The sequence below is a fragment of the Streptomyces sp. NRRL F-5630 genome, assembly GCF_000719475.1.
Lineage (GTDB): Bacteria > Actinomycetota > Actinomycetes > Streptomycetales > Streptomycetaceae > Streptomyces.
Window position 1 is genome coordinate 1 of the sequence record NZ_JOGO01000015.1, and the last position, 96559, is coordinate 96559.

At 73.4% G+C, this 96559-nt stretch carries 80 protein-coding genes and 2 pseudogenes; 43 read left to right on the forward strand and 39 right to left on the reverse strand.

What is annotated here, in order from left to right; genetic code table 11:
* The first annotated feature begins 129 nt into the window (after window positions 1-129).
* Window positions 130-1125 carry a threo-3-hydroxy-L-aspartate ammonia-lyase gene (locus tag IF99_RS0109595; RefSeq protein ID WP_030995956.1) on the forward strand — a complete coding sequence of 332 codons (996 nt, stop codon included), beginning with the start codon at window positions 130-132 and terminating at the stop codon, window positions 1123-1125.
* 54 nt (window positions 1126-1179) lie between these two features.
* Complete coding sequence (locus IF99_RS0109600; RefSeq protein WP_030995957.1) at window positions 1180-2403, forward strand: aminotransferase class V-fold PLP-dependent enzyme; 1224 nt, start codon at window positions 1180-1182, stop codon at window positions 2401-2403.
* A 46-nt stretch (window positions 2404-2449) separates the two neighbouring features.
* On the opposite strand, the gene IF99_RS0109605 is transcribed toward IF99_RS0109600, so the two are convergent.
* On the reverse strand, window positions 2450-2824 hold the full coding sequence (locus tag IF99_RS0109605) for a DUF1232 domain-containing protein (RefSeq protein WP_030995958.1): 375 nt from the start codon (window positions 2822-2824) through the stop codon (window positions 2450-2452).
* A gap of 309 nt (window positions 2825-3133) precedes the next feature.
* The gene (locus IF99_RS0109610) at window positions 3134-3625 is read right to left on the reverse strand and encodes an ATP-binding protein (protein ID WP_030995959.1); all 492 of its coding nucleotides are present in this window, start codon (window positions 3623-3625) and stop codon (window positions 3134-3136) included.
* Between the two features lie 225 nt (window positions 3626-3850).
* Here IF99_RS0109610 and IF99_RS0109615 point away from each other — a divergent pair, with 225 nt between their 5' ends.
* Window positions 3851-4621, forward strand: coding sequence for an MgtC/SapB family protein (locus tag IF99_RS0109615; protein ID WP_030995960.1), 771 nt, complete (start codon window positions 3851-3853; stop codon window positions 4619-4621).
* A 153-nt stretch (window positions 4622-4774) separates the two neighbouring features.
* On the opposite strand, the gene IF99_RS0109620 is transcribed toward IF99_RS0109615, so the two are convergent.
* Window positions 4775-5740, reverse strand: coding sequence for an LLM class F420-dependent oxidoreductase (locus tag IF99_RS0109620; protein ID WP_030995961.1), 966 nt, complete (start codon window positions 5738-5740; stop codon window positions 4775-4777).
* A gap of 519 nt (window positions 5741-6259) precedes the next feature.
* On the opposite strand from IF99_RS0109620, the gene IF99_RS0109625 reads away from it, so the two are divergent.
* Window positions 6260-6850: a TMEM165/GDT1 family protein gene (locus IF99_RS0109625; RefSeq protein ID WP_030995962.1), complete on the forward strand. Its 591-nt coding sequence runs from the start codon at window positions 6260-6262 to the stop codon at window positions 6848-6850.
* Between the two features lie 84 nt (window positions 6851-6934).
* On the opposite strand, the gene IF99_RS0109630 is transcribed toward IF99_RS0109625, so the two are convergent.
* The 8 genes from IF99_RS0109630 to IF99_RS0109665 form a co-directional block, all read right to left on the reverse strand.
* Window positions 6935-7297 carry a hypothetical protein gene (locus tag IF99_RS0109630; protein WP_030995963.1) on the reverse strand — a complete coding sequence of 121 codons (363 nt, stop codon included), beginning with the start codon at window positions 7295-7297 and terminating at the stop codon, window positions 6935-6937.
* Window positions 7298-7391: 94 nt separating this feature from the next.
* Complete coding sequence (locus IF99_RS0109635) at window positions 7392-7628, reverse strand: hypothetical protein (protein ID WP_030995964.1); 237 nt, start codon at window positions 7626-7628, stop codon at window positions 7392-7394.
* Between the two features lie 10 nt (window positions 7629-7638).
* Window positions 7639-7812 (reverse strand): hypothetical protein, encoded by a 174-nt coding sequence (locus IF99_RS33920; protein ID WP_158716586.1) that lies wholly within the window; start codon window positions 7810-7812, stop codon window positions 7639-7641.
* Between the two features lie 576 nt (window positions 7813-8388).
* Window positions 8389-9999 carry an alpha-amylase family glycosyl hydrolase gene (locus IF99_RS0109645; protein WP_030995965.1) on the reverse strand — a complete coding sequence of 537 codons (1611 nt, stop codon included), beginning with the start codon at window positions 9997-9999 and terminating at the stop codon, window positions 8389-8391.
* 219 nt (window positions 10000-10218) lie between these two features.
* Window positions 10219-11178 (reverse strand): carbohydrate ABC transporter permease, encoded by a 960-nt coding sequence (locus IF99_RS0109650; RefSeq protein ID WP_030995966.1) that lies wholly within the window; start codon window positions 11176-11178, stop codon window positions 10219-10221.
* 15 nt (window positions 11179-11193) lie between these two features.
* The gene (locus IF99_RS0109655; RefSeq protein WP_030995967.1) at window positions 11194-12156 is read right to left on the reverse strand and encodes a carbohydrate ABC transporter permease; all 963 of its coding nucleotides are present in this window, start codon (window positions 12154-12156) and stop codon (window positions 11194-11196) included.
* A gap of 8 nt (window positions 12157-12164) precedes the next feature.
* Window positions 12165-13523, reverse strand: a complete 1359-nt coding sequence (locus IF99_RS0109660; protein WP_030995968.1) for an extracellular solute-binding protein — start codon at window positions 13521-13523, stop codon at window positions 12165-12167.
* Between the two features lie 586 nt (window positions 13524-14109).
* Window positions 14110-15123, reverse strand: a complete 1014-nt coding sequence (locus IF99_RS0109665) for a LacI family DNA-binding transcriptional regulator (protein ID WP_030995969.1) — start codon at window positions 15121-15123, stop codon at window positions 14110-14112.
* Between the two features lie 468 nt (window positions 15124-15591).
* Here IF99_RS0109665 and IF99_RS0109670 point away from each other — a divergent pair, with 468 nt between their 5' ends.
* Complete coding sequence (locus IF99_RS0109670; protein WP_030995970.1) at window positions 15592-17364, forward strand: glycosyl hydrolase family 28-related protein; 1773 nt, start codon at window positions 15592-15594, stop codon at window positions 17362-17364.
* Window positions 17365-17516: 152 nt separating this feature from the next.
* Here IF99_RS0109670 and IF99_RS0109675 read toward each other — a convergent pair whose 3' ends face one another.
* A complete protein-coding gene (locus tag IF99_RS0109675; RefSeq protein WP_030995971.1) occupies window positions 17517-18533 on the reverse strand; it encodes a Gfo/Idh/MocA family protein in 1017 nt (338 codons plus the stop codon).
* 345 nt (window positions 18534-18878) lie between these two features.
* Here IF99_RS0109675 and IF99_RS0109680 point away from each other — a divergent pair, with 345 nt between their 5' ends.
* From IF99_RS0109680 to IF99_RS0109690, 3 genes are all read left to right on the forward strand, one after another.
* The gene (locus IF99_RS0109680) at window positions 18879-19073 is read left to right on the forward strand and encodes a hypothetical protein (protein WP_030995972.1); all 195 of its coding nucleotides are present in this window, start codon (window positions 18879-18881) and stop codon (window positions 19071-19073) included.
* A 139-nt stretch (window positions 19074-19212) separates the two neighbouring features.
* Window positions 19213-21069 (forward strand): glycoside hydrolase family 15 protein, encoded by a 1857-nt coding sequence (locus IF99_RS0109685; protein ID WP_030995973.1) that lies wholly within the window; start codon window positions 19213-19215, stop codon window positions 21067-21069.
* A complete protein-coding gene (locus tag IF99_RS0109690) occupies window positions 21066-22451 on the forward strand; it encodes a glucose-6-phosphate dehydrogenase (RefSeq protein ID WP_030995974.1) in 1386 nt (461 codons plus the stop codon). Before IF99_RS0109685 ends, IF99_RS0109690 begins: the two co-directional genes overlap by 4 nt.
* Window positions 22452-22918: 467 nt before the next feature.
* Here the strand turns inward: IF99_RS0109690 and IF99_RS0109700 are convergent, their stop codons facing one another.
* Window positions 22919-24097 (reverse strand): MFS transporter, encoded by a 1179-nt coding sequence (locus IF99_RS0109700; protein ID WP_030995976.1) that lies wholly within the window; start codon window positions 24095-24097, stop codon window positions 22919-22921.
* 76 nt (window positions 24098-24173) lie between these two features.
* Here IF99_RS0109700 and IF99_RS0109705 point away from each other — a divergent pair, with 76 nt between their 5' ends.
* Complete coding sequence (locus tag IF99_RS0109705) at window positions 24174-24785, forward strand: CGNR zinc finger domain-containing protein (RefSeq protein ID WP_030995977.1); 612 nt, start codon at window positions 24174-24176, stop codon at window positions 24783-24785.
* Here IF99_RS0109705 and IF99_RS0109710 read toward each other — a convergent pair.
* Complete coding sequence (locus IF99_RS0109710; protein ID WP_030995978.1) at window positions 24777-25292, reverse strand: MarR family winged helix-turn-helix transcriptional regulator; 516 nt, start codon at window positions 25290-25292, stop codon at window positions 24777-24779. The two genes, IF99_RS0109705 and IF99_RS0109710, sit on opposite strands and share 9 nt — an antisense overlap.
* A gap of 106 nt (window positions 25293-25398) precedes the next feature.
* On the opposite strand from IF99_RS0109710, the gene IF99_RS0109715 reads away from it, so the two are divergent.
* The 3 genes from IF99_RS0109715 to IF99_RS0109725 all read left to right on the forward strand — a co-directional run bounded on the left by IF99_RS0109715 (window position 25399) and on the right by IF99_RS0109725 (window position 28441).
* Entirely contained in the window at window positions 25399-25809 is a 411-nt protein-coding gene (locus IF99_RS0109715) for an organic hydroperoxide resistance protein (RefSeq protein WP_030995979.1), read from the forward strand.
* Window positions 25810-26001: 192 nt separating this feature from the next.
* Entirely contained in the window at window positions 26002-27258 is a 1257-nt protein-coding gene (locus tag IF99_RS0109720) for an SLC13 family permease (protein WP_037826698.1), read from the forward strand.
* 91 nt (window positions 27259-27349) lie between these two features.
* Entirely contained in the window at window positions 27350-28441 is a 1092-nt protein-coding gene (locus IF99_RS0109725) for a hypothetical protein (RefSeq protein WP_030995981.1), read from the forward strand.
* Window positions 28442-28522: 81 nt separating this feature from the next.
* Here IF99_RS0109725 and ykgO read toward each other — a convergent pair whose 3' ends face one another.
* Window positions 28523-28645, reverse strand: coding sequence for a type B 50S ribosomal protein L36 (gene ykgO, locus IF99_RS0109730; RefSeq protein ID WP_030995982.1), 123 nt, complete (start codon window positions 28643-28645; stop codon window positions 28523-28525).
* A 146-nt stretch (window positions 28646-28791) separates the two neighbouring features.
* On the reverse strand, window positions 28792-30258 hold the full coding sequence (locus IF99_RS0109735; protein ID WP_030995983.1) for an MFS transporter: 1467 nt from the start codon (window positions 30256-30258) through the stop codon (window positions 28792-28794).
* 243 nt (window positions 30259-30501) lie between these two features.
* On the opposite strand from IF99_RS0109735, the gene IF99_RS0109740 reads away from it, so the two are divergent.
* The 3 genes from IF99_RS0109740 to IF99_RS0109750 all read left to right on the forward strand — a co-directional run bounded on the left by IF99_RS0109740 (window position 30502) and on the right by IF99_RS0109750 (window position 32310).
* Window positions 30502-31239, forward strand: a complete 738-nt coding sequence (locus IF99_RS0109740; protein WP_030995984.1) for a DUF1275 family protein — start codon at window positions 30502-30504, stop codon at window positions 31237-31239.
* A gap of 70 nt (window positions 31240-31309) precedes the next feature.
* A complete protein-coding gene (locus tag IF99_RS0109745) occupies window positions 31310-31924 on the forward strand; it encodes a DsbA family protein (RefSeq protein ID WP_030995985.1) in 615 nt (204 codons plus the stop codon).
* 185 nt (window positions 31925-32109) lie between these two features.
* Complete coding sequence (locus IF99_RS0109750; protein WP_030995986.1) at window positions 32110-32310, forward strand: hypothetical protein; 201 nt, start codon at window positions 32110-32112, stop codon at window positions 32308-32310.
* Between the two features lie 70 nt (window positions 32311-32380).
* On the opposite strand, the gene IF99_RS0109755 is transcribed toward IF99_RS0109750, so the two are convergent.
* Window positions 32381-33235, reverse strand: coding sequence for an NmrA family NAD(P)-binding protein (locus IF99_RS0109755; protein WP_030995987.1), 855 nt, complete (start codon window positions 33233-33235; stop codon window positions 32381-32383).
* 414 nt (window positions 33236-33649) lie between these two features.
* Here IF99_RS0109755 and IF99_RS0109760 point away from each other — a divergent pair, with 414 nt between their 5' ends.
* The 4 genes from IF99_RS0109760 to IF99_RS0109775 all read left to right on the forward strand — a co-directional run bounded on the left by IF99_RS0109760 (window position 33650) and on the right by IF99_RS0109775 (window position 38445).
* Window positions 33650-33967, forward strand: a complete 318-nt coding sequence (locus IF99_RS0109760) for a GNAT family N-acetyltransferase (protein ID WP_030995988.1) — start codon at window positions 33650-33652, stop codon at window positions 33965-33967.
* A 46-nt stretch (window positions 33968-34013) separates the two neighbouring features.
* Window positions 34014-34292, forward strand: a complete 279-nt coding sequence (locus tag IF99_RS0109765; RefSeq protein ID WP_051703427.1) for a hypothetical protein — start codon at window positions 34014-34016, stop codon at window positions 34290-34292.
* A gap of 168 nt (window positions 34293-34460) precedes the next feature.
* Window positions 34461-36854: a phosphoketolase gene (locus tag IF99_RS0109770; protein WP_030995990.1), complete on the forward strand. Its 2394-nt coding sequence runs from the start codon at window positions 34461-34463 to the stop codon at window positions 36852-36854.
* An 88-nt stretch (window positions 36855-36942) separates the two neighbouring features.
* The gene (locus IF99_RS0109775; protein WP_030995991.1) at window positions 36943-38445 is read left to right on the forward strand and encodes an MFS transporter; all 1503 of its coding nucleotides are present in this window, start codon (window positions 36943-36945) and stop codon (window positions 38443-38445) included.
* Window positions 38446-38569: 124 nt separating this feature from the next.
* On the opposite strand, the gene mnhG is transcribed toward IF99_RS0109775, so the two are convergent.
* Both mnhG and IF99_RS0109785 read right to left on the reverse strand, forming a co-directional pair.
* A complete protein-coding gene (mnhG, locus tag IF99_RS0109780) occupies window positions 38570-38968 on the reverse strand; it encodes a monovalent cation/H(+) antiporter subunit G (protein ID WP_030995992.1) in 399 nt (132 codons plus the stop codon).
* Entirely contained in the window at window positions 38965-39279 is a 315-nt protein-coding gene (locus IF99_RS0109785) for a monovalent cation/H+ antiporter complex subunit F (RefSeq protein ID WP_030995993.1), read from the reverse strand. Before IF99_RS0109785 ends, mnhG begins: the two co-directional genes overlap by 4 nt.
* A gap of 212 nt (window positions 39280-39491) precedes the next feature.
* Here IF99_RS0109785 and IF99_RS0109790 point away from each other — a divergent pair.
* Window positions 39492-40699, forward strand: a pseudogene (locus tag IF99_RS0109790) (IS110 family transposase).
* 5 nt (window positions 40700-40704) lie between these two features.
* Here the strand turns inward: IF99_RS0109790 and IF99_RS0109795 are convergent.
* Genes IF99_RS0109795 through IF99_RS0109810 form a run of 4 tightly spaced genes read right to left on the reverse strand, consistent with a single transcriptional unit; the run spans window position 40705 to window position 46785 of the window.
* Complete coding sequence (locus IF99_RS0109795) at window positions 40705-41304, reverse strand: Na+/H+ antiporter subunit E (protein ID WP_030995995.1); 600 nt, start codon at window positions 41302-41304, stop codon at window positions 40705-40707.
* On the reverse strand, window positions 41301-42917 hold the full coding sequence (locus IF99_RS0109800) for a Na+/H+ antiporter subunit D (RefSeq protein WP_030995996.1): 1617 nt from the start codon (window positions 42915-42917) through the stop codon (window positions 41301-41303). The genes IF99_RS0109795 and IF99_RS0109800 overlap by 4 nt, the downstream gene beginning before the upstream one ends.
* On the reverse strand, window positions 42914-43825 hold the full coding sequence (locus IF99_RS31610) for a Na(+)/H(+) antiporter subunit C (RefSeq protein ID WP_030995997.1): 912 nt from the start codon (window positions 43823-43825) through the stop codon (window positions 42914-42916). Before IF99_RS31610 ends, IF99_RS0109800 begins: the two co-directional genes overlap by 4 nt.
* A complete protein-coding gene (locus IF99_RS0109810; protein ID WP_030995998.1) occupies window positions 43822-46785 on the reverse strand; it encodes a Na+/H+ antiporter subunit A in 2964 nt (987 codons plus the stop codon). Before IF99_RS0109810 ends, IF99_RS31610 begins: the two co-directional genes overlap by 4 nt.
* 177 nt (window positions 46786-46962) lie before the next feature.
* Here IF99_RS0109810 and IF99_RS0109815 point away from each other — a divergent pair, with 177 nt between their 5' ends.
* From IF99_RS0109815 to IF99_RS0109825, 3 genes are all read left to right on the forward strand, one after another.
* Window positions 46963-47757, forward strand: a complete 795-nt coding sequence (locus IF99_RS0109815) for an SDR family NAD(P)-dependent oxidoreductase (RefSeq protein ID WP_030995999.1) — start codon at window positions 46963-46965, stop codon at window positions 47755-47757.
* Window positions 47758-48229: 472 nt separating this feature from the next.
* Window positions 48230-49507 carry an ATP-binding protein gene (locus IF99_RS0109820; RefSeq protein ID WP_234340637.1) on the forward strand — a complete coding sequence of 426 codons (1278 nt, stop codon included), beginning with the start codon at window positions 48230-48232 and terminating at the stop codon, window positions 49505-49507.
* Entirely contained in the window at window positions 49504-49830 is a 327-nt protein-coding gene (locus IF99_RS0109825) for a DUF742 domain-containing protein (RefSeq protein WP_030996001.1), read from the forward strand. Before IF99_RS0109820 ends, IF99_RS0109825 begins: the two co-directional genes overlap by 4 nt.
* A 127-nt stretch (window positions 49831-49957) precedes the next feature.
* Here IF99_RS0109825 and IF99_RS0109830 read toward each other — a convergent pair whose 3' ends face one another.
* A complete protein-coding gene (locus IF99_RS0109830) occupies window positions 49958-50575 on the reverse strand; it encodes a GNAT family N-acetyltransferase (protein WP_030996002.1) in 618 nt (205 codons plus the stop codon).
* 366 nt (window positions 50576-50941) lie between these two features.
* On the opposite strand from IF99_RS0109830, the gene IF99_RS0109835 reads away from it, so the two are divergent.
* Window positions 50942-52693, forward strand: a complete 1752-nt coding sequence (locus IF99_RS0109835) for a chitinase (RefSeq protein WP_030996003.1) — start codon at window positions 50942-50944, stop codon at window positions 52691-52693.
* Between the two features lie 225 nt (window positions 52694-52918).
* Here the strand turns inward: IF99_RS0109835 and IF99_RS0109840 are convergent, their stop codons facing one another.
* Together IF99_RS0109840 and IF99_RS0109845 are read right to left on the reverse strand one after the other, a co-directional pair.
* A complete protein-coding gene (locus IF99_RS0109840; protein WP_030996004.1) occupies window positions 52919-54007 on the reverse strand; it encodes a Gfo/Idh/MocA family protein in 1089 nt (362 codons plus the stop codon).
* On the reverse strand, window positions 53992-54660 hold the full coding sequence (locus tag IF99_RS0109845) for a ThuA domain-containing protein (RefSeq protein WP_030996005.1): 669 nt from the start codon (window positions 54658-54660) through the stop codon (window positions 53992-53994). Before IF99_RS0109845 ends, IF99_RS0109840 begins: the two co-directional genes overlap by 16 nt.
* A gap of 386 nt (window positions 54661-55046) precedes the next feature.
* Here IF99_RS0109845 and IF99_RS0109850 point away from each other — a divergent pair, with 386 nt between their 5' ends.
* Window positions 55047-57089, forward strand: coding sequence for a DUF2264 domain-containing protein (locus IF99_RS0109850; protein ID WP_030996006.1), 2043 nt, complete (start codon window positions 55047-55049; stop codon window positions 57087-57089).
* A gap of 33 nt (window positions 57090-57122) precedes the next feature.
* Here the strand turns inward: IF99_RS0109850 and IF99_RS0109855 are convergent, their stop codons facing one another.
* Window positions 57123-58016 (reverse strand): NADP-dependent oxidoreductase, encoded by an 894-nt coding sequence (locus tag IF99_RS0109855; protein ID WP_030996007.1) that lies wholly within the window; start codon window positions 58014-58016, stop codon window positions 57123-57125.
* 86 nt (window positions 58017-58102) lie between these two features.
* Between IF99_RS0109855 and IF99_RS0109860 the strand changes: the two genes are divergently transcribed.
* Window positions 58103-58693 carry a TetR/AcrR family transcriptional regulator gene (locus IF99_RS0109860; protein ID WP_030996008.1) on the forward strand — a complete coding sequence of 197 codons (591 nt, stop codon included), beginning with the start codon at window positions 58103-58105 and terminating at the stop codon, window positions 58691-58693.
* A 7-nt stretch (window positions 58694-58700) separates the two neighbouring features.
* Here IF99_RS0109860 and IF99_RS0109865 read toward each other — a convergent pair whose 3' ends face one another.
* Window positions 58701-59234 carry a GNAT family N-acetyltransferase gene (locus tag IF99_RS0109865; protein WP_030996009.1) on the reverse strand — a complete coding sequence of 178 codons (534 nt, stop codon included), beginning with the start codon at window positions 59232-59234 and terminating at the stop codon, window positions 58701-58703.
* Between the two features lie 156 nt (window positions 59235-59390).
* Between IF99_RS0109865 and IF99_RS0109870 the strand changes: the two genes are divergently transcribed.
* On the forward strand, window positions 59391-60149 hold the full coding sequence (locus tag IF99_RS0109870; protein WP_030996010.1) for an ATP nucleotide 3'-pyrophosphokinase: 759 nt from the start codon (window positions 59391-59393) through the stop codon (window positions 60147-60149).
* 183 nt (window positions 60150-60332) lie between these two features.
* On the opposite strand, the gene IF99_RS0109875 is transcribed toward IF99_RS0109870, so the two are convergent.
* The 6 genes from IF99_RS0109875 to paaI form a co-directional block, all read right to left on the reverse strand.
* Window positions 60333-61028: a ribonuclease H family protein gene (locus IF99_RS0109875; RefSeq protein ID WP_030996011.1), complete on the reverse strand. Its 696-nt coding sequence runs from the start codon at window positions 61026-61028 to the stop codon at window positions 60333-60335.
* Between the two features lie 41 nt (window positions 61029-61069).
* Entirely contained in the window at window positions 61070-62095 is a 1026-nt protein-coding gene (ppk2, locus tag IF99_RS0109880) for a polyphosphate kinase 2 (RefSeq protein WP_030996012.1), read from the reverse strand.
* A 165-nt stretch (window positions 62096-62260) separates the two neighbouring features.
* Window positions 62261-63634, reverse strand: a complete 1374-nt coding sequence (locus tag IF99_RS0109885) for an NAD-dependent succinate-semialdehyde dehydrogenase (RefSeq protein WP_030996013.1) — start codon at window positions 63632-63634, stop codon at window positions 62261-62263.
* Between the two features lie 144 nt (window positions 63635-63778).
* Window positions 63779-65887, reverse strand: a complete 2109-nt coding sequence (locus IF99_RS0109890) for a glycosyltransferase (protein WP_030996014.1) — start codon at window positions 65885-65887, stop codon at window positions 63779-63781.
* Between the two features lie 206 nt (window positions 65888-66093).
* Window positions 66094-67482: a phenylacetate--CoA ligase PaaK gene (gene paaK, locus IF99_RS0109895; RefSeq protein ID WP_030996033.1), complete on the reverse strand. Its 1389-nt coding sequence runs from the start codon at window positions 67480-67482 to the stop codon at window positions 66094-66096.
* Window positions 67479-67871 (reverse strand): hydroxyphenylacetyl-CoA thioesterase PaaI, encoded by a 393-nt coding sequence (gene paaI, locus IF99_RS0109900; protein ID WP_199806477.1) that lies wholly within the window; start codon window positions 67869-67871, stop codon window positions 67479-67481. Before paaI ends, paaK begins: the two co-directional genes overlap by 4 nt.
* Window positions 67872-68064: 193 nt before the next feature.
* Between paaI and paaN the strand changes: the two genes are divergently transcribed.
* From paaN to IF99_RS0109950, 9 genes are all read left to right on the forward strand, one after another.
* Window positions 68065-69780 (forward strand): phenylacetic acid degradation protein PaaN, encoded by a 1716-nt coding sequence (gene paaN, locus IF99_RS0109910; protein WP_030996015.1) that lies wholly within the window; start codon window positions 68065-68067, stop codon window positions 69778-69780.
* The gene (locus IF99_RS0109915) at window positions 69773-70984 is read left to right on the forward strand and encodes a thiolase family protein (protein WP_030996016.1); all 1212 of its coding nucleotides are present in this window, start codon (window positions 69773-69775) and stop codon (window positions 70982-70984) included. Before paaN ends, IF99_RS0109915 begins: the two co-directional genes overlap by 8 nt.
* Window positions 70985-71052: 68 nt before the next feature.
* Entirely contained in the window at window positions 71053-71922 is an 870-nt protein-coding gene (locus tag IF99_RS0109920) for an enoyl-CoA hydratase/isomerase family protein (protein ID WP_030996017.1), read from the forward strand.
* On the forward strand, window positions 71919-72779 hold the full coding sequence (locus IF99_RS0109925) for a 3-hydroxyacyl-CoA dehydrogenase family protein (protein ID WP_030996018.1): 861 nt from the start codon (window positions 71919-71921) through the stop codon (window positions 72777-72779). The genes IF99_RS0109920 and IF99_RS0109925 overlap by 4 nt, the downstream gene beginning before the upstream one ends.
* Before the next feature lie 58 nt (window positions 72780-72837).
* Window positions 72838-73812: a 1,2-phenylacetyl-CoA epoxidase subunit PaaA gene (gene paaA / locus IF99_RS0109930; protein WP_030996019.1), complete on the forward strand. Its 975-nt coding sequence runs from the start codon at window positions 72838-72840 to the stop codon at window positions 73810-73812.
* Window positions 73809-74126 (forward strand): 1,2-phenylacetyl-CoA epoxidase subunit PaaB, encoded by a 318-nt coding sequence (gene paaB / locus IF99_RS0109935; RefSeq protein ID WP_030996020.1) that lies wholly within the window; start codon window positions 73809-73811, stop codon window positions 74124-74126. Before paaA ends, paaB begins: the two co-directional genes overlap by 4 nt.
* A gap of 138 nt (window positions 74127-74264) precedes the next feature.
* The gene (gene paaC, locus IF99_RS0109940; protein WP_030996021.1) at window positions 74265-75119 is read left to right on the forward strand and encodes a 1,2-phenylacetyl-CoA epoxidase subunit PaaC; all 855 of its coding nucleotides are present in this window, start codon (window positions 74265-74267) and stop codon (window positions 75117-75119) included.
* Window positions 75120-75133: 14 nt separating this feature from the next.
* Entirely contained in the window at window positions 75134-75661 is a 528-nt protein-coding gene (gene paaD / locus IF99_RS0109945; RefSeq protein WP_030996022.1) for a 1,2-phenylacetyl-CoA epoxidase subunit PaaD, read from the forward strand.
* A gap of 334 nt (window positions 75662-75995) precedes the next feature.
* Window positions 75996-76505 carry a hypothetical protein gene (locus IF99_RS0109950; RefSeq protein WP_030996023.1) on the forward strand — a complete coding sequence of 170 codons (510 nt, stop codon included), beginning with the start codon at window positions 75996-75998 and terminating at the stop codon, window positions 76503-76505.
* A 272-nt stretch (window positions 76506-76777) separates the two neighbouring features.
* Here IF99_RS0109950 and IF99_RS35575 read toward each other — a convergent pair whose 3' ends face one another.
* Entirely contained in the window at window positions 76778-78031 is a 1254-nt protein-coding gene (locus IF99_RS35575; RefSeq protein ID WP_420705659.1) for a PucR family transcriptional regulator, read from the reverse strand.
* A 317-nt stretch (window positions 78032-78348) separates the two neighbouring features.
* Between IF99_RS35575 and IF99_RS0109960 the strand changes: the two genes are divergently transcribed.
* From IF99_RS0109960 to IF99_RS0109970, 3 genes are read left to right on the forward strand one after another with little or no spacing between them, the layout of a single operon-like run.
* Window positions 78349-79608 carry an ABC transporter substrate-binding protein gene (locus IF99_RS0109960; protein WP_030996024.1) on the forward strand — a complete coding sequence of 420 codons (1260 nt, stop codon included), beginning with the start codon at window positions 78349-78351 and terminating at the stop codon, window positions 79606-79608.
* Window positions 79605-80609, forward strand: coding sequence for a carbohydrate ABC transporter permease (locus IF99_RS0109965; RefSeq protein ID WP_030996025.1), 1005 nt, complete (start codon window positions 79605-79607; stop codon window positions 80607-80609). The genes IF99_RS0109960 and IF99_RS0109965 overlap by 4 nt, the downstream gene beginning before the upstream one ends.
* Window positions 80606-81523 carry a carbohydrate ABC transporter permease gene (locus tag IF99_RS0109970; RefSeq protein ID WP_030996026.1) on the forward strand — a complete coding sequence of 306 codons (918 nt, stop codon included), beginning with the start codon at window positions 80606-80608 and terminating at the stop codon, window positions 81521-81523. The genes IF99_RS0109965 and IF99_RS0109970 overlap by 4 nt, the downstream gene beginning before the upstream one ends.
* 71 nt (window positions 81524-81594) lie before the next feature.
* Here IF99_RS0109970 and IF99_RS0109975 read toward each other — a convergent pair whose 3' ends face one another.
* Window positions 81595-83349: a discoidin domain-containing protein gene (locus tag IF99_RS0109975; RefSeq protein ID WP_030996027.1), complete on the reverse strand. Its 1755-nt coding sequence runs from the start codon at window positions 83347-83349 to the stop codon at window positions 81595-81597.
* Between the two features lie 731 nt (window positions 83350-84080).
* On the opposite strand from IF99_RS0109975, the gene IF99_RS0109980 reads away from it, so the two are divergent.
* Genes IF99_RS0109980 through IF99_RS0109990 form a run of 3 tightly spaced genes read left to right on the forward strand, consistent with a single transcriptional unit; the run spans window position 84081 to window position 90325 of the window.
* Complete coding sequence (locus IF99_RS0109980; RefSeq protein ID WP_030996028.1) at window positions 84081-84593, forward strand: sigma-70 family RNA polymerase sigma factor; 513 nt, start codon at window positions 84081-84083, stop codon at window positions 84591-84593.
* A gap of 13 nt (window positions 84594-84606) precedes the next feature.
* The gene (locus tag IF99_RS0109985; protein ID WP_030996029.1) at window positions 84607-85746 is read left to right on the forward strand and encodes a hypothetical protein; all 1140 of its coding nucleotides are present in this window, start codon (window positions 84607-84609) and stop codon (window positions 85744-85746) included.
* A 16-nt stretch (window positions 85747-85762) separates the two neighbouring features.
* Window positions 85763-90325, forward strand: a complete 4563-nt coding sequence (locus tag IF99_RS0109990; RefSeq protein WP_030996030.1) for an FtsK/SpoIIIE domain-containing protein — start codon at window positions 85763-85765, stop codon at window positions 90323-90325.
* A 245-nt stretch (window positions 90326-90570) separates the two neighbouring features.
* Here IF99_RS0109990 and IF99_RS0109995 read toward each other — a convergent pair whose 3' ends face one another.
* The 3 genes from IF99_RS0109995 to IF99_RS0110005 form a co-directional block, all read right to left on the reverse strand.
* Window positions 90571-90894 carry a WXG100 family type VII secretion target gene (locus tag IF99_RS0109995; protein ID WP_009062784.1) on the reverse strand — a complete coding sequence of 108 codons (324 nt, stop codon included), beginning with the start codon at window positions 90892-90894 and terminating at the stop codon, window positions 90571-90573.
* Between the two features lie 57 nt (window positions 90895-90951).
* Complete coding sequence (locus tag IF99_RS0110000; protein ID WP_008749402.1) at window positions 90952-91263, reverse strand: hypothetical protein; 312 nt, start codon at window positions 91261-91263, stop codon at window positions 90952-90954.
* Between the two features lie 70 nt (window positions 91264-91333).
* On the reverse strand, window positions 91334-92260 hold the full coding sequence (locus IF99_RS0110005) for a hypothetical protein (protein ID WP_030996031.1): 927 nt from the start codon (window positions 92258-92260) through the stop codon (window positions 91334-91336).
* A 214-nt stretch (window positions 92261-92474) separates the two neighbouring features.
* Between IF99_RS0110005 and IF99_RS0110010 the strand changes: the two are divergent.
* A pseudogene (locus tag IF99_RS0110010) lies at window positions 92475-96559 on the forward strand (hypothetical protein); the annotation flags it as partial.

The following is a 96559-nucleotide window of genomic DNA, read 5'->3' on the forward strand; positions in this document are numbered from 1 at the left end:
CCACTCGCTACGACAAGACCGCCACCATCTACCTTGCCGCACTCCATCTCGCTGCCATCTTCATTTGGTCAGCGCGGTGATCCAGAGGAAACGGCCTAGGCGTGCGGCGATTGGCCTAGGCTCGCGCGCATGACCGCTGACGCCGTGCCCGCACCTGTACTCCCCCGCTATCCGGATGTCGTGGCCGCCGCCGCGCGCCTCGCCGGGATCGCGCACCGCACGCCGGTGCTGCGCTCGCGGCTGCTCGACGAACGCACCGGCGCGGAGGTGCACTTCAAGTGCGAGAACTTCCAGCGGATGGGCGCCTTCAAGTTCCGGGGCGCCTACCACGCGATCTCGCGACTCGACGCGGACCAGCGGGCGGCGGGCGTCGTCGCGTACTCCTCGGGCAACCACGCGCAGGCGGTCGCACTCGCGGCGCGGCTGCTCGGCGTCGAGGCGACGATCGTGATGCCCGAGGACGCCCCGGAGAGCAAGCTCGCGGCGACGCGCGGCTACGGCGGCGAAGTGGTGCTCTACGACAGGTACGCGGGTGACCCGGCGCCCATAGCGGCGGACCTCGCCGCTCGGCGCGGGCTCGCCTTCGTGCCGCCCTTCGACCACCCCGACATCATCGCGGGAGCGGGCACGGCGGCCCTGGAGCTGTTCGAGGAGACGGGGCCGCTCGACGCGCTCTTCGTGCCGCTCGGCGGCGGGGGTCTGCTCGCCGGTACGGGGCTCGTCGCGCGCGAGGTCGCCCCCGGGTGCGCGCTGTTCGGTGTGGAGCCCGAGGCGGGCGACGACGGCAGACAGTCCCTCGCGCGCGGCGAGATCGTGAGGATCGACCCGCCGCGCACCCTCGCGGACGGGGCGCAGACCCTCGCGCTCGGCGAGCTGACCTTCCCGCTCGTCAAGGAGGCGGTCACGGACATCCTCACGGTCCCCGACGCGGCCCTCGCGCCCTCCATGCGGGACGTGGCCACCTACCTGAAACTCGTCGTCGAGCCGACCGGTGTGCTCGGGCTCGCCGCGCTGTACGCGGAGGCGGAGCGGTGGCGGGGCAAGCGGGTCGGGGTCCTGGTGAGCGGCGGCAACGTCGACCTGGAGCGGTACGCCGGGCTGCTGGCCGGAACGCGCACGCCGTAGCCTCGGGACGCGGGCAGGCCACCGGGTCCGCCCGCCTCCAGAGGAAGGCCAGGGATGACGACGCAGGTGCAGAAGCCGGGGGCCGGTGGCGGTGCGGAGGCGGCGCGGGCCCTGCCCGCACTCGCCGATTTCGCCCTCGACCCGGAGGTACACCACCTCAACCACGGTTCCTTCGGCGCGGTACCGCGCCCCGTGCTCGACCATCTCGCCGCGCTGCGCGCCGAGATGGAGGGCAACCCCGACGCGTGGTGGCGGACGCTGACCGGGCGGATCGCCGCGGCCCGCGCCGAGGTCGCCGCCTTCCTGCGCACCTCCCCGGACTCGCTCGCCTTCGTGCCCAACGCGAGTGCGGGCGCGAGCACGGTCCTCGCCTCGCTGCGCTTCCCGGCGGGCGCGCGCATCCTCATGACGGACCACACCTACGGCGCGGTCGCGATGGGCGTGCGCCGCGTCGCCGCGCCGCACGGCGCGGTCGTGGACACCGTGCACGTTCCCCTCGACGCGTCCACGGAGGAGATCAGCTCGCTGTTCGCGGAGAAGCTGGCGTCGGGAGCCCCGGTGGCGCTCGTCGTGGTGGACCAGATCACCTCCCCGACCGCCCGGCTCTTCCCGCTCCCGGAGATCGTCGCCGCCTCGCACGCCGCCGGGGCGCGGGTCCTGGTCGACGGGGCGCACGCTCCCGGGCTGCTCGCCGATCCGCTGGGCCACGCCTCGGGCGCCGACTACTGGACGGGCAACCTGCACAAGTGGACGTGCGGCCCGCGCGGCACGGCGGCGCTCGTGGCCGCCGAAAACGTGGCGCGGGAACTGGTGCCGCTCGTGAACTCCTGGGGCGCCCCGAACCCGTACCCGCACTCCTTCGACGAGCAGGGCACGCAGGACGTCACGGGGTGGCTCGCGGTCCCCGGCTCCCTCGCGTTCTTCGCGGAGCGCGGGGGCTGGGAGGCGGCACGCGAGACGATGGACCGCACGGTCACGGCCGCGCAGGCGCTCCTCGCCGAGGCCCTGCGCGCCGACCTCGCGGGCGTCCGCGTGAACGAGGCGCCCTCGATGCGCCTGATCCCCCTCTCCCCCGTCCTCGCGACGGACCGGGACAGCGCGGCGGCGCTCCAGCTGCGCATCGCGGACGAACTGCGCTGCGAGGTCTCGGTCACGTCGTGGGACGGGCGCGGATTCCTGCGGCTGTCGGCGCATGTCTACAACCGCCCCGAGGAGTACGCGTACCTCGCCGAGCGGCTGCCCGCGCTGCTCGCCGCGGCGGAGCGCGAGGCGGCCTGACACTCCCGCGGGGGCGAGCGGGCGGGCGTTCTCCCTCGCTCGCGGGTCACTCCCCGCGGTGGGGCGGGTACCCGGCCCCTGGCGCCTGTCCGACCTCTTTGCGCGCTCCGCGCGTGACCCGCGTCGCCCGTCCCGCCACGTGCCGCACCGCCGCGCCCGTCTCCCCCGCCCGCAGGGAGCGCAGGGCGAGGAGCAGGACGCCGATGTCGTCGAGGTAGACGGGGTCGGGGACGAGGTCGGTGGGGAGGACGAGGTAGAGCAGGGCGCCCCAGAAGACCCAGCGCTTGCCCGCGGGGAGCCCGGCCTCGCGCAGCGTCCTGCGGGTCCGGACGAGACGGACGGCGAGGACGAGCGCGAAGGCGAGCAGGGCCACGGCGAACACGCCGAGCACGATCAGCAGGTTCCGCGTGTCGTCACTCATGCCAGGCTCCCTGCCCGCCCTCGCGAGGGCCCTCGCCCCCGCTCCTGGGGGTCGTGTACCCGCACGGCGCGGGTTGAGCGCGGGCCGTTCGGGGGGACGGAGAGCGCGCGGCCTCGGCGCACGCGGCCTGGAGACCCTCGCCCGGAAGGGGACAGCGGGGACCGCGAGGAGGCCGAAGCCGAGGCGCGCGAACAGGGTGCGGGTGTTGCCACCGGCGCGTGCGCGTGACCCGCCGTCAGGGGCGAGCGCCTCGCCTCGGGTCCTCCAGCGGCGGGAGAGGCGGACGGTACCGGCGCCTGGGGGACGGACTCAGCGGGGCAGCTCGACGACCGCCCCGACGGACTTGCCCTCGGCGGTGCGGGCGATGCGGACCTCTCGGCTGAGCGCGCGGACGATCTCCAGTCCGTGGCCGCCGACACGGGCCGGGTCGGGCGGCAGGAAGCTCGGCGCGACGGGGCTGGTGTCGTGGACGGTGACGACGACGTGCGTGGCGTCGCCGGTCAGCTCCAGCGCGTGGAAACCGCCCGCGTGGCGCTCGGCGTTGGTGGCGAGTTCGCTGACGACGAGGTGCAGGTCCCCCGTCGTGCGCTCCGGGACGCGTGCGCACCACTCGGCGCCGAGGCGGTGGAGGAAGCGCGTCGTGACGGCGCGCGCGGCGGCGACGCTGCCGGGGGTGCCGTCGAAGTGCGCGATCTGGTGGAGCGGCTGGGCGGGCGCGGTGTGCCCCGCGGCTCCTGCTCCGTCCACCGCGCCGACGTACCCCAGCGCGGGAGGGATCGCCGTCGTCGTGTACTCGTTCATGGTCTCCAGCCCCCCGTACGCGTGTCCCACCGGGACGCGTTGCTGTGCCCGGCTTTCCGCGAATACCCCGGTCGCCGGGGCGCACACATGGCCGCGCGTGTGAGCGGGGTCACAGAGGGGGGCGTGGATAGGCTCGGCGGCGGCCGGTGACGGATGTGCGTACGGGGCCGGTGCCGGGCGGACGCCCGCGGTGCCGGTGGCCGCGCGCGGAAGGAAGGTGGGCGGATGCAGGCGCTGGCGATGTCGCTCTTCGATCCGGCGGCCGGGCAGGGGGCCCGTCAGTTCGCCGAGATCGGTCTCGCGTTGCTGCTCTCGACGCTCATCGGCGCCGAGCGGGCGGTGCAGCAGAAGAGTGCCGGCCTGCGCACCCACACGCTGGTGGGGGTGGGCAGCGCCCTCTTCATGGAGGTCTCGCAGCACGGTTTCAACGCGGTGCTCGGACTGGAGAACGTGTCCTTCGACCCGTCGCGGGTCGCGGCGCAGATCGTCTCGGGGATCGGTTTCATCGGCGGCGGCCTGATCTTCGTGCGGCGGGACGCGGTGCGCGGTCTGACGACGGCGGCGACCGTGTGGCTGACGTGTGCCATCGGCATGGCCTGCGGGGGCGGGCTGCCGCTCCTCGGCATCGCGGCGACGCTCGTCCACTTCCTCGTCGTGTGGGGCTATCCCTGGCTCACGCGGTGGCTGCCCGCGCTCTCCTCGGTCGAGCAGGCGGGCCTGACGCTGAGCTACCGCTCGGGGAGCGGTGTGCTCTCCCGGGTGCTCAAGGAGTGCACGGACATGGGCTTCCGGGTCGTTCAGGTGAGCGTGGAGCGACCCGGGCGGCCGTCCAGAAGGAAGGATTCACTGGCCGAGGAGGAGGAGCTGGAGACCGGGGCGCGGTCGGTGTGGCTGGAGGTGGAGGGCTCGGGGAGCGTCTACGCGCTCGTCGCCTCGCTCTCGGAGTTCGACGGGGTGCTCGACGTCACCTCGGACCGCGCGGAGGCGGCCGAGTGAACGGCGGTACGGGCACGGGGCGGCGCTGCCCGGCGGCGCTCCGCGACCGCCGCTGACCCCGCGCGCCCGGAAGGGGCCCGCGAGCGCCGTCGCGGGCCCACGCGCCCGTACCGGAGACCTCGTACCCGTACCGGCCCCTCGGACCGTCGCCTCTCACAGCCTCCGCAGCGCGGGGAGCAGCCGCTCGCGTGCCCAGCGCAGGAACGGTTCCTGGTGGGCGCCGCCGACCTGGATGAGGGCGACCTCGTCGAACCCGGCGTCGGTGTAGGCGCGTACCGCCTCGACGAAGGCGTCGACGTCGTCGCCGCAGGGGATCGCGGCGGCGACGTCCTCGCGGGTGACGCTGCTCGTGGCCCCGGCGAAGGAGACGGGCCCGGGGAGTTCGGCGTTGACCGGCCAGGGGCCGAGCGCCCAGCGGAACTGCTCGTGGGCGCGGGTGAGCGCGGCCTCGCGGTCGGGGTCGTAGGAGACGGGGAGCTGGCCGACGCGGGGTTTGCCGGTGCCGCCGAAGCGGTCGAAGTCGGCGAGGAGCCGCGCCTTGGGCTCGGTGGCGATGACGAGATCGGCGAGGCGTCCGGCGAGGGCGCAGGAGCGGGGCCCGGAGACGGCGACGCCGATGGGGGGCGCGGTCTCGGGCAGGTCCCAGAGCTTGGCGTCCTGGACGGTGAAGTGCTTGCCGTCGTGGTGGACGGTCTCGCCGTCGAGCAGGGCGCGGATGATGCCGACGGCCTCCTCCAGCATCTCGATGCGGACCGGCGCCGCCGGCCAGCCGCGCCCGACGACGTGCTCGTTGAGGTTCTCGCCGGAGCCGAGGCCGAGGCGGAAGCGGCCCTGGGACAGGAGCTGGACGGTCGCGGCCTTCTGGGCGACGACCACGGGGTGGTAGCGGAGGGTCGGGCAGGTCACGTACGTCATGAGCGGCAGGCGCTCGGTGGCCTGCGCGACGGCACCGAGGACGCTCCACGCGTAGGGCGCGTGGCCCTGTTCCCGCAGCCAGGGGAAGTAGTGGTCGGACATGACGGAGAAGTCGAATCCGGCCTCCTCGGCACCGACCGCGTGCGACACCAGCTCGCGGGGGCCTGCCTGTTCGGTCATGAGCGTGTATCCGATGCGTGGCATGGCACTCGGTGTGACCGCGCGGAGGGCAGGTCAAACCCCAAACCTGCCGAGCGGGTGCCGGACACGCATCCGGGCGCTCGCGCTGACGGAGCGCGGGATGTGTCCCCCGGTGCGTGTTCTCCGCCTCCTCAGGCCGCTCTCCGGGCCGCCCCCTGCGCGGCGAAGGGCACGTGCCGCGACTCGCGCGGGGCGTGCCGGCGGACGGTGCGCGCGGCCTGGTACGGACGCCCGGGCGTCCGGGCACCCGTTCGGGCTTGTTACTCTGGGGCCTGACGAAGGGGAGTAGTCCCGCGATACCGGTATGTCGACATACTGGCCGCGTGTGCGCCGGGAGGTGGACGCGGGCCCGGCGACCGGGCCGCCCGGTGCGCCGGGCGGTGGACGAGACCTTCGGCCAGGCAGGACCGTGCCCGCGAGCCCGTGGGCGCGCTCGTCGTGCCGTGGCCGAGTGGTCCTTCCCGCCGGGCGGCGCACGGATCGCGGCCGCGGCCCCGTTCACGAAAGACCGGCACCGCTTCGATGTCTCTCGATCCGCTCGCCATCGTCACGGCCTTCGGCCTCATCTTCCTCGCCGAGCTTCCCGACAAGACCATGTTCGCCTCGCTGGCGATGGGGACCCGTATGCGGCCCCTCTATGTGTGGCTCGGCACCTCCAGCGCCTTCCTCGTGCACGTCGTCATCGCGTGCGCGGCGGGAAGCCTCATCGGGCTGCTGCCCACGTGGATCGTCTCGCTCGTCTCCGCGCTCCTCTTCGGCTTCGGCGCCGTGCTTCTCTTCCGGGCCGACGCGGGGGACGAGGAGGGCGAGGACGAGGCGAGCAGCCGCAAAGTCACCGGTTTCTGGCCGGTATGGACGACGGCGTTCATGGCCGTCTTCATCAGCGAGTGGGGCGATCTGACGCAGATCACCACGGCGAACCTCGCGGCCTCGCGCGGCACGCTCTCGGTCGCGATCGGCTCGTGGGCGGCGCTCATGAGCGTCTCGGCGCTCGCGCTGCTCGCCGGGCGGTTCATCGCGAAGCGCGTGCCGCTCAAGACGGTGCAGCGGATCGGTGGGGTCTGCATGGCGGGTCTGGCCATCTGGTCGCTCGTGGAGATCTTCACGGGGTGACCCGGGAGGGTCGCCCGGGGAGCGACCTCTCGGGGAGACCCGGGCGCCCCGGCCGGAGCGCCCGTCCGCGGACGGACGGAGCGGTCAGGCCGGGGTCAGCCGCAGCTGGATCTCCTTTTCCTGGTCGCCCGAGGCCGAGCCGAGCACCTCGACCGTGTAGACCTCGTCGAGGGCTTCCTGGAGGTCGGTGACCGCGTGATAACCGCCCTGCGCGGTGAGGTCGATGGCGGCTTCGATACGCACGGGCGAGGCGTGACCCCGGCGGTCGGAGGTGTCGAAAGTGGCACTCCAGACCGTGGGCCGCTCCCCCGGTGTCTCGCTCGGCGTGTCGCTCGCCGCGCGGTCGGTGCCGAAGGCTCCGGCGAGGGCGGTGAGGACGGCGTCGGCATCGCGTGCCGAGCGGCCCTCCAGCTCGACGACGACCTGTCCGGGCTGATCCTGATCCATGGTGGTGCTCCTCCCGTCGTGAGGGCGTGAGGGTGGCCGTTCCGCGCTTCTTCTCCAGCGTGCGCCGCCGGGCGCGGGCGCGCGACCGGGGCCGTCAGCCGCTGGATTCCTGCGGGGCCGGGCCGCTCCCGTGGGCGTCTCCGGTGTGCGGGCGCCCCGCCCGCCCCGTACCGCCCTCGTCCGTGTCGGGCACTTCCTCACTGCCGTCACGCGAGGGGGGCGGTGCCACGTCGAGGGGGTCCTCGCCGGGGCTGCGCTGCTGGTCGGGCAGGTCTCTCGGCACCGGGGGACGACCGTGCTCCCCGGGGGCCTTCGGCGGTTGCTCTCCCATGTGCTCCTCCTCAGTCCAGTCCCCGTACGACGTTGCCCGCGGGCCACTCGGGATCGGGCGGCTGCGGCGCCTCGGCCTCCGCGCTTCCCGCCTCGGGCCTGCCGGAGAGGTGGGTGCGCACCTCGCCCTCGGGAGGTGGCGGCGGGGTGGGTATCGGGGTCGGGTGCGCTGCGCTGTCGTGCACGGCGGCTCTCCTCTCGCTTCGCGGCCGGTGGGGACCGCGTTCGGGTACCCGTACGGACGCCGGTCACACGGAGTGGGCGGGAAGCAGCCACCGCGCGGGCGGCGGGCGAAAGACTGCGGCCCCGCCGTGCCCTCGGGGGAAGAAGGGCGGCGGGGCCGCTGGCAACTCGGGGACCCGGGGGGAAGGGTCAGCTCCGAGCTGGCGTCGACCTGCTTGTGCCCCGGCCATCGTCGCACAATCCTGTGACGGGGGTCACATTTTGGTCGCGGAACCATTCCGGGCCCGCCGAGGCGTCCCGTTCCCGCCTCGCGGTGCACGTGGGTCACAGCGGGGCACTACGCCGAGGGGCCGCCGCAGCCCACGGCGGGGTCCGGGACCGGGCCACGGCTGCGGCCCCGGCGGCGTCCCTCCCCTCCCCCACCGGCCGCGACCGCATCCCGACATCCGCCCGTCCTGGGACCGGCCGCCGGTGTCGCCTCCGGCGGCCGGTCCCAGGCTCCTCCGGGACGGTCCGGGCGCGCGGTCAGGCGCGCACCCGGACCGTCCGGGAGCCTCCTCGGCGGTCGTCCGCCGGGCTCAGCGCCGCAGCCACACGGCCGTGTCCGTGGGGAGCAGTCCGCCCTCGTCGAGCGGGCCGCTCGCGAGCAGGACGCTCTCGTGCGCGGGCAGCGCGGCGGACTCGGGGCCGAGGTTGACGAGGCACAGCAGCCCGCCCGGGCGGGCGAAGCCGAGCACACCCGGGGTCTCGGGCAGCCATGCGAGCGGACCGTCGCCAAAGCCCGCCTCGGTGGCGCGCACGCGGATCGCGGCGCGGTAGAGCGAGAGCATCGAGCCGGGGTCGGCGGCCTGGGCGTCCGCGGCGTAGGCCGACCAGCCCTCGGGCTGCGGGAGCCACGGCTCGCTGGTGGAGCCGAAACCGCTGTAGGGGGCGTCGGCGGTCCACGGGAGCGGGACGCGGCAGCCGTCGCGGCCGGGGTCGACGCCCTCGGAGCGGAAGTACATCGGGTCCTGGACGCGGTCGAGGGGGATGTCCGCCTCGGGCAGGCCCAGTTCCTCGCCCTGGTAGACGTAGACCGAGCCGGGCAGCGCGAGCGAGAGCAAGGCCGCGGCACGGGCCCTGCGGGTGCCGAGCGCGAGGTCGCTGGGGACGCCGAAGCGCTTGCGCTCGAAGGCGAAGCCGGTGTCGTCGGCGCGGCCGTAGCGGGTCACGGTCCGGGTCACGTCGTGGTTGCAGAGCACCCAGGTCGCGGGGGCGCCGACCGGGGCGTGCTCGGCGAGGGTGCTGTCGATCGCCTCGCGGAGCTGGTCGCGGTCCCAGGGGCAGCTCATGAAGTTGAAGTTGAAGGCGGTGTGCAGCTCGTCGGGGCGCAGGTAGCGCGCGAAGCGCTCCGCGTCCGGCATCCACACCTCGCCGACGAAGACGCCCCCGTACTCGTCGGCGACGCGGCGCCAGGAGCGGTAGATGTCGTGGAGTTCGTCGCGGTCGATGTACGGGTTGGGGTCGACGCCCTCGACGTAGTCGGGCAGCGCCGGGTCCTTCGCGACGAGGGCCGCCGAGTCGATGCGTACGCCCGCGACGCCGCGCTCGAACCAGAAGCGGAGGACGTCCTCGTGCTCCTTGCGGACGTCGGGGTGGTCCCAGTTGAGGTCGGGCTGCTGCGGCGTGAAGAGGTGGAGGTACCACTCACCGTCCTCGACCCGGGTCCAGGTGTCGCCCGAGAACTGCGAGGGCCAGTCGTTGGGCGGCAGCTCGCCGTGCTCGCCGCGCCCCGTCCGGAAGTGGAAGCGCTCCCGCTCCGGGCTGCCGGGGCCCGCGTCGAGCGCGGCGCGGAACCAGGCGTGCTGGTCGGAGACGTGGTTGGGGACGATGTCCACGATGGTGCGGATGCCAAGCGTGCGGGCCTCGGCGATGAGTTTCTCGGCCTCGGCCAGGGTGCCGAAGGCCGGGTCGATCGTCCGGTAGTCGGCGACGTCGTACCCGCCGTCGGCGAGCGGAGAGAGGTACCAGGGAGTGAACCAGATCGCGTCGACGCCGAGTTCGGCGAGGTACGGCAGCTTGGCGCGGACACCCGCCAGGTCGCCCGTGCCGTCGCCGTTGCCGTCCGCGAAACTGCGCGGATAGACCTGGTAGATGACGGCGGAACGCCACCAGTCGGGCCCTGCGGGCTCCCGGGAGCTGCCTTCCATCGTTGCGTGTCCTTTCGGGCGTCGGCGGGTCGTGCCCGCGGCGCCGTGACGTGAGGCGGTGTCATGCCCCCGTCGCCCGGGGGCGTCGGTACGGCGCCGAGCCGGAGTCGGGGGCTGCGCGCCGCCACCCACGCGGCGGGGTCGGAGGCGGGGGCGGCGGCGCGCAGGGCGGGAGGGGGCTGTCGGCCGGCTCCCTCGTGGGGCCGGCCGGTGCGGTCGTCAGCCCTTGGTGGAGCCGGCGGAGATGCCGGCGATGATGTGCCGCTGGAAGACCAGGAAGACCAGGAGCATCGGGATCGACGCGATGACCATGGCCCCGATCTGCGTGGACTGCGAGATGTTCTGCGAGAACTGCACGAGCGCCACGCTGATGGGCTGCTTGTCGGTGTCCGAGAAGACCATGAGCGGCCACAAGAAGTCCTGCCAGACCGCGACCAGGCCGAGGATGGACACGACGGCGAGGACGGGGCGGGACATCGGCAGCAGGATCGACCAGAGCTGGCGGAGCTTGCCCGCCCCGTCGATCTCGGCGGCCTCCAGGACGTCCCGCGGTATCTGGTCGAAGAAGTTCTTCAGCAGATACAGGTTGAAGGCGTTGGCGACGGCGGGGAGCCAGATGCCGAGCGGGTCGTTGAGCAGGCTGGTGTGGATGAGCGGCAGGTCGGCGACGGTGAGGTACTTGGGGACCAGCATCGCCTGGGCCGGCACCATGAGCGTGGCCAGGATGCCGCCGAGCACGATCTTGCCGAAGGCGGGCTTCAGCTTGGAGAGCGAGTACGCGGCGGCGGTGCAGAAGACGATCTGGAGGGCCCAGGCACCGAAGGCCTGCACGACCGTGTTCCACAGGTGCGTGGGCAGGTCCATCTGGTCCCACGCGTCGGTGTAGTGGGAGAACTGCCAGTGCTCGGGGTAGAGCGTGGGCGGCGTCCGGGTGAGTTCGTCGGCCGGCTTCGCCGCCCCGGTGACCATCCAGTACACGGGGAAGAGGAAGGCGAGCGCGAAGGCGATCACGACGAGCGTGAAGAACGTCCAGTACAGGACCTTGCCCTTGGTGCGGGCGAGGGCAAGCGGCGAGACAAGGGTGCGGACGGACGGCCCGCTCTCACGCCTCTCGCGGCGCTTGCCGCGGCGCGTGGGGGGCACGGGGGCCGCTTCGGTGGGCGGCAGGACGGCGGTCATCTGCGCTGTCTCCTCTCAGTCCTTGGTCCGGGTGAGCCACAGGTAAACCGCGGAGAACAGGCTGAGCAGTACGAGGAGCATCGCGCTCAGCGCGCAGGCTCCGCCGAAGTTCTGGTAGCTGAAGGCGTACTTGTAGATCAGGTAGAGCACGGTGGTGGTGGACGCCTCGGGGCCGCCGCCGGTGATGACGAAGGGCTCGGTGAACACCTGCATCGTGGCGATGATCTGGAGGAGCATCAGCATGAGCATCACGAACCGCGTCTGCGGGATCGTGACGTGCCGTACGCGCTGGAAGATGTTCGCCCCGTCCAGCTCGGCCGCCTCGTACAGCTCGCCCGGGATGCCCTGGAGGGCGGCGAGGTAGATGAGGACGGTGCCGCCCATGTTCGCCCAGGTCGAGACGAGAACGAGGGACACGAGGGCGGTGTCGGCGCTGAAGATCCAGTCCGAGGTGGGCAGATGGAGAAAGCGCAGGACCTCGTTGATCAGACCCGCGTCCGGGTCGTAGAACCACTTCCACAGCAGCGCGCTCACGACCGGCGGGATCATCACGGGGAGGTAGACGACGATCCGGAAGAAGCTCTTCGCGTGGCGCAGCTCGTTGAGCACCAGTGCCATGAGGAAGGGCACGGCGAAGCCGATGACCAGCGCGAACACGGTGAACATCGCCGTGTTCTTCCAGGCGGTGGCGAACTCCGGGTCGTGGAAGACCGCGGTGAAGTTGTCGAAGCCCACCCACTCCGGGTCCGACCCCGGGATGTACTTCTGGAACGAGATGATGATCGCGCGGATCGCGGGATACCAGGAGAACACCGCGAAGCAGACGATGCCCCCGATGAGGAAGGCGTAGGCGCGGAGGTTGTGGACGAGGGCGCGGCGCCAGCGGTCGGCGCGCCCGTGGCCCGCCGGGCGGGCCGCCCCCTGGAGGGAAGGGGGCGGCGCCGCGGCGGACCGCTGAGGTGCCTGAGCAGTCTTCATGAGTGTGGTCAGCCTCGGGCGAGAATGCCGTTGATCTTGGAGTCCGCGTCCTTGAGGAGCTTGTCGATGTCGGCGTCCTTCTTGGTGAGGACGGAGGAGACGACCGAGTCGAGGACGGTGTAGATCTGCTGCGCGCCGGCCGGCTCCAGCTTCGGCTCGACGGTGTCGGCGCCGTCGATGAACGCCTGGTAGTTCTCGACCGGCATGTTGGCGTACTGCTTCTTGAGCGCGAGGTCCTTCTTGTCGCGCTCACCGGTCCACAGGCGCGGCTCGGGGAGGCCGACCGGGGCCTTGTTCTCGGAGGCGCGCTTCCAGTTGTTCAGGCCCTGACCGGGGGTGTTGGTCTGGAACTCCAGGAACTTCAGCCCGGCCTTGATCTGCGCGGGGGTGGCCTTCTTGTTGAACATGTAGCCGTCGCCGCCCGCGAGGGTGCCCTTGCCGCCGGGCATCGGGGCGAGGCCGAGGTCCTCGTACTTCGCGCCCTTCTCCTTGACGAGGATCGGGATGTTGTCCGGCGCCGCGAGGTACATGCCGAGCTTGCCGGAGCCCATCATCTGCTGCACGTCGTTGATGATGAGCAGTTGCTTGCTGCCCATCGAGTTGTCGCGCCAGCGCATGTCCTTGAGGTTCTGCAGCACGGCCTTGCCCTCGGGGGTGTCGACCGCGGACTTCTTGCCGTCCTCGGTGACGAGGGAGCCGCCCTGCGAGTAGATCTCGGCGCCGAAGTGCCAGCCGCCCTGGTTCTGGGCGCTGTAGTCGGCGTATCCGACGGTGCCGTTGCCGAGACCGGCGATCTTCTTCGCGGCGGCCTGGACCTCTTCCCAGGTGGCCGGAGGCTTCTCGGGGTCGAGACCGGCCTTCTTGAAGAGCGCCTTGTTGTAGATAAGGCCCATCGAGTAGTTCGTGCGCGGCACCCCGTAGACCTTGCCGTCGACGGTGTAGACATCGCGCAGTTCCTGCCGGATGTCCTGGAACCACTTGAGGTCCTTGACGTACGGCGTCAGGTCCGCGGCCTGGTTGATGTCCACGACGTGCTTGGCGTCGGTGAAGTACGTGTAGAACACGTCCTCCATCTGGCCCCCGGCGAGCTTGGCGTCGAAGGTCTTGGGGTCCTGGCAGGGGAAGGCGTCGTGCGCGGTGACGTCGATGTCCTTGTGCGCCTTTTCGAACGCCGCGATGTCGTCCTCGAAGCTCTTCCGGTCGATCTTGGCGCTCTTCGGCGGCTCGCAGTTGACGGTGATCCTCGTCTTGCCGTCGGCGGAGCCGCCCTTGCCGTCGTCGTCCGAGCCGCAGGCGGCCAGGCTCGTCAGCGCCAGTGCGGACGCGACAGCAACGGTGCAAGTACGGCGGAACCCGGAGCTTCTCATCGGTGGACCCCTCTAGGGATGGGAAACCCACAGCTGCTTCGCTGTGTGGCGGCGCTCACTCAATCACTAACCATGAATGTCCGCAATATGTCGCCGTGATTTCGCAATTATTTGACAGTCGCTTGGATGCTGCTGAGGGCGGGTACACGGAGAAGTTCTTCGCGCACCCTTGGTGCCGTCCCGCGCCTTCCGCCGTCTCACGAGCCCCGCGAGGGGCCGCTGAACAGCGGTTTCGAGGGGTGTGACCTGGCTGGGACCTGGTGCGGCGTCAGGGGACGGGGGCCCTCGGGCGAGGGGACGGCGATCCCCGCAGAGTGCCCCGGGACGCTCCCCCACGGGGCGTGGAACGCGTCACTCCGCCCGGTTCCACGCGGCCGGACAGCCACAGTCCGGAGTGCGCACTCCGGGGCGAAGACCTGACGGAGACCGGACGGTGTTCCGAAAGTTACCGACTCCGCGCTGTCGGGGGATGTGACGGCCCGGCACCTTTCGCCAGGGGCCCGGCGCCTCCCGCGGAAGGCAGAAGGAGAGGTGGTGCGGATGCCGGGCGGTGTCCGCCCCGCACCCGTACCGGCCCATGGACTGCTCAGCTGTGCCGCGGGGCCTGGCCCGTGGAGCCGCGCACGACGAGTTCGGGCTCGAAGAGCAGTTCGCCCGGCGGCACGGTGCGCCCGCCGATCTGGAGGCTGAGGAGTTCCACGGCGGCGCGACCCATCGCCTCGATGGGCTGGCGCACGGTGGTGAGCGGCGGCTCCGCGCAATTCATGAAGGCCGAGTCGTCGTAGCCGACGACGGAGACCTGTCCCGGCACGTCGAGGCCGCGCCTGCGGGCGGCCCGCACCGCGCCGAGGGCGAGCGGGTCGCTCGCGCAGATGATCCCCGTGACGCCCTGATCGAGGAGGCGCGAGGCGGCGGCCTGCCCGCCCTCCAGCGAGAACATCGCGCGCACCACACGCTCGGGCGGCAGTTCGCCCCCGGCCGCGCGCGCCACCGCGCGGGCCGTCACGAGCTTGCGCCGTGAGGGCATGTGCCCCTCGGGGCCGAGGACGAGGCCGATCCGCTCATGGCCGAGCGAGGCGAGGTGCCGCCACGCCTGTTCGAGCGCCACGCCGTCGTCGCAGGAGACGGTGCGGAAGCCGAGCGTCTCTATGGCGGCGTTGATGAGCACCACGGGAATCCGGCGGTCGGCCAGGACGCGGTAGTGCTCGTGCGAGGCGTCCGCCTGGGCGTAGGCGCCGCCCGCGAACACCACCCCGGACACCTGCTGCTGGAGGAGTAGTTCGATGTAGTCGGCCTCGGAGACGCCCCCCTTGGTCTGGGTGCACAGCACGGGGGTGAGCCCCTGCTGGGCGAGGGTGCCGCCGATCACCTCGGCGAAGGCGGGGAAGATCGGGTTCTGGAGCTCGGGCAGGACGAGCCCGACCAAGCGGGCTCGCTCGCCGCGCAACTGGGTCGGCCGCTCGTAACCGAGGACGTCGAGGGCCGTCAGCACGGACTGCCGGGTGGCCTCGGCGACGCCGGGCCGCCCGTTGAGCACCCGGCTCACCGTTGCTTCGCTGACCCCGACCTTCTTGGCCACCTGAGCAATTCGTCGCGTCATGACCGCAAGATTAACGCAGCTCTTGTTTGATATCCGACGTGGTGCGGTGATGCCCTTCCATCGCTGACAGGGGTACCGGCACCCGCTTCCCGGCCAGGACGGGCAGGCCCGCCCGTCCTGGAGGTCCCTCGAAAAAGCGGCACTTACGAGGCGGGCACGGGAACCCGCAGATCCGGGACGGGGCTGCGGACCGCGCACGCTGTTCGCAAACTTCCACCGCGCCAGCAGGAATTCACGAAAGCTTGTCGATGCCTTGCTGTGAAGCGGAGGCCGCCCTAGGGTGAGGCCCGCCCAGGGCCTGTCTTCGATCTCGCCTCTGCCACGCGGCCGCCTTGCGGGACGAGGCGAGATCGAAGACAGGCCCTGGACGCCCACCGTGCCCACGGCGGGCGTCCCTCCCCCCACAGGAAGGCGCACCACCCCATGCGTACCAGCGAAGAGCGCACTGCCGTGCCTGGTGTCATGCCCATGACCGGATCATCGGCCACTCCCCCGTCCCTATCCCGTCGGCTGCTCCCCCTCGCGGTCGCCGTCGCCGCCGCGGCCACCACCGCGGCCCTGCTGTCGCCCATCGCGAGCGCCGCGCCCCGCCCCGTCGCCCCCGAGCCCGTCGCGGCGGCGGCCGGCGCCTCGCTCCCCTTCACCTCGGTGGAGGCCGAGGACGCCGAGAGCGCGGGCAGTGTCGTCGGCCCCGACTACACGCAGGGCACCGTGGCCTCCGAGTCCTCCGGACGGCGCGCGGTCCGGCTCGGCGCCGGGCAGAGCATCACCTTCACGGCGCCCACGGCGGCGAACGCCCTCACCGTCGCGTACAACATCGCCGACGGGCAGACGGGGAGCCTCGCGATCGCCGTCAACGGGAAGGCCAGCGACGCGAAGCTCGCACTCACCTCGAAGTACTCCTATGTGGACACTCCCTGGATCGTGGGGAGCAGGACACACCACCTGCTCGACAACGCGCGGGTCCTGCTCGGCCAGGATCTCGCGGCGGGCGACACCGTGACGCTCACCGCCTCGGCCGAAGTGACCGTGGACGTAGCGGACTTCGAGCAGGTCGCCGCGGCGGCCACGCGGCCGGCCGGCTCGGTGTCGGTCATCGACCACGGCGCCGACCCGAGCGGCCGGGGCGACTCGGCTCAGGCGTTCCGCGAGGCGATCGCCGCCGCCAAGGGCGGCACGGTGTGGATACCACCGGGGGACTACGCGGTGAACTCCTCGCTCAGCGGCGTCGAGAACGTGACGCTCCAGGGCGCGGGGAGCTGGTACTCCGTCGTGCACTCCTCCAGTTTCATCAACCAGCCGAACGCGGCGGGCGCGGCCCACCTCAGGGACTTCGCCGTGATCGGCGAGGTGACCGAGCGCAACGACTCCAGCCCCGACAATTTCGTCAACGGCTCGCTCGGCCCCGGCTCCTCGGTCTCGGGCATGTGGCTCCAGCACCTGAAGGTCGGCCTCTGGCTGACGGGGAACAACGACGACCTCGTCGTGGAGGACAACCGCATCCTCGACACCACCGCCGACGGGCTCAACCTCAACGGCAGCGCGAAGAACGTCAAGGTGCGGCAGAACTTCCTGCGCAACAACGGCGACGACGCCCTCGCGATGTGGTCGCTCAACGCACCGGACACCGGCTCGGTCTTCGACTCCAACACCATCTCGCAGCCGAACCTCGCCAACGGCATCGCGATCTACGGCGGCACCGACATCACGGTGAGCAACAACCTGGTCTCCGACACCAACGCGCTCGGCAGCGGCATCGCGATCTCCAACCAGAAGTTCGCCGATCCCTTCTTCCCGCTCGCCGGGACCCTCACCGTCTCGGGCAACACCCTCGTGCGCACCGGGGCACTCAACCCCAACTGGGGCCACGCGATGGGCGCGCTGCGGGTCGACGCGTACGACAGCGACATCGAGGCGAAGGTGAACATCACGGACACCACGTTCACCGACAGCCCGTACAGCGCCTTCGAGTTCGTCTCGGGCGGCGGCACGGGCAAGGCGGTGCGGAACGTGACCGTCGACGGGGCCACGGTCGACACGGTGGGGACTGTCGTCGTCCAGGCGGAGACGCCGGGCCAGGTCGCGATCGGCGGGGTGCGCGCGAGCGGCGTCGGCGCGGCGGGCACGTACAACTGCCCCTTCCCGGCGGGCAGCGGTGCCTTCACGCTCGACGACACGGGCGGCAACAGCGGCTGGGACACCACGTGGGACGACTGCACGACGTGGCCGGAGCCCCGGTAGGAACCCGGTCGGCGGCTCCACGGCGCGGTCCCGCCCCCGTACCGAGGGTGGGGGCACGGGACCGCGCCGTCTCCTCGGCCCCCTGCGAGACGCGGCGCTCCGACCGCCGCCGGAACGCGCGGGCTTCGCGCTCGGCGGTGGACGGGGCGGGCTCAGGCGTAGATGCCCGGCCTCGGCGCGAGCCGCACCGGGACGCGCTCGCCCGAGTGGAGCGAGGCGACGCCCGCTTCGGCGACGACGCTCGCGACGTACCCGTCCCACACGCTCGGCCCGACGACGGGCCCGCCCGCGCGGACCGCCTCGACCCAGTCCCGTACCTCCGTGTCGTACGCCTCCGCGAAGCGGGTCAGGTAGTCCTGCGCGATCTCCTGGCCCGCTCCGGCCGCGGAGTGCACGACCATCGCGTGGTCCTCGCCGATGCGCGCGCTGCCGCCCTCGCACACCGCCTCGCAGCGCACCTGGTAGCCGAAGCCGGAGTTGACGTAGATCTCCACGTCCACGAGGACGCCGCCGCTCGTCTCCATGACGACGAACTGCGGGTCCTTCAGCCCCTGCGGGGCGTGTGCGGTGGAGCGCGGGCGCAGCACGGTGACAGCGTCGATCTCCTCGCCGAGCAGCCAGCGCGCCGCGTCGATCTCGTGCGATACCGAGCTGCCGATGAGCATCTCGGAGGTGAAGTGCGGCGGCGAGGAGACGTTGCGGTGGGTGCAGTGCAGCATGAGGGGGCGGCCGAGCTTGCCGCCGTCGAGCAGGTCCTTCAGCGCCCGGTACTCGCGGTCGTAGCGGCGCATGAAGCCGACGCGGGCGAGCCGCGCGCCGCTCGCGGCCTCCGCCTCGGCGAGGCGCAGCGCGCCGCGTGCGTCGGGGGCGAGGGGCTTCTCGCACAGCACGGGCAGGCGGCGCTCGAAGCAGCCGAGGAGCGCCGCCTCGTGCGCCTCGGCCGGAGAGGCGATGAGGACGGCCTCGACCCCGGGAGCGTCGAGCGCGGCCAGCGCGTCGGTGTGCAGGGTGCAGCCCGGCACAGCCCCGCCCGCGGCCCGCGCCCGGTCCGCGTCCGGGTCGGCGACGGCCGCGACGCGCGCGCCGCTCACCACCCGGTCGAGACGCCGTACGTGGTCGGCGCCCATGTGCCCGGCGCCGAGCACCGCGACTCCCAGTACCTCGCCCATCCCTGGCCTCCCGACTGACCCGCGTGTCTGCCCGGCGGCCAGCGTAGATCACCGAGGGCCGCGCACGGAGGCCCTGCCGACGGAGCGGAACGGGCACGCGGGGGGCGTACGACGTCACCGTCAGGGCAGGCAGGGCACGTACATCTCCACCGCCAGGGCCGCAGCGTCCGACTGAAGCGGGAGGGGGGCGGGGGCGCGCTACCCGGGCGCGGGCCGGGGCACGGGTCGCGGGCCGGTGGCGCCCGTGTGACGGTGGTCGGAGCGGCACGGCCCGGCGGGATCGCCCTCGCCGCCGGCTCGGGCGGCCCCGGCGCGCCCGGCAGGCCCGCGGAAGGGAGAAGCCGCATGAAGGCGTTCGTGAGGGGTCCGTGCCCCGGAGGGTGGCTCGGCAGGGAGCGCCTGCTGCGCCTGCTGGAGGCCAAGCGGCTCGACCCCACGCTCATGACCACCCACACGTTCGCGTTCGACGACATGGAGCGTGCCTTCCAGGTCTCGGACGAGAAGCTCGAAGACGTCGTGAAGGTGCTGGTCACCTTCTAGGCAGCCGAGCAGGGCGCCCCGGCAGGTATCTGCGGCGGGCCCGGCAGGAGGCCCCGACCGCCCTGGCCGGCAGTCCAGGCACCCCCGGCCCGGTCGGCGGTCCCGCCGGCGGTCCCGTCGCTTGCGGAAGCGAGGAGCCATGTACGACCCCGATCCCCCGTTCCGTCCGGTTCGCAGGCGCGAGGGCTATCTGCCGCTGGAGGACCTCGGTCTCATCGGGGACGGCGCGACGGCCGCGCTGGTCGGCCTGGACGGCTCGATCCCGTGGATGTGCCTGCCCCGGTTCGACTCCGACCCCCTGTTCTGCGGGCTGCTCGACCACGGCCGCGGCGGCCACTTCACCGTCTCGCCGGAGGAGGTGACCGAGGCCCGGCAGTTCTACGAGCCCGACACCGCGGTGCTGACCACGGAACTGCGGAGCGCCACCGGTGTCGTACGCCTCACCGACGCGCTGGCCGTACGCCGCGGCGCCGACCTCACGGACGACTCCCCGGCGGGCCGGAACGAACTCGTGCGCTCCGCCGTGGTCCTCTCCGGGCGGGTGCGCCTGCGGGTGGACCTGGAGCCCCGGGGCGGCGCCTCGGCGGAAGCCCTCTTCAGCGGCCTGGCGCTGCGCCCCTCGCGCAGGCCGGACCTGCGCCTGCACCTGCGCTGCAACCGCCCGCTGACCGGCCCACGCGGCACGTACGACCTCGAAGCGGGCGAACGTCTCGACCTCGTGCTGTCCTGGGGCCGCTTCCACCGCCACCACCGCTTCCAGGCCGACGCGATCCTCGCCGACACCGCCGAGGCGTGGCGGCGCTGGATGGGGCACTTCGACTACGCCGGCCCCGAGGAGGCGCTGGTGCGGCGCTCCGCCGTCACCCTGAAGCTGTGCGACGACTGGAGCAACGGCGCCCTGGTCGCCGCCCCCACCTCCGCCCTGCCGGCGCCGATCGGCGGCGTCCGCAACTGGGACTACCGCTACGCGTGGATCCGTGACGCCGCCTACGCCGTGTTCGCCCTGCGGCGCATCGGTTACACCGGTGAGGCCGACGCCTTCCTGGGCTGGGTCCTCGACGCCGTCGAGCACAGCCGCGTCCCGCGCATCATGTACAACCTCGACGGCGGCCCCGTGCCCGAGGAGACCAAGGACGCCGAACTGGAGGGCTATCGCCGCTCCGCCCCGGTGCGGTGGGGCAACGGCGCGGCCGATCAGCGCCAGCACGATCTCTACGGCGAGATCCTCGACTGCGCCGACCAGTGGCTGCGCACCGACCAGTGGCTGCGTACGGACCAGCCGGTGCCGACCGCGCTGTGGGCGGGCCTGGTGCGGCTCGCCGACACCGCGCAGGAGGCGTGGCGGCAGCCGGACCAGGGGATCTGGGAAGTGCGCAGCCCCGGCCGGGTGTTCACCTACTCGGCCGGAATGTGCCAGGTCGCCCTGGACCGCGCCGCGTCCATCGCCGAACGGCTCGGCCTGCCCGGGCCCGTGACCGGCTGGCGTGCCTCGGCCGACGAGCTGCGCCGGCTCATCCTGGAGCAGTCCTGGGACGACGGCGCGCAGACACTGAGCGCGCACCTGGACGGTGGCGGAACGCTGGACGCGAGTCTGCTCGCGCTGCCGCTGCGGCGGGTCGTACCGGCCGGCCACCCGCGGATGGTCGCGACGACCAAGGCCGTCGCGGAGCGCCTGTCGGCCGGTGACGGGCTGCTCTACCGCTACCTGCACGACGACTCGCCGGACGGTCTGCCCGGCGAGGAGGGCGCCTTCGTGCTGTGCGGCTTCTGGCTGGCCGACAACCTGACCGCCCAGGGCCGCCTCGACGAGGCCGAGGCGGTGTACGCCTCGCTGTGCGGCCGCGCGAGCACGCTCGGGCTGCTGCCGGAGCAGATCCACCCGACCACTGGAGAGTTCATGGGCAACTTCCCGCAGGCGTTCAGCCATATCGGGGTCATCGCCAGCGGCGTGAACCTCGCCCGGGCCACCCGAGCCAGGGGAGGTACGCGGACATGATCAGGCGACTGGCCGTATTCGGCGCCACGGGCGACCTCACCGCCCGCTACCTGCTGCCCGCGCTGGCCGCGCTGCGCGCCGCGGGGCACCTGCGCGACGACTTCGCGCTGACCGGCGCGAGCCAGGAGGACTGGGACACCGATCGCTTCCGCACGTGGTGCGCGGAACAGCTGGACCGGCACGGCGCCACCTGCCCCGCGGACGCGCGCGCGGCGGTCGCCGCCTCGGCGTCCTACCGCAAGGCCGACGTCACCGACGCCGCCGACCTCGCCGCGGTGGTCGCCGGCGCGGACCCGGTCGCGGTCTACCTCGCCCTTCCCCCCGCCCTCTTCCCTCGCGCGGTGACCGCGCTGCACGAGGCGGGCCTGCCGCCGGGCAGCCGTATCGTCCTGGAAAAGCCCTTCGGCGAGGACCTGGACGGCGCGCGGGAACTCAACGGGCTGCTCGCCGCGCTCCTGCCGGAGGAGTCGGTCTTCCGGGTCGACCACTTCCTCGCCATGACGACCGTCCAGAACGTCCTGGGGAGCCGACTGGCCAACCGGGTGCTCGAACCGCTCTGGAACAGCACCCACATCGAGGAAGTCGAGATCGTCTGGGACGAGACCCTCGCCCTGGAGGGCCGGGCCGGGTACTACGACGGCACCGGCGCGCTGAAGGACATGGTGCAGAACCACCTGCTGCAACTGCTGTGCCTGGTGGCCATGGAACCGCCGATCACGCTGGGCGAGCGGGACCTGCGCAACCGAAAGGTCGACGTGCTGCGGTCGGTCCGGCCGCTGACCGAGCAGGACGCCGTGCGCAGGACCCGCCGCGCTCGCTATCTGGCCGGCAGGATCGCCGGCCACGCCGTCCCCGCCTACACCGACGAGGAGGGCGTACGGGCCGAGCGGCAGACGGAGACGTTCGCCGAGGTCGAGCTGGAACTGGACAGCTGGCGCTGGTCAGGCACGACGTTCCGGCTGCGCAGCGGCAAGGCGCTCGGACGGGACCGCAAGGAGGTCGCGGTGCGCTTCCGGGCCGTGCCCCACCTCCCCTTCGGCGACGGCGGCGGAACCCGGCCCAATGTCCTGCGCTTCGGGCTGGAGCCGGAGGGGATGACCCTCGACATGACGGCCACCGGGTCGAACGCCCAGGCCCTCGCCCCGGTCTCGCTGACCGCGCCGATGCAACCGCCCGACCTGCCCGCCTACGGCAGGCTGCTGCTGGACGTCCTGACGGGTGATCCGTCGCTGTCCATCCGCGGCGACGAGGCCGAGGAGGCCTGGCGGGTGCTGACCCCGGTCCTGAGCGCGTGGCGGAAGAACCTCGTCCCCCTGGAGGAGTACGCGGCCGGCTCCGAGGGGCCGCGGCGCAGGTCAGGCGCTCCCGGGGACGCCGCATGACGGCGGGCCGTACGCGGGAGCGCGTGGCGGGCGGACGTCGGCCGCACGACGCGAGACGCCCGGCACCGGGGCGGTCGTCGCGTGCTCGCCGCCGTGTGTGGCGGGGAGGTCACCGCTGAGGCCGGCTTCGTAGCCGGTGCTGCCCGACGGCGCTTGGGGGCGGGAGGCGCCCCTGACGAGCCCGCCAGGCTCCGGCGGGAGGTGCTGGGGCGGCTGGCCGACGAGGACACGGTCGGGTTCGGCATCCATTTCGCCGACGTTCCCTTCGGCCGCGTCCAGCGCGTGGGCGACTCCTTCGCCTGGTCGGCCGTGGCCTGATGTCCTGCCGGCGGGGACCGCAGTGACGTGCGTGGCCGGGCGGTGATCAGGCAACAGGCGAGGCCGGGAAGGCTTGGCACGCCTCGTCCGGGGCGCCTCCCGCTCGGCGTGTGACGGACGCGCGGCGCGTTCGTGAGCGCGCCGCTTGTTCACGGCTGGGCGTCGGGTGGTGGTGGACGCAGGGCGGAGAAGGCCGCGCCCGCGAGGAGGTGCAGGCCCGTGCCCGCGAGGAGCGCCGCCGTCAGGGAGTGGGCCGCCAGGGTGCCCGCGAGGGCCGCGCCGAGGGCGTAGGCCGTGATCTTGAGGCTCGCGCCCGTCGTGAAGACCTGGCCGCGCAGCCCTGGCGGCGCGTCGCGGTGGCGGATCGCGAGGAGCGCGGTGAGCTGCGGGCCCTCGCCGATGCCGGTGAGCAGGACGGCGGCGACGAGCGCCCAGGGTGCGGGGACCGTGGCGAGCAGTGACGCGGTGGCGAGGACCAGGACGCTCGCGCCGAGAAGCGCGTCCGGGCGCAGCGCGGTGGGCCGGCGGGCGAGGACGGCGCCCGCCGCGAGCGCGGAGGCGGCGCTCAGGGCGAGGAGCGCTGTGCCGTGCGCCGCACCGCCCAGGAGTCGCGCCCCGAGCAGGGGCGCGCAACTGACGAAGACCCCTTGGCCTCCGCTGGAGACCGTGCTGACGAGGGTGGCGCGGGCGAGCGGGCGGGTGGTGCGCAGAGCGCGGGCGCCCGCGCCGAGGGCGGCGAGCAAACGGGGCGGCCGGGCCCTCCGGCGGCGCGGCGGGAGGCGGAGAGCGGCCGGGGCCGCGAGGAGGACGAGGGCCAGGGCCGTCGCGACGGCGACAGGCGCGCCCGCGAGGCTCGCGCACAGGCCCGCGAGAGCGGGGCCGAGGAGCGTCGCGACCGTGAAGCCGACGCCGTCGAGAGCGGCGGCGCGCGGAAGAGCCGCAGGCGGGACGAGGGCGGAAACCTGGGAGGTCCAGCCGCCGGAGAGAGCGGGACCGAGGAGCCCGGTGAGGAAAGCGAGCGCGAGGAGGAGGACGTACGGGGCCCGGCCGAGCCCGAGGAGCAGGAGGGCGAGCCCGGCCGCGTACCCGGTCAGCGCCGCCGCGAGCAGGTGGCCGGGGCGCCGCGCGCGGTCGAGGAGTACCCCGAGGACGGGGCCGCCGAGCGCCGCGCTCACGAGGAGCGCCGCGAAGAGGCCGCCGGCGCGGGCGGGGCCGCCGGTGACGCCCAGTGCCAGCAACAGCAGCGCGGGCCCCGCCATCTCGTCGCCCGTCCGGGCGAGAGCGGCGGCGAGGAGATGACGGGCGAGCGGGGACGGGCGGCGCGGCATGGCGGGGAGCGTAGAGAGGTAACGAAAAGGTGCACCAGTAGCGTTACTTTCCGACGGCACTGGAGAGGAGCACGGCGTGGAGCGGGCGGAGAGGGTGCGCCGGGTGCGGGCGGCCGGCCTGGAGCGGGCGGAGTGGCTGGGGAGGTTCGCGGACGACCGGGTCGCGGCGCGGACGGTGGCGCTGGTCAACGCGCTGCACGGGGACGGGGCGCGTCCCGCCGAGGTCGCCGCCGTCCTCCTGGAGTACGGGGAGCGGCCCCCGGTGCGGCTCACGGACGACGACGTGGCGGCGCTGCGGGTGGCGGCGGACGAGGTGCGGGAGGTCCTGATCGCGCCGGACACGGAGGCGGCCGTGGCGCGGCTCAACGCGCTGCTGGCGCGGTGCGCCGGTCCGCTCCGGCTCACGTCGCACGAGGGCACGGCGCCGTGGCACCCGCACCTCGACTCCAGCGATGACGCGCCCTGGGACGAGTGGTTCCGCGCCACCTCGGCGCTCGCGCTCCTGTCCGTCGTGTGGGAGCGGCAGGGCCCACCGGGCGCCGTCTGCGCGGCGCGCGGCTGTTCGCGCGTCCTGCTCCCGTACGGCGCGGGGCCGCAGCGCCGCTACTGCTCGCGGCGGTGCGCGACGCGGGAACGCGTGGCGGCGCACCGGGCCCGGACCGCGCCGGACATCTCACCCTCAGCTTGAGGGTTCGCGTTCACCCGTCCGGTCCCCCGCCGGTCCGTCCGCCAGTCCCTCCGCCGCCACGCGGTCGAGCGCTGCCGTCAGGCGGTCGAGGTGCGCGCGCAGGTCCTCGACCTCGTCGAGGCCGAGCCCCGTGGCCGCGGCGATGGTGCGCGGGACGCGCAGGGCGCGGGTGCGCAGGGCCGCACCCTCCGACGTGAGGCGGACGGTGACGGAGCGCTCGTCGCTCGCGAGGCGTTCGCGCCGCAGGAGTCCCGCCGCCTCCAGGCGCTTGAGCAGGGGCGAGAGGGTCCCCGTGTCGAGGCGCAGCAGCGCGCCGATGCGCTTGACGGGCAGTTCGCCGTGCTCCCACAGCACGAGCATCACGAGGTACTGCGGGTAGGTGAGCCCGAGATCCTTGAGTGCCAGCCGGTACACGCTGCCGAAGGCACGCGAGGCCGCGTTGAGGGAGAAGCAGATGTGGCGGTCGAGGCGCAGGAACTCCTCCTCGGGCACTGTCGTGTCTGTCATGGCTCCAGCGTAGCGCCACACCCCGGTTTAAGTTGTGCACAACTTAATTGTGTGCTCTACTTCTGGCACGGCAACAAGCTCACGACAGCGAAGAGGGATGGACTCCATGGACGCGATCTACACGGCGGTGGCCACGGCGAACGGGCGCGAGGGCCGCGCGGTCAGCTCGGACGGCCAGCTCGACCTCGGTCTCGCGATGCCGCCCGCCCTGGGCGGCGACGGCAAGGGCACCAACCCCGAGCAGCTCTTCGCCGCCGGTTACGCGGCCTGCTTCGCGAGCGCCCTCGGCCTGGTCTCGAAGCAGGCGGGCGCCGACACGAGCGACGCCTCCGTCACCGCCGAGGTCGGCATCGGCAAGGACGGCGCGAGCTTCGGCCTCAAGGTGACCCTGCGCGTCGAGCTTCCCGACACGATCGACGCCGAGACGGGCCAGAAGCTCGTCGAGCAGGCCCACCAGGTGTGCCCGTACTCCAAGGCCACGCGCGGCAACATCGACGTGGACCTCGTCGTCGAGTGACCCGCCGTGCGGGGCGCGTCCGCCCCGCACGGACCACGACCCGGGCCCGGAGCGCATCCCAGCGCTCCGGGCCCGAGCGGTGTACGGCGCCGCGGGTGGGCCTCGCGCGCGGCCCGTACCCCCTGGTGGGAACCTTGGTCCGTCACTGCCCCCGGCCACTCCCCCTGGCCCGCGCCCTTCGTGGAGCTTTCGCTGAGCACCGTGCCCGCCGAGATCCTGTCCGTCGCCGTCCTGCTCGGCGTGCTCTTCTTCGCCGTCGCGCGCCCGCGCGGGCTGCCCGAGGCGGCGGCGGCCGTGCCCGGGGCCGCGCTGCTCGTCGCGGTCGGCGCGGTGTCGTGGCACGCGGCCTGGGAGCAGGTGCGCACCCTGCTCCCCGTCGTCGGCTTCCTCGCCCTGATCCTGATGCTCGCCCAGCTCTGCGCCGCCGACGGTCTCTTCCAGGTGGCCGGGGCCTGGGTGGCGCGCTGGTGCGGGGGCAGCGCGACCCGGATGCTCGGCGGTGTCTTCGCGGTCGCGGCGGTCGTGACGGCGGCCCTGAGCCTGGACGCGACGGTCGTCCTGCTCACGCCGGTGGTCTTCGCGACCGCGGCGCACGCCGGGGCCCGGCCGCGCCCGCAGGTCTACGCGACCGCGCACCTCGCCAACGCCGCCTCGCTCCTGCTGCCCGTCTCCAACCTCACCAACCTCCTCGCCTTCTCGGCGAGCGGCCTGAGCTTCCTCGGCTTCGCCGGGCTCATGGCGGTGCCCTGGCTCGTCGCCATCCTGCTGGAGTACGGGGTCTTCCGGGCGTACTTCCGCAAGGACCTCGCCGCCGGGGTCACCGCCGGAGAGCGGCCGGCCACCCCGCGCGCGCCCCGCTTCACGTTCGTCGTGGTCGGGCTCACGCTCGCCGGTTTCTTCCTCACCTCGCTCGCGGGGCTCGAACCGGCCTGGGCCGCCCTCGGCGGGGTCGTCGTGCTCGGGGGACGCGCCCTCGTCCGGGGGCGTACGACGCCGCGCCGCCTCGTCGCCTCCGCCGCCCCGCTCTTCTGCCTCTTCGTCCTCGCCCTCGGCGTCGTCGTGCAGGCGGTCGTGAGCAACGGGCTGGAGCACGGGCTCGGACACCTCGTCCCCGCCGGGGACTCCTTCGTCGCGCTGCTCGCCGTCGCCGGGCTCGCCGCACTCCTCGCCAACGTCATCAACAACCTCCCCGCCGTGCTCGCGCTCCTGCCGATCGTGGCCCCGGGCGGCGCGGGGCCCGTGCTGGCCGCGCTCATCGGCGTCAACCTCGGGCCGAACCTGACCTACGCGGGCTCGCTCGCCACGCTGTTGTGGCGCCGCGTCCTGCACGACCACGGGGAACGCGCCTCGCTCGGCGCCTTCACGCGGCTCGGCCTCCTCACCGTGCCGCTCACGCTCGCCGGGGCGACGGCCGCGCTCTGGGCGGGGCTGCGGCTGGGGCTCGGCTGAGCGGAGCGGCGGCCAGCCCTCACCTCGCGACACACCTCATATAAAAGCGGATAAACGCGATCAAATGACCGTGGGCGCTTAGTCTGCCGCCGTGAACAGGCAGCACACGAGGACGTACACGAGACGGATCCGGCTCGGCCTCCCGGCCGCGACACTCGGCCTCGCCGCGGCGGCCGTCGCGACCGCCTGGTCCCCGGCGCAGGCGGCGGAGACCACCCCGCCCGTGCCCGGGGCCGGGCAACGGGCGCACGCGCGACTCGCCGGACTCACGCTCGCACCCGTCGCCCCGCTCGGCATCGGCCCCTTCGACGGCACGTACGGGATCGCGGACGCGCCCCGCGCGGGCGCTCCCGACAACGGCGACTTCACCGACCCGGACGGGGTGCTCCGGTACCTGACCGTGACGGGCCGGAAGGTCGCCCGCGCCGCCGACGCCGGCGCGCGAGCGCAGGTCCCGGGCGTGAGCCTGAGGCTCGGCGGGACCGAGTGGGCCGCGGTCCGGCCGGAGGCGGGCCCGCTCGACACCTACGCCGAGTGCACCCCACCGCCCCAAGGCCCGTCCGCCCGCGCCTACGCGCGGGCCGGGGCGTGGGAGGCCGAGGTCCTCGGTCATCCCGTCCCGCGCGGCACCACGACCCTCCAGGTGACGGGCGCCGAGCTGAAGCATCCTTCGACGATCGGGACCGGCACGCTCACGGTGACCTACGAGGAGTACCGGCAACCGCTGGACGGGGGCCCCGAGCGCGCGCACGCGGCGCGCGCGGGGGTCCGGATGCGGGTGACGGGCACGCTCAGGAGCGTGCGGGGCGACATCGCCTATCAGGGCCAGATCCTGGACCTGAGGCTCGGCGAGGTGACGGCCGACTGCGCGCCGACGACCTCACCCGCGCCGGTCCCGGCTCCGGCCGGGGGCTCCCCGACACACGCGCTCACCGGCCCGGCTTCGCCCACGCCGGTGTCCTCCCCGACGCCCACGCACGCCCCGAGCCGGTCCGCAGTCCCGCCCGCGCCGGGTGCGCCCGCCGCCATGGGCGGAACCGCGACCGGCGCCCTGCCGGGCGGCCCCGGCTTGCTCGTGGGGACCGGCACCCCTCTCGCGATGTGGCTGATCGGCCTCTCGGCGACTCTGGTCGTCGGGGGCACGGGCCTCGTCCTGCGCGCCCGCAGGGACATCCGCTCCTGAGGGTCCCGGACGCGCCGGAGCCCCCGTCCCAGCGCGGTACGGGGGCTCCGTGGCACGGCCGCCCGGAGTGCGGCGGCGGCCTCAGCCCTGGCGGGCCTTCTGGCGGGGGTCCTTGCGGTTGAGGACGTAGACGCGGCCGCGCCGGCGGACCACCTGGGAACCGGGACGGCTCTTGAGGGCGCGGAGCGAGTTGCGTACCTTCACGGCGCCACCTTTCGCTGCGGGGCGGGGCTATGGGACACCCAGCCGACGATGTGCATGACAACCACGCGCGCGGGCGGCGCATTCCCGCCCGCCGGTCCCCACCGCGCCGCCTCCCCCGTCCCGCCTATCCCTGCCCCCAGAACACCTCACGCCCGCGCTCGTCCCGCGCCCTTCCGGCGCCGTCCCGCCACCACGTCCGCGACCGCGACGAGCAGCGCGGCGACGACGAAGCCGACCGAGACGATGAGGCCGTGGTCGTAGGCGTTCGACCAGCCGTCGTCCGCGAGGCGGCCGAAGAAGACGGAGCCCACGGCGGCGATGCCGATCGCCGAGCCGACGCGCTGCCCCGTCTGGAGGGCGCCGCCCGCGCTGCCCGCCCTGCGCACCGGTACCTCCGAAAGGGTGAGGGTCTGGTTCGGCGAGATGACGAGACCGCTGCCGAGACCGGCGAAGAGCAGTGGGGCGATGAGGGCCCAGCCGATGCCCTTGCCGGTCACCTGGTGCACCACGAAGGCCGTGCACGCGAGGCCGATCGCGACCATGAGCAGCCCCGCGACGACGAGCGGGCGCCCGAGCCGGTCGACGAACCGGCCGCCGATCCCCGCCGAGAGTCCCGAACCGAGCGCGAAGGGCGTGAGCGTGAGCCCCGCCTGGAGCGCCGTGTAGTGCAGTCCGCTCTGGAGGTAGAGCGTGCTCACGAAGAAGATCGATGTGAATCCCGCGAAGTAGAGCAGGCCCAGCGAGGAACCGAGCGCGTACGAGCGCACCCGGTAGAGCGCGAGGTCGAGCAGCGGCTCGGCGCCCGAGCGCGTGCAGCGCCGCTCCCACCACGCGAAGGCGGCGAGCAGCACGGCGGAGACCACGAGCAGCAGGTACTTCTCGTCGCCGGGCCACTGCCGGGACTGCACGAAGGGCAGCAGCAGCGCGACCACACCCGCGCCGAGCAGCAGCACCCCCACGGGATCGAGTGCGCGCAGCCGCACCCCGCGCGCGCCCGGTGTGTCGGGGAGGAGCCGGTGGGCGAGGACGAGGCAGAGCGCGCCGATCGGCAGGTTCACGTAGAAGACCCAGCGCCAGCCCTCGTCGGGGCCCGCCGCCTGGATGAGGAGGCCGCCGAGCAGCGGTCCGACCGCCGTCGAGATGCCGACGACCGAGCCGAAGGCGCCGAACGCCTTGCCGCGCTCCCTGCCCCGGAACATCTGCTGGATGAGCGCGGAGATCTGCGGCGCGACGAGCCCGCCGGCGACGCCCTGGACGAGCCGCGAGATCACGAGCCACAGGCTCGACTGCGCGGCCCCGCAGGACGCGGAGGCGAGCGTGAACAGGACGAGCCCGGTCATGAACACGCGCCGCCTGCCGCGCGCGTCGCCGAGCCGGCCCGAGGGGACGAGGAAGAGGCCGAAGGAGAGCGCGTAGCCGGACAGGACCCACTGCAGGTCCGACTCGGGGGTGTGGAGACCCGTGCGGATCGAGGGGAGCGCCACGTTCACGATCGACACGTCGAGGAGCGTCATGAACCCGGCGACCAGACAGACGGCGAGGGCCTTCCACCGGTTGGGGTCCGGTGTGTACTCCTCCTCCTGGGCCGGGGAAGCCGGTTCCTGCTGGGCCACGTGAACTCCTCTGTGCGTCGGACGGGCGGGCTCCGTGCCGCGGATGACCGCAGGTCGCGCGGCGGCCTGGCTGCGCGTACCCCGATTCTGTGCCGGTGCGCGCTCCCCCGCACCGCCGGTGGGCGCGGTCCTCGCCCGGTTCGGGGCGGGCACGTGGTCTGCTGACGGAGCGCGGGCGGAGGGAAGTCCCGCGCGGCGGGTGGCAGGGCACGCCACCTCGGGAACCAGGGAACGGAGTCCCACGTGAAGGAGCCGGGGAGCGGGAGCACCCGTGCCGTCGGTCCGCGCACGGCGGGCGTCCCGCTGTGGCCGCTGCTCGCGCTGAGCCTCGCCTCGGGCGCCGTCGACGCGCTCGCCGTGGTGGCGCTGGGCGGCGCCTTCGCGGGGGTCATGACGGGCAACCTCGTCTTCCTCGGGGTGGCCCTCGGCGGCGCGGGGCTGCCGGAAGGCGTCGTCGCCCCGGCGGCGGCCGTCGGCGGGTACGTGCTCGGGACGGTGTGCGCGGCGCCCGCGCTGCGGGCGCGGTGGGGCGGACCGCTGCGGGTGCTCGCGGCCGAGGCGGTGGTGCTCGCGGCCGTCGCCGCGGTGTGGGCGGCGGGGTGGCCGACGGGGAGCGAGGCGTACGTGCTGCTCGCGGCGCTCGCGGCGGCGATGGGCGCGCAGGCGTCCGCCGTCCTCGCGCTCGGCCCCTCGGGCGCGCCGACGACGTTCTTCACGAGCACCCTCACGACGCTCCTGCTCGATCTGGCGCGCGGAGGGGGGCTCCGGCGGGCCGCCGGACCGGCGGCACGGCTGTGCGCCCTCGTCCTCGGCGCGGCGCTCACCGCGCTCCTGCTCCGCACGGCGCGGGCATGGGCAGCGGTCCTCCCCGCGGCCATCCTCGTCGTGACGATGGCGGCGCTCGGGCTCGTACGGGCTCTGCGGCCCGGGGCCGTAGGGGCCTTGCGGCCCGGACGCGGACAGGCACCGTCCGAGGACTGACCGGCACCACGGCCGACCGGCGCCTCGTGCCCGTTTTGCGCCCGTGTGCGGGTGGCCCCAGCCTGGAGGCATGACCCCACGCACCCCCGGCGACACCACGGACACGCATCCCGTACCCGCGCACACGTCGGGCCCGGACGGCACCATCGTCCGCTACGGCGACGACGGTGCGGGGCGGGTCCTGAGCGTGTACCTCGATCCGCGCTGCCCGTACTGCAAGCGCATGGAGAACGGGCTCGGCATGGTCATCCAGGAGGCGGCCGACGCGGGGCGCTTCCGCGTCGAGTACCACTTCGCGACCTTCATCGACGACGGCGCGGGCGGCAGCGGCTCGCTGCACGCGCTCGCGGCCCTCGGCGCGGCGCTCGACGAGGGTCCAGGACCGTTCGTGCTCTTCCTGCGGCTGCTCTTCGCCGAGCAGCCGCCCGAGGAGGACGATCGCTTCGCGGACGACGACCTGCTCGTCCGGCTCGCGGCCGAGGTGCCCGGGCTCGGCGAGGACGGCTTCGCGGACAAGGTACGGGCGGGGACGTACCGGCCCTGGGCACGGTCCGTGGCCCAGGCTTTCGTGGACAGCTCGGTGCACGCGACACCCACCGTGCTCCTCGACGGCGAGCCGGTCGCGGTGCTCGGGCCCGGCGGCTACCCGGTCACGCCGGAGTCGTTCCTCGCGCAGGTGTCGTGAGCCGCACGGCGCGGGTGTCCCGCGCCGTGCGGCGGAATGCGGGTGTTCCACCGCCGTACGGCGGGTACGTGGTCCCGCACGGCCGGACGTCCTCCCGCCGAGTGGCCGGGTGGCGTGGGGCCGACGAAGATTGACGGACAGGACGCGCGGCCGCACACGCCGCGCCGACACCGAGGAGGCCGCAGATGGCAGGCGAGAAGAACCCGGAGGAGCTGCCCCACGTCGTCACTCCCGACGACGAACTGCACACGGGTGCGGACCAGGAGGTGACGCCCGAGGATCTCGTCCAGGCCACCGGTCGCGACGTGACTCCCGAGAACCTGGAATGGGCGCGCAAGAAGCTCGCCGAGGAGGGCCGCGAGGCCATCGAGCGGCTGCTGCCCTGAGCGGCGCAGGGCACGGACGGAGGGTGGTTCCCGCTGGCGGGAGCCGCCTCTTCGTCGCATCCCGGTGCGGTCAGCCGCCCGGCGTCGGCCACGACTGGGCCGCCGCCCAGTCCGCGTAGGAGGTCCAGGGGATCCCGGGGAACGCGGCGCGCAGCGCGGGGATGTCGACCTGGTAGCCCACCTCGGCGAGGTACGCGTACATCGCCCCCATGTCGGCGCTCGCGCTCGCCACCGCCTCCAGCGGGATCTGCCGGTAGTCGACCTGCCCGCCCGCCGCCCGGCCGATGTCGCGGGCCATCTCGGCGGGGGTCGGGTCGTCGCCCGCGACCTCGATGCGCTGCCCGCGCCAGCGCACCGGGTCGTCGAGCACGGAGGCGACGAGCCGGCCGAGGTCGGCGCGGGCGACCTGCTGGAGGCGCCTGTCCGGCGGCAGCGCCATCGTGATCTCGCCGTCCGCGACCTCCTGGAGTTCGCCGAAGACGTTGTCGTAGAAGTACGTGGGCGCGACGACCGTCGCGGGGAGTCCCGAGGCGGCGAGGATCTTCTCGGTGTGCGCCTTGGTCTCGAAGTGCGGGATGCCGGTCCCCCGGTCTGCGCTCGCGACCGAGGCCATGACGAGGAAGGGCAGCGCGGAGCGGGCGGCGGCGTCGATGATCGCGACGCCCTGCGCCTTCTCGGCGTCGAGGCCCGCCTCGAAGGGGGTCGTGACGGCGAAGGCGGCGGCCGCGCCCTGGAAGGCGGCGGCGAGCGCGTCGGTGTCCTCCAGGTCGGCGCCGACCACCTCGACACCGGAGGCCGCGAGCGCACGCGCCCTGGTGTGCCCCGGATCGCGCACGACGGCCCGCACGGGCCGCCCCGCCTCGCGCAGTGCCGTGACGACGGCACCGCCCTGTCCTCCGGTCGCCCCGAGTACGGCGATCTTCATCGCACACCCTTCCTGCCGCTCCACACCACCGGAAATCCCCGCCGACGCGTGCCCCGTCCCGCCCGAGCCCGCACGCACCCCCACCCTCGTCCCCCGGGGGCCGCCGGGCCAGGGGAGCGTGCCGAACGGGCGAGCGGGCGGCCGGGCGAGCCCCTCCCCCGCCCAGGGCTCCCACCCGACCGGGCGCGACCAGGCCGGTGAGGCCCCGCTGCCGGTCTCCCGGCCCGGGGCGCCCGCCCACCCACGCTGTCGCGCCCGACGTGGGCGTCCCGGCGAGGGAACCGGGACCACCCGGCTTTCCCCCGCCGCCGTGATCCGCCGCCTCCCCGGATGCCCACCGCTCGCGTCCCGTCCCCCGGCACGGCAAGCTGTCGGACACCGGCCGCGGTGGGCGGAGCGGGTGAGGGGAGAGCGATGAGCGAGAAGAGGGCCGCGGCCGAGGTGAGCGATCACCCCGAGGCGGACCGGTACGAGGCGACGATCGACGGCGAGGTCGCGGGGTTCGCCCAGTACATCCGCACGAAGGACCTCATCGCCTTCGTGCACACCGTCGTCGAGCCCGCCTTCGAGGGCCGGGGCGTGGGCAGCGCGCTCGTGAGGACGTCGCTCGACGAGGCGCGCGCCGCAGGGGTCTCGGTGCTCGCGGTGTGCCCCTTCTACTCCGGCTGGATCGCCCGGCACCCCGAGTACCAGGACCTGCTCTACGCGGAGCGGAGCAAGGTCACCGACTGAGCCACGGGCGAGGGGCCCCGAAGCGACGAGGCCGAGGAGCTGAGCGATGCCGGACGTTCGACAGACGGCGGAAAGCGCCGAGGTGGTCGGACGCCGCCCGAGCGGGGCGCTCCCGTGCCAGCGGCCGGGCCACCCGGAGCGGGCGCGCGTGCCGAGACGCCTCGCGCCGCCCGAGGACGGGGTGCTCCCCCCGCGCGGTGACCTCGCCGTCGCGACGCCGCGGGGGGAGCGGCGCGAGACGCGCTCCCCGTGGGGCGCCCGCGGCCACTCGGCGCACCGCCCCTTGCGCGACCGGGCGGGGAGCCGCCGCGCGGCGCACGGCTGAGGGCCGACCGGCCCCGAGGAGAGGGGCCGGTCGGCCCGCGTGCCGGGGCGGGTGGGGGGGAACGGGGAGGGAGCGGGTGCGGTGCCGTCGGCCGCCCCGGCGACCAGCGGCCACGCGCCGAGGCCGTGACCGACAGGTGTCACCAACCGCCGTGCTGAGAGGCTTGCGATGCAGGAATTCACGTACGAGACACCGGCCCCCGTGGCACCCGAGCTTTCGGACACGGAGCTGGAGGCGCTGCTGGCGCACTGGCGGGCCGCCAACTACCTGGCCGTCGGGCAGGTCTACCTCATGGACAACCCGCTGCTGCGGGAGCCGCTGCGCCCGGAGCAGATCAAGCCCCGCCTCCTCGGCCACTGGGGCACGGTCCCCGGGCTCAACCTCGTGTACACGCACCTCAACCGGCTGATCCGGCTGCGCCGGCAGCAGGCGGTGTGCATCTGGGGGCCGGGGCACGGTGGTCCCGGCGTCCTCGCGAACAGCTGGCTGGAGGGCTCGTACTCGGACATCTATCCGGACGTCAGCCGCGACGAGCCGGGCATGAAGCGCCTGTTCAAGCAGTTCTCGTTCCCCGGCGGGGTGCCGAGCCACGTCTCCCCGGAGCTGCCGGGCTCGATCCACGAGGGCGGGGAGCTGGGGTACTCGCTGCTGCACGCGTACGGCGCCGCCTTCGACAACCCGGACCTGCTCGTCGCCTGCGTCATCGGTGACGGCGAGTCGGAGACCGGCCCGCTCGCGGGCTCCTGGCACTCCAACAAGTTCCTCGACCCGGTGCACGACGGCGCGGTCCTGCCGATCCTGCACCTCAACGGCTACAAGATCGCCAACCCGACCATCCTCGCGCGCCTGCCCGAGACGGAACTGCACGACCTCCTGCGCGGGTACGGGTACCGGCCGATCGAGGTCGTGGGCGACGACCCGGCGCACGTGCACCGGCAGATGGCCGGGGCGCTCGCGCAGGCGGTCGGCAGGATCGACGAGATCCAGGCCGAGGCGCGCAGGGGCCGTTCCACGGACCGGGCGCACTGGCCGATGATCGTCCTGCGCACGCCGAAGGGCTGGACGGGCCCGGAGATGGTCGGCGGGCTGCCGGTCGAGGGCACGTGGCGCGCGCACCAGGTGCCGCTCGCCGAGGTGCGCACGGACCCGGAGCACCTGCGCCAGCTGGAGGAGTGGATGCGCTCCTACCGGCCCGAGGAGCTGTTCGACGAGCGGGGCCGGCCGCGCGCGCGGGTCCTGGAGTGCGTGCCGGACGGCGATCTGCGGCTCGGCTCCAGTCCGCACGCGAACGGCGGACGGCTCACGCGTTCCCTGCCCGCTCCCCCGCTGGAGGACTTCGCCGTCACGGTCGAACGGCCGGGTGCGAGCACGCACGAGCCGACCCGGGTGCTCGGCCAGTACCTCGCGCGGATCATGGACCTCACGGCGGACCGGCGGGACTTCCGCCTCATGGGGCCGGACGAGACGGCGTCGAACCGGCTGGGCGCCGTGTACGACGTGACGGCGAAGACGTGGCAGGAGGAGATCCTGCCGGTCGACGAGCACCTGACGCGCGACGGGCGGGTCATGGAGGTGCTCTCGGAGCACATGTGCCAGGGCTGGCTGGAGGGGTACACCCTGACCGGCAGGCACGGCATGTTCTCCACGTACGAGGCGTTCGCGCACATCATCGACTCGATGGCCAATCAGCACATCAAGTGGCTGGGCACCGCGCGGAAGCTGCCCTGGCGGGCGCCGGTGCCGTCCCTCAACTACCTGCTCTCCTCCCACGTGTGGCGGCAGGACCACAACGGCTTCTCGCACCAGGACCCGGGCTTCATCGACCACGTGCTCAACAAGAGCCCCGAGGTCGTACGGGTCTATCTGCCGCCGGACGCCAACACCGCCCTGTCCACGGCCGAGCACGTGCTCCAGAGCCGCGAGTACGTCAACGTCGTGATGGCAGGGAAGCAGCCCTCCTTCGACTGGCTGACGCTCGACGAGGCGCGGGGGCACTGCGCGCGCGGCGCCGGGATCTGGGAGTGGGCGGGCACCGAGGAGGGGCGCCTGCCCGATGTCGTGCTCGCCTGCGCCGGGGACACCCCGACGCTGGAGATCCTGGCCGCCGCGCAGATCCTGCGGCAGCGGCTCCCGGAGCTGGCGGTCAGGGTCGTGAACGTCGTGGACCTCGCCCGGCTCCTCCCGGCGAGCGAGCACCCGCACGGTATGCCCGACGCCGACTTCGACGGCCTCTTCACGAAGGACAAGCCGGTCATCTTCGCGTACCACGGCTACCCGTGGCTGATCCACCGGCTCGCCTACCGCCGTGCCGTCCACCCTCACCTGCACGTGCGCGGATACAAGGAGCGCGGGACCACGACGACGCCGTTCGACATGGTCGTCCTCAACGACCTCGACCGCTACCGGCTCGTGATGGACGTCATCGACCGCGTGCCGGGGCTGGCGCAGCGGCAGGCGGCGCTGCGCCAGGAGGTGGCGGACACGCGCACGCGGCACCGCGCGTGGGTCCGGGAGTACGGTGAGGACCTGCCCGAAGTGGCGCAGTGGCACTGGGAAGGGTGAGTCCGGCGATGGCCGACGGCGCGGACGCGGTGAACGGCCGGGCGACGGCTCCGGCCGGTGCTCCGGCGGCCGGCCGCCGGAGCACGCGATGAGCGCCCCCGCCGCCGTGCCGAGGGCCGGTATCGCGCTGGCCTCGGGGCGCGGGCGCTGGGTGCTCGTGTGCGCGGTGCTCGCCTCGGGGATGTCGATGCTCGACGGGACGGTCGTCAACGTCGCGCTGCCGCGCATCGGGAGCGACCTCGACGTGTCGCTCGCGACGCTCCAGTGGATCGTCAACGCGTACATGCTCACGCTCTCGGCGCTCCTGCTCCTCGGCGGGGCGCTCGGCGACCGGCTCGGCAGGCGGCGCACGCTGGTCGCGGGCGTCGTGTGGTTCGCGCTCGCCTCGGCGCTGTGCGGCTTCGCGTGGGACGGCGGCCTGCTCATCGCGGCGCGGGCCCTCCAAGGGGTGGGCGGGGCCCTTCTGACGCCGGGTTCGCTCGCGCTCGTGCGGGCCTCGTTCCGTGAGGAGGACCAGGCGAAGGCGGTGGGCGCGTGGTCGGGGCTCACCGGGGTCGCGGGCGCGGTGGGGCCCTTCCTCGGCGGGTGGCTCATCGACGGACCGGGCTGGCGGTGGATCTTCTTCCTCAACCTGCCCCTCGGCGCGGTCGTCCTCGCGCTCGCGCTGCGGCACGTGCCTGAGAGCCGCGACCCGGCGGCGACGGGGCGCTTCGACTGGACGGGCGCGGCGCTCGGCGCGCTCTTCCTCGCGGGGATCAGCTACGCGCTCATCACGGCGAAGGGCGCGAGCCCCGGGCGGCTGCTCGTTCCGCTCGGGGTGGGGCTCGCGGCCGGCGTGGCGTTCCTCGCGGTGGAGCGGCGGGCACGGGAGCCGATGCTGCCGCTCGGTCTCTTCTCCTCGCGCCTGTTCAGTGTCACGAACCTCATGACGCTGTGCCTGTACGCGGCGATCGGCGGCGTGCTGTTCCTGCTGCCCGTGCAGTTGCAGAACGGTCTCGGGTACGACGCGTTCGAAGCGGGCGTCGCGAGCCTGCCGATCACGCTGCTCATGCTCGTCCTGTCGGCTCCCTCGGGCGATCTGGCGCGGCGGATCGGGCCTCGGGTGCCCCTGACCGTGGGACCGCTGGTGGCCGCGGGCGGGGCGCTGCTGATGCTGCGGATCGCGCCGGGGGCCTCGTACTTCCCCGACATTCTCCCGGCGGTCGCGGTGATGGGGTTCGGGATGAGCGTCTTCGTGGCGCCGCTCACGGCGACGGTGCTCGCCTCGGTGGAGGCGGAGCGCGCGGGGCTCGCGAGCGGTGTGAACAACACGGCGGCGCGCATCGCTCAGCTCCTCGTGGTCGCCGCGCTCCCGCTCGCCGTCGGCCTCTCGGACGACGCCTACCGCCACGCCCCGCAGGTCGACGCGGCGTTCCACCGCGCGGCCTGGGGCATGGCCGGCCTGCTCGTCCTCGCGGCGGCCCTCGCCCTCTGCTTCGTACGGCGCCCCGGCGCACCGGCCCGCGGCCGGGAGACCGCCGAGCCGCGCTGCCGCACCCACGCGGGCCTCGCCGCTCCCCCGCTGGAGCCAGGCGACGGGGACCGGTGCTGAGGCAGGGCGGCTGACCCGCGCGGGCCGCCCCCACGTCCCTCCGGGCGAGCCGGTGGCGGGCGCGGCGCGCGACCTCGCGGCGGCACGACGAGCGCGGACCGGGGCGCGCGGCCGGGGTACGCCCCTACGGTCTCGGCGCGTCCCCCTCCGCCGCCGGACCCCCGTCGTCGTCCTCCTCCGGGCTCAGCTGCGGATCGAGGTCGTCGCGGACGAGGTCGTGGGCGACGAGCTGGCGGGTGCGGTAGGCGGAGCGGGCGACGAGGTGGGACGCGACGGGAGCGGTGAGGAACTGGAAGAAGACGACGAGGGCGAGGGCGCCGTTGTCGATGCCGTTGCGCAGCCTCAGCGCGACGCCCGCGACGATCAGGAGCAGGCCGAGGGTCTGCGGCTTGGTCGCGGAGTGGCTGCGCGCGAGGACATCAGGCAGCAGGAGCATCCCGAAGACGCCCAGGAGGCACTGGAGGCAGCCGAGGAGGAGGAGCACGGCCCCGGCGAGGTCGGCGGCGCGGGCCCAGGCGCTCATCGGTGGTCTCCCTTGGGGGGTGCGGGCCTCGGGCGGTCGCGGACGGCGATGAAGCGGGCGATGCCGACGGAGCCCGTGAAGCCGAGGAAGGCGAGGACGAGCATCACCGGGATGTAGAAGGGGTCGCGGTCCCAGGCGGCCTTGACGCCGATGCCCGCGGTGATGAGCGCCGCGACGACGTCGAGCGCGACGGCCCGGTCCAGCATCGAGGGGCCGCGCCAGATCCGTACGAGCAGCAGCGCGCCCGCGAGCACGACCATCGCCCCCGCCGCGAGGATCAGGTCCTTCTCCACGGTGTCGAGCACACTCATGTCTCCTCCGTAAGTTGTTGGGTGGCCCGGGAGGGCCGGGTGTGGCTTATGGTTTCTTGCCTTCAGTGGCTTCCGAGGAGTGGCCGCCCGGCTCTCCGGGGCGCCCTGGCTGCTGATTGAGATGTGCGCGCTTCGTGCGGTCGCTGATTACGGAGATGACAGCGGGGTGTTCCTCGGGCCGACGGCAAGCCGGGCGGAACGAGGAGGGGCGAGTGAGCGAGCGACAGGCCCGGGTATGGGCCGGTGTCGATGCCGGTAAGGGCCACCACTCCACTGGACTGCGGTGGTCGATGAATCCGGCGCGACCTTGTGGTCGAAGAAGGTCGACAACGACGAGTCGGCGATCCTGACCGCGCTCGGCGAGATCCTCGACCTGGCGGACCAGGTCCACTGGGCGGTGGACATCTCCGGGACGTCCTCCGCACTGCTGCTGGCCCTGCTCGCGGCGCACGGCCAGCAGGCCGTCTACGTGCCCGGACGCACCGTCAACCGCATGTCGGGCGCCTACCGGGGTGAGGCGAAGACCGATGCCCGTGACGCCTACGTCATCGCCGAGACCGCCCGCCACCGCAACGACTTCGCCACGATCGACGTGCCCGCGCAGCTGGCCGCCGACCTCGCGCTGCTGACCGCTCACCGCGCCGACCTCGTGGCCGACCGGGTGCGGATGATCAACCGTCTGCGCGACGTGCTGACCGGCGTCTTCCCCGCGCTGGAGCGGGCCTTCGACTACAGCAGCCACAAGGGCGCTCTCGTTCTGCTGACGGGCTACCAGACCCCGGCCGCCATCCGCCGCCGCGGCCGGGCAAGGCTGACGGCCTGGCTGGCCAACCGCGGCGTGCGCGGCGCCGACATGGTCGCCACGAGCGCGCTGGAAGCCGCCCAGGCCCAGCAGACCGCGCTGCCCGGCGAGGACGTCGCGGCCCAGATCGTCGCCGACCTGGCCGCCCAGATCCTGGCCCTGGACGACCGGCTGAAGCGGATCGACAAGCAGATCCGCGAGACGTTCCGCAGTCATCCCCAGGCCGAGATCATCGAGTCCCTGCCCGGCATGGGACCGATCCTCGGTGCCGAGTTCGTCGTCGCGGCCGGCGACCTGTCGGCCTATGCCGACTCCGGCCACCTGGCGTCGGCGGCCGGGCTGGTGCCCGTCCCGCGTGACTCCGGCCGCCGCACCGGCAATCTGCACCGGCCCAAGCGCTACAGCCGCCGCCTGCGCAGGGTCTTCTACATGTCCGCGCAGACCAGCATCATCCGCGAGGGACCGAACCGGGACTTCTACCTCAAGAAGCGCGGTGAGGGCTGCAAGCACGTCCAGGCTGTCATCGCCCTGGCCCGCCGACGGGCGAGCGTGTTGTGGGCCCTGCTGCGTGACGGACGGATATTCACCTCCGCCCCGCCGGTCACGCACGCGGCTTGACTTCGTCATTGAGACTCCTCGGGGGGCGGTGCCGCGGCGCGGCGGACGTCCTCGGCCGTGCCGAAGGCCCGTGCGGTGAGCCGTTCGGTGTGCCACACGGAGCGGCGGGCGCGGTCGATCTGCTGGGGGTCGTCGGCGTCGAGCACGTGGACGAAGAGCGTCGCCGTCGCCTGCCGGACCTCGATGACGGAGCCGCCGGGGACGGCCGAGACGGCGAGGGCCGTCGCGGTGAGCATGAGATCGCTGCGGCAGCGCAGCGGCACGGCGACGACGGCGGCGGGGTACGGCCCCGGGGTGAAGGTCATGCGCGTGACCCGGACGCTGGAGACGGCCATGTCCCACAGCAGGTAGAGCACGAGGTGGGCGATGCCGAGCGGGCGCAGTCGCAGCCCGAGGTCGACGGCGGGCAGCGGGAAGAGGAGGCACACGGCGACGCCGACGACGATCCCGTTGAGGAGGTTCGCCCAGGAGAGGGTGCCCCACAGCAGGACCCAGATGACGGTGAGCCAGGCGATGAGCGGCAGGTCGATGACACGCCTGCTGGTGCCCCCGCCGAGGGTCCAGCTGTACGGGGAGCGTCGGTTGCCCCGGAAGAGGATGCTCAACGGTGCAGCACCGCCTCGATGTAGGGGGTACGGGCGAGGAGTTCACCGGCCGAGCGGTCGGTGAAGGAGGTGAGCGGGCCGCCGAGGACGGTGTAGGAGAGGCCGAGCGCGACGGCGGCGGCCGTGGCGAGGGTCATCGTGGGCGGCAGCCTGCTCGTGGTCTTGGTGACGGCGCGCCCCGAGAGGGTCGCGGGCGCCGCCCGCCCCGCGGGCTCGGGGCGGGTCGTCTCGTCGTCGCCCTCGTCGTCGTTCTCGCTCTCCTCCAGGACCGCGCCCTCGGCGAGCTGTCCGGGCGGTGCGGCACGCCAGAACGCGAGGTTCCACACCTTCGCCATGACGTAGAGGGTGAGCAGGCTCGTGGCGACCGAGCCGGCGACCAGCGTCCACGCCCACCCGCCACCGGACTGCGCGCCCGCGCGCAGGAGTTCGAGCTTGCCGATGAACCCGGAGAGCGGTGGGATGCCCGCCAGGTTCATCGCCGGGACGAAGAAGAGCAGGGCCAGCAGCGGGGCGCCGCGGGCGAGGCCGCCGAGCCGGGTCAGCTCGGTCGTGCCGCCGCGCCGCTCGATGAGTCCCGCGACGAGGAAGAGGGTGGTCTGCACGGTGATGTGGTGCGCGACGTAGACGATCGCGCCGCCGAGACCCGCGCGGGTCGCGAGGCCGATTCCGAAGACCATGTAGCCGATGTGGCTGATGAGCGTGAAGGACAGCACGCGCTTCAGGTCGGTCTGCGCGACGGCGCCGAGGATGCCGACGACCATCGAGGCGAGCGCGGCGAGCAGCAGGAGGTCACCGAGGCGGTGCCCGGGGAAGAGCAGCGTCTGGGTGCGCAGCATCGCGTACACACCGACCTTGGTGAGCAGCCCGGCGAAGACGGCGGTGACGGGCGCGGGCGTCGTCGGGTACGAGTCGGGCAGCCACGCGGCGAGCGGGAAGACGGCGGCCTTGATCGAGAAGACCGTCAGGAGCATCGCCTCGATGAGCGTGCGCGCGCCGAGCGGGATGTCCTGGAGGCGGACGGCGAGCTGGCCGAAGTTGACGGTGCCGCAGGCCGCGTACGTCATGGCGATCGCGACGAGGAAGAGCATCGAGGAGAAGAGCGAGATGATCACGTAGGTGGCGCCCGCGCGCACGCGGGGCTCGGTGCCGCCGATCGTGAGCAGGACGTAGCTCGCGACGAGCATGATCTCGAAGCCGACGTAGAGGTTGACGAGGTCCCCGGCGAGGAAGGTGCAGGAGACCCCGGCGACGAGGACGAGGTAGGCGGGGTGGAAGACGCCGAGCGGGCTCTCGTCGTCGCGGTCGGCCATGCCCTGCCCGAGCGAGTAGAGCAGGACGAGGAGGGTCACCGCCGAGGAGACGGTCAGCATGAGCCCGGCGAGCCGGTCCGCGACCAGGGTGACGCCGAGCGGCGGGGCGAAGTCGCCGAGGTGCACGACGAGCGGCCCGGTGCGGTCTGCCTCGACCATGAGGAGGACCGAGAGCACGAGCACGGCGGTGAGCACGGCGACGCTGATGAGCCGCTGGAAGCGGTGCAGGCGGGCCCCGATGGCGAGCTTGAGCCCGGTGACGAGGAGCGGGAGGACGACGGGGAGCGGGACGAGGGAGTTCACCGGGGCTCTTCGCCTTCCTGTCCTGGGTCGTTGGCGGGACCGGGGTCCTCGGCGGGGCGGGGTTCCCCGGCGGGAGGGGGCTCCCCGGCGGCCGAGGAGGACTCGGGGGCGGAGCGGCCCGCAGCGGTCGGGGGTCCTTCGGGGGTACGGGGTTCTCCGGCACCACGGGGACGGGCGCGCCCCTCCGCCCCGGGGTCCCGGGCCCCCTCACCGCCGTCACCCGGCCCCGACCCGGTGCCGCCCTCCCCCGGCCCCGACCCGCTCCCCCGGTCCCCCGGCCCCGTGCCGCCACCGTCCCGGCCCTCGCCGCTTCCGCCACCGCGCTCGTCCCCCGTGTCCCGGTAGTCCTCCGGGTCGGCGCCCAGGATGTCGTTCCACAGGTCGCCCGAGGCGTCGCGGGCGCGGGCCTGGTAGGCGCGGTCGGCGCGCAGGCGGGCGCGGAGTTCCTTGCGTTCGGCGCGGTAGCGGGCGCGGGCGCGCGGGGAGTGGCCGCGCGTGGCGCGGATCTCGCGGTAGCGGGCGCGCAGGGCGCTGCGTTCGTCGAGGACTTCGGCGCGCAGGGCGACGAGGCGGTCCTCGGTGTCGTCGCGCACTTCGTCCGAGCCCGTGACCTGGTGGGTGCGGTAGGCGAGGGCGAGGAGGAAGGCGGTGGTGGCGAGGGCGATGACGAGGGCGGTGAGGGCGACGGCCTGCGGGAGCGGGTCGGTGACACGGTTGCGGATGATGCGCGGGTAGAGGAGGGGCGGCTCGGCGGCCGAGCCGGTGGAGGCGAGGACGAGGAGGTTGGCGCCGTTGCCGAGGACGACGGTGCCGAGCAGGATGCGCGTGAGGGACCGGGTGAGGACGAGGGCCCCGCCGACGGCGCAGAGCACGACGGCGGAGACGAGCACGGCGAGGCTCAGGGTCACCGGCCGCCCCGCTCCTGCTGGGCCGCGCGCAGGGCCGCGACGCGTTCGATCTGCCGGTCGATCTTGGCGCCGAGGGCGCGGACGAGGTCGAGGACGACGCCGAGGACGAGGAGGTAGACGCCGCAGTCGAAGAGGACGGCGGTGGAGAGATGGACCTTCCCGTAGACGGCCCAGTCCCCGTGCCAGGTCCAGCCGTGGAGCACCGTCCCGTCGGCGAGTCCGCCGAGCGCGACGCCCGTGGAGACGAACAGGCCGAGCCCGGTGAGGAGTCCGGGCCCGAAGGGTGCCGCCGCGGCCAGCTCGAAGCGGCCGCCCGCGAGGTAGCGGGTGATGAAGGCGACCCCGGCGACGAGTCCCGCGACGAAGCCGCCGCCCGGCATGTTCTCGGCGCAGAAGAGCAGGTAGACCGAGAGCACGAGGATCGGGTGGTAGACGAGCCGGGCGACCACTTCGAAGATGACGGAGCGGTGTTCGGGCGCGAGGGTCTTGCCGGCCGCGAGCCACGTGCGCTCGGGAGCTGTCTCGTCGCCCTCGGGGAGCCCGGCGAGGTCGCGGTGCGGGAGGGTCCAGGCGGTCCAGCGGGTCGAACCCGAGGGGTGCCGCTCGCCGGGGCTCGCTCCGCCGGTGTGCACGGGGGACGGGGGCTCGCCCGAGGGCCTGGCGGGAAGCAGTTCGTCGCTCTCGGTGCGGCGGTGCAGGTAGATGAGGCTCGTGACGCCGATGGCCGCGGCGGCGAGGACGGCGGACTCTCCCATCGTGTCCCAGGCGCGCAGGTCGACGAGGATGGTGGCGACAACGTCCTTGAGGCCGTGGTGCGCGGTCTCCTCGACCATCGCGCTCCCGGCGGGCGACGCGGAGCGCACCCCGGCCATGATCCACACGACGCAGCCGATGGCCGCCGCGCCGAGGAGCGCGACGGGGGCGCGGAGGACGCGGCGCCAGCGCGTGTAGTTCTCCTCGAAGTGGACGGGCATACGGCGCAGGACGAGGACGAACACGACCATCGAGACGGTCTCGACGCAGAACTGGGTGAGCGCCAGGTCGGGGGCGCCCTGCACGACGAAGAGCAGCCCGGTCCCGTACCCGCTGAGCCCGACGAGCACGACGGCCTTCATGCGCCGCCGCACGCCGAGGCACAGCAGCGCCACGACGCAGGTCAGGACGGCGATCCCGGCCTGTGCGGGGGTGTCCCACAGACGAGGCGCCGGGACGCCGCTCCAGGGCTCGTCGACGGCGAGGACGGCGATCTGGCCCGCGAGGACGACGGCGAGGACGGTCGCGATGTACGCGGAGAGCGAGCCGCGCTGCACGAAGCCCGTGCTCTGGAGCGCGAGGCGTTCGAGGGCGAGGAGGCAACGCCCGAAGACGAGGTCGGCGGAACGCCAGGCGACGGCCCGCCCGAGCAGTTCGACGCGGTCGCGGAGGAGGAAGAGCCCGATGCCCGCCGCCCACGCGGCGGCGGAGAGCACGAGCGCGGTGCCGACACCGTGCCACAACGCGAGATGGTAGGGGTGCGCGGGCCTGGGGAAGGCACCGGCGTACGTGGCGAAGAGGTCCTCGGTGCCCTGGACGGCGGGGCCGAGGAAGAGGCAGGAGGCCGCGAGGACGGCGGGCGCGAGGAGGAAGCCGGCCGCGACGGCGTGCGGCGCGGTGTCGGGCACACCGGGCTTGCGGGCGAAGGCGCCCCACACGTAGCGCAGGGTGTAGCCCGTCGTGAGGGCCGAGCCGACGACGCACCCGGCGAGGGCCCAGCGATCGGCGGCGTCGCCGTTCAGCAGCGCCTGGAAAGCGGCCTCCTTGGCGGCGAAGCCCAGCAGCGGCGGCACCGCGGCCATGGAGAGTCCCGCGACGACGGCGATCGCGGCGAGGACCGGCAGGCGGTGGCCGAGCCCGGACAGGGAGCGCAGGTCGCGCGTCCCCGTCGCGTGGTCGATGACGCCCGTGACGAGGAAGAGCGGGGCTTTGAAAAGGGCGTGCGCGAGGATCATCGCCCCGGCGGCGAGCCCGGTGTCGTACGCGCCGGCCCCGGCGAGGACGGTGAGGAAGCCGAGCTGGCTGACGGTGCCGTAGGCGAGCACGAGCTTCAGGTCGTGCAGGCGCAGGGCGCGCCAGCCGCCGAGGAGCATCGTGACGGTGCCGAGGACGAGCAGGAGCGGGCGCCAGGGCTCGATGTGCGCGAAGCCGGGGGCGAGCCGGGCGATGAGGTAGACGCCGCCCTTGACCATGGCGGCGGCGTGCAGATAGGCGCTGACGGGCGTGGGCGCGGCCATCGCGTTGGGCAGCCACAGGCTGAAGGGCCAGATGGCCGACTTCGACAGCGCGCCCGCCAGGATCAGGACGAGGGCCGTCGCGACGGTGCCGGAGGCGGGTGGCGGGTGCGCGACGAGCGCGGAGATCCGGTAGGTGCCTGTGACGGTGCCGAGGATGACGAAGCCGGCGAGCATGGCGAGCCCGCCGCAGGTCGTGACGGTGAGCGCCTGGAGCGCGGAGCGCCGGTTCTGCTTCACGGTGCTGCCGTGCCCGATGAGCAGGAAGGAGAAGACGGTGGTCAGTTCCCAGAAGATGTAGAGCAGGATCAGGTCGTCCGCGAGGACGAGGCCGAGCATCGAGCCGGCGAAGGCGAGCAGGGAGCCGCCGAACCGGCCGAGCTGGGCGGCCGTGTCCTCGAAGTACCAGACGCAGTAGAGCAGGACGAGGGCCCCGACGCCGCCCGCGAGGAGCACCATCAGCTCGCCGAGCGCGTCGAGCCGCAGCGCGTAGTCCACGCCGTAGGCGGGCAGCCACCGCCACACCGTGACGTCCTCCCGCCCGTGCGAGGCGTCCGCCCACGAGGCGAAGCCCCAGCACGCGGCGGCGGCCGGGGGCAGGGCGAGCACGGCGAAGGCCCGCCGCCCGAGCCACCGCACGAGGGCGGGGGCGCACGCGGCGAGCGCGAAGTGGGCGAGGAGCAGCGCGGTCATGCGGCGGGGCAGGAGCGCGGCGAGGGACAGAACACCCGACAGTGATATATCGGGCACGCCTTCGGGGTCCGTCCGGCACGCCGCACGAAAGAAGCCCCTGCCGCGATCGAGGATGCGGAAACGGGCAGACGCACCTCGCAGACACCCCGTCACTCCCTCCCCGATTGGAGCCCCCGGATGCATGTCACCCTCGACGGCAGGACCGCCCTCGTCTCCGGATCGACCCAGGGCATCGGCGCCGCGATCGCGGCCGGTCTCGCCGAGGCGGGCGCGCGTGTCGCGGTCAACGGCCGCGACGCCTCCCGCACCGAAGCCGCGGCGGCCTCGCTGCGCGAGCGCTTCCCCGACGCGGAGATCGTGGCGGTGCCCGGCGACCTCGCGAGCGACGAGGGCCTCGCCCAGGTGCTCGACCGGCTGCCGCGCACCGACATCCTCGTGAACAACCTCGGCATCTTCGGCGCGCGCCCCGCGCTGGAGATCGACGACGCGGAGTGGCGGCGCTACTTCGAGGTCAACGTGCTCAGCGCGGTCCGTCTCATCCGCGCCTATCTGCCGGGCATGATCGAGCGCGGCTGGGGCCGGGTGCAGAACCTCGCGAGCGACTCGGCCGTCGCGATCCCGGCCGAGATGATCCACTACGGCATGTCGAAGACCGCGCTGCTCGCGGTGACGCGCGGCTTCGCGAAGGAGGCGGCGGGCAGCGGCGTCACGGTCAACTCGGTGATCGCCGGGCCGACGCACACGGGGGGCGTCGAGGACTTCGTCTACGAACTCGTCGACCGCTCCCTGCCCTGGGACGAGGCCCAGCGCGCCTTCATGCGCCAGCACCGGCCGCAGTCGCTCCTCCAGCGCCTCATCGAGCCGGAGGAGATCGCCCACATGGTGGTCTACCTCAGCTCCCCGCTCGCCTCGGCGACGACGGGCGGCGCGCTGCGGGTGGACGGCGGGTATGTGGACTCGATCCTGCCGTAGGCGGCGGGGTCCCGGGTACGGGTGCGTGCGCTCGGTAGCGGGCGGCGACGCGCCCCGTACCCGATCGGGCGGTCCCGATTCCAGGCGCCACGCCGGGCGCGGGGGCGGCGGGGCATGGCACTTTTCGGGGGAGCGACCCCGCCCGGGTGGGGGTGAGGCGGGGCCGGTGTCATCCGATCGGCGGAATGCGGGGGCCACTTTGTGTAACCAGGGCGCGTACCGAGCACGGCTAGGCACATGAGGCACGAGAGCTCTTCCGCCCGCCGCGCCCGGCGGGCGCCCGGATTACCCGGGATACCGCTGTTCGGGCGATATGCTCGCCCGGTCGGCGCGGGGCCCGGCCCCCGAAAGGGCCGTGGGCCCCGGCCCGTTGACGACCCGTCCGGCCGTACGTCCCCGCGCCCGCCCGGCGCCCGGTCCCCCGCGGCGCCCACGTCCTCCCCTTCTTCCGCACGTCCCCCGAAGGTGTTCGATGCCTCGTCCCCCCGTCTCTCCTCCGGGCCCCGTCCCGGCGCCCGCGCCGTCCGGTCGCGCGACCGGCGTGCTGTGGCCGGCGACGCTGCTCACGCTGTTGTGCGGCTACGGCGGCGCGGTCTCGCTGCTGGCCGCGCAGCGGCTCGCGACCGCGGTCCTGCTCGGCACGCTGATGGTGCTCGCGCTGTGCGGCCTTGAGGCGCTGCGCCGACAGCACCGCACGGCGGTCGCCGATGGCGAGCTGCTCGCCCTGGAGCTGGCCCGGCGCGCGGCCCAGTCCGAGCGCAGGGACGCCGACTGGCAGTCGTACCTGACGGAGCAGTCGGAGCTGATGCGCCAGGAGCTGGAGCACTTCGTCAAGGAGCGGCTGCCCGCGGCGGTGCGGGGCCGGACGGTGCCCCCGCCGCGTCCGCAGAGCGCGGAGCTGACGCAACCCGTCGCGGACCTCTTCGAGCGGGTCCTGTGCGAGGTGGCCGAGGAGTGCGAGTACCTGGAGGAGACCCGCAGGCTCGTCCTGGTGGAGCTGGCGGGGCGGGTGCAGAGTTCGGCGCACCGCATCCAGTCGGCGGTGACGGGCCTCTCCGACCGGTACCCGGACGACGCGGAGCTTCTGGAGACGACGATGCTCGCCGACCACGCGGCGACACAGCAGGCGCGGCACGCGCAGAGCCTGAAGGTGCTGTGCGGGGAGTGGCCGGGGCAGGAGTGGCGGCAGCCGCTGAGCCTCGTGGATGTCGCGCGCGCCGCCTCGGGCCGCATCGTCGCCTACCGCCGCGTCGAGGTGACGGGCGATCCGGCCCCCGCCGTGCGCGCCGCGCTCGCCGAGCCCCTCATCCACCTCCTCGCCGAACTCCTCGCCAACGCCACGGAGTACTCGCCACCGCGCACGACGGTCCCTGTCACCGTGCGCACGGTGCAGAAGGGCGCGGTCATCGAGGTGCACGACGGCGGCCTCGGCCTCGCGCCGGACCGGCTGAGCACCGCGCAGGAGATCGCCTCGGGCCGCAGGCCGCTCGGCCTGCGCGAGGTCGGCGAGGTCCCGCAGACGGGGCTCGCCGTCGTCGGACAGTACGCGCGGCGGCACGGTTTCCAGGTGGACCTGGGCCCGTCGCCGTACGGCGGCCTGCGCGCCGTGGTCCTCGTCCCGGCCGCCGCGCTCACGGACGACGAGCCGGGCGGCGACCCGTTCGGCGACGAGGAGGTGCGCGGACTGACGGCACTCGAAGCGGCCGAGCGCGTCCCGGGCCTCGTCCCGCACCCGACGGGCACCGCGTGAGCGCCCCGGCGGCGCTGCGCCCGTACGTCATCACGCGCGGGCGCGCGCGAGCCGCGTACGGAATCGCCCTCGAAGCGCTCCTGACCACCCGCCAGGCCCCGCGCCCGCTCGGCCTGAACCCGGAGGAGCGCACCCTCCTCGACCTGTGCGCCCGCTCCCTGGCCCTCGCCGAGGCCGCCGCCCGCCTCGGTCTCCCGGTCGGCCTCACCCGCGTCCTCGCCTCGGACCTCGTGGTGCGGGGCCTGCTGACGGTGAGCGAGAGCGTGCCCCCGGAGGTGCGGCTGCTGCGTGACGTGCTCGCGGGCTTGCGGCGGATGACGTGAGCACGGCGGCGGCCCTCCGGCGCCCGGCGGGCCGCCGCCCCTCACGCGGCGCTGGCGCGCGGGGCCGGACGAGCGCTCCGGCGCGGGACCGGAGCGGCGATTCGGCGCGGGGCCGGAGCGGCTCCGGCTACAGCCCCTCCCCCGTACCCCGGCCCAGGTACGTCAGCTCCCCCGCCTCCGGGACCGGTATCCCATGGAAGCCCAGGCGGTCGTAGAAGGCTCGGGCCGGGGTGTTCGCGGTGACCATGCCGAGGTGGACGCGGGGGACGCCGCGGGCGGCGAGGGCCGCGAGGTGGGCGCGCATCAGACGGCGGCCGTGGCCCTGGCGCTGGAAGGCGGGGAGCAGGTCGATGTGGAGGTGGGCGGGGTACTCCGTGAGGGCCGGGACGCGCATCCTCTCGGGGTCGTGGAGGAGGCCCGCCATCACCTCGTCGCTGTCGGTCGCGGGCCCGGCGGGGAGCGGGTAGCGGGCGGCGTGGCGTGGCAGCCACTCGGCGCGGAAGCGGTCGACGAAGCGGTCCGTTTCGGCCGTGCCGAGCACGTATCCCACCGCGCGCCCGCCCTCGTCGAGGACGAAGCACAGCTCCGGTTCGAAGGCCGCGTACGGGTGGGCGAAGAGCGCGGGGAGTACGGAGGGGTCGCGGTAGTGCGGGCGGGCGTCGCCGCCGAGGTGTGCGGTGCGCACGCAGATGTCGGCGAGCGCCTCGTGGTCGGCGGGGCGGTAGGGCCGTACGTACGGGGCCATGCGTCGTTCCTCTCCGGGCGACGCGCCTGGCGCCCGCCCCCGCGCGAACCTACGACACGGCGGGACCCGGCGACAGGGGATGGGGGAACGGCGTGGCCTGACTTTCCGGACTCCTACCCGCGCCTGGCGGGTGACGGCCTCCGGCTCCCGGGGGCACTTCGGGTACGGGGGTGGTGCTCCAGGTCGCACAGGCCCGGGGCGCCGCTCCCGCGGCCCCTCCCCCCGCCCGCACCGCCCTGACGTCACCCCGCGTCAGAGGTCTTGACAACCCGATTGGTCTGGACCATCCTCCCGTCAGACGGTGGCCACCGTTCCGCACCCGCAGTGCCCTGTTCTCCTCCAAGTGACTCCCTTTCGGAGGTAGTTGTGGAACGCGCCCCCTCTTCGGCGACCGGCAGACCCGGCCGCACCCGCCCCTCCCCTCGCTCCCGCCTGCGCCGGTTCCTCGGCGCGGGCGCACTCGTGTCCACGACCGCTCTCCTGCTGAGCGGGCTGATCGCGGGGACCGCCCAGGCCGCCGACGTCAACAACGCGCGGAACCCCGGCTTCGAGTCCGGGCTTTCGGACTGGACGTGCGCCAACGGCAGCGGCCAGGCGGTGGGTTCGCCGGTCCACGCGGGCAGCGCCGCGCTGAAGGCCAGCCCCTCGGCGTCCGACACGGCCCAGTGCGCCCAGACCGTGAAGGTCAAGCCGAACGCCACCTACACGCTCAGCGCGTACGTGCAGGGCTCGTACGTGTACCTCGGCGCGAGCGGCACCGGCACGACGGACGTCTCCACCTGGACCCCCGGCACCTCCGGCTGGTCGCAGCTGAAGACCACCTTCACGACCGGCGCGAACACCACTTCGGTCCAGGTCTACCTGCACGGCTGGTACGGGCAGCCCACGTACTACGCCGACGACGTCTCCGTGCTGGGCCCCGACGGGGGCGGCGGCGGGGGCACCACGCCGAGCGTGCCCGCGGCGCCCGGCGCCCTGAAGGCCGGGGCGGCGGCCGCGACCTCGATCCCGCTGAGCTGGAACCCCGTCACGAACGCGACGAGTTACAACGTGTACCGCGACGGCACCAAGGTGCAGTCGGTGACCGGCGCCTCGGCGACCGTCACGGGCCTGACCTCGGCCACGACGTACAGCTTCCAGGTCACGGCCGTCAACGCGGCCGGCGAGTCCCCGAAGTCGGCGGCGGTCTCGGCGACCACCACCTCGGGCGGCAACCCCGGGGGCGGCGGCTCCGTGCCGAAGCACGCCGTGACCGGCTACTGGCAGAACTTCGACAACGGCGCGACCGTGCAGACGATCGCGCAGGTCCCGGCGCAGTACGACATCATCGCCGTCGCCTTCGCCGACGCCACCACCACGCCGGGCGCCGTGTCCTTCACGCTCGACTCGGCGGGCCTGAAGGGCTACACCGTCGACCAGTTCAAGGCCGACATCAAGGCGAAGCAGGCGGCCGGCAAGAAGGTGATCATCTCGGTCGGCGGCCAGAACGGCACCGTGTCGGTCTCCGACACCACCTCCGCGACGAACTTCGCCAACTCGGTGTACTCGCTCATGCAGACCTACGGCTTCGACGGCGTGGACATCGACCTGGAGAACGGAGTCAACTCCACCTACATGTCCCAGGCCCTGCGCTCCCTCTCCGCGAAGGCGGGCAGCTCGCTCGTCCTCACCATGGCCCCGCAGACGATCGACATGCAGTCCACGTCCGCCGAGTACTTCAAGACGGCGCTCAACGTGAAGGACATCCTCACGGTTGTCAACATGCAGTACTACAACAGCGGTTCGATGCTCGGCTGCGACGGCAAGGTCTACAGCCAGGGCTCGGTGGACTTCCTCACCGCGCTCGCCTGCATCCAGCTCCAGGGCGGCCTCGCCCCCTCGCAGGTCGGCCTCGGCCTCCCGGCGTCGACGCGCGGCGCGGGCAGCGGCTACGTGGCGCCGAGCGTCGTGAACAACGCGCTCGACTGCCTCTCGAAGGGCACCGGCTGCGGTTCCTTCAAGCCCTCGACGACGTACCCGGCCCTGCGCGGCACGATGACCTGGTCCACGAACTGGGACGCGACGGCGGGCAACGCCTGGAGCAACGCGGTCGGACCCCACGTGCACGCGATGCCCTGACGGGCGAAGCGCTGAGGACGGAGGCGGTAGGGGACCGGTGGCTTGCCGGTCCCCTACCGCCCCCTCCGCAGACGCCCGCACCTCGCGGGCGCGGGCGTCGAGCGGCTTTCGCGGGATTCGTCGTGCGTGCCCCCTGGCCAGACGCACCGGGAGCCCCGTGGCCCCGCCAGAGGGTTCTCTCCGCAGCAGGGCCGCCGGGCCGAGGGGCCCCGCGCGCACGGGACGTCAGACGCGCCCGGTCGTCACGAGCCCCGGGACCTCGCACGTGCTCGCCACATCCCGCGTGACGCCCTCGTGCGCCGCGTCGAGCAGTGTCAGCATCGTGTCGAGCACGTGGTGCGCGAGCCCTGCCGAGGCGCGGTGCGTACGGCCCGTACGGAGCGAGTCGGCCAGGTCGGCGAGGCCGATCCCGCGTCCCGCGCCCGGGAACCCTGCGCTGGCGGGCAGTTCGTCCCAGCCCGCGCCCCGGTTCAGCTCCACGGGCCCGTCGAAGCCGTTGGGGTCCGGGACCGCGAGAGAACCCTCGGTCCCGTACACCTCGATGCGCGGCAGCCGTGCCGCCGGGATGTCGAAGCTCATCACGAGCGTGCTCAGCGCGCCGCTCGCGTGGTGCAGGACCCCGGTCACGTGCGTGTCCACCTCGACGGGGAACCGGGTGCCCGCGCGCGGCCCGCTGCCGATGACGCGCTCGGCGCGCGGGGTGGACACCGCGCCCGTGACCTTCGCGACCGGGCCGAGGAGGTGGACGAGCGCGGAGAGGTAGTACGGGCCCATGTCGAGCAAGGGGCCGCCCCCGGGCCGGTAGTAGAACTCCGGGTCCGGGTGCCACACCTCGTGCCCCGCCGACGTCATGAAGGCGGTCGCGGCGACGGGCGTGCCGATACGGCCGTCCTCGACGGCCTTGCGCGCCGTCTGCGTTCCGGTGCCGAGCACGGTGTCGGGGGCGCAGCCGACCCTGAGCCCGGCGGACTCGGCCGCGGCGAGGACCGCGGCGGACTCCTCGCGCGTCGCGGCGAGCGGTTTCTCGCCGTAGACGTGCTTGCCCGCCGCGAGCGCCGCGAGCGCGACCTCGGCGTGCACGGCGGGGACCGTCAGGTTCAGTACGGCGTCGACGTCCTCGCGGCCGAGGAGGTCCTCGACCGAGCCGAGCGCGACCGCGTTCCCGGCCCGTTCCGCGGCGGCCTTCGCGCGCGTCAGGTCGAGGTCGGCGACGGCGGTGACCCGCAGCGGGCGGGTGAGACGGTCCAGGGAGTCGAGGTAGGCGCCGCTGATGGCCCCCGCGCCGACGATGCCGATCCTCAGCGGCTCGCCCACAGCAGCCCCCTCTCGGTCAGGAGACGCACGCCGGGCACGTCGAAGTCGTCGGGCTTGTGGCCGATCGTGTTGACGAAGACGCGCCCCGCGCCGTAGCGACGGCTCCACACGGCCGGCATCACGACCTCCTGGCCGTGCTCCTCGCCCGCCGGGAAGACCGTCGTGGCGTGCACCTCGATCGCGGGGTCGGTCGCGACCCAGTACTGCTCCGTGTGGACATCGAAGTCCTCGATCCCCGCGACCAGTTCGTGACCGGGGACGATATGGACCCGGTGGTCGTGGTAGCCCTCGGGATGCATGAGGAACTGCCCTCCGGTGAGCCGCTGGTAGCCGAGGTCGCCGCGGAAGGAGTCCACGACACCGCCGTGCCAGCCGGCGAAGCCGGTGCCCGCGCGGACCGCCGCGACCAGGCCCGCGCTCTGCTCGCGGGTCACCTCGCCCATCGTCCAGCACTGCACGATCAGGTCGGTGGCGGCGAGTCGTCCGGCGTCGGCGTAGACGTCGAGGGTGTCCGAGGTGTCCACCGCGAACCCGGCGTCCTTGAGGAAGGGCAGGAAGAGGTCGGTGATCTCGACGGGCGAGTGTCCCTCCCACCCACCGCGGACGACGAGCGCCCTTCGGCCGGGGTTCGTCATGGTCTTGCACGCTCCCATCGGGGCTCACGGCCCGCGCGGCCGGATCGAGGCGGGTGGGGGCCGGTCGGTCGCACCGCGCGGACCCGGGGGAAGGGCTTCGCGGGGCACGGGGGTGGTTCACGGTGCGCCTCGCGCCGACGACGCCACCACCGGCGCGGCTGCTCCGCTCGGTCACACGAACGTACGGACGAGGCGCCCGGTATGTCAATCGGCTTGACTAATGCAATCCCAGCGTCCGCACAGGCCCCTGAGGAGGCCCGTGCGCGCCTGTCGGAGCGTCAGGGAGAGCAACGCAGAAAACGCTTTCCCCAGTCTCGTCGGAGCGGGCTCGGTACGCAAGACTGGCGCTGGTCGCCGCTGGTCGCCTCAGCGGGGACGGCCGTCCCGCGAAGGAGTCACCCCTCATGCCGCAGCCGGTCCCCGCCCGACCCGCAGACCCCGCCGCGTGGACCAGCCGGGCGCGCTGGGGTCGGCTCGCCGACGACATGCTGCGCGCGGTGCGCCCCTACGCGAGCGAGCGGCACGCGCTGGTCCGGCTGCCCGGCCCGGCGAGCGCGAGCGGCGAGTGGAGCGACGGACTCGAAGGCTTCGCGCGCACCTTCCTCCTCGCCGCCTTCCGGCTGCGCGGCGAGGAGGGGCACGATCCGTACGGCCTCGCCGAGTGGTACGCGCGCGGCATCGCCGCGGGGGCGGACCCGGAGAGCCCCGAGCGGTGGCCCACCTTCGCCGAGGCCGGCCAGGCGAAGGTCGAGGCCGCGTCGATCGCGCTCGCGCTGCACGAGACGCGCCCGTGGATCTGGGACCGCCTGGGCGAGCGCACCCGCGCCCAGCTCCGCGACTGGCTCGGCCTCATGGTCGGTGCCGACATGCCGCAGAACAACTGGATCTGGTTCCAGGGCGTCACCGAGGCGTTCGCGCGCACGGTGGGCGGGCGGTGGCGCCAGGAGGACCTGGACCGGACGCTCGCGAGGGCGGAGGAGTGGTACCAGGGCGGGGGCTGGTACTCGGACGGGCTGACCGGCGGGGCGCACCGCAATCACGACCACTACAACGGCTGGGCGATGCACCTCTACCCCTTGTGGTTCACGCGCGTTCTCGGCGAGCGGGCGCCCGAAGGACTCGCCGACCGCTACCGCGAGCGGCTGCGCCTCTTCCTCGCCGACTGGCGCCACCTCGTGGGCGGGAACGGGGCGCCGCTCTTCCAGGGCCGCTCGCTCACCTACCGCTGGGCCGCGCTCGCCCCGCTGTGGACGGGCACGCTCTTCGGCGCGAGTCCGCTGACGCCGGGCGAGACGCGGGGCCTCGCGGCGCGCACGCTCTCGTACTTCACGGAGAACGGGGCGCTCACCGGGGAGGGGCTGCTGAGCCTGGGCTGGCACCGCCCCTTCCGGGGGCTGCTCCAGCGGTACTCGGGCCCGGCCTCGCCGTACTGGGCGAGCAAGGGCTTCGCGGGGCTGCTGCTTCCGGCCTCGCACCCGGTGTGGACGGCGGAGCCCGAGCCGCTCGCGGTGGAGCGCGGCGACTTCACGCGCACGCTGGACGGGCCCGGCTGGCTTGTGACGGGCACGGCCGCCGACGGGGTCGTACGGGTCGTCAACCACGGCGGCGACCACAGCGATCCGGCGCGGCTGTGGCCCGACGACCCGCACTACGCGCGGCTCGGCTACTCCACGCACGCCACCCCCGAGTACCCGGCGGACGCGGGGGCGGGGGCCTGGGAGGCGAGCGCGACGCTCCTCGACGCGGAGGGCCGGGCGGCGCACCGCAGGCCGCTGGAACGGCTGTCGCTCGCGGACGGGACGGGCGTGTCGCGGTCGCGCGCGCACTGGCCCGTGGACGCGGCGGGGGCGGGCTGGGACCCCTTCGGCGGAGCGCCCGCCGCCTTCCGCACGGGGCCGTGGCTCACGGTCGGTTCGGCGGTACGGGGTTCTGTCGAAGTGCGGGTGGCGCGGGTGGACCCGGCCGCTCCCGGTGACACCCCGGCGGTGCGGGTGCGCTTCGGCGGCTGGGCGCTCCCGGTGGGGACGGAGCCCGTGCGGGAGCCGGACGCGGCGCCGGGGGCATCGGGTGCGGGGCTCCGCGCGGAAGGAGGCACCGGCACCTTCGCCGACGCGCCGTCGGGTGTCCCGGGCCACGCCGCGGTGACCTCGCCCGGCGGTCTCGTCTCATCCGTGACGGATATGGGCGGGCTGCCGCTCGGCGCCGTGCGCGCGGCGACGGGGTGCAGCCCCCTGGCGCGCGACTCGGCCACTCCCCTGCTGACCTCCGAGGCGGAGGCCGTGCCGGGCACGCTGTACGCCGCCGCGGTCCACCTCGGCAAGGGGACCCCGCGCGCCCTGCCCACCCTTGCCACCACCTGGGCACCGGACGGTACGACGACCGCGGAGATCACCTGGCCGGACGGCCACACGCACACCCTGCGACTCCCGGCGCCGCCGATGGGCTGAGCCGGGCGGCACCGGGCCGGGGCACCCGCGCGCTCAGACGAGGATGACGCGGCGCCCCCTCGCGTGCCCGGCCTGGCTGTCGCTGTGGGCCCTGGCCGCCTCGGTGAGCGGGTACGACTTCTCGACCGGGATGTGGAGCCTGCCGCGCGCGATCAGTTCCGCGGCCTCGGCGAGCGCGTCCGGCACACTCCCCGCCGTGCCCGAGAACCGGACGCCGAACTTCGGCGCGTCGCGGTCGGCGATGGAAACCACCCGGCGCGGGTCTCCCGTGAGTGCGACGAGTTCCGGGACGACCCCGGAACCCGCCAGGTCGAGCGCCGCGTCGACGTCGCCGAGGCGCCGGACGCGCGCGGTCCAGCCCTCGTGGTACGTCGTGGCGAGGGCGCCGAGGCCCCGCACGTACTCCTGGTTCGCGGCCCCCGCCGTGGCGATGACGCGGATTCCGCGCTCGCGGGCGAACTGGAGGACGGCGGAGCCGACACCCCCGGAGGCCCCGCTCACGAGGAGCGTCTGTCCCGGGCGCACGCCGACCTCGCGCAGCACCCGCAGCGCGGTCTCCACCACGGACGGGTACCCGGCGGCCTCGGCGAACGTCAGCCCCGCCGGCATCGGGGCCCAGGCCGACAGGACGGCCAGCTCGGCGTACGTGCTCGTCCCTTCTCCGAAGACGCGGTCGCCGGGGGCCACGTCCCGCACCCCCTCACCGATCTCGTCCACCACTCCCGCTGCGTCCAGCCCGACTCCGGCGGGCAGTTCGAGCGGGTGGGCGCCCAGGACCTGCCCCTCACGAAGCCTCCAGTCGACCGGGTTCACCCCCGCCGCCCGTACCGCGATACGTATCTGTCCCGGACCGGCGTGCGGCTCCTCGGCATCGATCAGGCGCAGGACTTCGGGACCGCCGAACTCGGCGAAGCTCACTTTCTTCATACCGGGAACGTAGCACTAACGGTTAGCTTTTTGAAACCGTTGGCTTTTTGGAGCGGGTACGATTTCCTGCCTGGTAGTGTCCGGGCATGACCGTGCCGACCGGGCGCCGTGAGCGCAAGAAGGCCGCGACCCGTCAGAAGATCGCGGACACCGCCATGCGGCTCTTCCTGAGCCGTGGATACGAGGCGGTGGGCATCCGCGAGGTCGCGGCCGAGGCCGACGTGGCCGTGACGACGCTGTTCGCGCACTTCCCCTCGAAGGAGGCACTGGTCTTCGCGCAGGACGAGGACTTCGAGGAACGTCTCGCCCGCGCGGTCACGGAGCGCGCTCCCGGTGCTCCGCTCCTCCCGCCGCTGCGGCGGGAGGTCCACGCCCTCGTGCGGCACTGCACGGCGGAAAGCGCGGCTCCGGTGTGGGGCATGATCGACGCGACTCCCGCGCTGCGGAAGTACGAGGAGTCGATGCGGGTGCGCCACGCCGAGCGGCTCGCGGCGGTCATCGCGGCCGACCCGGAGCTGTCCCGGACGCCGACGGCGAGCCGGGCGCTCGCCCGGTTCGTGATCGACGCCTACGCCCTGGCCCGGGAGGCGGCCGACCCCGAGGGCGCGGTGGACGAGGTCTTCGGGATGATCGAGGCGGCCTGGGAGGTCACGGCCTCTCCCGGCTCCGCCGCCTGAACACCTCTCAGCGTATGCGGGCCGCCGCCCCGCCCGGCGCCGTGAGCGTCACCTCGTGGTCCGTGAAGCCGTGGCGGCGGTAGAAGCGGAGCGCCGCCGTGTTGCTCGCGTAGGCGGAGACCTCGGTACGGAAGGCGCCGTGGGCGCGGGCCCAGGCGAGGCAGTCGGCGAGGAGGCGGGAGCCCGTGCCCGCGCCGCGCATCGCCGGGCGCACGTAGAGGCTCGCGAGGGTCACCGTGCGGACGGGAAGCAGGGGTTCGGGCGGGCGGAGCATCGCGGTGAGGTGCCCGAGCACCTTGCCCGCGCAGTCCGCGACGAGCAGGAGCCGCGCGGGATCGTCGAGGCCGGAGGCGAGCGCCGCGCGCCCGTGCTCCCTGAACCAGGCGGGATCGGCGGCCGCGTCGCGCGGCCCGGCGTCCTCCGCGAAGAGCGCGGCCATCGAGGCGAGCAGCCCGTCGAGGTCCAGATCGGTCGCGGGCCGCACGTGGACCACGGGCTCGGCCGCCACCGGACCGCGCGGGACAACGGTTCGTTCGGTCATGCCTTCGACGCTAACGGGAGGCACTGACAGAGCCCCCCGGCGGACGGCGCCCACCCGTCCGGGTGAGGGCGACCGCGGCCCCGCCACTCGCTGCGCGGCGGGGCGTTGACCGGGTGCGTCCCGATCCGTCGCCCAGAAAGAACCGGTATCCGCAGCATGACCACTACCCGTCACCCTGCCGCCCTCCGCACTGCCGTCCGCGCCGCGGCAGCCGCCGTGCTGGCACTCGCTCCCGCCGCCACCGCCACCGCCGACGACACGTCCGGCGGCTGGAAGGGCGAGGGCGGCCTCACCCTGACCAGCGACCAGAACAGCGCGGTCGACACCTACATGGCGGGTGCCCGGCGCGCGGAACGCACGATCAGTGTGCAGGTCCGCGCCGCCGCCTCGCTGAGCGGCGCGGAAATCGTCGGCTTCGACAAGCGCCTGAAGAGCCCCGACTCGCTCAAGCGGAAGGTGGCGGGGACCCTCGCCGAGCACCCCGAGCGCAATGTGGCATCCGTCCTGGCGGGTCTCACGGACGCCGTGCGCTACACCCTCCGGTGGGACGACGCCGTCTACAGCCAGGGCGTCACCCGGGCCTCCGGCGCTCTCGCGCAGTGGCACAACGAGAACACCAAGTGGTCCAACACCTGGGGCCGGGCGAGCGGCTACAAGGGGCTCAACACCGGTTGGCGCGCGCCCCGTTCGGGTCAGCTCTTCGAGGTCCAGTTCCACACCCCGGCGAGCAAGCACGCCCAGGAGGCGACGCACACGCTCTACGAGGAGCAGCGCCTCCCCTCCACCAGCCCCGAGCGCAAGCGGGAACTCCAGCGGGAGCAGGACGCCCTGTTCGGCGCCGTACCCGTCCCGCAGGGCGCGGAATCCCTCACCGCCCCCACACCCCGGCGCGCCCCCGCACCCGCTTCGGCGTGACCGAGCCGCCCGAAAGGACCCCGGGGCCGTCCGAGCGGGCCCCGGGGCCGTACCGGGACCCGCTCCGCAGGCTCACCCCTCCCACGCCGAGGGCGGCGCGGGAGGGCTTCCCCGGCGGTGTCCGCCCTGTCGTGGCATCCACTCGCGATCAGGGCCCGGTAGGGGTCGTCCCCCTGGCTGACGCTAAGAGGCGCACCCCACGTGTCCCCAGCCCTTGCCCACCTTCGTGATGTCCTCGCCCGCCGCGTAGGACTGTCCGCAGGCGCCGCAGCGGCCGGGGTACTTGGCCTTCAGGGTCGGGGCCTTGCCGCCGGACTTCGTGCCCGTCCTGCCACCGGTCTTCGCGCGGGTCGCGCCGCTCGTGCGGGCGGGCTCGGTGCGCGACGCGCTCGGGACGGGCGGCGCGGGAGCCCCGTACGCCGTGCCCGCCGGCTCCTGGCTGATCGCGCACTCGCTCGCCGCCTGGTCGGCGATCGCGTTGAGCGGGTCACCGCCGACCTGGTGGGCCGGCACATACCGGAACTCGACCTCGCGGCCCTGGAGCAGCGCGTCGATGGCCTCCACCAGTTCCTGGTTGGCGACCGGCTTGCCGGCCGCCGTCTTCCAGCCGCGCCGCTTCCAGCCGGGCAGCCACTCCGTGACGGCCTTCATGGCGTACTGGGAGTCCATCCGGACCTCCAGCGGGCGCACCGGCTCCGTGGTCTCCAACAGGCGGAGCAGGGCGGTGAGTTCGGCGACGTTGTTGGTGGCGGTGCCGAGCGGGCCCGCCTCCCAGCGTTCCGGGGTTCCCTCGGCGTCGGCGGCGACCCAGGCCCAGGCGGCACGGCCCGGGTTGCCCTTGGACGCGCCGTCGCAGGCGGCGATGATGCGATCTGACATCCCTCGATCATGCCAGTCGCCACCGGGTGCCCGGACCACCCTCACTCCTCGTCCTGGTCCGGCAGCCCGTCCTCCGGGTGCAGTCCGCGCCCGTACCTGCTGCCCGCGAGAGGCGTCGGGGAGAGGCTCGCGCTCTCCTCGCCCGGCTCCAGGAGCGTGTCGGCGGGCCCCACGATGAGCGGGTCGGGGATGCCGACGGTGGCCGGGTCCTTCGCCGGGTAGTCGAGCCGGGCGAGCAGGCTGCGCATGGCCTCCAGGCGCCCGCGCCGCTTGTCGTTGTTCTTCACGACCGTCCACGGCGCGGCGTCGGTGTCCGTGGCGCGGAACATGTCGACCTTCGCCTCCGTGTAGGCGTCCCACAGGTCGAGCGAGGCGAGGTCGATCGGCGAGAGCTTCCACTGCCGTACGGGGTCGATCTGCCGGATCGCGAAGCGCGTGCGCTGCTCGGCGCGCGAGACGGAGAACCAGAACTTCACGAGCAGGATGCCGTCGTCGGTGAGCATCCGCTCGAAGACGGGGGTCTGGCGCAGGAAGTGGTAGTACTCGGCGGGCGTGCAGAAGCCCATGACGCGCTCGACGCCCGCGCGGTTGTACCAGGAGCGGTCGAAGAAGACGATCTCCCCGGCGGAGGGCAACTGGCTCACGTACCGCTGGAAGTACCACTGCCCCGCCTCGCGCTCGGTGGGCTTCTCCAGCGCGACGACGCGGGCGCCACGCGGGTTGAGCCGTTCCGTGAAGCGCTGGATCGTGCCGCCCTTGCCCGCCGCGTCGCGGCCCTCGCACAGCACGACGAGGCGCTGCCCGGTGTCCTTGACCCAGCGCTGCATCTTCAGCATCTCGATCTGGAGGACGCGCTTGCGCTTCTCGTACTCGCGGCGGCCCACCTTGTGCGGGTACGGGTAGTTCTCGCGCCAGGTGTCGACGGGTGCGCCCGAGCTGTCGCGGAGCAGGGGGCGCTCGGGGCGGCTGTCGTCGATCGTCAGCCCGTCGAGAAGCGCCGCCCCGGGGTCCTCGTCCGTGCCGGAATCGGAGCCGGAGGACGGCTGGGCGGGCGAAGGGCTCGGCATGGGGCGGCATCCTCACGGGCGGGGGGCGAGAGGCGGCCGGTCACGGCCGCTCTCTCGTCCCTACCCCCGCACCGGGAAGTACGCACGCCGGAACTGCGACTGGCGTACGCGCCGGGCCTCCGGGCTCGGCGCCCGCGCCCGTCGTCAGCGCCGTATGCGCGCGCGTCAGCGCCGTATGCGCACGAGCTTCTTGTTGGCGAACTCCTCCATGCCGTACTTGCCCAGCTCGCGCCCGATGCCGGAGCGCTTCACGCCGCCGAAGGGCAGTTCGGCCGCCGTGCCGCTCGTCTCGTTGATGTAGACCATGCCGGTGTCGAGCTGCGCGGCGACCCGCAGGGCCCGCTCGGGGTCGTCGGTGGCGATGGCCGCGCCGAGGCCGTAGGGCGTGTTGTTGGCGAGCGCCACGGCTTCCTCCTCGGTCTCGACCTTGTAGATCACGGCCGCCGGGCCGAACAGCTCCTCCTGGAAGGCGCGCATGCCGGGGCCGACGTCCGTGAGGACCGTCGGCTCGAACCAGGCGCCCTCGCGGTCGAGCGGCTTACCGCCCGCGAGGAGGGTCGCGCCGTTCGCGACGGCGTCCTCGATCTGTGCGGCGAGGTTCTCGACGGCCTGGCGCGAGGAGAGCGGGCCCATGAAGGTCCCCTCCTCGGTCGGGTCCCCGGGGGTCACGCCCTTCACGGTCTCGGTGAACTTGCGCGTGAACTCCTCGTACTGGTCGGCGAGGACGATGATGCGCTTGGCGGCGTTGCACGCCTGGCCCGCGTTGCCGTACCGGCCGTAGAAGGCGTTCTTCACGGTGCGGTCGAGGTCGGCGGGCTGGAGGACGAGGAAGGGGTCCGAGCCGCCCAGCTCCAGGACGACCTTCTTGAGGTGGCGGCCCGCCTGCTCGGCGACGGCCGCGCCGGCGCGCTCGGAGCCGGTGAGCGAGATGCCCTGCACGCGCGGGTCGGCGATGATCGTCGAGACCTGCTCGTTGCTCGCGAAGAGGTTGATGTAGGCGCCTTCGGGCAGGGCCGCCTCCTGGAAGATCCTCTCCATGGCGAGCGCGGACTCGGGACACTGCGGGGCGTGCTTGAGCAGGATCGTGTTGCCGAGCATGAGGTTCGGCGCGGCGAAGCGGGCGACCTGGTAGTACGGGAAGTTCCACGGCATGATCCCGAGGAGCGGGCCCATGCCCTCCTTGCGGACGACGGCGCTGCCGCCCGCGACGACGTCGAGTTCCTCGTCGGCGAGGAAGCCTGGGCCGTTCTCGGCGTAGTAGCGGTAGATCGAGATGGTGGTGTCGATCTCGCGGCGCGCCTGGGTGACGGGCTTGCCCATCTCGCGCGTGATGAGCGAGGCGAGCTCGTCCTTGCGCGCGGCGTACAGCTCGGCGACGCGTTCCAGGACGGCGACGCGCTCCTTGACCTCGCTCGCCCGCCAGGTGCGGTAGGCGGCGGCGGAGCGGTCCAGGGCGTCCTGGATCTCCGCGTCGGTGGCTTCGGGGAATTCGCTTTCGGTCTGCCCGGTGGCGGGGTTGACGACCTTGTACGCGGTCATGGCGTCCCTTCGTGCGGTGACGGGGGTGGGGTGCGGTACTGCCTCCTCCCACCGTCTCACCGACTGCCGCGAAACTATCCCCGGGGGCGGGCGTCTTTCCCCCGGGTGCCCGCGGTGACCAGGCAGGACGTCTCCGGCGCGGGCTCAGTCGGCGGGCAGCGGGGCGGTCCGGGCGCCGCTGTCCCGCATGAGGAGCGAGAGATCGCCGCGCACGTTCACGAAGGGCCGGACGCGCGTCGTGCCGCCCGCCGGGTGCTCCAGCGAGGTGGACGGCAGCACGGCGACCTTCTTGCGGTCGACGAGGTCGCCGAGTACCCGGCCGAGGGGGACGGGGGCGACGCCCGGCTCGGGAAGCAGCGCGAAGTCCCACACGTCCTGGGGGGCCGCGTGCCCGGCGAGCGGCATGACGTAGGGCAGCCGGAAGCCGAAGCGGCCGCGGCCCTGGTCGCGCGCCGCGAGCAGGAAGCTCTCGCTGCCCTCCTCGCGCGCCTTGACCCGGACCATCGCGCCGCGCGGCAGGGAGCGGACGATGCCGTGGAGCTGGGCGGTGACGAGGAGCCCGGACTCGCCCGTCTCCAGGGCGAGGATCTCGGCGTGGGCCGGTCGCCGCCAGGCCCGTACGGCGAGGTAGCCGTCCTTGGTGCGGTACGGGATCCAGTGCGCGAAGCCCGTGCCGTCCTCCAGGGGCGGCAGGCCGAGCAGCGCGCCCTGTTCGACGAGCCCGGCACGCAGCCTGCGGCGGGTGGCGCCCGCGAGGAGGTAGGCGTCCCAGCGGCCCTCGTCGAGGCGGTGGGTGGCGCGGCCGAGGACGGCGGGGCCCGGTTCGGGGACGGGGACGCGCACTTCGCGGGCGGCTGGGTCGTCGCGGAGCGCGAGGAGGAGGGTGTACGGGCCCGGGAAGGGCGCCGTGGGGCGTATCTCGATCGCGCCCGTCGGGGTCACGAGCGCCCCGGCCGAGGTGCGGGGTCGCGGGGTCGTGCGCGGGGAGCGGGCGCGGCGCGGGGCCTCGGCGCGGCGGGGTGCGGTGAGGCGGGCGGCGGCGCGGGCGGCCCTGCGGGGGCGGAGGGTGAGCGCGTCGAGTTCGGCGCGCTCACGGGCTCTGCGGGCCTGGATGTCGTCGAGGAGGCGCTCGTACGCCTTCGCCGCGGCCTCGGTCGAGTGGGCGGCGGCGTGGACGCGGGCGGTGCGGCCGAAGCGGTCGCGGGTCTCCTGGTCGTCCATGAGGCGGCCAAGGGCCGCGGCGAAGGCGTCGGTGCCGCCCGCGAGGGGGACGAGCAGTCCGGTGACGCCGTGCGCGACGAGCTGGGCGGGGCCGTGCGGGGCGTCCGTGGCGACGACGGGCACACCCGCGCGCATGGCTTCGAGGATGCCGTGGCCGTAGGGCTCGATGTCCGAGCTGACGGCGGCGATAGCGGCCTTGGCCCACTCCGGTTCCATGGGCGTGACGGCGCCCATGAGGAGGACGCGGTCGTAGAGGCCGAGGCGGTTGACGCGGCGGCGCAGCGCGGCGTGCTCGGGGCCGCGCCCGTAGATGCGCAGGGTCCAGTCGGGGTGCTCGGGGAGCAGCTTGGCGAAGGCGTCGATGAGCCGGTCGTAGCGCTTGCCGGGGACGAGGCGTCCGGCGGCGACGATCGTGCGGGAGGTGCGGAGCGAGGGGGTGAGGCCGAGGTCGGGGCTGCCGGGCGGGACGGCGTGGACGCGCTCCGCGGCCTCGGGCACGGCGGCGCGGTAGGCGGCGGCGTCGGCCTCGGTGAGGGTGACGAAGGCGTCGAGGTGGGGCAGGCAGCTGTTCTGGTCGGCGCGCAGTCCCGGCTCGTGCGAGGCGAGGGTGAGGTGTTCCTGGCCGATGCGCAGGTAGCGGTCGCTGCCGTGGCGGGCGAGGTAGCCGTTGAGCAGGGGGCGGGTCGCGATGACCGCCTCCGCGTCGGTCCAGGCGAGCCATTCGGTGAGCCGCAGGTCGTGCAGGGTGCGGTAGCGCAGGCGGCCCGTCTCGACGGCGGCGTCGGGGAACATGCGATGGGTGCCGGTGTTGAGGACGTGGTCGCCTTCGTAGCCGGGGGTGCCCTCCCGCATGTCGATGAGGGAGGTGAGCCGGACGCGCGGGTCGAAGGGGAGCGCGGGGGTGTCGGCGACCCGGTGGACGCTCACGACCTCGACGTCGTGGCGCTCGGCGAGGGCCGCCGAGAGGTGGGTTGTGCCGCGGATGGTCGCACCGATCCCGTAGGCGTTGTGGATCAGGAATGCGATGCGCATGCGCGGGCCTCCCCCTCGGTCGTGCACAGGTGTCCGGGAGTCAGACGGTTGACCGGGCCGAGGGTTGTACGGGTGAGGCGCACGTCACATCTCCGGGTGCCTCGCGCGGGGCGGCCCTTCGCGGACGCCGGGCGCCCGCCCCCCGCTCCTCGAACTCCCCCGGCCTTCCGCCGGGGGCCCTGAAGAGCGGGGCGCGGGGCTCCCGCCTACTTCTCGCGCTCGTCCATGATCCGCTTGATCTTGCCGACCGAGCGTTCGAGGGTGTCGGGGTCGAGGACCTCGATGCCGACGCTGACGCCGATCGTGTCCTTGATCCGCTGGAGCACGAGGGCGGCGGCGGCCTCCCGGGCCTCGGGTCCCGAGTCCTGGCGGGCCTCGACGCGGACCGTGAGGTGGTCCATGCGACCGCGGCGGCCCAGGTGGAGCTGGAAGTGCGGGGCGAGCGCCGGGACGCGGAGCAGGATCTCCTCGATCTGGCTCGGGAAGAGGTTCACGCCGCGCAGGATGATCATGTCGTCACAGCGCCCGGTGACCTTCTCCATGCGCCGCATCCCGGGCCTGGCGGTGCCCGGCAGGAGGCGGGTGAGATCGCGGGTGCGGTAGCGGATGACCGGGAGGGCTTCCTTGGTGAGCGAGGTGAAGACCAGCTCGCCCGAGGTGCCGTCGGGCAGTACCTCGTCGGTGATCGGGTCGACGACCTCGGGCAGGAAGTGGTCCTCCCAGATGTGCAGGCCGTCCTTCGTCTCGACGCACTCGCTCGCGACGCCGGGGCCCATGACCTCGGAGAGGCCGTAGATGTCGACCGCGTGGATGCCCATGCGGTCCTCGATCTCGCGGCGCATCTCCTCGGTCCACGGCTCGGCGCCGAAGACACCCGCGCGCAGCGTCGTGGAGCGCGGGTCGACGCCCTGGCGCTCGAACTCGTCGAGCAGCGTGAGCATGTAGGAGGGCGTGACCATGATGAGGTCGGGCTCGAAGTCCTGGATGAGCTGGACCTGACGGGCGGTCTGGCCGCCGGAGGCCGGGATGACGGTGCAGCCGGCCCGCTCGACGCCGTAGTGCGCGCCGAGGCCGCCGGTGAAGAGCCCGTAGCCGTAGCTGACGTGCAGGCGGTCGCCGGGGCGGGCCCCGGCGGCGCGCAGCGAGCGGGCGACGAGGCCGGCCCAGTTCCCGAGGTCGTCGTCGGTGTAGCCGACGACGGTGGGGCGCCCGGTGGTGCCGCTGGAGGCGTGCAGCCTGCGGACCCGTTCGCGGGGGACGGCGAACATGCCGAAGGGGTACGTCTCGCGCAGGTCCGCCTTCGTCGTGTACGGGAAGCGGGCGATGTCCTCCAGGGTGCGCAGGTCCTCCGGGCGCACCCCCGCCTCGTCGAACTTGCGGCGGTACAGCGGCACGTTCGTGTAGGCGTGGGCGAGGGTGGCGCGCAGCCGCTCCAGCTGGAGCGCGCGGAGTTCCTCGCGGCCGAGTCGCTCGGCCGGGTCACGCAGCTCGTCGGGGAGGGGTTCCCCGAAGCGCGCCGGGCGGGCGCCCCGGGCGGTTCGCGGCTGCTGCTCCTCGGGCCAGGACTCCGTCGTTCCGGCCTCGGTGGTCGTCATGCTCGTTCCTCCACGCCTCGGATCACTCGGCTGCGACCGCGGAACTCCGCGACGACGGTGTGCTGGGGGTCGTCGCGCTCGATCCGCACGTCGTACAGTCCGCTGCGGCCGTACCGGGTGCGCTCTCTCGCCTCGGCGACGAGGACGTCGCCCTCGAACGCCGGGGCCACGAAGTCGATGTCGGCGCCGGCTCCGACGGTCACGGGACCGCGGGAGTTGCAGGCGACGGCGAAGGCCGTGTCGGCGAGGGTGAAGAGGAAGCCGCCGTGGGCGACGCCATGGCCGTTGACCATGGCTCCGGTGATCTCCATCCGGACCCTGGCGGTGCCGTCCCCCGAGGACAGCAGCTCCATGCCCAGGCCCTGGGAGGCCTTGTCCCTCGCCCACATGGCGTGTTCCGGGCCGGTTCCGCGCCCGGCGGGAACCGTCGGCTCGGCCGCTCCCGCATTGTGCGCTTCGACCGGCTTCGTGTCACTGCCACGTCCCATGTGGCGCTCACCACCCTTGCTGCCCGACCGAACATTCGGTTAGCTTTCGACCGGGTCAGTAATTCAGCATCCGATTCGCCTGTCAAGGGGTCCCATGTCTTCTCCCGCCACTGCCAGGACCGATTTCTTCGCACGGCACGAGGGGCTGCTCCGCGCGGCCGCCGAGGCGATCGCCACGCGCGGTTTCCACTCGGCCTACCCCGAGTCTCCGAGCAAGTCCGTCTACGGCGAGGAGGCCCCCGAGGCCGGCGAGCGCGCCTTCCGCGCCCTGCTCGACCGGCCCTTCGAGCTGCCGGGCCACCCCGGCGAGGCGGGGGCGGTGGGCGAGGAGGTCTCCCCGTACGGGCTGCGGCTCGGCATCACGTACCCGAGGCTCGACCCGCGCGAGGCGGTGGCCACCGCGAAGGCGGCGGGCCGCGCCTGGCGCCGCGCGAGCCCCGACATGCGGGCCGGGGTCGCGGCCGAGATCCTCGCCCGGCTCAACGCGGCGAGCTTCCAGATGGCGCACGCGGTGCACCACACGACCGGGCAGCCCTTCGTCATGGCCTTCCAGGCCGGTGGCGCGAACGCCCAGGACCGCGGCCTCGAAGCCGTCGCGTACGGCTGGGTCGCGCAGCGCCAGGCGCCCGCGGCCGCGACGTGGGCGAAGCCGATGCGCAAGGGCGAGCCGCTGACCCTGGAGAAGACGTTCACGCCCGTCGGGCGCGGCGTCTCGCTGCTCATCGCGTGCAACACCTTCCCGACGTGGAACGGCTACCCGGGCCTCTTCGCGAGCCTCGTGACGGGGAACCCGGTCGTCGTCAAGCCGCACCCCGCCGCCGTGCTGCCGCTCGCGCTGAGCGTCCGCGTGGCCCGCGAGGTGCTCGCCGAGGCGGGTTTCGACCCGGACACGGTGCTGCTCGCCGCCGAGGCCCCCGAGGACCGCGTCGCGGCGACGCTCGCGACCGACCCCGACGTGCGGATCATCGACTTCACGGGATCGACCGGCTTCGGCGACTGGCTGGAGCGGAACGCCCCTCAGGCCGCCGTGCACACCGAGAAGGCCGGGCTCAACACGGTCGTCCTCGACTCGACCGCCGACTACAAGGGCCTGCTGCGCAACCTGGCGTTCTCCCTGTCGCTCTACAGCGGCCAGATGTGCACGACGCCGCAGAACCTGTACGTGCCCCGCGAGGGCTTCGCGACCGACCAGGGCGTCAAGACGCCCGAGGTCTTCGCCGCCGACCTCGCCGAGGCGCTCGGCAAGCTGCTCGGCGACCCGCAGCGCGCCGCGGGGACGCTCGGCGCGCTCACCGGCGAGGCCGTGCGCGAGCGGATCGAGAAGGCGCGCGCCCTGGGGGGCACGCGATTCGGCGGCGAGCCGCTGACCCACCCGGAGTACCCCGAGGCCGTGCTGCGCACGCCGCTCGTGACGGTGCTCGACGCCGCGCGGGACGCGGAGACGTACCGCGCCGAGTGGTTCGGGCCGATCTCCTTCGTCATCGCGACCGACTCCACCGAGCACTCCATCGACCTGCTGCGCGAGACGATCTCGGCGCACGGGGCCCTCACCGCGAGCGTGCACTCCACGCGCGAGGACGTCCTGGAGGCGACCCGCGAGGCCGCGCTCGACGCGGGTGTGCACCTCGCCGAGAACTTCACCGGGCAGGTCTTCGTCAACCAGACCGCCGCCTTCAGCGACTACCACGGCTCGCAGGCCAACCCCGCCGCTTCGGCGACCCTCAGCGACTGGGCCTTCGTCACTGGGCGCTTCGCCGTGCTCCAGTCCCGCCGTCCGGCGGCCGCGACCGAGGAGGCCACGGGTGCCTGAGGACGTCTACCTGATCGACGGGGCCCGTACCCCGCAGGGCCGGTACGGCGGCGCGCTCGCCTCCGTCCGCCCCGACGACCTCGCCGCGCTCGTCGTCGGTGAGGCGGTGCGGCGGGCCGGGGTGCCCGCCGAGGCGATCGACGAGGTGATCCTCGGCGCCGCCAACCAGGCCGGTGAGGACAACCGCGACGTGGCCCGTATGGCGGTGCTCCTCGCGGGCCTGCCGCACACCGTGCCGGGCTACACCGTGAACCGCCTGTGCGCCTCGGGGCTCACCGCGGTCGCCTCGGCCGCGCAGGCGATCCGCGCCGGGGAGGCGGAGATCGCCGTGGCGGGCGGTGTCGAGTCGATGACCCGCGCCCCCTGGGTCATGGCGAAGCCGGGGACGCCGTGGGCGAAGCCCGGCGAGGTCTTCGACACCTCGCTCGGCTGGCGCTTCACCAACCCGCGCTTCACCGCCGCCGACCGCGCCGCGCCTCCCGGCGAGATCCGTACGACGCTCAGCATGGGCGAGACGGGCGAGGAGGTCGCGGCCCTCGACGGGACGACCCGCGAGCAGTCCGACGCCTTCGCGCTGCGCAGCCACCAGCGGGCCGTCGCGGCGCAGGAGGCCGGGCACTTCGACCGCGAGATCGTCGCCGTGCCCGTCAAGGACGGCGAGGTCACCCGGGACGAGGGTCCGCGCCCGGGGTCCTCGATGGAGAAGCTCGGCAAGCTCCGCACCGTCTTCCGCGCCGACGGCATCGTGACGGCGGGGTCCGCCTCGCCGCTCTCGGACGGCGCCTCGGCACTCCTCGTGGCGAGCGCGGCGGCCGTGGAGCGGTACGGCCTCACGCCGCGGGCCCGTATCGTCGCCTCGGCCTCGGCCGGGGTCGAGCCGCACCTCATGGGCCTCGGCCCGGTGCCGGCGACGCGCAAGGCCCTCGACCGGGCGGGCTGGTCGGCCGGCGACCTCGGGGCCGTCGAGCTGAACGAGGCGTTCGCCGCGCAGGCGATCGGCGTCATCGACCGGCTCGGCCTGGACGACGCGCTCGTCAACGCGGACGGCGGCGCGATCGCGCTCGGCCACCCGCTCGGCTGCTCCGGCTCGCGCATTCTGCTGACCCTCCTGGGCCGTATGGAGCGCGAGGACGCGGCGAAGGGCCTCGCGACGCTGTGCGTGGGCGTCGGCCAGGGGGTCGCGATGCTCGTGGAGCGGGTGTGAGCGGCGTGAGCGGCACGGGGGGCGCGGACGGCACGGGCGGCCCGGACGGTTTCGGGGGCGGGGAGAGCGTGAACGGCGGGCGGGGCTTCCCCGGCGACCCGTACGAGGACCTCGCCGCGCGTTCCTTCGGGACGCTCGCCGTCGAGGTGCGCGAGGACCGCGTGGTCGTGACGCTCGACCGCCCCGAGGCGCGCAACGCGATCAGCGGGCGCATGATCCGCGAACTGCACACGGTGTGCGCCTGGCTGGAGGAGCATCCCCGGATGCTCCTCCTGACCGGGGCCGGGGGCTCCTTCGCGGGCGGCGCCGACATCGCCGAGCTGCTGGAGCGGGGCCGGGACCAGGCACTCCAGGGTGTCAACAGCCGGCTCTTCGAGCGGGTCCGCAGGCTGCCGATGCCGACGCTCGCCGCCGTGGACGGCTGGGCGCTGGGCGGAGGCGCCGAGCTGAGCTACGCCTGCGACCTGCGTCTGGCGGGGCCGAAGGCCGCCTTCGGGAACCCGGAGCCGGGCCTCGGCATCCTCGCGGCGGCGGGGGCCGCCTGGCGACTGCCCGAGCTGGTCGGCGAGTCGGTCGCCAAGCAGGTGCTGCTCGCCGGGCGCACCCTGGACGCGCGGGCGGCGCTCGCGTGCGGGCTCGTCATGGACGTCGTACCGGCAGAGACGCTGCTCGACGAGGCGCACGCGGTGCTCGACCGGATGGCGAAGTCGTCCGCGACGGCACTGCGGCTGACGAAGCTCGTCGTGGACGCGCCCGGGGCGCACCCGGTCGCCGACGACCTCGCGCAGGCCGTGCTGTTCGAGGGGCAGGACAAGAAGGACCGCATGACGAGATTCCTGGACCGCAAGCGGGACCGGGGAGCGAGCGGCGGGAACACCGGGAACAGGGGCTCCGGCACGCCGGGGACCGACAGCGAGCGGACGGAGGGCCGGGCATGAGCGCGGCAGTGCCCCGGCGGGCCGGGGTCATCGGTGGCGGGCGGATGGGCGCGGGCATCGCGCAGTCCTTCGCCACGGCGGGCGCGGCCGTGACGGTCGTCGAGCAGGACGAGACGGCGGCGGCGAAGGTGCGCGACCGCGTCGCGGGCTCCCTGGAGCGGGCCGCGAAGCGCGGGCTGCTGCCCGCGGCGCCAGACGAGATCCTCGGGCGGCTCACCTTCGTGGGCGACGTGAGCGGGCTCCCCGCCGACGCGGACGTCGTCGTCGAGGCCGTACCGGAGAACGCGGGCCTCAAGGCGCAGCTGCTGGCGGCGGCCGAACGGGTCGTCGGCGCGGACACCGTCCTCGCGACCAACACCAGCTCGCTGTCCGTCACCGAGCTCTCGGCCTCCCTCGCGCGCCCCCACCGCTTCCTCGGGATGCACTTCTTCAACCCGGTGCCCGCGTCCGCGCTCGTCGAGCTGGTCGTCCCCGAGGCCACCGAGCGGGCCGTCGTGGACCTCGCGCTGGACTGGACGGCGGGGCTCGGCAAGAAGGATGTCGTCGTCAAGGACTCGCCGGGCTTCGCGAGCAGCCGCCTCGGCGTCGCGCTCGGCCTGGAGGCGATCCGCATGGTCGAGGAGGGAGTCGCCGAACCGCAGGCCATCGACGACGCCATGAGCCTCGGCTACAAGCACCCGATGGGCCCACTGCGCCTCACCGACCTCGTGGGCCTCGACGTGCGGCTCGCGATCGCCGAGTACCTGCACAGCACGCTCGGCGAGCGGTTCGCGCCGCCCGCGCTGCTCCGCGAGAAGGTCGCGCGCGGTGAACTGGGGCGCTCGACCGGACAGGGCTTCTACTCGTGGAACGACTGAACGCGACGGCGGAACCGGCGACGACACCTACGACAGCTACCGGAAGGAGGGGCGGACGATGACCGAGCACACCGCGCCCCCGCACGAGGACGAGCTGAGCGCCCACTTCGACGCGACGATCGCGCGCGACCAGCGCGTCGAGCCGCGCGACTGGATGCCGGAGGCGTACCGCAAGACGCTCGTGCGCCAGATCGCCCAGCACGCGCACTCCGAGATCATCGGGATGCAGCCGGAGGGCGACTGGATCACGAAGGCGCCCTCGCTGCGCCGCAAGGCGATCCTCTTCGCGAAGGTCCAGGACGAGGCGGGCCACGGCCTCTACCTCTACAGCGCCGCCGAGACGCTGGGCGCCGACCGCGCCGAGCTGACCGAGATGCTGATCGAGGGCCGCCAGAAGTACTCCTCGATCTTCAACTACCCGACCCCGACCTTCGCCGATGTCGGTGTCATCGGCTGGTTCGTGGACGGCGCCGCGATCTGCAACCAGGTGCCGCTGTGCCGGTGCAGCTACGGCCCCTACGCCCGCGCGATGATCCGCGTCTGCAAGGAGGAATCCTTCCACCAGCGGCAGGGCTACGAACTCCTCCTGACGATGATGCGCGGCACCGAGGCCCAGCGCCGGATGGTGCAGGAGGCCGTGGACCGCTGGTGGTGGCCCTCGCTCATGATGTTCGGGCCGCCCGACGGGGACTCGCCGCACTCGGCGAAGTCGATGGCTTGGCGCATCAAGCGGCACTCCAACGACGAACTGCGCCAGCGCTTCGTCGACATGACGGTGCCGCAGGCGGAGCACCTCGGCGTCACGCTCCCCGACCCGGAGCTGCGCTGGAACGAGGAGCGCGGCAGGCACGACTTCGGCACCCCGGACTTCGAGGAGCTGAAGCAGGTCATCTCGGGCAACGGCCCGTGCAACGCGGAGCGGGTCGCGCGGCGCAGGTCCGCGCACGAGAACGGCGCCTGGGTGCGCGAGGCGGCCGCGGCACACGCGGCCAGGCACGCGGGCGACCGCGGGAAGACGGAGGCCGCGGCATGAGCGGGACGGACGAGAAGAAGGCGGCGGCCCCGAAGGACTCCTGGCCGCTGTACGAGATCTTCGTACGGGGCAAGCGGGGCCTGAACCACGTGCACGTCGGCTCGCTGCACGCGGCCGACGACCGGATGGCGCTGACCAACGCGCGCGACCTGTACACCCGGCGCAACGAGGGCGTCTCGATCTGGGCGGTGCGCAGCGAGGACATCGCGGCCTCGGCGCCGGACGAGAAGGACCCCTTCTTCGCGCCGAGCGGCGACAAGGTCTACCGGCACCCCACGTTCTACGACATCCCCGCGGACGTCCCGCACATCTGAGATGCCCGTCCGCCTCCACCGGGAGGCGCCGTCCGCCCGTCGGGCGCTGCCACCCCTGGGGCACGGTCCGCCCGTGGGGCGCCGTCTCCCCGGGAGGCGCTCCCGCTTCCCAGAGTTCTTCAAGGAGTTGTGGTCGCAATGAGCGACGATCACCTGTCGCTGGCCGCCGACGCCGCCGAGGGCGACGGTCACTGGGCCTTCGGCACCGGGTTCGAGGACCCGCTGCACGGCGTGGACACGACCGTGCCCGAGGGGGTGGACACGGCGGCGCTCGCGGCGCTGTGCCTCGCCCTCGGCGACGACGCGCTGGTGAGCGCGCAGCGGCTCGGCGAGTGGGTCACGGCGGCACCCGAGCTGGAGATCGAGCTCGCCCTCGCCAATATCGGCCTGGACCTCCTGGGCCAGACCCGGCTGCTGTACGCGCGGGCCGGGCTGCTCGACGGCACGGGCCGCGACGAGGACGCGTATGCGTACTTCCGCGGCGCCGACGCGTTCCGCAACCTGCGGATCACGGAGGTGCCCAACGGCGACTTCGCCTTCACCGTGCTGCGGCTCCTCGCCCACTCGGCGTGGCGGCTCGCGCTCCTGCGCCGGCTCGTCTCGGCGCCCGACCCGGTCCTCGCGGCCATCGCCGCGAAGGGGGTCAAGGAGCTGGCGTACCACCGCCAGTTCGCCGCCGACTGGGCGATCCGGCTCGGTGACGGGACCGAGGAGTCGCACCGCAGGACGACGGAGGCGGCACGCGCGCTCGCACCGCTGCTCGCCGAGTTCCGCCGCGACGAGAGCGCCGCCTTCCTCGGTGTCGACGCCGCCGAGGTGGCGGCGGAGGCCCGCGAGGTCTGGGAGCAGGTGCTCGGCGCCGCGACCGTGGCCCTCCCCGAGGCCGTCGCGGAGACCGCCGACGGGCGGCGGGGCGAGCACACCGAGCACCTGGCCCCGCTCCTGGCGGAGCTCCAGGTGGTCGCCCGCGCACACCCGGGCGCGACGTGGTGAGCGCGGCGGCCCCGGTGTCCGATCCCCGCCTCCGGGCCGCCTGGGAGGTGGCCGGGCGGGTGCCGGACCCCGAGCTGCCGATGCTGAGCCTGCGCGACCTCGGGGTGCTGCGCGACCTCGGGTACGAGGAGGACGGGACGCTCGTCGTGTCGCTCACACCGACGTACTCGGGCTGCCCGGCGATGGCCGAGATGCGCGCGGCGACCGTACGCGCCCTGAACGAGGCCGGTTTCGCGGCGGTCAGGGTCCGTACCGTGCTCGACCCGCCGTGGACGACGGACTGGATGACGGAGGAGGGCCGCGCGGCCCTCGCCGCCCACCACATCGTCCCCCCGGGCCCCGCCTCGGGCCCCCGCCGCGGCGGCCCGGTGCCCCTCTCCCTCTCCCCCACCCGTCTCGCGGGCGATACCGGAGCGGTGCGCTGTCCGCAGTGCGGGGCCGACGACGCCGAGGAGCTGTCCCGGTTCTCCGCGACCTCCTGCCGTTCCCTGCACCGCTGCCGCGCGTGCGGGGAACCGTTCGAGCGGTTCAAGGAGATCTGAGCCGAGGGCCCGGCGACGGTCCGGAGGCTGGGCCCGGTCGTCCGCTCGCACGTGTGCCCCTGCCTCCCGCCTTTTCCCTGACGGTGGGGTCGGCGAGAGCGGCGGAGAGGAGCAGGTGCGGGGGCGGGGGCGTGTGGTGCGGGGGGCGTGTGGCGCCGTCCCGATCACACGTGCCGTGTCACGTGTCGGTGTCACGTGTCGGTGTCACGTGTCGGTGTCACGTGTCGGTGTCACGTGTCGGTGTCACGCGGACGTGGGCGGTGGGCGTCGGGCGCACGACGTCTGTCTCCCCGTACCATGCGTGGCATCCGTCCCACGTGAGGAGTGCGTGCTTGTGTCCAGCCAGTCAGCCGCCACGATCCGTTCGCGGTACGTCGAGCAGGCCGCGTCGGACCTGGAGGACAACCGCCGCCGTCAGGAGCAACTGACGGAGGAGCTGCGGGTGTTGCAGCAGGAGGAGAGCCTCCTCACCGACATCCTGAGCCTCACGCAGGGCTTCGCGCCCTCCCTGCCCGAGCAGGCGCGGGAGCGGGAGCCGGACGTGGGCACCGGACGGCGGACCCGCGCGGTGGGCGGGCAGCGTGCCCGGGTCGTCAAGCCCGCGAAGAGGAAGTCACCCTCCCCGCTGCTGGGCGATCTGCTGGCCGGACTGCTCGACGCCTCGTCGGAGCCGCGCGCGGCCAAGGACCTGCGCGCGGAGCTGATGGCGAAGCACCCGGAGCGGTCGCCGACGCCGCAGGTCGTGCGCAACACGCTGGAGTCGCTGGTGGCCAAGGGCCGGCTCCGCCGCCACAAGGAGGAGCGTTCGGTGCTGTACACGCTCGTCCGTCCGCAGCAGCCCTGAACGGCTTCCGGTTGGGGGGCACGCGCGTGTGCCGCGCTGACGGCACGCCCGGGTGGCGGGCCGTGGGGAGGGTGGGCTGACCGGGCGCGCTCAGCCCACCCCGGCTCAGCCCGCCCCGCCTCGGGCCACTCCGGCCGCGTTCGCGCCGCACACCGAAGCCACACCCGTGCCCACACCCGACGCGCACCCAAGCCACATCCGGGCCCGCTCCCCCGCATACCGGCCCCCACACCCGCGCCCACACCCGCGCCCGCATACGCGCACCGCTCCCCTCACGCGCGCCGCCGGTTCAGCAGCCACCACGACGTCACCAGGTCCTCGGTGCGCCGCAGGTTCAGGTCCGTCAGCTCCTGGAAGCGGCTGACCCGGTACCGCACCGTGTTCGGGTGCACGGCGAGCCGCCGGGCCACCTCCCGTACGTCCTGGTCGCATTCGAGGTAGACCCGGGTGGTGTGCTCGATCTCGTTGCTGGAGTGCCCCGCTGCGTCGAGTGCCGCCAGGTGCCGTGCGGAGAGGTTGTCCGCGGTGAGCGGGTCCGCGAGGACGAGGGGCCTGGGGCCGAGGCCCGCGAGCCGGACGACGCCCGACATGGCGAACTGCCGGGCGGTCTCCAGCGCGAGCACCGCCTCACCGAAGCCCGCGCCGAGCCGGTCGAGCGGGAGCGCGGGGCCCGCCGCCACCAGGTGCCCGGCGACCGTGTCCGGTGCCCTCGGCGCGATGAAGCCCAGCACGGTGCCGACCTGGGCGAGCAGCAGGCGGTCCGCGGGGAGCCGCAGGGCTCCCGCGACGGCGAGGCGCAGGGCCTCCGCGTCGGCGTCGTTCGCCGCCCGCGCGGCGAGCGCGACGTGGCGCGCCTGTGGCACGAGCCCGAAGAGGCGCGCGTCATGGCCGATGTGCTCGGCGGGGAGGGTCCCGCCGAGCACGCCCGCCGCGAAGGCGGCGCGGCGTTCGGCGTCGAACTGGACACGCTCCAGGGCCAGATCGTGCTGGACGCGGGTGAAGATCTCGGCCGCCTCGTGGGTGAACTCCCACGTGCTGTCGTGCGCGGCGAGCAGGAGCGCGGGCCGCAGGCCCACCGCCGCCCCGGCCTGATCCATCAGGGCGAGCATCGCCCGTGAGCCCCACTGGTACCCGAGGGTGAGCACCTCGGCCGGCACTCCGCGCGCGGCCCGCTCGCGCGCGAAGTCGGCGAGCGCCTCGCGCAGCGCCGCGTCGGGCACGCGCAGCGCGGTCAGCTCCGCGAGGACGAGGTCCAGGAACCTCCGCGCGGAGGAGCGGATGTCCTCGGGGCCGAGCATCGCGTAGCCGGGGACATGCCGGCGCAGCAGCGCGAGCACGCGGTCGGCGAAGACGTCCCGGAGTCCGCGCAGGCGGTCGGCCGCGGCGGCCAGCGCCGCGCGGTCGGAGGGGCCGAGACCGGCGAGGTCCGGCAGGCCGCGGCGGTCCGGCCATACCGCGGGCGTCTCGGTTTCGATGACGGCGACCTCCTCAACCAGGTTGCTGCCGGGAGGGGTTGAGCGCGCCACGGCGGCCGGGCGCGGCCGTCCCCCAGGCGGCCCGGCGGACTGTACCACCGTCCAAAGTTGTTTGTGTCCAGGAACATAGACGCGCCCACGAGGTCGACGTTAGAACTACGCAGACGATCGATTGCGTTGTTAATTGGTGGCTTATGTTGGAAAAGTCGGCCGAGCGAGCCTCGTACCGTTTGCCTCAACTCGCCGCCCTGCACAATCACTTACGCGAGGGAGGCACCATGTCGCCTGTCGGCCCGTCCAACGGCGTCACGGGTTCCGCTCACACCCGCAGACGTCTGCTCAAGGGTGTGGGCGCCACAGGGCTGGCAGTGGCCGCGGGAGGGCTGCTGTCGGCGTGCGGGGACGACGACGATTCGGGCGGGGGCAAGAAGTCCTCGGGCCCGGTGGCGGGCAGCACGGTCACCTTCGGCTCGAACTACTCCGACCCGGCGACGAAGAAGGCGTTCGCCGCGCTGGCGGCGTCGGCGACGACGTCGACCAAGGCGAAGATCAAGATCAACACCGTTGACCACAACACCTTCCAGCAGAACATCACGAGCTATCTGCAAGGCACCCCCGACGACCTCTTCACGTGGTTCGCCGGGTACCGCATGCAGTACTTCGCCGCCCAGGGGCTCGCGGCCCGGCTCGACGACGTGTGGGAGAAGATCGGCGGCAACTTCGGCCCCGTCGCCAAGGACCTCTCGACCGGCCTCGACGGGCACCAGTACTTCGTGCCGATCTACCAGTACCCGTGGGTCGTCTTCTACCGGAAGAGCCTGTTCAAGAAGAACGGCTACTCCGTGCCGACCACGTGGGACGCCTACCTGGCGCTGTGCAAGAAGATGAAGCAGGACGGGCTCATCCCCCTCGCCTTCGGCGACAAGGACGGCTGGCCCGCCCTCGGCACCTTCGACATCCTCAACATGCGCGTCAACGGGCACGACTACCACAGCAAGCTGATGAAGCACGAGATCCCGTGGACGGACCAGGGCGTGCACACGGTCTTCCAGCACTGGGCCGAGATGATGCCGTACGTGCAGAGCGGCGCCAACGGCCGGATCTGGCAGGACGCGGCCAAGGCGCTGGAGGGCCGCGAGGCCGGGATGATGTTCCAGGGCACCAACCAGGTCGCGGCCCAGTGGGTCAGCGACGAGGAGGAACTGGACGACCTGGACTTCTTCCCCTTCCCCGCGATCAACGCGAAGTGGGGACAGCAGTTCATGGACGCCCCCGCGGACGGCTTCATGCTGAGCGAGAAGGCGAAGAACCCCGCCGCGGCGAAGGCCGTCCTGGAGTACATCGGCTCGGGCGAGGCGGAGGCCGAGTACCTCAAGAGCGACCAGTGGGACGTGGGCCTCGCGAAGGGCCTCAAGGTGCCCTCGTACAACGCGATCCAGAAGAAGTCCGTCGAGGAGATCGCCAAGTGCAAGGCGGTCGGACAGTTCATGGACCGCGACGCCGACCCGGCGATGGCCACGGCGATGGTCTCCGTCATCCAGAAGTTCATCGACGATCCCAGCAGCGGCAACATCACGTCGTTGCAGAAGAGCGCCGAATCGCAGGCGAAGGCGATCTACACGGGATGAGCACGCTCACACGTACGCGCCGGGCGGCCACCCCGCCCGGCGCCCCCGCCGCCGGACGCGAGCGGCGGCGGCTGCGACACCTCAGCGCCCGCGACCGCCTCGTGGCCGCGCTGCTGCTCGGCGTCCCCCTCCTGCTCAGCCTCGCCTTCGTGTGGTTCCCCGCGCTCGGCACCATCGCCCTGTCCTTCTTCCGGTGGAACGGCGTCGGCGATCTGCACACGAAGGCGTGCGACCCGGCGCTGCCCACGGTCCTCAACAACGGCTGTGTCACGGGGCTCCAGAACTACCACCAGGCGGCGACGAACTATCCCGAGTTCTGGCCCGCCGTCCAGCACAACCTGATCTGGCTCGCGGTCTTCGTCGTCCTCGCGACACCGCTCGGGATGCTCTTCGCGGTCGTGATCGACCGGGGCATCGCGGGCAGCCGCATGTACCAGAGCATCCTGTTCCTGCCCGTCATGCTGTCGCTCGCGCTGATCGGCATCATCTGGGAGTTCGTGTTCTCGCAGAACTACGGCGTGATCAACACGGTCATCGGGCGGTCCGGGGACAGCAACGCCATCGACTGGCTCGGCGACCCGCACCTCAACCTGTGGGCCGTCCTCCTGGAGGCCACCTGGCGTCAGGCCGGTTACGTGATGGTCCTGTACCTGGCGGGCCTGAAGGCGGTGGACCCCAGCCTGCGCGAGGCCGCCCGCATCGACGGGGCCGACGCCTGGCAGACGTTCTGGCGGGTCGTGTTCCCGGCGATGCGACCGATCAACATCGTCGTCATGGTGATCACGGTCATCGAGTCCTTGCGCGCCTTCGACCTCGTCTACATCACGAACAAGGGCATCAACGGCCTGGAACTCCTCTCGGTCCTCGTGACGTCGAACATCGTCGGCGAGACGCAGCGGGTCGGCTTCGGGTCGGCGCTGGGCGTCGTCCTCCTCCTGATCTCGCTCGTCCCGATCTGTCTCTTCCTTCGCCAGTCCTTCCGCAAGGAGGAAACACCGTGAGTACGCAGACGGCGCCCGCGCCCGCCGTACGGGGCGGCGGCCATCCCGCTGCCCGCAAGCAGCGCCCCCGGGGCCAGGTCCTCTCGCAGGTCTTCCTCGTCTGCGCGTCGGTGCTGTGGCTGCTGCCGATCCTCTTCGCGCTCTACGTCGCGGTCCGCCCGTACTCGGACACACGCCGGCACGGATACGTGTCCCTGCCGCACAGCCTGACCCTCGGCAACTTCTCCGACGCCTGGACCCAGGCGAACATGGGCCGCTTCTTCTGGAACTCGGTGCTGATCACGGTCCCCGCGGTCGTCATCGTGCTCGTCCTCGCCTCGGGCGCCGCCTTCGTCCTCACACGTGTCGACGTCAAGGTGAACGTCGCGCTGCTCATCGTGTTCACGGCCGGGAACCTGCTGCCGCAGCAGGTGATCATCACGCCGTTGTTCCGGATGTACCTGAAGATGCCGCTGCCGCACTTCCTCGCGGACAGCGGCCTGATGTACAACTCGGCCTTCGGCCTCATCGTCATCAACGTGGCTTTCCAGCTGGGCTTCTGCGTCTTCGTGCTGAGCAACTACATGAAGTCCGTGCCCGGCGAGATGTACGAGGCGGCCCTCGTGGACGGGGCGGGGCTGTGGACCCGCTTCTGGCGGCTCACGGTACCGCTGTGCCGCCCGGCCCTCGCCGCGCTCGCCACGCTCCTGACGACCTGGATCTACAACGACTTCTTCTGGGCCATCACGCTGATGTCCTCCGGCGACAAACGCCCGGTGACCTCGGCGCTCGCCAATCTCCAGGGACAGTTCGTGACGAACCAGAACCTCATCGCGGCGGGCGCCATGATCGCCGCGATCCCGACCCTGGTCGTCTACGTCCTGCTCCAGAAGCAGTTCATCTCCGGTCTCTCGCTCGGAGCGAGCAAGGGCTGAGCGACACGTGTCGTGGGCGGGGGCCGGAGCGCACGCGCGCCGGCCCCCGCCCACGTGGTCTCAGTGACGTGTCACTGCCAGACCTTCACGTAGTCGACGCTCATCTTCTGCGGGAAACGTGTGCTCGTGTCCGGGGCGCCGGGCCAGTCGCCGCCCACGGCGTTGTTGAGGATGAGGAAGAAGTCGTGGTCGAAGACCCAGGGACCACGCGTGGCTTCGAGGGTGTCCTTGTCGACCGTGTGCATGACCTGCCCGTCCACCCGGAAGGTCATGCCCTTGCTGTTCCAGTCGACGGTGAAGGTGTGGAAGCCGGCGGCGAAGTCGGCGCCACCGGGCAGGGTGTAGGGCGAGCCGAAGCCGTTGGCGCCGTTGTAGGCGGGCGCGTGCAGGGTCGAGTACGTCGTCCCCGGCTCCTTGCCGACATGTTCCATGATGTCGATCTCACCGGTGTACGGCCACGGCCTGCCCTGGTCGAAGTAGTCCGCGCCCAGCATCCAGAAGGCGGGCCACAGCCCCTGCGTCCCGGAGACCTTGATGCGCGCCTCGACGCGGCCGTAGGTGAACTTGAACTTGCCGTACGTGTTGAGACGGGCCGAGGTGTACTGGCACGTGCCGCTCCCGGTGAGCGGGTCGCGGGGGCACGCGGAGCCGGGGGTCTCCTCCTTGCGGGCTTCGAGGACGAGGTTGCCCGCGCCGTCGAGCGCGGCGTTCTTGTTGCCGGTGTAGTACTCCAGCTCGTTGTTGGGTCCCGGGCCCGTCTCCGGCACCCACTTGCTCGCGTCGGGCGCGCGCCCCGCCGGGCCGTCGAAGTCGTCCTCGAAGACGAGCTTCGTGTAGTCCGGGTCGGGCGGGAGCGGCGGCGGGGTCGTCGGCGCGCCCCCGGTGCCCCACACCTGGAACTCCCAGAGCGAGTACCCGTACTCGCCGGCGCGCTGGGTGCCGTACACGCGCACGTGGCGGCCGGTGATGTCGAGGGGGATGGTCTCCTTGAAGCCCTTGCCCGTCGTGGTCTGGTAGACGGTGCGCCAGGTGGTGCCGTCGTCCGAGACGTCGATGCGGTACGACTTCGCGTAGGCGGGGTCCCACTGGAGGACGACGCGGTGGATCGCGGCCTTCGCGCCGAGGTCGACGGCGATCCAGCCGGGGTCGGTCCAGCCGCCCTCGGGGCTCGTGGCCCAGCGGCTCGCGGGGTCGCGGTCGAAGGCCTTGTCGGGCGAGCAGAGCCAGCAGGCGCCGTCGTTCTGCGAGGTCGAGGCGGTGCCCTGCTTCCCGTAGGAGAGCAGGACGTCGCCGCCCGGCTGTGAGCCGCCCCCACCGCCGGTCGAGTAGACCTGGAACTCCCAGAGCGAGTAGCCGTACTGCGTGGCGCGCTGGGTGCCGAGCACGCGGACGTAGCGGCCCGTGCCGGAGACGTCGAGCGTCTCGTTGCCACCGGTGCCGTTGGTGGTGGTGTGGATCGTCGTCCACTGCTGTCCGTCGGCCGAGACCTGGATCTGGTAGCCCTTGGCATAGGCGGCTTCCCAGCGCAGCACGACCTGGCCGATGTCCGTGGCGGCACCCAGGTCGACCTGGAGCCACTGGTTGTCGCTGAACTCGCTGGACCAGCGGGTGCCGTTGTCGCCGTCGACGGCGGACGCCGCGGTGAAGGGGCCCTCCTGGCTGGAGGCGGTGGCGGGTCTGCCCTGCGAGACGAGTACGGGGGCGGCGGCGACGGCCCGCCCCGGCGCGGTCAGCACCGCGAGCGAGAACAGGAGCGCCACAGCGGTGAGAACGGCCAGGACCCCTCCGGGGAGGGTTCTTCGGCGGCTGCGGGGGCGTGTGGTCATGCGAACTCCTCAGCGGGAGGCGGGGGTCGGGCCGAGAGAGCGCTCCCTCCGCAGGGGGAGACTCGCGGCGGCGGTCGCGCCCGTCAAGAGAGCTGACCAGTTGATTCAGAAAGCGACGCCGGATTGGCCGATTCCTGTGAGGAACGGCCTGTTCGCACGGCGTCCGGTTCGAGAGGTGAAGGATCTTGCCCTCTCACCCCTCCGTCGTGCACACCTCTTGACGCCGACCGGAGAAGCCCTCCATCATCCTGCTCACCGAGAGAGCACTCCCCCACGTCCGCGCAGCGAGCCCGTCAAGGCCCCTTCGTTACGCGGCGCTTCGCCCGGGCCCTTCCCCCCGCCCGCGCGTGCCCGCGCCCGGCTCAGGGGCGAGCACGTGCACATGTGCATCTCTCCCCCGCCCCGCGCGTCCGGGGCGTGTGTGCCTCCCCGCCCGCGCGGCCCCGCGCCCGCCCTGCCCTCTCGCGCGCGGGGCACGCGCGCCCGCGCGCGAGAATAAAGCCCCGGCTGCCAAAAGATGGACACGAGCCACGGAGACGCCGAAAAATGCCCGCCTCCTGAGTTGTGTTCATTAAATTCTGAGCTTTTTCTGAGCTACGTCCGCCCTATTTGCCGGTTTTCGAAGCTAAAGATCCGTTACCGAAAGTGGTACAACGCACCTAGTCTCCTCTCCGGAAGCGCTCCTCACCGCCCCCGCCTCATCCTCATGAGTGAGTCTTTGGAGCAGACCCATGGGCCACATCCCCCAGGACGCACGCACCGCTTCACCACCTGCCGAACGGCACCGCGCCCGGCTCCTGCGCTACGCCCGCCTGCACGCCTCCGGCGATTTCCACCGCGCGGAGGACATCGTGCAGGAGACGATGCTGCGCGCTTGGCTCACCCTCGACGATGTGGACTGCCAGGGCGACCAGCGTCTCCAGGCGTGGCTCTACCGCGTCGCGCGCAATCTCGCGATCGACGCGCACCGCCGCGACCGCACCGTCCCCGTCGGCCTCGTCCCGGAGGAACCGGCGCACCAGGGCGGTGAGGCCGAACTCGCCGACACCGTGGCGACCCGTCAAGTGCTGTACGAGGCGCTGTCGCGCCTCTCGCGCGAGCACCGCGAGGTGCTCGTGCACATCCATCTGCGGGACCGCAGCCGCGCCGAGACCGCGCGCGCCACCGGTGTGCCCCAGGGCACGGTCAAGTCCCGCAACCACTACGCGCTCGAAGCCTTGCGCCGATCCCTTCCTGCCGCGTGAGGGGCGGCGATCTGTGAACAGGAACACCGATCCCTTCGATTGGTTCCGCGATCACGCGGACGCGATCTTCCACTGGCTCGGCATCATCGGGCTGATCGTCCTGATCTTCGTCCTGCTGCGCTGGTGGGCGATGCGCTGGGGCGGCTGGCGACGCTGGGCGGCCAGGCTGCGCCGCGAGGGCGCGCTCACCGTCGCGGCCTTCACCGAGCCGGTCCGCTCGCTGATCCGGCACCGCCGCGCGCTGCGCGCCCTCGTCAGGAGTCTCGGCGACCCCGGCACGTGGCGGGACGCCGAACTGGCGCTGGCCGCCGCGGCACGCGACCCCGAGGCGGGCGGTCGCCCGTACGCCGCCCTGGTCGGCCCCGAGACCGTCACGGTGCTGCTCGCCGGCCTCGGCTCCCCCGAGCCGTGGACCTCGGCGCGCACCGCCCTGCCGCTCGTCGCCGTCCGGACGGCCGAGGAGCGTCCGCTCGTCGTGGCGCTCGGCGCGCAGAGCGTGGACGGCGCGCCGTGCTGCGTCTTCCTCGACCTCACCGTCGGCCCGCCCGTCCTGAGCGTGGACGGCGACGAGCGGGCCTCCCGGGCGCTGCTCCAGGCCCTCGCCGCCCAGCTCGACGCCCGGCTCCCCGCCGACCTGGTCACGGTCGCCGAGGGGGTGCACCCGGGCCACCCGGGTCCCGCCGTGCGCACCGCCTACCGCGAGGCACGCGACACGCCGCGGCGCCTCGGTCTCGCGCCCGTCCTGGTCGCCGCCGAGCTGCCCGATCCGCTGCCGCCCGAGATGGCGGCGGCCCCGGACGGCGCGCCCGGGGTGCGGACCCTCGTCCTGGGGGAGGCACGCGCGTACGCCTGGCGGTTGTTCACCGACCGGTACGGCAGGGTCGCCGTCACCGGCACCCCGCTGCTGCCGCGCTGCGACGGCCTCGGCCGTGCCGTGGTGCGCACGCTGGACACCCTGCCCCCCGTGCTGCCACCCGCGTCGGCCGTCGAGAGCGCCGCCGACCTCGTCGAGGAGAGCGAGCCCCGCGAGTCGGAGGCGGTCCACGACGCGACCGAGGAGGAGGCGAGCCCGGCCGCGCACGCCGGAGTCGCCGCCCGTCCCCTGCCCACCCCCGCGCGGCCCGACGAGGGCGCGACGCGGACGAGTTCGTGAAACGGACCACCACCCCGTGAAACTCGCTGTCAGCACCATCGCTCCCGACGCCGGGCGGACCGATCACCTGCTCGACCTGCCGGAGAGCGCGACCGTCGCCGAACTCGGCACCGCTCTCGGGACGGAGCGGCTGTACCTCGGTGAGCGGCTCGTGAGCCCCGAGTTGCGCGTGGGGTCCGCGGGCATCCGCGCCGGGGCCGTCCTCGGGCTCGGCGCCCCCGTTCCCGTGCGGACCGCGACGCGCGCGTGGCAGCCGCCGCCGCGTGATCCCGTACTGGTGGAGGTACGCCACGTCGGCGGCCCCGGCGCCGGGCGGACCTGGCTGCTCGGGCCCGGCAGCCACGAGGTCGGGACCGACCGCGGCTGCGCGCTGCGCCTGGAGGGCGGTGGGGCGCCCGCGCGCGGCACATGGATCAACGTCGGCATGGACGGCTCTCTCACCTTCCGGCTCCCCGCCGACGCGGACGACACCCGCGACGGTCTGCGCAGCCTCACCCCGCCGCCGCCCGTGGACCCCGAGACCGGCACTCCCCTCACCGCCGAGGAACCGGCCGGTCCGGTGGACGGCGGACCCGGCGGCCACTCCCCCACCCCGGCGGCGCCGGGCCCCGACGGACTGCCCGCCGAGCCCGCCCCGCTCCCCGCCACCGAGCGGCCCGCGCCCGACGACGGCTCGCAGGAGTGGCCCTGCCACGCGGATCTGGCCCTCGGCGACCACCTGCTGCGCCAGGCCGACCCCTTCGACGCGGACGCCGCGGTCAACCCCTCGCGCGACGGCTTCGCCGTCGAGTACAACCGGCCGCCCCGCATCGCCCCGCACCTGGACACCGAGTCGATCCGGATGCAGGGCCCGCCGGGCGAGCGGAAGAACCGCCCCTTCCCGTTCATCATGATGATGGCGCCGCTCGTCATGGGCCTCGTGATGATGAGCCTCTTCCGCACCTTCTACTTCGTCATCTTCATCTTCTTCACGCCGATGATGGCGATCGGAAACTGGCTCACGGGCCGACGCTCGGGGCGCAAGCAGCAGGAGGAGGCGCTGCGGATCTACCGGCTGCGGCGCGCCGCGCTGGAGCGGGAGGTGCGCGAGGCGACGGTCGACGAGCGCGAGCTGCGCAACGACACCTTCCCCGACCCGGCGACGGTGCTGCTGCACGCCAAGGGCCCCGGCACGCTGCTGTGGCAGCGCAGGCGCCGCGACCCGGACTTCCTGACGCTGCGGCTCGGCACCGTGACACGGCCCTCGCTCAAGCGGATCGAGGACCACGCGCGCGAGACGAACCACCGGGCGGTGCACTGGCGGCTCGCGGACGTGCCGTACGGCCTGGAGATGACCGACCAGGGCGTGGTGGGCCTCGCGGGCCCCGGGCGGGCGCCGCGCGACCTGGCGTGCTGGGCGGTGGCCCAGGCCGCGGTCCTGCACAGTCCGCGCGATCTGCGGATCGTCGTCCTCACGACGGAGGAGCACGCGGAGTCCTGGAACTGGGTGCGCTGGCTGCCGCACCTGGCCTCGGGCCGTCCCGGCTCGCCCGTCGCGATCGGCAACGACCCGGAGAGCACCGCGCACCGGGTCAACGAGCTGATCTCCGACATCCAGAACCGGGTGGCGGCCAAGTCCTCCTCGGCCCTCGCCCACACGCTGCTGCGCGAGCCGGACATCCTCGTGGTGCTCGACGGCGCGCGGCGGCTGCGCGATGTGCCGGGGATGGTCCAGGTGCTCACGCAGGGACCGGGCGTGCGGGTCTTCGGGCTGTGCGTGGACGAGCGGGAGCGACTGCTGCCGGAGGAGTGCACGGCGGTCGTCGTGGCGGAGGGCAACCGGCTCTCGGTGGCCAGTTCGGGGGTGCCGAAGGTCGAGGACATCCGGGCCGACCTCGTCGATCCCGCGTGGTGCGAGGAGGTGGCGCGCGCGGTGGCCCCGGTGCGGGACGTGACGGTGGACAGCGACTCGGGGCTGCCCTCGCAGGTGCGGCTCCTGCCGCTGCTCGGCCAGGAGCCACCGAACCCGGCGGCGCTGGCCGAGGCGTGGGAGCGGCGTCCCGCGTCGACGACGTTCATCCTGGGCGCGGGGTACGAGGGCCCGCTGCGTGTGGACCTGGTGCGGGACGGGCCGCACATGCTCATCGGCGGTACGACGGGCGCGGGCAAGTCGGAGCTGCTCCAGACGATGATCGCCTCGCTCGCCGCCGTGAACCGCCCGGACGAACTCACCTTCGTCCTCGTCGACTACAAGGGCGGCAGCGCCTTCCGCGAGTGCGCGGAGCTGCCGCACACGCTCGGCATGATCACCGACCTCGACGGGCACCTCGTGCAGCGCGCGCTCGCCTCGCTCGACGCCGAGCTGAAGCGGCGCGAGCGGCTGCTCGCCGACGTGGCGGCGAAGGACCACACGGAGTACCGGGCGAAGCGGGCCCGGGAACCGGAGCTGGCGCCGCTGCCGCGGCTCGTCCTGGTGATCGACGAGTTCGCGACGCTCGTACGGGAGCTGCCGGACTTCGTGCCGGGGCTCATCAGCCTGGCGCAGCGCGGGCGTTCGCTCGGGCTGCACCTGGTGCTCGCCACGCAGCGCCCCGGGGGCGCGGTGAGCAACGAGATCCGCGCGAACACCAACCTGCGGGTCGCGCTGCGCGTCACGGACCGGGCCGAGAGCCAGGACATCATCAACGCGACGGACGCGGTGAGCATCTCGTCCGCGAGCCCCGGGCGCGCGCTCGTGCGGCGCGGCGCGGACGCGCCGACGCCCTTCCAGACGGCGTGGGCGGGCGCGGAGCGCGACACCGGCTCGACGGCCTCGGCCGGTCCCGTCCGCCCGGTGCGGGAGGTCGAGCTGGCGTGGAACCGGCTCGGGCGTCCGGCCGAGTGGGGCGAGGAGGAGGCGCACGAGTGGGCGGCGGTGCCCGAGGAGGAGCCGCTCACGGATCTGCGGGTGCTGGTGGAGGCGATCAGGCAGGCGACGGACCTGCTCGACGACTTCACGCCGCAGCCGAGTCCGTGGCTGGAGCCCTTGGAGGACCGGGTACGGGCCGAGGAGCTGCCGCCGGTGCCGAAGCCGTCGCCGGGGGCGCTGCCCGCGGTGCCGTACGCCCTGCTCGACCTGCCGCAGTCGCAGGAGCGCCGCCTCGGCGTCATCGACTTCGCGAGCTTCGGGCACCTCTACGTCATCGGTTCGCCGCGCTCGGGGCGTACGCAGGTGCTGCGGACGATCGCGGGCTCCGCTGCGCTCGCGATCGGGACGGCGGACCTGCACATCTACGGGATCGACGCCTCCGGCGGCGGTCTGTCGGTCCTGGAGTCCCTGCCGCACTGCGGCGCGGTCGTCTCGCGGCACGACGTGGAGCGCCTGGAACGGCTCATCACACGTCTGTGCCGGGAGCTGACGGAGCGGCAGCGCCTGATCGCGCAGCACAACGCGGCCGATCTCGCCGACGTGCGCGCGAAGGTCGGCAAGGACCGGCGGCCCGCGCGGCTGCTGCTCCTGATCGACGGCTGGGACGCGCTCGGGTCGATGCTCGACGACTACGACGGCGGACGTGTCTACGCGGATGTCGTCCGGCTGCTGCGCGAGGGCGCGGCGGCGGGCATCCACGTCATCGCGACCTCGGAGCGGGTCCTGCTCGGCGGACGGCTCGCGGCGCACAACGACCGCAGGCTGCTGCTGCGGCAGGCGGACCCGGGCGACTACAACGTGGCGGGGATGCCGCGGAACAAGGTACCGGCGCACATCCCGCCGGGCCGGGGCTGGCTCGCGCCCGAGGGCATCGAGGCGCAGATCGCGCTGCTCCCCTCCGAGGAGGGGGACCAGGCGGAGGCGGTACGCGAGATCGGGAAGCGCACCACGGCACGCGACGCCGCGCTGCCCGCCTCGCGACGCCCGTTCCCGGTCAGGGAACTGCCCACGGTGGTGGGCTTCCAGGAGGCGATGGACCAGGTCCCGGCCGAGGAGCGGGCCCCGCTGCGGGCGCTGCTCGGGATCGGCGGGGACTCCGGGGAGCCGCTGACCTTCGACTTCGCGACGGGCGGCGGGGCGTTCATGGTGGCGGGCCCGCCGCGCACGGGCCGCAGCACGACGCTCGCGTCGATGGCCGTCTCGCTGCTCCTGGGCGGCACCCAGCTCATCGTCCTCACCCCGCGCGACTCGCAGTTGCGTCAGCTCGCGGCGCACGACCTCGCGAAGGTGTTCGCGGAGCCCGATCCTTCGGCGGACGCGGTCGAGCGGGCGCTGGAGGAGGTGGAGGGCCGGCCCGTCGTCGTGGTCGTGGACGACGCGGACCTCATGCTCAACTGCAAGGCGGACAAGGTGCTGCGGCAGGTGGCCTCCTCGGGCCGCGACCGGGGGCAGGGGCTGCTCCTGTCGGGCCTGCCGGAGTCGATGAGCTCGCTCGGCTGGGTCGGCATCGCGCGGCGTGCCCGGCGCGGCATCCTCCTCGGCCCGAAGAGCATCGGTGAGGGCGACCTCATCGGGGCGCGCATCTCGGCCGAGCAGGTGCGCACGCCGCTCGTGACCGGCCGGGGCTGGACGGCGAGCGCGGCGGGTGCCGCGATCACGGTGCAGGTGCCCCTGACGGTGCTCGGGACGTAGCGCGCACGAACGCGGGGCGCGCGGTGCGGGGAGGCCCCCGGCGCCGCGCGCCCCGGTCGTTCCGGGCCGTCCCGGGCCGTCCCGGCACCGCCCCCGGTCGTCCCCGCACCGTACCCAGCCGTTCCCGGCCCTCCCGGCCCGTTCGCGCGGTCCGTACGTACGAAGGCCCCGCCCTCCCTCTGGCGGATTCCGGAGGGGGCGGGGCCTTCGTGGCCCGGGCGGTGGGGCCGTGGGGCCGTGGGGGGTCAGCCCTCGTTGCCGCTCTGGGCGTTCTTGACGCCGGTGGCGATCTGGCCGTCGGAGTCGGCGATCGCCTTGGCGATGTCGTTGAAGGTGTTCGCGTACTCCTGGATGTTCTTGGCGGACGTCTTCATCTGGTTGCTGAAGTCGTTGTACGCCTCCTGGAGGGCGGGGCTCGCCTTCTCGAAGACGAGGCCGTCCTGGAGCAGACCGCTCACGGTCGTCTCCAGGTCGCCGAGCTCGGTCGAGATGTCGCTGAGCTTGGTGCCCATCGTGGTGGCGACGCGGGCGATCTCGTCGTAATCGAAAAGGACGTCGGGCTGCGCCATGGTGCTGCTCTCCTCGCGGATCGGTGAAGGGGGCGGGGGCACGGGGCCCCGAGGGTCTTACTGGCCGCTGCTGTTGACCTTCTCGGCGATGTCGTGGTCCATGTCCTTCACCGAGTTCATGATCTGGCGGAACTGCTCGGCGTAGCCCTTGATGCTGTCCGTGGCCTCCTTGAGCGAGGTCGTGAACTTCTCGTACTGCGTCTGGAGGGCCGGGCTCGACTGGGTGAGGACGAGGGAGGTGTCGAGGAGGTTGTCGACCTCGGTCTTCGCCTCGTCCATGCGCGGCACGAGGGTCTGCTCGACGCTCGTGTCCAGCAGGTTGGAGACGCGCTCGATCTCGGCGTACGAGAGGCTGATGTTGGCGGGCACGTGGGTGTCCTTTCTGTCGGGGGCACGGGGCCACGGGACTCGGCCCGTGGCCTGGTCGGTGGGGACGGGGTCAGTCGTCGTCCTCGGGCTCGGGCCAGTCCTCGTCCGGGCCGCCGCGTGTCACGGTGGTGACTTTGCCGTCCTGGTCGGTGGTGGTCATGGTCCCGGAGCCGTCCTCGTTGATGACCACCTTGGTGGAGGTCTTCGAGCCGTCCGCGTACGTCGTCTCCATCGTGTAGTCGCGGGCGTCGTAGCGGTCGCCGTCGGAGGTCTCGTGGTACTCGGGCGCGGAGTCGTACGTCGTGACGGAGGTGTACGACTGGCCGTCGGGCGTCGTGATGGTGGAGGTCTCCTTCATCACGTTGTAGTCGTCGTCCACCTCGACATCGACCGACACCTTGCCGTGCTCGTCCTCGTACGAGTAGGAGAGCGGCGGGTCGTCCGCGGGCTTGGGCGGCGCTTCCCCGGGGTCGGCGGGGGCGTCGTCGTCATCGATCCAGGTGTCGCAGAAGGACGGCGCGTCGTCGGCGCGGCACAGCTCGCCCATGTTCGCGTCGGGGTGCTCGGCGAAGTAGTCGGAGGCGCCGATCTTCTCCAGGTAGTCGTCCCAGGCCGTCTTGTCGTCCTGCCACTGCTCGTACGCCTCCTTCTGGTTCTTCCAGTCGTCCAGGCCGAGGCTCTGGCTCATGAGCCCGGCGGCGGAGGAGAGCTGCGCGTCGGCGTTGAAGAAGGTGTCCGAGACGCCCGAGAAGGTGTCCGCGAGCTGGCCGAGGCCGTCCTTGGCATCCTTGGTGCGGGAGACGGAGTACGAGTAGAAGAGGTTGAACGCGTACGAGAGGTCGGAGCTGCCCAGCACCGCCTTGCGCTCGGAACTGCTCGACTCGCCGACCTCCTTGAAGGCACCGGTCGCGCCGCCGCTGCCGGCCGCGTCCGCCAGCTCGTGCATCTTCCCCTGCACCACGTGCAGGTTCGAGTAGTCGATGGAGAAGTCGGGCACCCCGTACCTCCCTGGTCCCTCGGTGGCCCGGTGGTCCGGACCGGCTGTCCGCTCCTACCACGCACGAGCCCCCTCGAAAGGTTCACCCCGTTCCCGGAAATCCGGCTGAACCTTTCGGCATGCTGGTGCGTGGACAGGTCAGCGGCCCTCGCGGCCGGTGACCGACAGGCCGCAAGGCAGCCCACAGCGGGCCCTCGTGGAAGGAGCGCGTCCCATGCCCCGCCCCTCCGACTGGAGCGCGCTCGGACTCGACGGCGACCCGACGCCGGGCGACGCGGACCGCATCGACGAGGTCATCTCCTCGCAGGAGAACCTGGTCGAGCTCGCCGACACGATCGACGACGGCCTGACCTCCGTGCTCAACACGACGGACGGCATCTTCGTCGGGGAGACGGCCGACGCGTTGCGCAAGAAGATCGACGGGGACCTCCGGAAGTACGTCTCCACCTTCCGGCAGGCGCACAAGGACGTGCAGGGCGCGCTGCGCACGTACGTGGACGTCATGCGGACGCAGCAGAAGCGCGCTGACGACGCGTTGAGCGCGGCGGCGGCCCTGGACGAGGACGACGACTCGGGCCGCGAGGAGCAGAAGGCGATCGCGGAGGACGCGAAGAGCCAGCTGAAGACGGCGGCGAGCACCGCCTCGGACACGATCACCGACGCCGCGTACAGCATCGCCTCGCCGATCGACGAGTGCGAGGAGTTCTGGAAGGCGCTGGGCTGGCTCGCGCTCATCCTCATCATCCCGGCGATGATCGTGGGCGGTCCGCTCGCGCTCTTCGCGATCGGCCTGAACGTCGCGCTGCTGATCAAGACGGCGATCGACTTCTCGCAGGGCAAGGCGAGCATCACCGACCTCGTGCTCTCGATCATCGGGGTGATCGCGCCGACGACGAAGGGCATCCGTCTCGGCGACCTGTGGAAGGGGCTCAAGGGGCTCGGCGCGGGCGCCTTCAGGGGCGCGGGCAACCTCTTCTCGGGCACCAACTCGCTGGGCTCGCTGGCCCGGCTCACGCTCGGCTTCGACGACGTGTTCGCCGCCTCGGGCAACTGGCTGCGCGGCCTGAAGGGGCTCAACGGGCTGAAGATCAGCGGCGCGGGGCTGCACTTCATGCCCGGTGCCAAGGGCTTCACGATGGGGATCAACGGCATCCGCGACATCAAGCTGGTGCCGGCCGTGAGCGGCCTGACGGTCATCAACCTGGCCGGGGCGAAGACGTTCTTCGCGATGAAGACGGTGATCGGCGGCCTCAACGGCATCCGCGCCCTCGGCACGAGCCTGGTCAACACGACGATCAACGGGCTGCGCGGGGCGAACTCGCTGCGGCTGTTCCTGCCGGTCGCCGCGGACGAGCTGGGTCACGGCGTGCTCTTCGCGATGCGGATCGGTGTCATCGACCGCGGTGTCTTCGGCCTGTACCGGTACGGGGCCTTCGCGGGCGGACAGTTCATCGGCGCCACGAGCAAGATCTCCGGTGGCGTCGCGCACGGTCTGCAACTGGCTCCGCCCACGGGCGGCTTCGGCTCCTTCGCGCACGTGAACCTCTCCGGGTTCACGCCGACCCCGCCGAGCGGCATCGGCGGCGGCCTCACATCGGTCCACGGGCTCACCGGGAGCTCGGCGATCGGCGGCATCAACACGAGCGCCTTCCACGGTCTCGGCTCGACGATCAGCTCCTCGGTCCCGGCGCTCGGCGCGAAGGTCGTCGACGTCCCGGCGATCTCCGGCCTCTCCGGCGTCAGCTCCGTGCACATCCCCACGCTCGGCCCGATGAACGCGGTCTCCGCCCCCGGCATCGGCGCGACGCACCTCACCGGCGGGGTCACGGACGTGGGACAGGTCGCGGCGCCCGCCGTGCACGTACCGCACCTCGGGACCGCCGGGGGCCGCGTCGAGACCCCCGCGCTCAGCGGGCTCGGCCAGGTGCACACCCCGCAGCTCGGCTCCGTCGCCGTCCCCACTCCCGCGCAGAGCCACGTCACCGCGCCCGGTCAGGTCGGCGCCCCGGCGGTGCACCAGGTCAACGTGCCCTCGCTCGGCTCCGTGGCGAACGGCTCGGTCATCGGGAAGCTGGACGCGCCGCCCGTGAGCGCGAGCATCAGCGACCTGCCGTCCGTGAACGTCGGCGTCACCCACGTCAACCTGCCCGGTACCGGGCAGGTCTCCGTGCCCGCTCTCGGCAACGGCACGGAGGTCTCGCTGCCGTCCGTGGGCCGGGTGGACATCGCGGCCGTGGGCCGGGGCACGGAGATCAGCGCGCCCGCGGTGAGCCGCGTCGACGTGCCCGCGACCGGCTCCGTCAGCGCGCCGCCCGTCGGACGCGTGGACGTCCCGGCCGTCGGCGCCTCCTCCGCCTCCGCCCCTCCCGTGGGGCACGTGGACGTCCCCGCCGTGGGCGCCTCCTCCACCTCCGCGGCGCCCGTCGGGCACGTGGACATCCCGGCGGTCGGCGTCACCCCGGCCGCGACCCCGCCGGTCGCCCACGTGGACGCCACCGCCGTGCGGACGAGCGACACCACCGTGCCTCCGGTGGCACAGGTCAACGCCCCCGCCATCCACCAGCCCGGTCAGGTCCAGGCTCCGGCCCCGGGAACCTCCGCGCACGTCACGGCGGTTCCCGGTGGCGGGCAGGTCTCGGTGCCCCCGCTCTCCTCAGGCGCCGGGACCGGCGACGGCGTGAACGGCCTCGGCCACCTCAACGGCTCGGTCACGGGCATCGACCCGAAGCCCACGGCGATGCCCGCGACGTCCGGCGGGCTCGCGCTCCCCGGCCACGGCTCGCTCATCGCCGACCTGGGCAGGGGTGGCCTGGTCGACCTCTCGGCACTCGCCCAGCGCACGGTCCGCGTCAACATGGTGCACACGGTCGAGTACGACCTCCAGCACACCTTCCGCAACCTGGACGAACTGCTGCCGGGTGTCGTCGTGGACGTGCGCCCGGGCACGGGGGCCACGCGTGCCGACGTGACCGTGACGCAGACCGGCGGCCTCAGCGGTGTGACGGCCCACCACCTCCAGCAAGGCGGCAGGGACATCCTGCGGATCGAGCGGACGCTCGGCGACGGCACGGTGCACCGCTGGAACTACTACCTGGAGGCGTCCACCGACTACGCGCCGACCGGGCCCATGGAGATCGTGCCGCCCGGCACGCGCGGCAGCGGCGATGTCGAGCTGACGTCGCTGCCCGGCACCTCGCACGTGCCGCCCGCCGCCCCCGCCCCGGCCGCCGTGCCCGTCCCCGCTCCTGCCCCTGCCCCGCTCATCAGGACGGTCGACGTCCCCGGCCTGAGCGGGGTCCAACTGCGCATGACCCCCGACGGGACGGGCGGTATCGCTCATGCCGCGGTCAGCGTGCCGCCGGGCGGCGGCGCGTGGACGGCGACGGTGCACGCCGGGCACACCCCCGGGACGCCGGGCATCGTGCACATGGAACAGCGGGTGAACGCGGTCGAGGTGCGGCACATGGACCTCGCGCCGCAGGACGGCGGCGGGCTGCGGCTGCTGTCCGACGAACGGTTCGTGACCCTGTCGGGCGGGCAGTTCCACGGTGCCGTCGTGGCACTCGACACGCTGAACCCGAACGCCGTGCGCCACGTCCCCGCGCCCGGTGCCGCGGCCCCGGGCGGCACCCCGGGGATGCTCGGGCACGAGATACGGCTGCCTTCCGGCAGCGGCTTCCAGCTCTACGACCCGGCGACGGGCCTGCCGACACGCTCCGGTCTGCGGCTCGGCGACGGCGCGGGCGGCGAGATCCACGTCCTGCCCAGCAGGGACGGGCGGCAGCTTGGCCTCACCGGCCCGGACGGGACCCCCGCGCCCGCGCCGCACGCGCAGGTGACCGCGCAGGCGGGCGGCGGCTTCCGCGTCCAGTACGGCGAGAGCCATGTGGTCGTGGACACGACCGGCGCCCGCACGCACACGGTCGTACCGCTCGCGGGCACCAATGACTTCGTGCTCAACCCGGCCGGGGGCGGCGCTCACACGCTGGTGGACGCGGCGGGCACGGCCCACGCGCGGCCCGTCACCGTGCACGGCACGGACTTCCATGTGCCGGACGGGACGAACCCGCGCCTCACGCACGTGTACGACGCGCACGGCACCCCGACGCACGACCTCCTGTCCGTCCAGCACCCCGCCTTCAACGGCCGCGACCTCCACCTCCCCGCCGACGGCACGCCCCCCACCCTGCACGGCGCCAGCGTCCACCCCCAGACCGGCGGCGGCTTCCGCATCGACGACCCCACCAACGGCCACCACATCGTCGTCAACCCCCAAGGCACCCACACCCACAACGCCAT

Excerpts from the sequence above, each read along its gene's own strand:
- IF99_RS0109710 (WP_030995978.1), bottom strand. The coding sequence starts at position 25,292 with ATGACAGACACGACAGTGCCCGAGGAGGAGTTCCTGCGCCTCGACCGC.
- IF99_RS0109810 (WP_030995998.1), bottom strand. The coding sequence starts at position 46,785 with ATGACCGCGCTGCTCCTCGCCCACTTCGCGCTCGCCGCGTGCGCCCCC.
- IF99_RS0109675 (WP_030995971.1), bottom strand. The coding sequence starts at position 18,533 with ATGGGCGAGGTACTGGGAGTCGCGGTGCTCGGCGCCGGGCACATGGGC.
- IF99_RS0109860 (WP_030996008.1), top strand. The coding sequence starts at position 58,103 with ATGACCGTGCCGACCGGGCGCCGTGAGCGCAAGAAGGCCGCGACCCGT.
- IF99_RS0109830 (WP_030996002.1), bottom strand. The coding sequence starts at position 50,575 with ATGGCCCCGTACGTACGGCCCTACCGCCCCGCCGACCACGAGGCGCTC.
- IF99_RS0109815 (WP_030995999.1), top strand. The coding sequence starts at position 46,963 with ATGCATGTCACCCTCGACGGCAGGACCGCCCTCGTCTCCGGATCGACC.
- IF99_RS0109620 (WP_030995961.1), bottom strand. The coding sequence starts at position 5,740 with ATGCCACGCATCGGATACACGCTCATGACCGAACAGGCAGGCCCCCGC.
- IF99_RS0109785 (WP_030995993.1), bottom strand. The coding sequence starts at position 39,279 with ATGAGTGTGCTCGACACCGTGGAGAAGGACCTGATCCTCGCGGCGGGG.
- IF99_RS0109975 (WP_030996027.1), bottom strand. The coding sequence starts at position 83,349 with ATGACCACACGCCCCCGCAGCCGCCGAAGAACCCTCCCCGGAGGGGTC.
- IF99_RS0109995 (WP_009062784.1), bottom strand. The coding sequence starts at position 90,894 with ATGGCGCAGCCCGACGTCCTTTTCGATTACGACGAGATCGCCCGCGTC.
- IF99_RS0109615 (WP_030995960.1), top strand. The coding sequence starts at position 3,851 with ATGCAGGCGCTGGCGATGTCGCTCTTCGATCCGGCGGCCGGGCAGGGG.
- IF99_RS0109645 (WP_030995965.1), bottom strand. The coding sequence starts at position 9,999 with ATGGAAGGCAGCTCCCGGGAGCCCGCAGGGCCCGACTGGTGGCGTTCC.
- ppk2 (WP_030996012.1), bottom strand. The coding sequence starts at position 62,095 with ATGCCGAGCCCTTCGCCCGCCCAGCCGTCCTCCGGCTCCGATTCCGGC.
- IF99_RS0109965 (WP_030996025.1), top strand. The coding sequence starts at position 79,605 with ATGAGCACGCTCACACGTACGCGCCGGGCGGCCACCCCGCCCGGCGCC.
- IF99_RS0109605 (WP_030995958.1), bottom strand. The coding sequence starts at position 2,824 with ATGAGTGACGACACGCGGAACCTGCTGATCGTGCTCGGCGTGTTCGCC.
- paaA (WP_030996019.1), top strand. The coding sequence starts at position 72,838 with ATGACCGAGCACACCGCGCCCCCGCACGAGGACGAGCTGAGCGCCCAC.
- IF99_RS0109670 (WP_030995970.1), top strand. The coding sequence starts at position 15,592 with ATGACCGGATCATCGGCCACTCCCCCGTCCCTATCCCGTCGGCTGCTC.
- IF99_RS0109885 (WP_030996013.1), bottom strand. The coding sequence starts at position 63,634 with ATGACCGCGTACAAGGTCGTCAACCCCGCCACCGGGCAGACCGAAAGC.
- IF99_RS0109690 (WP_030995974.1), top strand. The coding sequence starts at position 21,066 with ATGATCAGGCGACTGGCCGTATTCGGCGCCACGGGCGACCTCACCGCC.
- IF99_RS0109700 (WP_030995976.1), bottom strand. The coding sequence starts at position 24,097 with ATGCCGCGCCGCCCGTCCCCGCTCGCCCGTCATCTCCTCGCCGCCGCT.
- paaC (WP_030996021.1), top strand. The coding sequence starts at position 74,265 with ATGAGCGACGATCACCTGTCGCTGGCCGCCGACGCCGCCGAGGGCGAC.
- IF99_RS0109850 (WP_030996006.1), top strand. The coding sequence starts at position 55,047 with ATGCCGCAGCCGGTCCCCGCCCGACCCGCAGACCCCGCCGCGTGGACC.
- IF99_RS0109870 (WP_030996010.1), top strand. The coding sequence starts at position 59,391 with ATGACCACTACCCGTCACCCTGCCGCCCTCCGCACTGCCGTCCGCGCC.
- paaN (WP_030996015.1), top strand. The coding sequence starts at position 68,065 with ATGTCTTCTCCCGCCACTGCCAGGACCGATTTCTTCGCACGGCACGAG.
- IF99_RS0109610 (WP_030995959.1), bottom strand. The coding sequence starts at position 3,625 with ATGAACGAGTACACGACGACGGCGATCCCTCCCGCGCTGGGGTACGTC.
- IF99_RS0109650 (WP_030995966.1), bottom strand. The coding sequence starts at position 11,178 with ATGACCGCCGTCCTGCCGCCCACCGAAGCGGCCCCCGTGCCCCCCACG.
- IF99_RS0109680 (WP_030995972.1), top strand. The coding sequence starts at position 18,879 with ATGAAGGCGTTCGTGAGGGGTCCGTGCCCCGGAGGGTGGCTCGGCAGG.
- IF99_RS0109865 (WP_030996009.1), bottom strand. The coding sequence starts at position 59,234 with ATGACCGAACGAACCGTTGTCCCGCGCGGTCCGGTGGCGGCCGAGCCC.
- IF99_RS0109775 (WP_030995991.1), top strand. The coding sequence starts at position 36,943 with ATGAGCGCCCCCGCCGCCGTGCCGAGGGCCGGTATCGCGCTGGCCTCG.
- IF99_RS0109765 (WP_051703427.1), top strand. The coding sequence starts at position 34,014 with ATGCCGGACGTTCGACAGACGGCGGAAAGCGCCGAGGTGGTCGGACGC.
- IF99_RS0109760 (WP_030995988.1), top strand. The coding sequence starts at position 33,650 with ATGAGCGAGAAGAGGGCCGCGGCCGAGGTGAGCGATCACCCCGAGGCG.
- paaB (WP_030996020.1), top strand. The coding sequence starts at position 73,809 with ATGAGCGGGACGGACGAGAAGAAGGCGGCGGCCCCGAAGGACTCCTGG.
- IF99_RS0109600 (WP_030995957.1), top strand. The coding sequence starts at position 1,180 with ATGACGACGCAGGTGCAGAAGCCGGGGGCCGGTGGCGGTGCGGAGGCG.
- IF99_RS0109980 (WP_030996028.1), top strand. The coding sequence starts at position 84,081 with ATGGGCCACATCCCCCAGGACGCACGCACCGCTTCACCACCTGCCGAA.
- IF99_RS0109630 (WP_030995963.1), bottom strand. The coding sequence starts at position 7,297 with ATGGATCAGGATCAGCCCGGACAGGTCGTCGTCGAGCTGGAGGGCCGC.
- IF99_RS0109595 (WP_030995956.1), top strand. The coding sequence starts at position 130 with ATGACCGCTGACGCCGTGCCCGCACCTGTACTCCCCCGCTATCCGGAT.
- IF99_RS0109845 (WP_030996005.1), bottom strand. The coding sequence starts at position 54,660 with ATGGGAGCGTGCAAGACCATGACGAACCCCGGCCGAAGGGCGCTCGTC.
- paaK (WP_030996033.1), bottom strand. The coding sequence starts at position 67,482 with ATGACGACCACCGAGGCCGGAACGACGGAGTCCTGGCCCGAGGAGCAG.
- IF99_RS0109685 (WP_030995973.1), top strand. The coding sequence starts at position 19,213 with ATGTACGACCCCGATCCCCCGTTCCGTCCGGTTCGCAGGCGCGAGGGC.
- IF99_RS0109635 (WP_030995964.1), bottom strand. The coding sequence starts at position 7,628 with ATGGGAGAGCAACCGCCGAAGGCCCCCGGGGAGCACGGTCGTCCCCCG.
- IF99_RS0109625 (WP_030995962.1), top strand. The coding sequence starts at position 6,260 with ATGTCTCTCGATCCGCTCGCCATCGTCACGGCCTTCGGCCTCATCTTC.
- IF99_RS0109745 (WP_030995985.1), top strand. The coding sequence starts at position 31,310 with ATGACCCCACGCACCCCCGGCGACACCACGGACACGCATCCCGTACCC.
- IF99_RS0109655 (WP_030995967.1), bottom strand. The coding sequence starts at position 12,156 with ATGAAGACTGCTCAGGCACCTCAGCGGTCCGCCGCGGCGCCGCCCCCT.
- IF99_RS0109770 (WP_030995990.1), top strand. The coding sequence starts at position 34,461 with ATGCAGGAATTCACGTACGAGACACCGGCCCCCGTGGCACCCGAGCTT.
- IF99_RS0109755 (WP_030995987.1), bottom strand. The coding sequence starts at position 33,235 with ATGAAGATCGCCGTACTCGGGGCGACCGGAGGACAGGGCGGTGCCGTC.
- IF99_RS0109890 (WP_030996014.1), bottom strand. The coding sequence starts at position 65,887 with ATGCGCATCGCATTCCTGATCCACAACGCCTACGGGATCGGTGCGACC.
- mnhG (WP_030995992.1), bottom strand. The coding sequence starts at position 38,968 with ATGAGCGCCTGGGCCCGCGCCGCCGACCTCGCCGGGGCCGTGCTCCTC.
- IF99_RS0109925 (WP_030996018.1), top strand. The coding sequence starts at position 71,919 with ATGAGCGCGGCAGTGCCCCGGCGGGCCGGGGTCATCGGTGGCGGGCGG.
- IF99_RS0109875 (WP_030996011.1), bottom strand. The coding sequence starts at position 61,028 with ATGTCAGATCGCATCATCGCCGCCTGCGACGGCGCGTCCAAGGGCAAC.
- IF99_RS0109855 (WP_030996007.1), bottom strand. The coding sequence starts at position 58,016 with ATGAAGAAAGTGAGCTTCGCCGAGTTCGGCGGTCCCGAAGTCCTGCGC.
- IF99_RS0109660 (WP_030995968.1), bottom strand. The coding sequence starts at position 13,523 with ATGAGAAGCTCCGGGTTCCGCCGTACTTGCACCGTTGCTGTCGCGTCC.
- IF99_RS0109715 (WP_030995979.1), top strand. The coding sequence starts at position 25,399 with ATGGACGCGATCTACACGGCGGTGGCCACGGCGAACGGGCGCGAGGGC.
- IF99_RS0109665 (WP_030995969.1), bottom strand. The coding sequence starts at position 15,123 with ATGACGCGACGAATTGCTCAGGTGGCCAAGAAGGTCGGGGTCAGCGAA.
- paaI (WP_199806477.1), bottom strand. The coding sequence starts at position 67,871 with ATGTGGGCGAGGGACAAGGCCTCCCAGGGCCTGGGCATGGAGCTGCTG.
- IF99_RS0109820 (WP_234340637.1), top strand. The coding sequence starts at position 48,230 with ATGCCTCGTCCCCCCGTCTCTCCTCCGGGCCCCGTCCCGGCGCCCGCG.
- IF99_RS0109750 (WP_030995986.1), top strand. The coding sequence starts at position 32,110 with ATGGCAGGCGAGAAGAACCCGGAGGAGCTGCCCCACGTCGTCACTCCC.